The 115,343-nt window shown below is 43.7% G+C and carries 101 protein-coding genes, 1 pseudogene and 1 riboswitch (2 of these 103 only partly in view); of the genes and pseudogenes, 19 read left to right on the forward strand and 83 right to left on the reverse strand.

The genetic code is table 11. The annotated features are described in order from the left end of the window. From pknB to MUB50_RS01090, 10 genes are all read right to left on the reverse strand, one after another. On the reverse strand, nucleotides 1-1,454 hold the 5' portion of the coding sequence (pknB, locus tag MUB50_RS01045) for a Stk1 family PASTA domain-containing Ser/Thr kinase (RefSeq protein WP_244802488.1). 778 nt of this gene lie to the left of the window's left edge; 1,454 of the gene's 2,232 nt are visible here — the first part of the coding sequence; its start codon is at nucleotides 1,452-1,454; its stop codon lies off the left edge, out of view. Then, the gene (locus MUB50_RS01050) at nucleotides 1,448-2,194 is read right to left on the reverse strand and encodes a Stp1/IreP family PP2C-type Ser/Thr phosphatase (RefSeq protein ID WP_118368808.1); all 747 of its coding nucleotides are present in this window, start codon (nucleotides 2,192-2,194) and stop codon (nucleotides 1,448-1,450) included. Before MUB50_RS01050 ends, pknB begins: the two co-directional genes overlap by 7 nt. A gap of 1 nt (nucleotide 2,195) precedes the next feature. Further along, the gene (gene rlmN / locus MUB50_RS01055; RefSeq protein ID WP_110102942.1) at nucleotides 2,196-3,236 is read right to left on the reverse strand and encodes a 23S rRNA (adenine(2503)-C(2))-methyltransferase RlmN; all 1,041 of its coding nucleotides are present in this window, start codon (nucleotides 3,234-3,236) and stop codon (nucleotides 2,196-2,198) included. 6 nt (nucleotides 3,237-3,242) lie between these two features. Beyond that, a complete protein-coding gene (gene rsmB / locus MUB50_RS01060; protein WP_118623648.1) occupies nucleotides 3,243-4,595 on the reverse strand; it encodes a 16S rRNA (cytosine(967)-C(5))-methyltransferase RsmB in 1,353 nt (450 codons plus the stop codon). Continuing rightward, on the reverse strand, nucleotides 4,591-5,298 hold the full coding sequence (locus tag MUB50_RS01065) for a zinc metallopeptidase (protein WP_015526118.1): 708 nt from the start codon (nucleotides 5,296-5,298) through the stop codon (nucleotides 4,591-4,593). The genes rsmB and MUB50_RS01065 overlap by 5 nt, the downstream gene beginning before the upstream one ends. 6 nt (nucleotides 5,299-5,304) lie before the next feature. After that, nucleotides 5,305-6,249 (reverse strand): methionyl-tRNA formyltransferase, encoded by a 945-nt coding sequence (gene fmt / locus MUB50_RS01070; protein ID WP_118623414.1) that lies wholly within the window; start codon nucleotides 6,247-6,249, stop codon nucleotides 5,305-5,307. A gap of 12 nt (nucleotides 6,250-6,261) precedes the next feature. Continuing rightward, nucleotides 6,262-6,735 (reverse strand): peptide deformylase, encoded by a 474-nt coding sequence (gene def / locus MUB50_RS01075; RefSeq protein WP_021651614.1) that lies wholly within the window; start codon nucleotides 6,733-6,735, stop codon nucleotides 6,262-6,264. A 12-nt stretch (nucleotides 6,736-6,747) separates the two neighbouring features. After that, a complete protein-coding gene (gene priA / locus MUB50_RS01080) occupies nucleotides 6,748-8,967 on the reverse strand; it encodes a replication restart helicase PriA (protein ID WP_118623412.1) in 2,220 nt (739 codons plus the stop codon). Nucleotides 8,968-8,971: 4 nt separating this feature from the next. Beyond that, nucleotides 8,972-10,438 carry a UDP-N-acetylmuramoyl-L-alanyl-D-glutamate--2,6-diaminopimelate ligase gene (locus MUB50_RS01085; protein ID WP_118623410.1) on the reverse strand — a complete coding sequence of 489 codons (1,467 nt, stop codon included), beginning with the start codon at nucleotides 10,436-10,438 and terminating at the stop codon, nucleotides 8,972-8,974. Between the two features lie 187 nt (nucleotides 10,439-10,625). Continuing rightward, entirely contained in the window at nucleotides 10,626-12,644 is a 2,019-nt protein-coding gene (locus tag MUB50_RS01090; RefSeq protein WP_118623408.1) for a DUF7507 domain-containing protein, read from the reverse strand. A gap of 695 nt (nucleotides 12,645-13,339) precedes the next feature. Here MUB50_RS01090 and arcC point away from each other — a divergent pair. Continuing rightward, nucleotides 13,340-14,272, forward strand: coding sequence for a carbamate kinase (arcC, locus tag MUB50_RS01095; RefSeq protein ID WP_015526125.1), 933 nt, complete (start codon nucleotides 13,340-13,342; stop codon nucleotides 14,270-14,272). A gap of 159 nt (nucleotides 14,273-14,431) precedes the next feature. On the opposite strand, the gene nrdD is transcribed toward arcC, so the two are convergent. Further along, nucleotides 14,432-16,567: an anaerobic ribonucleoside-triphosphate reductase gene (gene nrdD, locus MUB50_RS01100; RefSeq protein WP_118623406.1), complete on the reverse strand. Its 2,136-nt coding sequence runs from the start codon at nucleotides 16,565-16,567 to the stop codon at nucleotides 14,432-14,434. Nucleotides 16,568-16,768: 201 nt separating this feature from the next. Beyond that, nucleotides 16,769-17,329 carry a hypothetical protein gene (locus MUB50_RS01105; RefSeq protein WP_244789930.1) on the reverse strand — a complete coding sequence of 187 codons (561 nt, stop codon included), beginning with the start codon at nucleotides 17,327-17,329 and terminating at the stop codon, nucleotides 16,769-16,771. Nucleotides 17,330-17,545: 216 nt separating this feature from the next. On the opposite strand from MUB50_RS01105, the gene asnA reads away from it, so the two are divergent. Next, nucleotides 17,546-18,556: an aspartate--ammonia ligase gene (gene asnA, locus MUB50_RS01110; RefSeq protein WP_138277062.1), complete on the forward strand. Its 1,011-nt coding sequence runs from the start codon at nucleotides 17,546-17,548 to the stop codon at nucleotides 18,554-18,556. A 49-nt stretch (nucleotides 18,557-18,605) separates the two neighbouring features. Continuing rightward, nucleotides 18,606-19,040: a CBS domain-containing protein gene (locus MUB50_RS01115; RefSeq protein WP_118512569.1), complete on the forward strand. Its 435-nt coding sequence runs from the start codon at nucleotides 18,606-18,608 to the stop codon at nucleotides 19,038-19,040. A gap of 91 nt (nucleotides 19,041-19,131) precedes the next feature. On the opposite strand, the gene nagB is transcribed toward MUB50_RS01115, so the two are convergent. From nagB to MUB50_RS01145, 6 genes are all read right to left on the reverse strand, one after another. Continuing rightward, a complete protein-coding gene (gene nagB, locus MUB50_RS01120) occupies nucleotides 19,132-19,872 on the reverse strand; it encodes a glucosamine-6-phosphate deaminase (RefSeq protein WP_244789928.1) in 741 nt (246 codons plus the stop codon). A 17-nt stretch (nucleotides 19,873-19,889) separates the two neighbouring features. Then, a complete protein-coding gene (locus MUB50_RS01125) occupies nucleotides 19,890-20,729 on the reverse strand; it encodes a sugar phosphate isomerase/epimerase family protein (RefSeq protein ID WP_244789926.1) in 840 nt (279 codons plus the stop codon). A gap of 55 nt (nucleotides 20,730-20,784) precedes the next feature. Continuing rightward, nucleotides 20,785-21,624, reverse strand: coding sequence for a carbohydrate ABC transporter permease (locus tag MUB50_RS01130; protein ID WP_118512572.1), 840 nt, complete (start codon nucleotides 21,622-21,624; stop codon nucleotides 20,785-20,787). Further along, a complete protein-coding gene (locus tag MUB50_RS01135; protein WP_173739739.1) occupies nucleotides 21,624-22,505 on the reverse strand; it encodes a carbohydrate ABC transporter permease in 882 nt (293 codons plus the stop codon). The genes MUB50_RS01130 and MUB50_RS01135 overlap by 1 nt, the downstream gene beginning before the upstream one ends. A 145-nt stretch (nucleotides 22,506-22,650) precedes the next feature. Then, nucleotides 22,651-23,895, reverse strand: a complete 1,245-nt coding sequence (locus tag MUB50_RS01140; protein WP_227752237.1) for an ABC transporter substrate-binding protein — start codon at nucleotides 23,893-23,895, stop codon at nucleotides 22,651-22,653. A gap of 61 nt (nucleotides 23,896-23,956) precedes the next feature. Continuing rightward, nucleotides 23,957-24,994: a Gfo/Idh/MocA family protein gene (locus MUB50_RS01145; RefSeq protein WP_118512575.1), complete on the reverse strand. Its 1,038-nt coding sequence runs from the start codon at nucleotides 24,992-24,994 to the stop codon at nucleotides 23,957-23,959. Between the two features lie 493 nt (nucleotides 24,995-25,487). Between MUB50_RS01145 and MUB50_RS01150 the strand changes: the two genes are divergently transcribed. Together MUB50_RS01150 and MUB50_RS01155 are read left to right on the forward strand one after the other, a co-directional pair. Next, on the forward strand, nucleotides 25,488-26,693 hold the full coding sequence (locus MUB50_RS01150) for an ROK family transcriptional regulator (protein ID WP_118512576.1): 1,206 nt from the start codon (nucleotides 25,488-25,490) through the stop codon (nucleotides 26,691-26,693). A gap of 15 nt (nucleotides 26,694-26,708) precedes the next feature. Beyond that, a complete protein-coding gene (locus MUB50_RS01155) occupies nucleotides 26,709-27,767 on the forward strand; it encodes a Gfo/Idh/MocA family protein (RefSeq protein WP_118512577.1) in 1,059 nt (352 codons plus the stop codon). 107 nt (nucleotides 27,768-27,874) lie between these two features. Here MUB50_RS01155 and MUB50_RS01160 read toward each other — a convergent pair whose 3' ends face one another. From MUB50_RS01160 to MUB50_RS01170, 3 genes are all read right to left on the reverse strand, one after another. Beyond that, nucleotides 27,875-28,618, reverse strand: coding sequence for an amino acid ABC transporter ATP-binding protein (locus MUB50_RS01160; RefSeq protein WP_118512578.1), 744 nt, complete (start codon nucleotides 28,616-28,618; stop codon nucleotides 27,875-27,877). Continuing rightward, entirely contained in the window at nucleotides 28,605-29,297 is a 693-nt protein-coding gene (locus MUB50_RS01165) for an amino acid ABC transporter permease (RefSeq protein WP_059086976.1), read from the reverse strand. The genes MUB50_RS01160 and MUB50_RS01165 overlap by 14 nt, the downstream gene beginning before the upstream one ends. A 144-nt stretch (nucleotides 29,298-29,441) precedes the next feature. Next, a complete protein-coding gene (locus MUB50_RS01170; protein ID WP_118512579.1) occupies nucleotides 29,442-30,218 on the reverse strand; it encodes a transporter substrate-binding domain-containing protein in 777 nt (258 codons plus the stop codon). Nucleotides 30,219-30,563: 345 nt separating this feature from the next. On the opposite strand from MUB50_RS01170, the gene dapF reads away from it, so the two are divergent. Next, a complete protein-coding gene (dapF, locus tag MUB50_RS01175) occupies nucleotides 30,564-31,418 on the forward strand; it encodes a diaminopimelate epimerase (RefSeq protein WP_118623394.1) in 855 nt (284 codons plus the stop codon). Nucleotides 31,419-31,481: 63 nt separating this feature from the next. Here the strand turns inward: dapF and MUB50_RS01180 are convergent, their stop codons facing one another. The 14 genes from MUB50_RS01180 to MUB50_RS01245 form a co-directional block, all read right to left on the reverse strand. Further along, nucleotides 31,482-31,796 (reverse strand): AzlD domain-containing protein, encoded by a 315-nt coding sequence (locus tag MUB50_RS01180; RefSeq protein ID WP_118623392.1) that lies wholly within the window; start codon nucleotides 31,794-31,796, stop codon nucleotides 31,482-31,484. Beyond that, on the reverse strand, nucleotides 31,786-32,505 hold the full coding sequence (locus tag MUB50_RS01185) for an AzlC family ABC transporter permease (protein ID WP_118623390.1): 720 nt from the start codon (nucleotides 32,503-32,505) through the stop codon (nucleotides 31,786-31,788). The genes MUB50_RS01180 and MUB50_RS01185 overlap by 11 nt, the downstream gene beginning before the upstream one ends. Before the next feature lie 232 nt (nucleotides 32,506-32,737). Continuing rightward, a complete protein-coding gene (locus tag MUB50_RS01190) occupies nucleotides 32,738-33,172 on the reverse strand; it encodes an amino acid-binding protein (protein WP_173752798.1) in 435 nt (144 codons plus the stop codon). A 1,022-nt stretch (nucleotides 33,173-34,194) separates the two neighbouring features. Beyond that, on the reverse strand, nucleotides 34,195-36,567 hold the full coding sequence (locus tag MUB50_RS01195; RefSeq protein WP_118623386.1) for a ribonucleoside triphosphate reductase: 2,373 nt from the start codon (nucleotides 36,565-36,567) through the stop codon (nucleotides 34,195-34,197). A gap of 214 nt (nucleotides 36,568-36,781) precedes the next feature. Continuing rightward, the gene (gene hflX / locus MUB50_RS01200; protein ID WP_118623384.1) at nucleotides 36,782-38,017 is read right to left on the reverse strand and encodes a GTPase HflX; all 1,236 of its coding nucleotides are present in this window, start codon (nucleotides 38,015-38,017) and stop codon (nucleotides 36,782-36,784) included. A gap of 1 nt (nucleotide 38,018) precedes the next feature. Continuing rightward, nucleotides 38,019-39,077, reverse strand: coding sequence for a tetratricopeptide repeat protein (locus MUB50_RS01205; protein ID WP_118623382.1), 1,059 nt, complete (start codon nucleotides 39,075-39,077; stop codon nucleotides 38,019-38,021). An 8-nt stretch (nucleotides 39,078-39,085) separates the two neighbouring features. Continuing rightward, nucleotides 39,086-40,432 carry a phosphoglucosamine mutase gene (gene glmM, locus MUB50_RS01210; protein WP_015526146.1) on the reverse strand — a complete coding sequence of 449 codons (1,347 nt, stop codon included), beginning with the start codon at nucleotides 40,430-40,432 and terminating at the stop codon, nucleotides 39,086-39,088. A 14-nt stretch (nucleotides 40,433-40,446) separates the two neighbouring features. Continuing rightward, on the reverse strand, nucleotides 40,447-41,364 hold the full coding sequence (locus MUB50_RS01215) for a nucleotidyltransferase family protein (RefSeq protein ID WP_118623380.1): 918 nt from the start codon (nucleotides 41,362-41,364) through the stop codon (nucleotides 40,447-40,449). A gap of 56 nt (nucleotides 41,365-41,420) precedes the next feature. Next, nucleotides 41,421-42,497 carry a peptide chain release factor 1 gene (prfA, locus tag MUB50_RS01220; protein WP_118512589.1) on the reverse strand — a complete coding sequence of 359 codons (1,077 nt, stop codon included), beginning with the start codon at nucleotides 42,495-42,497 and terminating at the stop codon, nucleotides 41,421-41,423. Beyond that, nucleotides 42,490-43,377 carry a peptide chain release factor N(5)-glutamine methyltransferase gene (gene prmC, locus MUB50_RS01225; RefSeq protein WP_118623378.1) on the reverse strand — a complete coding sequence of 296 codons (888 nt, stop codon included), beginning with the start codon at nucleotides 43,375-43,377 and terminating at the stop codon, nucleotides 42,490-42,492. The genes prfA and prmC overlap by 8 nt, the downstream gene beginning before the upstream one ends. Beyond that, complete coding sequence (locus tag MUB50_RS01230) at nucleotides 43,364-44,362, reverse strand: DUF1385 domain-containing protein (protein ID WP_118623376.1); 999 nt, start codon at nucleotides 44,360-44,362, stop codon at nucleotides 43,364-43,366. The genes prmC and MUB50_RS01230 overlap by 14 nt, the downstream gene beginning before the upstream one ends. Nucleotides 44,363-44,454: 92 nt before the next feature. Then, entirely contained in the window at nucleotides 44,455-44,658 is a 204-nt protein-coding gene (rpmE, locus tag MUB50_RS01235) for a 50S ribosomal protein L31 (protein ID WP_118512592.1), read from the reverse strand. A gap of 106 nt (nucleotides 44,659-44,764) precedes the next feature. Beyond that, nucleotides 44,765-46,297 carry a transcription termination factor Rho gene (rho, locus tag MUB50_RS01240; RefSeq protein ID WP_138277059.1) on the reverse strand — a complete coding sequence of 511 codons (1,533 nt, stop codon included), beginning with the start codon at nucleotides 46,295-46,297 and terminating at the stop codon, nucleotides 44,765-44,767. Nucleotides 46,298-46,546: 249 nt separating this feature from the next. After that, the gene (locus MUB50_RS01245) at nucleotides 46,547-47,542 is read right to left on the reverse strand and encodes an anthrax toxin lethal factor-related metalloendopeptidase (RefSeq protein WP_244789924.1); all 996 of its coding nucleotides are present in this window, start codon (nucleotides 47,540-47,542) and stop codon (nucleotides 46,547-46,549) included. Between the two features lie 160 nt (nucleotides 47,543-47,702). Further along, nucleotides 47,703-47,790: riboswitch (cyclic di-GMP riboswitch) on the reverse strand. Between the two features lie 129 nt (nucleotides 47,791-47,919). Between MUB50_RS01245 and MUB50_RS01250 the strand changes: the two genes are divergently transcribed. From MUB50_RS01250 to MUB50_RS01280, 7 genes are read left to right on the forward strand one after another with little or no spacing between them, the layout of a single operon-like run. Next, complete coding sequence (locus MUB50_RS01250) at nucleotides 47,920-48,837, forward strand: transglutaminase-like domain-containing protein (protein WP_244789922.1); 918 nt, start codon at nucleotides 47,920-47,922, stop codon at nucleotides 48,835-48,837. A gap of 21 nt (nucleotides 48,838-48,858) precedes the next feature. After that, nucleotides 48,859-49,902, forward strand: a complete 1,044-nt coding sequence (locus MUB50_RS01255) for a type II secretion system F family protein (RefSeq protein ID WP_118623372.1) — start codon at nucleotides 48,859-48,861, stop codon at nucleotides 49,900-49,902. Nucleotides 49,903-49,914: 12 nt separating this feature from the next. After that, a complete protein-coding gene (locus MUB50_RS01260; protein ID WP_118623370.1) occupies nucleotides 49,915-50,271 on the forward strand; it encodes a hypothetical protein in 357 nt (118 codons plus the stop codon). Next, on the forward strand, nucleotides 50,268-50,762 hold the full coding sequence (locus tag MUB50_RS01265) for a DUF4860 domain-containing protein (protein ID WP_118623368.1): 495 nt from the start codon (nucleotides 50,268-50,270) through the stop codon (nucleotides 50,760-50,762). Before MUB50_RS01260 ends, MUB50_RS01265 begins: the two co-directional genes overlap by 4 nt. Further along, nucleotides 50,759-51,211: a hypothetical protein gene (locus tag MUB50_RS01270; protein WP_118623366.1), complete on the forward strand. Its 453-nt coding sequence runs from the start codon at nucleotides 50,759-50,761 to the stop codon at nucleotides 51,209-51,211. The genes MUB50_RS01265 and MUB50_RS01270 overlap by 4 nt, the downstream gene beginning before the upstream one ends. Further along, nucleotides 51,208-51,693: a hypothetical protein gene (locus tag MUB50_RS01275; RefSeq protein ID WP_118623364.1), complete on the forward strand. Its 486-nt coding sequence runs from the start codon at nucleotides 51,208-51,210 to the stop codon at nucleotides 51,691-51,693. The genes MUB50_RS01270 and MUB50_RS01275 overlap by 4 nt, the downstream gene beginning before the upstream one ends. A 4-nt stretch (nucleotides 51,694-51,697) precedes the next feature. Further along, complete coding sequence (locus MUB50_RS01280; protein ID WP_118623362.1) at nucleotides 51,698-52,759, forward strand: type IV pilus twitching motility protein PilT; 1,062 nt, start codon at nucleotides 51,698-51,700, stop codon at nucleotides 52,757-52,759. Between the two features lie 172 nt (nucleotides 52,760-52,931). Here the strand turns inward: MUB50_RS01280 and MUB50_RS01285 are convergent, their stop codons facing one another. The 12 genes from MUB50_RS01285 to MUB50_RS01340 form a co-directional block, all read right to left on the reverse strand. Next, entirely contained in the window at nucleotides 52,932-53,432 is a 501-nt protein-coding gene (locus tag MUB50_RS01285) for a COG2426 family protein (RefSeq protein WP_244789920.1), read from the reverse strand. Between the two features lie 16 nt (nucleotides 53,433-53,448). Next, nucleotides 53,449-54,507: a histidinol-phosphate transaminase gene (gene hisC, locus MUB50_RS01290; RefSeq protein WP_118623360.1), complete on the reverse strand. Its 1,059-nt coding sequence runs from the start codon at nucleotides 54,505-54,507 to the stop codon at nucleotides 53,449-53,451. A gap of 178 nt (nucleotides 54,508-54,685) precedes the next feature. Next, a complete protein-coding gene (locus MUB50_RS01295; protein ID WP_118512602.1) occupies nucleotides 54,686-55,861 on the reverse strand; it encodes an NAD(P)-dependent malic enzyme in 1,176 nt (391 codons plus the stop codon). Nucleotides 55,862-55,917: 56 nt separating this feature from the next. After that, nucleotides 55,918-57,048: an Ldh family oxidoreductase gene (locus MUB50_RS01300; RefSeq protein WP_118512762.1), complete on the reverse strand. Its 1,131-nt coding sequence runs from the start codon at nucleotides 57,046-57,048 to the stop codon at nucleotides 55,918-55,920. Between the two features lie 373 nt (nucleotides 57,049-57,421). Continuing rightward, complete coding sequence (locus MUB50_RS01305) at nucleotides 57,422-58,156, reverse strand: FadR/GntR family transcriptional regulator (protein WP_118512603.1); 735 nt, start codon at nucleotides 58,154-58,156, stop codon at nucleotides 57,422-57,424. Nucleotides 58,157-58,408: 252 nt separating this feature from the next. Continuing rightward, nucleotides 58,409-59,995: an AAA family ATPase gene (locus MUB50_RS01310; RefSeq protein ID WP_244789918.1), complete on the reverse strand. Its 1,587-nt coding sequence runs from the start codon at nucleotides 59,993-59,995 to the stop codon at nucleotides 58,409-58,411. Then, nucleotides 59,992-61,269: a vWA domain-containing protein gene (locus MUB50_RS01315; RefSeq protein WP_334303616.1), complete on the reverse strand. Its 1,278-nt coding sequence runs from the start codon at nucleotides 61,267-61,269 to the stop codon at nucleotides 59,992-59,994. Before MUB50_RS01315 ends, MUB50_RS01310 begins: the two co-directional genes overlap by 4 nt. Before the next feature lie 279 nt (nucleotides 61,270-61,548). After that, entirely contained in the window at nucleotides 61,549-62,559 is a 1,011-nt protein-coding gene (locus MUB50_RS01320; protein ID WP_244789916.1) for a leucine-rich repeat protein, read from the reverse strand. Between the two features lie 381 nt (nucleotides 62,560-62,940). Continuing rightward, nucleotides 62,941-63,333 carry a VOC family protein gene (locus MUB50_RS01325; protein ID WP_118623640.1) on the reverse strand — a complete coding sequence of 131 codons (393 nt, stop codon included), beginning with the start codon at nucleotides 63,331-63,333 and terminating at the stop codon, nucleotides 62,941-62,943. An 81-nt stretch (nucleotides 63,334-63,414) separates the two neighbouring features. Then, nucleotides 63,415-64,383 (reverse strand): carbohydrate kinase family protein, encoded by a 969-nt coding sequence (locus MUB50_RS01330; protein ID WP_244789961.1) that lies wholly within the window; start codon nucleotides 64,381-64,383, stop codon nucleotides 63,415-63,417. Nucleotides 64,384-64,658: 275 nt separating this feature from the next. Then, entirely contained in the window at nucleotides 64,659-66,017 is a 1,359-nt protein-coding gene (locus MUB50_RS01335) for a GntP family permease (protein WP_244789914.1), read from the reverse strand. A 70-nt stretch (nucleotides 66,018-66,087) separates the two neighbouring features. Then, the gene (locus MUB50_RS01340; RefSeq protein ID WP_118623350.1) at nucleotides 66,088-67,704 is read right to left on the reverse strand and encodes a mannitol dehydrogenase family protein; all 1,617 of its coding nucleotides are present in this window, start codon (nucleotides 67,702-67,704) and stop codon (nucleotides 66,088-66,090) included. Between the two features lie 325 nt (nucleotides 67,705-68,029). Here MUB50_RS01340 and MUB50_RS01345 point away from each other — a divergent pair, with 325 nt between their 5' ends. Continuing rightward, nucleotides 68,030-69,163, forward strand: a complete 1,134-nt coding sequence (locus MUB50_RS01345; protein ID WP_118623348.1) for an ROK family transcriptional regulator — start codon at nucleotides 68,030-68,032, stop codon at nucleotides 69,161-69,163. Between the two features lie 109 nt (nucleotides 69,164-69,272). Here MUB50_RS01345 and udk read toward each other — a convergent pair whose 3' ends face one another. The 10 genes from udk to MUB50_RS01395 form a co-directional block, all read right to left on the reverse strand. Beyond that, nucleotides 69,273-69,893 carry a uridine kinase gene (udk, locus tag MUB50_RS01350; protein WP_021976352.1) on the reverse strand — a complete coding sequence of 207 codons (621 nt, stop codon included), beginning with the start codon at nucleotides 69,891-69,893 and terminating at the stop codon, nucleotides 69,273-69,275. A 175-nt stretch (nucleotides 69,894-70,068) separates the two neighbouring features. Next, nucleotides 70,069-70,947: a methylenetetrahydrofolate reductase gene (locus MUB50_RS01355; RefSeq protein WP_118512611.1), complete on the reverse strand. Its 879-nt coding sequence runs from the start codon at nucleotides 70,945-70,947 to the stop codon at nucleotides 70,069-70,071. A gap of 124 nt (nucleotides 70,948-71,071) precedes the next feature. Further along, nucleotides 71,072-71,692, reverse strand: a complete 621-nt coding sequence (locus tag MUB50_RS01360) for a methylenetetrahydrofolate reductase C-terminal domain-containing protein (protein WP_118623346.1) — start codon at nucleotides 71,690-71,692, stop codon at nucleotides 71,072-71,074. A 1-nt stretch (nucleotide 71,693) separates the two neighbouring features. Next, nucleotides 71,694-73,658, reverse strand: a complete 1,965-nt coding sequence (gene rsxC, locus MUB50_RS01365; protein WP_118623344.1) for an electron transport complex subunit RsxC — start codon at nucleotides 73,656-73,658, stop codon at nucleotides 71,694-71,696. 504 nt (nucleotides 73,659-74,162) lie between these two features. Further along, on the reverse strand, nucleotides 74,163-74,765 hold the full coding sequence (locus MUB50_RS01370) for a DUF4428 domain-containing protein (RefSeq protein ID WP_118623342.1): 603 nt from the start codon (nucleotides 74,763-74,765) through the stop codon (nucleotides 74,163-74,165). A gap of 482 nt (nucleotides 74,766-75,247) precedes the next feature. Then, entirely contained in the window at nucleotides 75,248-75,418 is a 171-nt protein-coding gene (locus MUB50_RS17115; protein WP_270426754.1) for a winged helix-turn-helix transcriptional regulator, read from the reverse strand. A gap of 136 nt (nucleotides 75,419-75,554) precedes the next feature. Next, nucleotides 75,555-77,126: a recombinase family protein gene (locus MUB50_RS01380; protein ID WP_118623338.1), complete on the reverse strand. Its 1,572-nt coding sequence runs from the start codon at nucleotides 77,124-77,126 to the stop codon at nucleotides 75,555-75,557. Continuing rightward, nucleotides 77,119-78,771 carry a recombinase family protein gene (locus tag MUB50_RS01385; protein WP_118623336.1) on the reverse strand — a complete coding sequence of 551 codons (1,653 nt, stop codon included), beginning with the start codon at nucleotides 78,769-78,771 and terminating at the stop codon, nucleotides 77,119-77,121. The genes MUB50_RS01380 and MUB50_RS01385 overlap by 8 nt, the downstream gene beginning before the upstream one ends. Next, nucleotides 78,772-80,445, reverse strand: coding sequence for a recombinase family protein (locus MUB50_RS01390; RefSeq protein ID WP_118623334.1), 1,674 nt, complete (start codon nucleotides 80,443-80,445; stop codon nucleotides 78,772-78,774). It lies immediately after the preceding gene. A 280-nt stretch (nucleotides 80,446-80,725) separates the two neighbouring features. Next, entirely contained in the window at nucleotides 80,726-80,968 is a 243-nt protein-coding gene (locus MUB50_RS01395) for a DUF6870 family protein (protein WP_118623332.1), read from the reverse strand. A gap of 108 nt (nucleotides 80,969-81,076) precedes the next feature. On the opposite strand from MUB50_RS01395, the pseudogene MUB50_RS17120 reads away from it, so the two are divergent. Further along, nucleotides 81,077-81,262, forward strand: a pseudogene (locus MUB50_RS17120) (helix-turn-helix domain-containing protein); the annotation flags it as partial. 158 nt (nucleotides 81,263-81,420) lie between these two features. Here the strand turns inward: MUB50_RS17120 and MUB50_RS01405 are convergent. Continuing rightward, on the reverse strand, nucleotides 81,421-82,272 hold the full coding sequence (locus tag MUB50_RS01405) for an NAD-dependent protein deacetylase, SIR2 family (RefSeq protein ID WP_118623330.1): 852 nt from the start codon (nucleotides 82,270-82,272) through the stop codon (nucleotides 81,421-81,423). A 319-nt stretch (nucleotides 82,273-82,591) separates the two neighbouring features. Then, complete coding sequence (locus tag MUB50_RS01410) at nucleotides 82,592-83,500, reverse strand: NAD-dependent protein deacetylase (RefSeq protein ID WP_118623328.1); 909 nt, start codon at nucleotides 83,498-83,500, stop codon at nucleotides 82,592-82,594. A 54-nt stretch (nucleotides 83,501-83,554) separates the two neighbouring features. Between MUB50_RS01410 and MUB50_RS01415 the strand changes: the two genes are divergently transcribed. After that, a complete protein-coding gene (locus MUB50_RS01415; RefSeq protein ID WP_118623326.1) occupies nucleotides 83,555-83,824 on the forward strand; it encodes an Rrf2 family transcriptional regulator in 270 nt (89 codons plus the stop codon). An 87-nt stretch (nucleotides 83,825-83,911) separates the two neighbouring features. Here MUB50_RS01415 and MUB50_RS01420 read toward each other — a convergent pair whose 3' ends face one another. The 12 genes from MUB50_RS01420 to MUB50_RS01475 all read right to left on the reverse strand — a co-directional run bounded on the left by MUB50_RS01420 (nucleotide 83,912) and on the right by MUB50_RS01475 (nucleotide 98,952). Beyond that, nucleotides 83,912-84,823, reverse strand: a complete 912-nt coding sequence (locus MUB50_RS01420) for a radical SAM mobile pair protein B (protein WP_118512621.1) — start codon at nucleotides 84,821-84,823, stop codon at nucleotides 83,912-83,914. Between the two features lie 338 nt (nucleotides 84,824-85,161). Continuing rightward, nucleotides 85,162-85,752, reverse strand: a complete 591-nt coding sequence (locus MUB50_RS01425) for a hypothetical protein (protein ID WP_118512622.1) — start codon at nucleotides 85,750-85,752, stop codon at nucleotides 85,162-85,164. Next, nucleotides 85,749-88,187, reverse strand: a complete 2,439-nt coding sequence (locus MUB50_RS01430; RefSeq protein ID WP_182433921.1) for a glycoside hydrolase family 3 C-terminal domain-containing protein — start codon at nucleotides 88,185-88,187, stop codon at nucleotides 85,749-85,751. Before MUB50_RS01430 ends, MUB50_RS01425 begins: the two co-directional genes overlap by 4 nt. A gap of 26 nt (nucleotides 88,188-88,213) precedes the next feature. After that, entirely contained in the window at nucleotides 88,214-91,075 is a 2,862-nt protein-coding gene (locus tag MUB50_RS01435) for a glycoside hydrolase family 3 C-terminal domain-containing protein (protein ID WP_118623322.1), read from the reverse strand. A gap of 182 nt (nucleotides 91,076-91,257) precedes the next feature. Then, nucleotides 91,258-92,565: an ATP-binding protein gene (locus tag MUB50_RS01440; RefSeq protein WP_118623320.1), complete on the reverse strand. Its 1,308-nt coding sequence runs from the start codon at nucleotides 92,563-92,565 to the stop codon at nucleotides 91,258-91,260. A gap of 23 nt (nucleotides 92,566-92,588) precedes the next feature. After that, nucleotides 92,589-93,293 carry a LytR/AlgR family response regulator transcription factor gene (locus MUB50_RS01445; protein ID WP_117510049.1) on the reverse strand — a complete coding sequence of 235 codons (705 nt, stop codon included), beginning with the start codon at nucleotides 93,291-93,293 and terminating at the stop codon, nucleotides 92,589-92,591. 203 nt (nucleotides 93,294-93,496) lie between these two features. Next, entirely contained in the window at nucleotides 93,497-94,246 is a 750-nt protein-coding gene (locus MUB50_RS01450; RefSeq protein WP_118623318.1) for an ATP-binding protein, read from the reverse strand. A gap of 89 nt (nucleotides 94,247-94,335) precedes the next feature. Further along, entirely contained in the window at nucleotides 94,336-95,106 is a 771-nt protein-coding gene (locus MUB50_RS01455; RefSeq protein ID WP_118623316.1) for an ATP-binding protein, read from the reverse strand. Nucleotides 95,107-95,128: 22 nt separating this feature from the next. Then, nucleotides 95,129-95,323: a hypothetical protein gene (locus MUB50_RS01460; RefSeq protein WP_015524507.1), complete on the reverse strand. Its 195-nt coding sequence runs from the start codon at nucleotides 95,321-95,323 to the stop codon at nucleotides 95,129-95,131. Nucleotides 95,324-95,339: 16 nt separating this feature from the next. Further along, nucleotides 95,340-97,157 carry a cobaltochelatase CobT-related protein gene (locus MUB50_RS01465; RefSeq protein ID WP_118623314.1) on the reverse strand — a complete coding sequence of 606 codons (1,818 nt, stop codon included), beginning with the start codon at nucleotides 97,155-97,157 and terminating at the stop codon, nucleotides 95,340-95,342. A gap of 6 nt (nucleotides 97,158-97,163) precedes the next feature. Beyond that, nucleotides 97,164-98,096 carry an AAA family ATPase gene (locus MUB50_RS01470; RefSeq protein WP_118623312.1) on the reverse strand — a complete coding sequence of 311 codons (933 nt, stop codon included), beginning with the start codon at nucleotides 98,094-98,096 and terminating at the stop codon, nucleotides 97,164-97,166. An 85-nt stretch (nucleotides 98,097-98,181) separates the two neighbouring features. Continuing rightward, nucleotides 98,182-98,952 carry an ATP-binding protein gene (locus MUB50_RS01475; RefSeq protein WP_118623310.1) on the reverse strand — a complete coding sequence of 257 codons (771 nt, stop codon included), beginning with the start codon at nucleotides 98,950-98,952 and terminating at the stop codon, nucleotides 98,182-98,184. Between the two features lie 168 nt (nucleotides 98,953-99,120). On the opposite strand from MUB50_RS01475, the gene MUB50_RS01480 reads away from it, so the two are divergent. Continuing rightward, nucleotides 99,121-99,768 carry a TetR/AcrR family transcriptional regulator gene (locus MUB50_RS01480; protein ID WP_082424858.1) on the forward strand — a complete coding sequence of 216 codons (648 nt, stop codon included), beginning with the start codon at nucleotides 99,121-99,123 and terminating at the stop codon, nucleotides 99,766-99,768. Here the strand turns inward: MUB50_RS01480 and MUB50_RS01485 are convergent. Beyond that, entirely contained in the window at nucleotides 99,690-100,316 is a 627-nt protein-coding gene (locus MUB50_RS01485; protein WP_118623308.1) for a DUF3786 domain-containing protein, read from the reverse strand. The genes MUB50_RS01480 and MUB50_RS01485 overlap by 79 nt on opposite strands. Nucleotides 100,317-100,356: 40 nt before the next feature. Then, nucleotides 100,357-100,689 (reverse strand): nitrous oxide-stimulated promoter, encoded by a 333-nt coding sequence (locus MUB50_RS01490; RefSeq protein WP_118064022.1) that lies wholly within the window; start codon nucleotides 100,687-100,689, stop codon nucleotides 100,357-100,359. 228 nt (nucleotides 100,690-100,917) lie between these two features. Here MUB50_RS01490 and MUB50_RS01495 point away from each other — a divergent pair, with 228 nt between their 5' ends. Beyond that, nucleotides 100,918-101,355 (forward strand): Rrf2 family transcriptional regulator, encoded by a 438-nt coding sequence (locus MUB50_RS01495; protein ID WP_118623306.1) that lies wholly within the window; start codon nucleotides 100,918-100,920, stop codon nucleotides 101,353-101,355. A 321-nt stretch (nucleotides 101,356-101,676) separates the two neighbouring features. On the opposite strand, the gene MUB50_RS01500 is transcribed toward MUB50_RS01495, so the two are convergent. The 4 genes from MUB50_RS01500 to MUB50_RS01515 all read right to left on the reverse strand — a co-directional run bounded on the left by MUB50_RS01500 (nucleotide 101,677) and on the right by MUB50_RS01515 (nucleotide 106,049). Next, a complete protein-coding gene (locus MUB50_RS01500) occupies nucleotides 101,677-102,519 on the reverse strand; it encodes a S8 family serine peptidase (protein ID WP_243119068.1) in 843 nt (280 codons plus the stop codon). A gap of 107 nt (nucleotides 102,520-102,626) precedes the next feature. After that, nucleotides 102,627-104,219: a recombinase family protein gene (locus MUB50_RS01505; protein WP_005428244.1), complete on the reverse strand. Its 1,593-nt coding sequence runs from the start codon at nucleotides 104,217-104,219 to the stop codon at nucleotides 102,627-102,629. Continuing rightward, entirely contained in the window at nucleotides 104,216-105,805 is a 1,590-nt protein-coding gene (locus MUB50_RS01510) for a recombinase family protein (RefSeq protein ID WP_009245397.1), read from the reverse strand. The genes MUB50_RS01505 and MUB50_RS01510 overlap by 4 nt, the downstream gene beginning before the upstream one ends. A 76-nt stretch (nucleotides 105,806-105,881) precedes the next feature. Further along, a complete protein-coding gene (locus MUB50_RS01515; RefSeq protein WP_009245398.1) occupies nucleotides 105,882-106,049 on the reverse strand; it encodes a hypothetical protein in 168 nt (55 codons plus the stop codon). A 343-nt stretch (nucleotides 106,050-106,392) separates the two neighbouring features. Between MUB50_RS01515 and MUB50_RS01520 the strand changes: the two genes are divergently transcribed. Next, nucleotides 106,393-108,636, forward strand: a complete 2,244-nt coding sequence (locus tag MUB50_RS01520; protein WP_005428247.1) for a tetratricopeptide repeat protein — start codon at nucleotides 106,393-106,395, stop codon at nucleotides 108,634-108,636. A gap of 336 nt (nucleotides 108,637-108,972) precedes the next feature. Here MUB50_RS01520 and MUB50_RS01525 read toward each other — a convergent pair whose 3' ends face one another. The 6 genes from MUB50_RS01525 to MUB50_RS01550 all read right to left on the reverse strand — a co-directional run. Beyond that, nucleotides 108,973-110,652 (reverse strand): ABC transporter ATP-binding protein, encoded by a 1,680-nt coding sequence (locus tag MUB50_RS01525; protein ID WP_005428253.1) that lies wholly within the window; start codon nucleotides 110,650-110,652, stop codon nucleotides 108,973-108,975. Nucleotides 110,653-110,677: 25 nt separating this feature from the next. Continuing rightward, nucleotides 110,678-111,772, reverse strand: a complete 1,095-nt coding sequence (locus MUB50_RS01530; protein ID WP_009245400.1) for a S8 family serine peptidase — start codon at nucleotides 111,770-111,772, stop codon at nucleotides 110,678-110,680. 115 nt (nucleotides 111,773-111,887) lie between these two features. Then, nucleotides 111,888-113,408 (reverse strand): DUF6034 family protein, encoded by a 1,521-nt coding sequence (locus MUB50_RS01535; protein WP_005428257.1) that lies wholly within the window; start codon nucleotides 113,406-113,408, stop codon nucleotides 111,888-111,890. A 192-nt stretch (nucleotides 113,409-113,600) separates the two neighbouring features. Continuing rightward, nucleotides 113,601-114,242 (reverse strand): ABC transporter ATP-binding protein, encoded by a 642-nt coding sequence (locus tag MUB50_RS01540; protein ID WP_009245407.1) that lies wholly within the window; start codon nucleotides 114,240-114,242, stop codon nucleotides 113,601-113,603. A gap of 12 nt (nucleotides 114,243-114,254) precedes the next feature. After that, nucleotides 114,255-115,148 (reverse strand): hypothetical protein, encoded by an 894-nt coding sequence (locus MUB50_RS01545; protein ID WP_005428264.1) that lies wholly within the window; start codon nucleotides 115,146-115,148, stop codon nucleotides 114,255-114,257. Further along, nucleotides 115,141-115,343, reverse strand: the 3' end of a protein-coding gene (locus tag MUB50_RS01550) for a hypothetical protein (RefSeq protein WP_005428267.1). The gene runs 553 nt beyond the window's last position; only the last 203 of its 756 coding nucleotides appear in the window; its start codon lies off the right edge, out of view — the gene reads right to left on this strand; the stop codon is at nucleotides 115,141-115,143. Before MUB50_RS01550 ends, MUB50_RS01545 begins: the two co-directional genes overlap by 8 nt.

Raw genomic sequence — 115,343 nt, forward strand, 5'->3', positions numbered from 1 at the left:
TGCGCTTCAACGCCTTTATCGCTGCTTACATCCGGGATCGTAACCTGCGCTGTTCCGGTGCTCACCCAGTATTTCACAGTTGTATTGGCTTCAACCTGTGTTCCCGCTGCTGTCTCCTGACGGGAGATCCTGCCTTTTTCCTGATCAGATGCCTCCTCACCGGCCATCTGGACACCCAGATGTGCATCGTTTGCAAGTGTTTTGGCCTCTTCCTCTGTTTTGCCTACAAGATTAGGAACGGTTGCCAGCCCGTCAGCTGCTGATTCCTGCTTCGCCTCTGCCTTGCTGCTGTCTGCAGTTCCGCTGCTGCCTGTTCCAAACAGTCCTGCGGCACGTCCAAGCACTACCACAAGAACGATCAGAAGGACTGCCCCGCCAATCAGTGCCGCAATAGTCAGGCCTCTTCCGGAACCATGATGCTTCTTTTTCTTTCCGGATCTATGCTCGGATCTCGGTCTGTATTCTTCCTCTGCATCATCGTAATCGTTATCGTCGTATTTTTCTTCCTCAAGTGTGGTGATCTCCGGTTTTGTGATCTGCTTCGGTGTATGTTTGATCTCACCAAGCTCTTCTTCTGAGATCACAACCGTCTTGGCATCGTTGTCAACTATAGTAAGCTTTACAAAATCGCCCTGGGGATCGATCAGGGAATGTTTCAGGTCCGCGATCACATCCTCCATACGGCTGTAACGACGATCTACACTTTTCTGTGTACATTTCAGAATGATCTGCTCCAAACTGTACGGAAGATCCGGTGTATACACACTTGGCGGGACCATCTCTTCCTGCAGATGCTTGATAGCGATCGCCACAGTGGTATCTCCGTCAAAAGGAACTCTTCCTGTAACCATCTCATACAATGTGATTCCGAGAGAATAGATATCGCTCTTCTCATCACTATATCCGCCTCTCACCTGCTCAGGTGAGCTGTAATGTACAGATCCCATTACATTGGAGCTGATCGTATTGGAAGATGCAGCTCTGGCAATTCCAAAGTCTGTCACCTTTACTTTACCATCTGTGGAGATAATGATATTCTGGGGTTTCACATCTCTGTGAACGATACCATGGCTGTGTGCCGCCTCCAGACCCATAGAAACCTGTATTGCGATACTTGTGGCCTCTTTAATGGAAAGCTTCCCCTTCTTGGAGATGTATTCCTTCAGAGTGATACCCTCGATCAGTTCCATAACAATGTAATAAACACCGCCGTCATCTCCTACGTCAAATACATTGACGATATTCGGATGTGTAAGACCCGCTGCCGCTTGGGCCTCACTTATGAATTTCTTTATAAACGTGGTGTCTTCCCGAAACTCCGGTTTCAGGACCTTCACTGCAACAAAACGGTTCAGCTTATGGTCCATAGCCTTATAGACATCTGCCATTCCGCCAGTTCCGATTTTTCCTACGATCTCATAACGCTCGGCTATGATCATTCCCGTCTTCAACATGCTTCCACCTCATTCGTGAATGGCTCTACCAGTACGACTGCAATATTATCCTTACCACCATTCTGATTTGCTTCCCGAAGGAGCGCACTGCCCTTCTGATCAATATCTGCTTCCGGATCGGATATGATTTCCTGGATCTTCTCATCTTCAACCATATTGCTGAGACCGTCTGAACACATCAGGATCGTACATCCTTTTTCAAGTTTCAGATCAAAGAAATCCACATCCACCGTTTTCTCTGCACCAAGTGCCCTTGTAATGATGTTCTTATCCGGATGATTCCGTGCTTCCGCTTCGCTGATCTCGCCCATTCTCACCATTTCCTGTACCAGAGAATGATCTCTGGTAACCTGGCGGATCCCGTCCTGGATCACATATAAACGGCTGTCACCCACATTGGCTACATAGGCATACTGATCTACAATAGTCGCCACCACCATAGTGGTTCCCATGCCCCGGAGGTTTTCGTCTTCCTGCGCACGGTTTCTGATCTCCGTATTCGCAGCTTCGATCGCATGACGAATAACCTTCACAGGATTGTAATCCGCATCTTCACGGATTTCATCCACAAGGATCCGTACTGCATGTGAGGATGCATAGTCACCGGCGTTATGGCCGCCCATTCCGTCCGCGACTGTGAAAAGATTAGGCAGATTCCCAACCGGACCTTCAGATACAAACACGTAATCCTGATTCATCTTACGCTTCTGCCCTACATCAGTAGCTGAGTATATCCTCATGTCACTTCTCGCTTTCTGTTTTTTCCATGTAACTTTTTCTTAGCTGTCCACAGGCACCGTCGATATCGCTGCCCATTTCCCTTCTAATAGTAACATTAATTCCGTATTTTTCAAGTTTTATTTTGAAATTCTCCACAGCCTGTCGAGTAGACCTCACATAGGAGCGTTCCTTGATGGGGTTGACCGGAATCAGATTTACATGGCAATTGATGCCTTTTATACGGCCGGCCAGCTGTCTCGCATCTTCTTCACTGTCGTTGACACCGGCTACAAGACTGTACTCAAAGGTGATCCTTCGGCCTGTTTTATCAAAATAATTTCTGCAGGCATCCAGAACCTCATCCATGGAATACTTATTCGCGATCGGCATCAGTTCCTGCCGTTTTTCATCATTTGGAGCATGAAGGGAAAGTGCCAGAGTGATCTGAAGCTTTTCTTCAGCCAGATCATACATCTTCGGCACGATCCCGCAGGTAGAAACCGTCACATTTCTCTGACTGATCCCAAGACCGTTTTCGTCGGTAAGGATCCGGACAAAACGGACAAGATTGTCATAATTATCCATCGGCTCACCGGTTCCCATCACAACTACATTGGCCACACGTTCACCGGTATCTGCCTGGATACGGTAGATCTGATCCAGCATCTCGGACGGCTTCAGGCATCTGGTCAGTCCTCCGATGGTAGATGCACAGAATCTGCATCCCATACGGCAGCCCACCTGAGAAGAAATGCACACAGAATTTCCGTGGTGATACCGCATGAGAACACTCTCGATCACATTTCCATCTTCCAGCCGGAACAGATATTTTCTGGTTCCGTCAATTTTTGAGATCCTTACATCTGCCTGGGTCAGCGCTGTGATCGGATAAGCCGAAAGCTTTTCCCTGAGGCTTTTGGAAAGATTTGTCATTTCATCCCAGGAGGTAACCAGCCGCTGGTGAAGCCATGCATAGATCTGTTTCGCCCGGAAAGGCTTTTCACCGATCTTTGTCATGAATTCCTTCAATTCCTCCATGGTCATGGATTTTACATCTGTCATTTTCTGTTATTTCCTTCTGAATCTGGCAATAAAGAATCCATCTGTCTTATGTATTCCCGGCAGAAGCTGCAGATAGCCAAGCTTCGTGGATTTACAGTGCAGTTCCTCCGGAATATACGGATCCAGGCTTTCCAGCCGGTACGGATAGTTCTTTAAAAACCATAATACATTTTCTTCGTTTTCTTCCCGGGCAATGGTACACGTGCTGAAGATCAGCGTTCCATCCGGTTTCACATACTTTGCAGCCTTATCCAGGATCATTCTCTGGAGCATTACGATCTCTTCCTGTTTCTGCGGAGTTGCCCGGTATTTGATTTCCGGTTTCTTGCCGATAACACCATAACCGGAGCACGGTACATCCGCGATCACAATATCCGCAGCCTGTTCGGAATCCGGATCATATACCGTTGCATCTTGAACTCTGGCTTCCACGTTGATCACTCCGGTCCTGTGGATGTTTTCTTCGATAAGATCTGCCTTATACTGACTTACATCTCTGGCATCCACATTTCCGTAATCCCCCATTTTGTCTGCCGCATGGATGCTTTTTCCACCTGGTGCAGCGCACATGTCGATGATATGGTCTCCTTTTTTCGGACTTGCAGCTTCCGCTACGAGCATAGAGCTTACATCCTGCACCAGGATCTTTCCCTGAAGGAAGGTTTCAAGTGTCAGAATATGATTGTAATCGGAAATCTTCAGTGCATAGGGAAGATAAGGAGCCTGTTCTACTGTCACTCCCTGAGACTTCAGACTGGTGACGATTTCTCTCAGAGACGCCTTATGAGTACGGCACCGTACTGTGATCGGTCTTTCTGTCAGAAAATCCTCCAGGATCTTCTCCGTAGTCTTCACTCCGTAGGCTGCTTTCCATTTTTCTACCAGATATTCCGGCATGGAATATTTCACGGAAAGATAACGGACTTCGTTTTCTTCCCTGGAAGGAAGCTCCAGATCACTGATCTCTCTTGCAATCGTACGGAGCACCCCGTTGACAAAGGGCTTTAGATTATAAAAGCCTTTTCGCTGTGCCAGCTTTACCGCTTCATTGCATACTGCACTGTCCGGAACACTGTCCATAAATTTCAGCTGATATACCGCACTTCTCAGGATCTCGCGGATCTGCGGTTTCATCTTGTTTACAGAAACCTTGGAAAAAGAATCGATGACATAATCAATATAAATCCTGTATTCCAGAGTTCCCTCACATACTCTTGTAATAAAGCTACGTTCCTGTTTCGGAAGAAACTGATATTTGGAAAGCGCATTCCGGATCGCAATATGGCTGTGCTCCCCCTCCTCCTCGATCTGTAACAGGATCTCAAGAATCAGTTCTCTGGTATTTACTCCGCTGCTAATCACGATCTCTACCTCCTGCAAGGATAATCAGTCTCAGAAGCTGCAGAATGGATGCCGCCAGAGCTGCCACATAGGTAAGCGCTGCCGCTGTAAGTACTTTTCTTGCACCCTTTTTTTCATCTGCACCTAAGATACCTGTACTTTCCAGCATTTTAAGCGCTCTGGAAGACGCATTGATCTCAACCGGAAGTGTCACCAGCTGAAACAGTACTGCCAGTGAAAACAAAACAATTCCCAGAGTTACCAGCGGATCAATGGAAAAGATCAGCCCTGCGATAAACAGCGGCCACGAAAGCTGGGAACCAATATTTGCGGCAGGTACAATGGCTGAACGGATATTCAGTGGTGCATAATTGATTGCATCCTGGATCGCATGGCCACATTCATGTGCTGCCACCCCCACAGCCGCCAGAGAATTTCTTCCATAAATATCTTCTGAAAGGGAAACCGTTTTCGTTCTCGGATCATAGTGATCCGTAAGACTTCCGCGGATCGGAACCACCTGTACGTCTGTGATCCCTGCTGCTCTCAGGATTCTCTGTGCAGCTTCCGCACCGGTGATGCCAGAATGACTCCGTACCTTTTTATAGACTGCAAAGGTACTGCGCAGCTTTGCGGATGCCGCAAGAGAAAGAAGCATTCCGATCACAAGTAAAAGAATCGTGGGGTCCATTCCCCATCCGTAATAACCATATCCGTACATAACTCATCACTCCCTGGAATCTCTGAACATGTCTCCTGGTTTCAACTGATATCCCCGGAGGAACGCATCCGCTTCCATGCGTTTTTTGCCTTCCAGCTGCACTTCATGGAGCACGAGTACCTTCTGGCCGCATGCCACCTGGATTCCTCCTTTGTCAGCGGCTATCACAGTTCCAGGTGCTTCCTGTGCCTGTTTTTCCAGAACAGAGCTCTTCCAGACCTTCAATGTTTTTCCATTGATAAAGGTAAAAGCGCTTGGCCATGGATCAAGGCCTCTTACCAGACGCTCCAGTTCTTCCGCATTTTTGCTGAAGTCCAGAAGTCCCATTTTTTTGGAGATCATGGCAGCATATGGTGTCGGACTCTCCTCCGGCTGTTTCTCGCGGGTTGCAGTTCCGTCAAAAATGGACGGTAAAGTCTGTACCAGAAGCTCTGCACCTGCCTGTGCGAGCTTATCAAACAGGCTTCCACCTGTCTCATCTTTGGCAAGCGGAACCACGATCCTGGAAATCATATCACCGGTATCCAGACCGGTTCCCATCTGCATAATGGTAACACCGGATTCTTTTTCACCATCGATCACCGCCTGCTGGATCGGTGCAGCTCCACGATATTTAGGAAGCAGAGACGCATGGATATTGATGCATCCGAATCTCGGCATATCCAGGATGCTCTTTGGAATGATCTGTCCGAATGCCGCAACAATGATGATGTCCGGTGCAAGATTTTTCAGTTCTTCCACAAATTCAGGATCTCTTACCTTCACCGGCTGCAGTACCGGGATCCCATGTTTCAGTGCTTCTTCTTTTACAGGAGTAGGCATCATAGTTTTGCCTCTGCCCTTCGGTTTGTCCGGCTGTGTGATCACAGCCTCCACTTCATATCCGTTCTCTGCCAGTGCTGCAAGAGGCGCCACCGCAAAGTCAGGAGTTCCCATATAAATAATCTTCATAGTATCCCGCCTTTAGTCTTCTTCATCATAAGTTACCTTGTGAAGTTCTCCCTCCACAAGTTCTGTATACATTTTTCCATCCAGATGATCGATCTCATGACAGAACGCTCTTGCCAGAAGGCCCTCTCCCTCGTAGATCTGTTCGTTCATATTTACATCAAGTGCTTTTACCTTCACATAGTTCGGACGTGTTACCTGTCCTGCCATTCCAGGAACGCTCAGGCATCCCTCGTCACCGGTCTGCTCGCCGCTTGTCTCAAGGATCTCCGGATTGATCAGCACGATCGGGCCCTCGCCTACATCAATGACAACGATACGTTTCAGGATTCCTACCTGTGGTGCGGCGAGGCCAACACCCATTGCATCATACATGGTATCCAGCATATCTGTGATCAGTTCCCCGATCCTCGGTGTCATTTTGTCTACTGTCCGGGATTTTTTTGTCAGTACAGAATCCCCCTGTACACGGATTGTTCTAAGTGCCATTTTTCTTCTCCTTTAATTCATATCAAATTGAATGTATATTTTCCGGAATCCGGAATTTATCTCTATATATTTCTCCAGCTTCTCTCTGACTGCTGTGAGAAAACAGATATCCCTGTGCTTCAGATGGATCACCTGACGATAAACATCCTTTACCTTACCTACCGATGCAGCTGCAGGTCCGATCATGTGAAGCTCTTCCTTCGGACTTACCCTGCGGATAAAAACTTCTATATAATACATGGCATTTTTCAGAAGTTCTTCATCCTGGCAGGCGCCAAAAACAGTCATCATATGGGCTGCCGGCGGATAGTCCAGAAGCATCCGATACCCCATTTCTTCTTTATAAAATTTCTCATAATCCTGAATAGCCGCAGCCTGGATACTGTAATGCTCCGGCTGATATGTCTGGATCACCGCCTGCCCCGGGCGGTTCCCTCTGCCGGAACGTCCAACTGCCTGAGTCAGAAGCTGGAATGTACGCTCCCCGCAGTGATAGTCATCCATATTCAGCGAAAGATCTGCTGCGATCACTCCTACCAGGGTCACATTTGGAAAATCATGTCCCTTGACGATCATCTGGGTCCCCACCAGAATATCTGCCTCATGCTTTGCAAAAGAAGCCAGGATCTTCTCATAGCTGTCCTTGGTCCTTGTGGTATCAAAATCCATTCGAAGTACCCTGGCTTTCGGGAATTCTTTTTCAATGACCTTCTCGATCTGCTGGGTTCCTGCCTTAAATCCACCAATGTGCGGTGAACCACAGGACGGACAGATTTCCGGTTTCACAGTCTCATAGCCGCAGTAATGACAGATCAGACGATTGCCATTGTGTTCACTTAGAGATACATCACAGTGGGGACATTTCATAACGTGACCGCAGGCTCTGCAGGAAACAAAGCCCGCATATCCTCTCCGGTTCAGAAACAGCATGGCCTGTTCTCTTCTTTCAAGGACCTGCTCCAGATCCCTCTTCAGCTCCAGACTCAGCACCGAGCGGTTCCCTTTCTTTAATTCTTCCCGAAGATCCACGATCGATACCTGTGGAAGCGGTCTTTCCTCATAACGTGCATTTAACTTTACCAGAAGATATTCTCCGTCACAGGCATGACTGTAGGCTTCCAATGACGGAGTGGCTGATCCCATGACCACACGGGCATGTTCCATCCGCGCCCTCTCAATGGCAGTCTCACGTGCATGGTACCTTGGCGTATTCTCACTTTTGTAGGTGGGTTCATGCTCTTCGTCGATAACGATCAGTCCCAGATCTGAAAACGGTGTGAACAATGCGGATCTGGGTCCTACCATCACCTGGATCTCACCACGTTTTGCTCTTTTGAACTGATCATAACGTTCTCCCTGGGAAAGTCTGGAGTTCAGAACCGAAACCTTATCTCCGAACATGGCATAAAAGCGCCTGACTGTCTGATAAGTAAGCGCGATCTCAGGGATCAGCACGATTGCCTGTTTTCCCTCCTCCAGTACCTTCTGGATCAGGCGCATATAAACCTGGGTCTTTCCGCTTCCGGTCACTCCGAAAAGAAGTGCAGGCCTTGGGTCCGGCTCCTGCCATTCCCGAAAAATCTGCTCTGCCGCCAAGAGCTGTTCCTGGTTCAGACTCAGTTCCATGTTCTCCTTCACCAGGCCGAGCCCCTCGGGAATGCGATACATTTCCTGACTTTCAATAGTTATCAGACCTTTTTTTTCAAAAAAATCAAGAACGGAAATGCCTGCCCCAAGCTCTTTGGAGGCATAGGTATAATCCAGGCTCCCGGCCTCCAGGATTGCCCGAAGGAACCGCTCACGTGCTTTAAAGCGGCTGCCTTCCAGCTTGCCAAGAAGTGCCTGCCCCTCTTCCTTTTTCCCTGTAAAAAGGATCAGTCTTTTCTCTTTTGCACGGACCTTGTCTTTTACAGGCAGAACTGTTTTCAGTGCCTGGATCATGGTGGAGCCATAGGTCTCCTTCATCCAGGCCGCAAGTGCGATCAGCCGGGATTCTGTTGTCTCACTGTCTGTGGACACTCCCCGGATCTCCTTGAGCTTTGACGCATCATATTTTGCCGTTCCGGAGATCCCGGTCACATAGCCTTTCCGAAGGGTATTTCCCTTTCCGAAGGGCACTGTGACCACAACTCCGGGTTTTATTGCCTGCACCAGCTCCTCAGGTACACGATACTGAAAATCCCGGTCCAGCTTTTCATGAGAAATATCAATGATCACATCTGCATAGATCATCCATTTACGCTTTCTGATCTTCTTCCAGGATCTCCCGGATCAGCACGCGCTCATCCATGGGATATTTCTTTCCCTTGATCTCCTGGTAATCCTCATGGCCCTTTCCGGCAAGGACGATGATATCTCCCGGCTCACCATGATGGATCGCATAGGCGATCGCCTCTTTACGATCCGGGATCTCTACATATTTTCCGTCTGTTTTTGCCATTCCGATCTTGATATCATCGATGATGGCCTGTGGATCCTCATCTCGCGGATTATCCGAAGTGATGATTGTCAGATCTGCCATCTTTCCTGAAACCTCACCCATCTCATAACGACGCAGCTTGGAACGGTTTCCGCCACAGCCAAACAGGCATACCAGTCTGTGCGGATCATATTCCTTCAGTGTTCCGAGAAGGCTCTCCAGCGCCATGGCATTATGTGCGTAATCGATCATCAATGTGAATTCGTCAGATACCTTGATCATCTCAATACGGCCTTTGACCCTGGCCACCTTCAGAGCTTTGATGATATTCTCCTCGGATACCTTAAAATGACGGCAGATGGCAATGGCAGTCAGAGAATTGTAAATGCTGAACTTACCTGGAATATCGATCTCCACAGGAAAATCCATAAGTCCCTTAACATGATAGGAAATTCCCAAATAGCCCTTTCTTCCAACGAGTCTGGCGTCCTCTGCACGGAGATCTGCTTTTTCGGAAAATCCATAGGTTTCAAGTTTACAGGTGTGGCCTTCGATAATGCGGTCAAAGTGTTCATCGTCACGATTTACGATACCAACCTTACACTGTCTGAGAAGCATGGATTTGCAGTGCAGATAATCATCAAAGTCCTTGTGCTCATTCGGTCCGATATGATCTGGTTCAATATTTGTGAAAATTCCAAAATCAAACACAAATCCCTGGGTTCTGTGAAGCATCAGTCCCTGTGAGGAAACCTCCATAACGACCGCATCGCAGCCTGCTTCTACCATATCATGAAAATATTTCTGTACCATATAGGATTCCGGTGTCGTGTTGGCTGCCGGGATATGCTTCTCCCCGATAACAGCCTCGATGGTTCCGATCAGACCAACCTTATATCCGGCATTCTCAAGGATCGATTTCACCATATAGGTTGTAGTTGTTTTTCCTTTGGTTCCGGTGATACCGATGGTTTTGAGCTTTTCTGCCGGATGTCCGAACCATGCTGCTGAAATAAAGGCCATGGCGTAACGGGTATCCTCTACCTGGATCACTGTCACATCCTCCGGTGCCTCCACCGCTTCTTCCACGATTAGTGTCTTCGCACCCTTTGCCACAACATCAGGTATAAATTTATGTCCATCCACGACCGCACCTCTGATGCAGATAAAAAGGCTCCCTTCCTCTACTTTGCGGGAATCATATACAACAGAAGAAACCTCCTGCTCTGTATTTCCCTGAAGGCATTTGTATTCAAGATGTTCCAATAAGGATAAAAGATTCATTTTTCTCCTCCATTTTCCCTTTTTCCGTTCTGACGGGCAGCACACCGGAGGCGGGAAATATACTATTTTTGTTTTCTGTACATATCATATAGAATAGCACACCTCCCCCCTGTTTTCAACGTTTCTTTGAGGCACGGCCGCCTTGTAAAATGTCAGCTTGTTACCGTTCACTCCGTTCTCAGTAACATCAGCTTTTCTCATAAATATCCGCATATTTTTTCCGGAGCCAGATACCGCCCATCACAGTCACCAAAGCTGTCACTGCCAGAAGAGTCCACAGATCCGTCCTTGTATCATCTTCTGTCTTCGGATGTGTAGACGCTGCTCTTGCCATCTGTGTCTGACCGGAAGCCGGATCCTGATCATCACTTTGCAGAAAAAGCCTTTCTTCCGGCGTAACGGTTACCTTTCCTTTTACTATGACAGAAGCGGAGGCCTCCATCGATCGCTCTCCAGTTTCCTGGCTTGTGACCGTCACCTGGTTAAAAAGCTTCTGATCCGCTGTTCTTTCCGGGATCTTCACCACGGCCTGAAGAGAAACTGCCTCTCCCGGCGGGATCTGTTGGATCATTGCCTTTGTACGGCTGCTGTTGAGCGTTACACCTTCCTGCTCCAGAAACTGTGCATGGATCCCAGCCGCCTGAAAGCGCTCCGTTCCCACAACCGAATGAAGCGTTTTTTCACCAGTATTCACGATACAGATCTGATAGGTCACAGTCTCACCCGGTGCAGCGGTTTCTTTGTCTGCAGTTTTCTTTACAGAAAGATCCGCCTTCAGTGCCTCCAGACTATTTATAGTGGTGGCGTTCTTCCGGATCACCTCCGCTGCTCTGCCCTTTACCCTGGCCTCTGCTTCCACCTGGTGCTCCAGATCTTTTTCCTGTTCATCCAGAAGCGGCGCCTGTACATAAAAGCTCCTGCTCTCTCCGGCTTTTAATTCCGCAAATTCCGCCACTGCCCCTTCTGTCAGAAGTCCTTCTGCATCTTCCCACATCTGCCGGATCTTAGGACAGGAAAGGCTGCTGGTCAGACGGATATCTGCAAGATCCAGTTTTCCGGTATTAGCGATCTCCACCTGATAACGGATGGTCTGCCCTGCTTTCATTTTTTCATTCTGTGCAGTTACCGACAATTCCATATCAGCCTCTGCAGCCTCCACGTCCAGCATAGGCGAGATCCCCTCTGCGATCACCAGCTCTTCCCCGTTTTCTTCTGTCAGGAGAAAGGTTCCCGCACTGGTACAGTCCTTCTGAAGCGGTTCCTCCTGAGTCACAGGATAACTGCTTTTCTCTGCCGGAAAACGGTATTCCTGACGCAGGATCAGCGGGATCCGGAAAAAGATCTCATCCTGCCCGTCCTGTTCCACGTTCAGCATGATTTTCAGCTTTGTGATCTCTGTAGCTTCACCACTCTGGCTTCTTACAGAAATCTGCTGTGCAGCCATATTTTTCGGGACAGAATCCGTTTCCGGAACAAAATACTCCGAAATATACGTGACCAGCGTCAGTTTTTGAATCTCCTCAGACTCATATTCCTCTTCGTCACCTACATTTTCTTCTCCGGACGCCGTTCCTTTCGGTGTGAGCGGACCCGTTTTCTCCTGCTCTTCATCCTCCGGCTGTACTGTTTCCCCGGATGCCAGCTGCTCCACGTGCTCATATCCTTCCTCCATTTCTATTCCGATTCCTTCCACAACCTTATTCACCGGCAGCTCCTGTTCTGTCTCTTCTTTCTGCCAGCCATCCTCCGTCAGCTCCTGTTCTGTTTCTTCTTCCTTCTGCCAGTCATCCTCTGGCAGCTCCTGTTCTGTTTCTTCCTTCTGCCAGTCATCCTCCGGCAGCTCCTGTTCTGTTTCTTCTTTCTGCCAGTCATCCTCCGGCAGCTCCTGTTCTGTTTCTTCTTCCTGCTCCACCGATGGATCTTCAGTCTCCTGAAGTTCATCGTCCCACTTCTCATTTTTCTCCTTATCCTCCGAAAACCTTCTCCCGGACAGCCATTCATTCAAGCCGCGGATTCGGATTCCAAGCTCCGCCTGTCCGGATTCTCTATCTTTCCAGAACACACTCTGATCGATAAACGGTACCTGTCCCGACAAAAAATCTGCTCCCAGGATCAGCTTCGGTTCTATTGTTCCTCCCAACATGACTCCTGTCAGCACTGTCACAATTCCGACTTTCTTCATCTGTTTCCATATTCTGTTTTTCATGGCTCTTCCTCATTTCTGCCTGATCTGGCATTTCTTATACACATGTTTTTTTTACAGAAACTTACTTTTCCACAGACAAAGGCATCCCTCCCCGGCAAATGGTGCATGATCAGTGTTTTTTCGATAAAATAAAATGGATTTCTGCATCGAAACGATGCGTGAACAGATCCCGCAGAATGCAGGATCAAGACTTTTTCAATGTATCACATTCCCAGACCATGTGCAACCGGATATAAAAATTATAAAGTTTGTTTAAACTTTCTTTATAAATTTTCCATTTCTTTTAGATTAACGACATATTTTAAACATATTTTCTCTATATAATAGGTGTTGGATAGATGAAAAACCACTCTCTATCTCCCCCCTCAAAAAATAGTAAGAAGCAAACCGTCTGACCGAATCAGGCGGTTTGTTGCTGTTCACACTGTTCTCAGTAACACACTTCGAGATGCACAGAATTTATGCTGATCGCGTAAATTCGTGCGGTATGCCTCGGGTTTTCTGTGACCTTCGCTCACAAAAAACACCTCGCGGAATATTACCAGTGAACAACAATGACAGTTTTTCCGGTCTTGGAAAACACTCGATTTTCTATTGCATTTCCCACATAGGTCTTTTATAATAAAATATAATACTCGTTACTGGATACAGTAACTGATTTCATTCCAATTTTAAAGAGAAACGAGGTATTTCCTATGAGCGAAAAAACCGTAGTAGTTGCATTAGGCCACCGGGCACTTGGCACCACACTTCCAGAGCAAAAAACAGCTACAAAACTCGCAGCGAAGGTAATCGCAGATCTGGTAGAGGAGGGAACCCGCGTGGTGATCTCCCACAGCAACGGTCCGCAGGTAGGGATGATCCACACCGCAATGAATGAATTCGGTAAGGCACATCCTGATTATACATTTGCACCAATGTCCGTATGTTCCGCCATGAGTCAGGGTTATATCGGCTATGACCTTCAGAACGCCATTCGTGCCGAGCTTATCTCCAGAGGAATCTACAAACCGGTCAGCACAGTTCTGACACAGGTTGTCATCGATCCATACGATGAAGCATTCGCAGAGCCGGAGAAGATCATTGGACGTGTTCTCAACGCAGAAGAGGCCGAGGCTGAAGAAGAAAAAGGAAACTTTGTTACAAAGGTGGGCGAGGGCCAGTACCGACGTATCCTTGCAGCACCGAAGCCACAGAAGATTGTAGAGATCGAAACCGTGAAGGTCCTCTCTGCTGCAGAGCAGATCGTCATTGCTGCAGGCGGCGGCGGAATCCCGGTTCTTGAGCAGGGAACTCAGCTGAATGGTGCCAGTGCCATCATCGAGAAAGACCTGGCAGCAGGACTTCTTGCAGAAGAACTGAACGCTGACACTCTGATGATCCTTACAAGCGTCGAGAAAGTAAGCCTTGACCATAATACGGATCATGAATCTTATCTGGATACTATTTCCACAGAAGATGCCAAGAAATATATTGCCGGCAAACAGTTTGCGGCAGGCTCCATGCTTCCTAAAATCGAAGCAGGTGTTTCCTTTGTGGAGAAGGGAACCGGACGCCGTACCATCATCACAGACATGGCCCATGCAAAAGACGGCTACCGTGAGAAGACCGGAACTATCATTAAATAATCATTTTACGGACTCAGAATACAAAGTGAAATGTGAACCTTCACTTTACATGAAAATATCCCGCAGACGGCTGCTGGTCTTACCGGCAGCTCTGCGGGATATTTTTTATACCGTCTGGCTGTCCGATCACTGTTCCACAGTTGATCGGACAGTCAGCATTTACATAGATTTTCGCTCAGCGATCTCAGCCATCTTCGCCTCATTCAGGCGGGTATCTCCATGGACACGGCTGTAGGAAAGATATCCGTTCATACGGTCGATCTTGGTCAGGTTTCTGGAACCGCAGACAGGGCATATATCCATCTCCAGCTCCTCATGTCCACAATCGTCACAGTATGCAAGAGAAAGGTTCACTCCCTCATAATATCCCAAATCCATGGCTCTGCGGATCAGCGTACGGATAGCTTCTTTGTTGTATCCGATCGGATAACGTACATACTGTATCTTACCGCCATTGCAGAGCTCCCAGAAACGTCCCTCCAGATCCTGTTTCTCGATTGGAGTCACATCCTCTGTTACATGGCAATGAAAGCTGTTGCTCACATACGGTCTGTCAGAAACGCCCTCGATGATTCCATACATCTTACGGAACTGCTCTACCTGAAGGCCACAGAGACTCTCTGCCGGTGTTCCGTAGATCGCATAAAGATAACCGTCTTCCTTCTTGTACTGATTTACCTTGTCATTGATATATTTCAGGACTTCCAGAGCAAACGCCCCATCCTCGGCAATAGATTTGCCATTATAAAGCTCCTGAAGCTCATTTAATGCTGTGATACCGAAGGAAGCTGTCATAGGCTTCAGAATCTTACCGATCTTTTCATTCGGTTTCAGATGTCCGCCGTAGAAACCGCCTTCACAGTATGCAAGCGGGTTGGTGGATGCACGCATCTGTCCCAGATATTCGTAAGTGCGGATATGCAGGTTACGGATCATTTCCAGATAGAAATCCAGAACCTCATAGAAATCTCTGCTCTCTGCTCTGGCCTTGGCAAGGATCATCGGAAGATGAAGACTTACCGCACCAATGTTAAAACGTCCCACAAAAACAGGCGTATCATTCTCATCCGCCGGCTCCATACCGCCACGCTCATACCACGGACTTAAGAAAGCACGGCATCCCATCGGGCTGATGACCTTCTTGTATTTCCTGTACATACTGGAAATGTATCCCGCACCGGACATAGACAGCCAGTCCGGATACATAGTCTTGGAGGAACACTCCACACCAGCCTCAAAAATATCCTCACAACACTTTCCGGGACCATGGATCTCCTTGTCATAAAGGAATACGATTTTCGGGAAAAGTACCGGTTTCTTATGTCCGGCCTTCCCCTGTCCTCCCTGATGGACCTCAAGAAGGGAAATCGTGCACATCTTCTCAAACTGCTCGGTTCCGAGACCAAGTGTCACCGTAACAAACGGATAATCCCCTCTGGAAGAACCGACGGTATTCAGCTTGTACTCAATTCCCTGCCATCCCTGATCATAATCCCTGCGGACCTTATCAAGAGCATATTCAATAGCTCGCTCCTCGCGGCCACTCCAGCTCTCATCCGAGTATTTCATAAATTCGGAAATATATTTATCATAGCTTTTCTTTGCATACGGTGCCAGGATCTTATCAACCTCCGGCACTGTAAAGCCACCATACTGCTGTGCTGCTGTACTGAGAATGATATCCCCCATAACATCAAAGGCTGTATCCAGAGTCTTCGGCTCGTTATACCAGACATTGCCCATCTCAAAACCGCCACTTAAAACAGCTGCCACATCGAACAGACAGCAATTCATGGTATCCAGACGTGCAGACTGGTCATGAATATAAATGTAGCCGTCCTTACATGCCTGAAGCTCATTACGGTTCATAAAAAACTTCCGATAGAGTTCCTTGTTCAGCTCATTAAAGATCAGGCTTCGTTTCGTGGCAACAAGGGCACTGTCTGTATTGGCATTACTTTTATCACCTATATAACGGATTGCCTGACTCTTGGTATATACATCATCCATCATATGGATAAAATCCAGCTTGTAATTCCGATAATCACGGTAGCTCTTGGCAACTGCCGGATTCACACGCTCCAGAGCCCCCTCCACGATGTTGTGCATCTCCTGGATCTCGATCTCATTCTTTCCAAGGGAATCCGCATGCTCCTGGGCAAAACGGCAGATAAAATCCTTCTCCTCGTCTGAAAAAGTATAAAGAATACGCTCTGCGGATTTGTTCACGGCAGCCACGATCTTCTGCGGATTAAACTCCTCTCTTGTCCCATCTTTTTTGATCACATATAACATTGCTCATCCCTCCCTGTGCTATATATAAGCCGCTATGCTAAAATACTATATATAGTACCTATATTCTCTATATATTGTTTTTCATCTATATGTTGTGCTAGGCATGAGTATAACACAGCTGAGAAGAAAAGAAAAGGGATATTTCTGTATACACGAAAATACAGACACTTAGCACTGCATGATCTCACTGCTGAAATATTCTCACAAATTCGTTCCGATCCAGTCTGCAAGGAAATCCCATAATTTAGGAAACAGCATGGCCAGTGTCACTATGATCCATATGATCCAGCCTGCCCCGCTGTTTTTCTGATCTTTTTTCTGCTGTTTTTTCCCCTGATCTAAAACTCCCGTATGATTCCTGCCCACCATTGTTTTGTTCCTGGTATTATCTGCTGCAGCAGTCCTACGTCCGGCTGGCGCACCTGTATTCCGGCTTCCGGCTGGGTTCCGATTCAAATCTGTATTGCGGCTTGCATTCGTATTCCGGTTCACATTTGTATTCCGGTTCACGTTCGTATTCCGGTTCACGTTCGTATTCTTCGTATTCCGGTTTACGTTTCCGTTATGTTGTGTTGTTTGATCAGCATCCTGTCCATACCGCCGCATCATATCCCTCACTTTGGCGGAAGCATGTTTATAATGTACCTCCCGGGGCTCATTCAGATGATATAACGCCTCATCATTTCTGTAAGGCATCCCACATAATGAACACCTGCCATTTACAACCTTACCCCCACAAACCTGACACCTTTCACCTGCCATAAACTCCCTCCATTCTATCCGTTAAAACGGATATTTATATTTCCATCGTAAACATAAGCATTCTTTTTTCAGTATATCACACCAGGCATTTAATACCCAGTATTTTTCTACGATACCCCAAAAGACTTCCCCTCTCATTATATTGCCACTCCACCCATTTTCTGCTATAATACCCCACAGAGCAATAAGCCTAAAAATCATCAGGAGGAGCCGATAATGAATACAATCACGATTCCCGCAACCTATCATGCAGACCTGAACCTCCATGACACACAGATTGCGATCAAAACAGTAAAAGATTTCTTCCAGCAGACACTCTCACAGAAGCTGAACCTTCTCCGAGTATCCGCCCCGACATTTGTAGCCCCGGAATCCGGCCTTAATGACAACCTTAATGGTGTAGAACGCCCGGTAAGTTTTGATATCAAATCTATCGAAGGAAGCAACGCCGAGATCGTACACTCCCTTGCCAAATGGAAACGCTACGCACTGAAAAAATACGGATTTTCTCACGGAGAAGGTCTTTACACAGATATGATAGCAATCCGCCGGGATGAAGATCTGGACAATATCCACTCCGTTTACGTAGACCAGTGGGACTGGGAAAAGATCATCTCCAAAGAAGAGCGTTCCATTGAAACTCTCAAGGAAACCGTACGCACCATTTACAGTGTCCTTCGTAAAACCGAGAAATACATGGCTGTACAATATGACTACATCGAGGAGATCCTTCCAAAGGATATCTTCTTTATCACAACTCAGGAGCTTCTTGACATGTATCCGGACTGCACACCGAAGGAACGTGAATATCGGATCACCCGTGAAAAAGGCGCTGTCTTCCTTATGAAAGTCGGCAAAACCCTCACCAACGGCGAACGCCACGACGGACGTGCCCCGGACTATGATGACTGGGAACTGAACGGTGATATCCTCGTGTACTATCCGGTACTTGACATTGCCCTTGAGCTTTCATCAATGGGAATCCGTGTTGACGAGGACGCACTTGACCGCCAGCTCACCGAAGCAGGCTGTGATGACCGAAGAGAACTTCCATTCCAGAAAGCTATCCTGAACAAAGAGCTTCCGTACACCATCGGCGGTGGTATCGGACAGTCCAGGATCTGTATGTTCTTCCTTCGTAAAGCACACATCGGAGAAGTACATGTCTCTCTCTGGCCGAAGGAGATCACAGATGTTGCAGAGACACACGGACTTCAGCTTCTCTAAAAACAGCTTACAGATTTATTTATAATTTTTGCGGAAATGAGGTAATAACGTGAACATTCTGTTTTTTCTGATTCCCAAAAGCGAAGTAGCCTACATCTTTGAGGATGAAACTCTTCGCCAGACCCTCGAAAAAATGGAGCACCGCAAGTACTCCTGCATTCCTATCCTCACCATGGACGGTAAATATCTCGGCACTATCTCAGAGGGAGATCTCCTCTGGGGCATGCGCCGCGCAGATATTCACGACATCAAGGAAACAGAGGGAATCCCGATCATGGCGATCCCACGCCGTGCCACCTACAAACCAGTCCATGCAGATTCTAATATGGAAGACCTCCTGGATCGCGCCATTAATCAGAACTTCGTGCCGGTGGTAGATGACCAGGGCTCCTTCATCGGGATCATAACCAGAAAATCTATCATCAAATACTGTTACAATGAAATAAAAACCGCACAGAAAACTGCCGGTGAAGAAATCCACTGAGCAGCAAAAAGAAAAAGGATGGCCCTCCGTTCCTGCACAGGCAGGAATCGGAAGCCATCCTTTTTTGATCCGGCAGTTGTATTCCGGATTTTTATTTAATTTTTTCGCGAATCATACTCAGTGCATCTTCATCTGCCACAACCGTAAGATCCGGGTGAAGCTGCAGGATAGATGCCGGAACCCTCGGTGTGATCGGTCCGTACAGGGAATTATACAGGGCCTCTGCCTTGGATATTCCCGTTGCCACAAGAAGGATCTTTCTTGCAGCCATGATATTCCTGATTCCCATAGTGTAGGCCTGTTTCGGGACCTCAGCCATGCTTTCAAAAAACCTTGAATTGGCTCTAATGGTACTTTCTGTCAGATCCACACAATGCGTTTCTTTTTCAAAGGCATCTCCCGGCTCATTGAAGCCGATGTGTCCGTTCCCGCCGATACCGAGCAGTTGCATGTCCACGCCTCCGGTTTGCCGGATGATTTCGTTATACTGTGCACATGCCTTATCGCTGTCCTCTTCCAGTCCGTCAGGCACAAAGGTCCGTGCTTTGTCAATATTTACATGGTCAAAGAGATTATGATCCATAAAATAGCGATAGCTCTGGTCATTATCGCCGGAAAGCCCCTTGTACTCATCCAAATTCACGCTTGTCACCCTGGAAAAATCCAGATCCCCCTTTTTGTACCATTCTACCAGCTGTGTATACATGCCCACCGGTGTGGAGCCCGTGGCAAGCCCGAGAACCGCATCCGGTTTCATGATAATTTGTGCAGACATGATATTAGCTGCTTTTCTGCTTACATCCTGATAATCTTTCCCTGTATAAATAATCATAATTTTTTCCCCAGCTCTTATTCTGCGATTAATTTATCCAGAAGATCCTTGGCCATACGGATATCTTTTTTCTGTTCCTCACCGGAAATCTCACGTTCAATGGTAATATCTCCCTGATAACCAATCTCTTTCAACTTCGCAATAAATGCGGGATAATTTACTTTTCCCTGACCAAGAGGAACTTCGTCACCCAGATGATGTCCGTCCGTGGGATATTTTCCGTCTTTTCCGTGAATTCCCATAACATACTCACCGAAAACCTCCAGAGCATCTACCGGATTTGCCTTTCCGTACATGATCAGGTTTGCAGGATCAAGGTTAATTCCCACATTTCCTTTTCCGACCGCTTTCTCAATATCCTGGATCGCACGCTTTAATGTTACCGGAGTTTCCTGTCCTGTTTCGAACAGGAAATTCTGACCGTTTTCCTTGCATTTTTCCACAATAGCCTTACATGCAACCAATACTTCCTCGTATTTCGGATCGTATGGATTTTCCGGCATATAGCCAACGTGTGTTGCCAGGTCTGTCACATGGATCTTTTTCGCAAAGTCAGAACCTTCCATAAGCATCTTCAGTCTCTCAACTCTGTAATCAGACGGAATCAGGCCAAGCGTCAGCTGTCCTTCATAAAAATCCCAGACTCTGCGACCTTCCCATCCGCACCAGAATGCGGTTACATGGATCCCGTATTTCTCCAGTCCTTTATTGATAACCTCTGCCATGGCATCATCGTGAAGTGTTGGACGATCCCAGCATACCAGCTGGCAGCTGTCCACACCCATTTCCTTCAACTCAGCAAATTTTGCATCAATATCTGTATTGCTTGTAAATTCGATCAAAACTCCAACTTTCATAGGTTCTGTTCTCCTTCCAGTATTATCTCATATTATACTACTTATACCACCAAGATCAGCCTTTTACTGCGCCGGCAGTAATACCACCTACAATATGCTTCTGCATCACAACAAAGAAGATAAGACTCGGTATCATAGACATTACGATTCCAGGAAGCGCATGCTCCCAGTCTGCTGTCTGTGCTGAAAACTGCATGTACAGTGCATTCTGGATATTCATTGCCACTGTGTTTCCGCCAACGATCAGCTGGTTGGTGATGATATCATTCCAGGTTGCCAGTGCATCCAAAACAACGACCGTAGTAAGGATCGGTTTCAGAAGCGGAAGTACAATGCTGAAATAGGTACGGATCTTACCTGCACCGTCAATACATGCACACTCTTCCAGATCGATAGGCACATTTTTTACAAATCCATGGATCATGTATACAGCCAACGGCATACACAATCCTACACTTACCAGAATATATCCGGTTCTTGTCCCTGTCAGCTTCACATTCGAAACCAGTCTTGTCAAAGTGATCATATAAGACTGGAACGGAACCATCATTGGCATGATGATCAGAACAAAGCATACTTTGCTGAGTCTGTTTTTTGTTCTTGCAAGCTTATAGGCTGCCATCGGCGCAATGAGCACCACCAGGATGACCGTACAGAATGTATAAAGCAATGTGTTAAAGATCAGAGACGGGAACCCGAATTTTGTCCAGGTCTCAATGTACATCTTCAGGCTCCAGGATTTGGGCAGAGCCAGGAAATCCTGCAGCATATCATTGTAGGGTTTAAACGAGTTTATAAAGATCAATACCAGCGGCATCAGCCAGAATATCGCACATACAAAAATAATAATTGTCAGTGCATTCACCTGCCGCAGGTTCTTTGGTTTCTTCTTCATTATGCCTCAACCTCCTTACTCTTGGTAATCTTCATCTGAATTGCTGTAATGATCAGAACAAACACTACAAATACAAGAGATTTGGCAGTAGCAAGACCATATTTGCTGTTAACAAAAGCTTCCTTATAAATGTTATATGCAACGGAAACAGTTGAATTCGCAGGTCCGCCCTTTGTAAATACCATGATAATATCGAATAATTTAAACGCAAATGTCATTGATGTCAGCATACAGATCGAGATTGCAGGCATGATCATCGGAATTGTGATCTTGCGGAATACCTGAAAAGATGTTGCTCCGTCGATTCTTGCCGCTTCCAGAAGTTCCCCCGGAACTGCAATGATTCCTGCGATATAATTGACCATGTAAAAACCAAGATTCTGCCATACTGCCATGACAACAACTACATAAAAAGCAAGCTTCGGTGTTCCAAGCCAGCTCCAGTTAAAGAATTCCCATCCTGTAACACTGTAAAGAGCCTCAAAGCCAGGTCCCAGGATAAATTTCCAGATCAGACTGATCGCTGTCAGACTGATGATATAAGGAATATAATAAAAAGCACGTCCAAGACTGTTCACTTTGTTCTCACGTGCCATTACGATAGCAACTGTGAGAGAAACGATATTTACGATAACAACATAAAATACTGCAAATTTAAGAGTAAATCTGACACCTTTCCAAAAAAGCGGGTCAGCAGTAAAAATTTTCACATAGTTGGCAAGTCCTACAAATTCCATGTTCTTGCCGATTCCATTCCAATTAAATACCGAATAGTACAGATTCATTACAAATGGAATATCTGTGGCAAACAGTACAAAAGCAACTGCCGGAAAGACAAACAATGCAAAAATTGCCAGATCCTTTGTTTTTTTGTTTTTCAATCCTATCCCCTCCAGAAATTCAATTTTTCTTTGGTTTATATTGGGGAAACAGGCAAACCTGCTGCCTGTCTCCCTCTTTTGTCAGTTACATTCCGTCAGCCCAAAATCAACAAATCTGTTTCTCTTCGGCTCCTGGAGTTCCTTGTTATTCTGCAGATGTCCAGAAATCCTGGAAAAGCTGTGTTACTTCATCTGCGCTCATATCTCCAAGCATGTAGGACTGGAGATACGGACCACACTCATCTGCGTAGCTGCCAGGAGCAATTGTGTGGATCCAGCCGTTTGTCTTTCCAGCATCGATATAGGTCTTAGCATCATTTGCAAGAGCGCCGGTTACTTTCATATCAGACTTTGCACCAGGAACAGCGCCTACACCTTCTGCCATCCATTTCTGGCCTTCTTCGGAGGTAAGGATAAACTCACAATACTCTTTTGCAAGATCCAGATTCTTGGAATCTTTGTTTACAATATAAGTCCAGTTACAGGAGGATAATACAGTTGCATCATCTTCACCGGAGCCTACCGGGAATGGAAGGAATGCAAGATTTGCATCCGGATTAAAGGAATCCAGTGTAGACTGGCACCAGTCACCCATATGGATCATAGCTGCTTCGCCGTTTGCAAGCATATTCTCTGATGTCTCCCAGTCAACCTCAAGCGGCTTATCCGGACCATACTCTACAGCAAGATCAAGAAACTTGTAAAGGTTCTCCCAGTTAGGCATATCTGCAAATGATGTCTCTCCGGATTTGATCGCATCTACTGTCTCAGCAGCTGTTTTGTCTTTGTCGATCATGAAATGTGTTGCAACCTGTCCTAATACCCATGTTTCCTTTGAAGCAAGCGCAAACGGAGTGATGCCTGCATCCTTCAGCTTCTTGCATGCCTCTTCCAGCTCATCCATGTTTGTCGGAAGCTTGTCGATACCAGCTTTCTCAAAGCAGTCTTTGTTGTAGATCAGACCCATGTTCTCATAGGTCCATGGAAGAGATTTTACATTTCCCTCATCATCTTTTCCAAGGTTTACAGCGTCCTCATTGAATTTGTCCAGAACCTCTGTATCATTGCTCCAGTCATAAGCGTAATCATAGTACATTTTCGCTTTTGTTCCGGCCTCAGCATCAAATACATCCGGTGTATCTCCGGAGTTTACTCTGGACTGAAGCAGTGTGTCATAATCGTTAGCTGCATGCTGTACGTCAACAGTCACACCCGGATGTGATTCCTCGAAGGCTTTTACCATCTCGTCATACTCATCCAGACCATAAGCATGTGCATCAAATACATTCAGTGTTACATTTTCCTCAGCATGTGCAGTTACCCCTCCTGCGACTACCATTGATGAGATCATTGCTGCTGATAACAGAATAGAAATCACTCTTTTTTTCATTTGCATATCCTCCTTTTGAATAGCTTTTTTATTTTTCTCACTGCCTTCAGTGAAAATTTCATTATTTGCTCTCGTGTGCGTCTACGTACTCTTTTGCCGCATTCCACTCTTTAATTCCAAGCTGTACGGATCTTACTCCTTCGATCAGAGGAGCAACCTCTACAGGTTTATCTTCTCTGACGCATTCCTGGAAATATTTGATTTCTGTATAATATGGTCCCAGATTGGAAACATTGATCCCCGCCACATCACTTTCGCCTTCATATTCAGCTTTAAGTTCCGGCGTCTCCACAGTTCCGTCTTTCTTATATACTGTCAGGCTCGGTGACTGGGCACCGTTAAATTCTATCGTAGCATCCTCAAAATGTGCACGGAACGCTGCATGGAACTTCATTGCCGGTGACTCATCCCAGATACCTTCTGCTACAGCAAAAACATCTCCGAATTCATACTCCGTGATGATATGATTGATCATACCACTTTCAAATCTGCTGGCATTTACCTGGAAGCTGTCCGGCTCCCCCAACATATAACGCAGGAAATCAAGATCATGCACGTGAAGATCCAGCACAACAGAACCACTCTTTTCTTCTTTATGGAACCAGTCCTCAAATCCCCATTTCACATCTCCGCTGATGCGTTCCATAGTAATAGATTTCAGCTTTCCGAATTTTTCTGTGTCGTAAGCTTCCTTCAGATATTTATATTCCTCAAAGGAACGTACTACCTGGCCTACCATAACCTTCTTCCCGGATCTTTTTTCTGCTTCAAGAAGCATCTGGCAATCCTCTTCAGTCAGACATACCGGTTTTTCAACCAGTACATTCATTCCCTTTTCCAGCGCCTTCACTGCATGTTCTGCATGCAGATAGCTTGGAAGACAGATATGTACAATATCCAGCTGTTCCTTTTCAAGCAGTTCCATTCCGTATTCATACGTGGCAGCTTCCGGAAAGTATGATGCCGCCTTGTCCAGAAATTCTTTTCTGCAGTCAGACAGGGCAACTACCTCAACATCATCCTCTTTTTCTGATAAGACTTTCAGGGATAAGTAATGAGTCGTTCCCATTCCGCCGCATCCAATCACGCCTATTCTCATCTCTCTACCTCTCTTTATTTGTCCAGTGACCTAACTAATATTCCAAAAAATAAAAGCTTTCTGCAGAAACATCTGTGTTTTTTGCTGTAAACTCTCTTTTTTGCCGTTCTTAGCTTGGATTTAGGATAGCACCCTTTGCCGTATCTGTCAACATTCTTTCCTGCTTTTTCGCCATTTAATGTGCATTTCTTGTATAATTAACAATATTTCTTGGTTTATTTGTGCATTTTTTACATATAAAGTCAATTAATCCTTTCGCCGTACTATTTATTCCAGTTCTTCTGCAAATCCTCGATGAAAATATCTGTGTTATATTGTATTTTCTTTGTAATTGTCAGTTTCCTTTATCTTTCCTTTCATGATAATCACTATTTTCTTTGTACAGCCACATGTTGATTATTTTCTGCATCTATGATAGGATATATTTAGTACGGAGACTTTACCATTTTTTCGGTACCGTTTATTTTTAAAGGATTGGAGATGAAAAGAAACTATGAAACTTGTCAATCAGCAGGTTATTAAGAACACGAATATGAAACGGCTCTATACTTCCATCTATTCCAGTCCCGGAATATCCAGAGCACACCTTGCCAAACAGACGAAGCTCAGCAAGACAACCGTATCTACTCTTGTAGACGAACTGATCGAAAGGGAATTCATCGTGGACAGCGGTATCGGAGAATCCGACAGCATCGGACGTAAGCCGAACTGTCTTCAGGTACGGATGAACAGCTACTACATCGTTGTCATGAACTGGCATGAGAATACTGTAGAGGCTTATCTGGTAGACATTGCCGGCACTTCCGTCTTTCACGAAGCACGAAAGCTTTCCGAAGATGAAAATCACGTTGCATGCTCCTGCTCCTGTTTCCGGGAATCCATTCTGGAACACTGTGCTCCTGATCGTATCCTTGGCATCTGTGTAGTAATGTCTGCCATGATCGATGCCTCCAGCAATGAAGTATATTCCACGACCCTGAATCTGCCTTCCATGGAAAGCACTCAGATCATTAAATCTCTGAAGACTGCATTCCCGGGATACCCGGTAGATCTTCTCAATGATACTGCCTGCTATTCCTATGCAGAAAAGGTCTATGGAAATATAAAAGAGAAAAATTTTGCCTTTCTCAATTTCGGTCGCGGCATCGGTGCCACCCTTTTCACAGAAGGGAGTATGCTCGGAACTGCCAGCGGATCTTTTACCCAATTCGGCCATTATTCCATTGATCCTCACGGTCCGGAATGTATCTGCGGAAATCATGGATGTCTGGAGGTTATGATCTCGGAACAGGCTCTGAAAAACAGGATCCCGGAATTCGGACAGATTCCATCCTTAAGCGCACTTTCAGAAATCACCTTCTCAGATCTGGGAAAGGCTGCCACTTTCCGCGATCCAACCGCTCTTGCCATGGTAAAGGAGATGGCATGGGAGCTGTCCATCGCCCTGAGTAATCTGATCAGTACCGTAAATCCATCTCTGATCGTTCTCGGCGGAAAAATCCCTGCTCTTGGCGAATATTTTCTCAACGAAGTGCGGGAAGACCTGAAAAAAACAGGTTTTCGCAGGATGGTAGATAATGTGACCGTCCGTTACTCCCAGCTCCAGAGCGATTCGTTCCTGAACGGAGCCATGAAATACTTTTTTGATATCCACTATTCTTTTACAAATCAGGATCTGACGAATTTTTTTATCGGATGATATAAGGAGGAAGCCATGAAAAAACTGAAAGCTGCTATTGTAGGCTGCGGCCGTATTTCTGTCTCTTATGCGGATGCATTCCATCGTCTCAGCGACGAAGTAGAATTAATATATGCTGTCGATAAGGACCCCGCTCTTGCCCGTTCCTTTGCAGAGGAATTTAACTGTTCCTGGACTACGGACTTTGATGAGATCCTGGATAAAGATATTGATGTGGTACATCTCTGTCTGCCGCATTTCCTGCACCCGGTCATGGCCATCAAAGCCATGAAAGCCGGCATTAATGTCCTTACCGAAAAACCCATCGCCACCTGTCTTCAGGATGCAGACAAAATGATCCGTACCGCCGAAGAAACTCATGTAAAGCTGGGCGTTATCTTCCAGACCCGTTACACAAAAAGTGTGGAAAAGCTCCGTGAAATGATCCAGCGGGGTGATTTCGGAAAGATCCTTACCGCCCGTTCCTATCTGACCTGGAACCGTCCGCTCGACTATTACAGCGGAAGTGACTGGAAGGGAACATGGGACAAAGAGGGTGGCGGTGTTCTCATAGACCAGGCGATCCACAGCATTGACCGTGTTCGATATATGCTGGATTCCGATGTGGAATGGATCGACGGAAGTGTTCATAATTATGTTCATCATTTTGTAAAGGTGGAGGATGCCGCAGACGCTGCTATCATGTTCAAAAACGGCTGTCTTTATAATCTCTATGCATGCAACATTTACGGAACCGATTCCCCGATCAATATTGAGCTGATCGGTGAAAAAGGCCGCCTGGGTCTGAAGCAGGACATGGGCTATTACGAGCTGGACGGCACCTATGCCGAGATCCGAAACACTTATGAAACCACAAATGTGGGTCCTGATTACTGGGGAAGCAGCCATCACCTGCAGATCCGTGATTTCTACCGTTCCGTCCGTGAGGATCTCCCCGTTGTCATCGACGGGCTGGAAGGCCGAAAAACCCTTGAAATGGTAAAAGGCATCTACCTTTCCTCGGCCAGGAGAGAACGGATCGTCCTCCCCTTTGAGGATGTGACCTACAGTGATCTGAACCAGCCATCGAAATAACGGCATCGCTGCTCTGTGAATATAAAAAAACGGATGCTTTATCTCCTGCAGCATTTCCACAGGAGGATAAAGCATCCGTTTTTAATATTCTTATATTTATAATGTCATTATAACGTCTTTGAAAGAAACTCACGAAGTCTTTTATTCTTTGGATTTGCAAAGAATTCCTCAGGAGAATTTTCCTCCTGGATCGTTCCTTCATCAATGAAAAGAACTCTGGTTGCCACCTCGCGGGCAAAGCCCATCTCATGAGTTACCACAACCATGGTCATGCCGGATTTTGCAAGCTCCTGCATCAGCTCCAGAACCTCTCCGACCATCTCCGGATCAAGAGCAGATGTCGGCTCGTCAAACAGCATCACGTCTGGATTCATGGCAAGCGATCTTGCAATGGCAATACGTTGCTTCTGACCGCCGGAAAGCATATCCGGATAGGAATCTGCCTTATCAGGAAGACCTACTCGCTTCAGCAGCTCCAGTGCCGTTTTTTCAGCCTCTTCCTTACTCATAAGATTCAGTGTTACCGGTGCGAGCATGATGTTCTCTTTTACCGTCTTATGAGGAAACAGATTGAACTGCTGGAATACCATTCCAATTTTCTGACGATGACGGTTGATATCCACCTTTGGATCTGTAATGTCGGTTCCCTCAAAGAGGATTTTTCCCCCGGTCGGCTCCTCAAGGAGATTCAGGGAACGGAGAAATGTGGATTTACCACAGCCGGATGGTCCGATGATGGCTACTACTTCACCTCTGCGGATCTGTGTGGTGATCCCGTTGAGAACCTGATTGCCGCCATAGGCCTTTTCAAGTCCCTGCACATCCAGAAGTACTTCATTACTTACGCTCATTGGTTCTCAGCCTCCTTTCAAGTCTTCCTACCAGATAGGTAAGGAAACAAACGATCACAAGATAGATTGCAGCTACTACCAGCAGCGGGAACAGTGCACTGTAGGTCTGGCTTCGGATAATGTCTCCGCCACGGGTCAGATCCATAAGTCCGATATAACCACTGATGGATGTCTCCTTCAAAAGTACGATCAGCTCATTTCCCAGAGCCGGCAGGATGTTCTTGACCGCCTGCGGAAGAATGATCTTGATCATAGTCTGTGTATAGTTAAGACCCAGGCTCCGTCCTGCTTCAAACTGTCCCTGATCAATAGACATGATACCAGAACGGACGATCTCAGCCACGTATGCAGCAGAGTTCATACCAAAGGCGATAATGGCAACGACTATCTTACCCGGATCTATGGTTGCAAAAATAACATAAAATACGATCAGCAGCTGTACCATCGTTGGTGTGCCACGGATCACCGTCAGATAAACACGACAGATCACATTAAGGATCTTAAGCTTACCTGTCTTATCATGTGTGGAACGGACAATAGCAATGACAAATCCCAGAAAAATACCAAGAAGTACAGCAAAAAAAGTAATAATGATGGTATTTTTCAGACCGGACAAAATGAACTGCCAACGATTGTCGTCCAGAAAGTTAAACTGAAACTGTTCAATAAGACTCAAAATTTCCACCCTTTCCAAAACTACAGGTTCCGAAATCCGGAAAACATACCCGGATATCCGGAACCTGATCATTCGCTACTGAACTCTGCAACGAATATCTGTTTCTCAGCTTATCCGTTCAGAATCCTCTGATTTCTCTGTACAAAATTATTTCTTTACGATAACAACCTGCTCTGCAGTTGTGTACGGATCAGTGAAATCAACGCTCTTTTTACGATCCTCTGTTACTGTCATTCCTGCAACACCAAAATCAGCTTTTCCGGATTTAACAGAATTTACGATCGCATCAAACTCCATATCCTCGATCTTCAGCTCATATCCAAGCTTGTCGCAGACAGCCTGAGCGATATCAACATCAATACCTACGATCTTATCTCCGTCGTAGTATTCGTATGGCTGGAAGGTTGCGTTTGTTGCCATGGTAAGAGTTCCCTTGGAGTGATCTGCATCCTTAGGAGTCTCATATGGTGTCTTACCTGCATCATCACCGATATAGTTATCTCTAATGGAATCCAGAGTTCCGTCATCCTTCAGCTCCTTCAGAGCCTCGTTAAACTCTTTTGTAAGGTCTGCATTATCTTTGGAAAGACAGATTGCATACTCCTCTTTGTCAAAAATGTCCTCAACGATCTCAAGATCATCGTTTTTCTCAACAAATTTCTTAGCAGGCTCGCTGTCGATCACTACGCAGTCAATCTTACCCTGTTTCAGAGCCATAACAGCGTCATTACCTTTGTTGTATCTCTCCACTGTTGCGTCTTTAACCTCTGTAGCGTCTGCGTCACCGGTTGTTCCAAGCTGAACACCGATCTTCTTACCCTCCAGATCATCTGCGCTCTTGATCTCATCTGCTGCAAAAACAGCGGATGTCATAGAAACTGTCATAGCTGCTGCAAGTGCAAGTGCCATAAATTTTCTCTTCATTTTTCTTCCTCCTGAATTCTATGTACTTTACGTTAACTGCCTCTCCTGTTTCTGTCAGCCCAATTCGTAATGTACAGCATAATTATACATCTCCATGCATATTACTTTGTTTTATGATACCATGTTTCTGACAAAATGCAAGCACATAAAATCCATAAATGCGAAAATTCACTCCTAATTTACCGGAATTCCACAGGGAAAATTCACTTTTCGATAACAATTATCCCGTATACTATACTATTAAAGGCAACAAATGGAAAAAACCTGCGTATTTTTTCCATGGGAGTCTTGTGCTCCAACAGAAAAAACAAGTATAATATTCAGGAACAAGAGGAGGTTACTATTATGAAATTCACGAAAATGCAAGGCATCGGAAACGATTATGTATATGTAAACTGTTTTGAAGAGACTGTTAAGGATCCGGCCGCAGTGGCAAAATTTGTCAGCGACCGTCATTTTGGCATTGGTTCCGATGGTCTGATCCTGATCCGCCCGTCTGAGATCGCAGACTGCGAGATGGATATGTACAATCTGGACGGCTCTCAGGGTGCCATGTGCGGAAACGGTATCCGCTGCGTTGCCAAATATGTCTACGACCACGGCATCGTGGACAAAACTTCTTTAAGCATTGCCACAAGAAGTGGTATCAAATATGTGGATCTTACTATCCGTGACGGCAAAGCCTCCATGGTAAAAGTCAACATGGGCTCCCCGATCCTCACCGCAAAAGAGATTCCGGTGGTTGCCGAAACCGAGCAGGTTATCGACGCTCCCATCACTGTCGAGGGAAAAGAATATCACATAACCGCAGTTTCCATGGGCAATCCTCATGCCATCATCTACGTAGACGATGTGGACAGCCTTGACCTGGAAAAGATAGGCCCGTCCTTTGAAAATCACGTGTGCTTCCCTGACAGAGTCAACACCGAGTTTGTTCAGGTGATCGACCATCACACCGTAAAGATGCGCGTATGGGAGCGTGGCTCCGGAGAAACCCTTGCCTGCGGCACAGGTGCCTGCGCAGTTACAGTAGCTTCCATCCTCAATGACAAGGTTGATGGCAGCAAGCCGGTTACTGTACAGCTTCTTGGCGGAGACTTAGACATCTACTGGGAAAGAGATGAAAACCTTGTATATATGACAGGACCTGCAACTACGGTGTTTGACGGAGAGATTGATCTTGGATTTTTAGGTGAATAAATGAAAATGGAGGGAGCTTTTCGAGGCTCCCTCCTGCGTATTATATTTCCGCATATCCCCTGCTCAAATAAATACCAGAACCCTCTCCACGATAAACACCGCCACACATGCCAGCAGGGCTACTGTGAGCAGGCTTTTTTCCTTATATGCAGCAATAAGCGCTACCAGGAAACCTGCTGCACCGGAGATGATGCTGTCTGTGGCTTTCAGGATGGCCGGGAAAGTCATGGCTGCCAGACAGGCGTATGGCACATAATACAGAAAAGACTTGATAAACGGGCTTCTGATCTCATTTTTTGCAAGAGCAAGGGGCAGCATACGGATGAGATAGGTGACAGCTGCCATCACCAGGATATAGATATATATATTATGACTCATGAACGGCTTCCCCTTTCTCTTCCAGCGGGCAGAAATAAGCTGCCAAGCCTGCTACCAGAAGTGTTGTGATAATGATCATAAATCCGGATGATACCTGTTTTAACACCGGTGTCACCGCAAAAACAGTGCTGACTGCCATGGATGCCGCAACCACCCCAAGAACCGGTCTGCTCTTTTTGGACGGCGGGATGATGATGGCCAGGAACATTCCGTAAATGGCAACGCTCAACGCGCTGAGCATAAAATCTGGCAAAAGGCTTCCGGAGATTCCTCCTGCCAGAGTTCCAAGAGTCCATCCGGGGATTGCCACGCACATGGCTCCGTAATTATAAAATACGCTGACCTTTCCCTCCTGGGCCGCACTGATCCCGAAAATTTCATCGGTGACACCAAAAGCAGCGATATATTTCAGGATTCCGGACTCCTCACGCCGGAATTTCTGGGACAGGGAAAATGACATCAGGCAATATCTCAGGTTGATGATCAGCTGGGTCATTGCCATCTCCCACATGGAGCCTCCTGCAAAAATAATGTCCAGTCCCGCAAACTGACCGGCCGATGTCAGGTTGGTCAGGGAGATCAGGACTGCCTGCCAGATACTCAAGCCGCCGGCAACAGCCATCATGCCAAAGGTAAAGGATACCGCAAAATATCCAAGAGCGATGGGAACTCCATCCTTCATACCTTTTCTGAAATTTTCTCTTTTCATCGATTTCCTCCATTGTATGTACATTATGTTATAAAACGCAGGCCTGCTTCTCCGATCTGTACAGCACTCATCAGAATCTCGCCACAGCTCGTTGTACATGTAAATAAGAGCGTGCCCGGAAACATTTTTCCTGTTTCCTGACACGCCCTTTTATTGTAGCATTACCCTGTCAAAACTTCAATACGTGAATACGTCATTCCTGTTTGTCATTTTCCAGAATATATCCTTACACTTATTCAACTCCATCCGGATTTACCAGACGATTCAGAACCTTGAAGCCATTGTTACGAAGAACGCTTTCTGCAACAAGGAGATCCTCACAGTGCATGATCGCTACCGGAACTTTCAAACCTCTGTGGAAAAAGGTATAGATGTAATGAAGGTTTACGTTGCTGTCGCCCATGACGCTGAGAAGCTTGTCAAGGCCGCCGATCTCATCCTGAAGATCCACCAGAATGGCCTGAGTAATACGGGTCATATATCCGTTTTCTGCCATGATCTGATCTGCTTTTTCCGGATCATCACATACCATACGGAAGTTTGCGAACTCCGGTGCATCGAAACAGCCGAACCCGTAGATGTCGATCTGATTCTCTGCAAGGATCTTTGTGACTTTCTGAAGACTTCCCGGAGTGTTTTCTACGAAGACGATGTTCTGTTTTACCATGATGTGTTTTCCTCTTTTCTTGTTATTGTTTTTCTTATTATTCTTTTTCTTATTATTCTTTTTTTATTCTAGCATGAAATTATTTGGAAGTGAATCCCTTTCCGGGAGGGAGCATTTCGCATGCGGCTGTGGATTCCCTTTCCTGGGGGAGCATTTCGCATGCGGCAGGTGCGAGGAGGGGAGGCATTCATAGTTGCGAAGGCCATAGTCCCCTCCTCGCGCTCCTCCCCTCCCGGCCACGCCGCTGTTCTGCGTTATGGAATGTGTTACTTTTCTGATGGGGCGATGGATTCTACGGTGTTGGATATTGCAGGTTGTGCCGATATAAGTAACTGATATGCTTTCTTGCTTCAGCTCAAGCGGATATTCGCAATCCGCTTCGCTACTTGCTCATAACTGAATAACTGCTCCGGAGTTTATCAGAAAGAGCCTGCACTTCTCCTGATACAAGCAAGTCCTCACCCACTGCTTATTGCTTTTCGCAACTCTGCAGGGAACTTACTTAATTCAGTTAAATATCACAGAACATAAATCTCATATCAGGGAACAGGCCCGCTATGCGGGCCGCCTTTCCCGTCCGCCCTCATCCATCGGCTCAGCCTTGAATTCCCGATACAGTCGAATCCATCGCCCCATCAATAACGTATCACACACCACAACGTACGCTCCAAAAAGCGTGCCCGGAAAGGGGGAGCGCGAGGAGGAAAAACGGGCTTCGCAACTTTGAGTGCTTTCCCCCTCGCAAATTTCCGCCGGGAAACAATTCCCGGATTCCCCACGCGGTATCACAGCGGTATATATTCATACATTAAAGTGTAACACTTTCAATCATTAAACCCATGTATAAGTATACCATCCCGCCATGAAATGTCAACCACCTTTCCCCAAAAACAAAAATCTCCCCAAAAAACCTAAGAACAAAAAGACAAAAATAAAAAGAATATATAAAAAAGACCAGACGCACATCCAAACAGACATACGTCCAGCCATTTTAATTACAATTTACAATTGCCCCGAAGAGCTCAATCCAGCTCTTCATCTACATACTTCTGAATGTTAGAAGCATTCACATACTTCTTAACCTGTGCCCCGTCAGTGATCACAAGTGTAGGCGCCTGACGGATCCCATACTGCTTGACAAGCTCGGGATTCTGCTCAGCATCGATGATCTCCAGTTCTTCTCCTTCAAGCATTTTCTTTGCCATACGGCAGTTCGGACAGGTGCTGGTCGTAAAAAGATATTTATGAGATTCCACAGGCTGGATCTCCACCTCGTCACCCTTCATGGTCATCACACTGGTGTGGACCTTTTTCAGCTGGGAATGGGTAATATCATAGAGGGTACGATTCTTGTACTCCTGGGTCTTACCATCATTCCAGTTCTGTACAGGACGGTAATATCCTGTGATACGGCTGTAAACCTCAGCCTTCTTTCCACATTTCGGACAGGTGAAATGCTCGCCGCTGATGTAGCCGTGCTCCTGACATACGGAATAGGTCGGTGAGATAGTGTAATAGGGCAGGCGATAATTCTCTGCAATCTTACGTACCAGAGCTGCCGCTGCCTTCCAGTCTGGAAGCTTCTCCCCAAGGAATGCATGGAATACGGTTCCTGAAGTATACAGAGTCTGCAGATCGTCCTGAATATCCAGTGCGTCAAAAATATCCGCAGTGTAATCAACCGGCAGATGAGAACTATTTGTGTAATACGGGGTGTCGCCCTCTTTTCCTGCTGTTTTGATATCCGGATAACGACTTCTGTCGTGTTTGGCAAGACGGTATGCAGTGGACTCTGCCGGTGTTGCCTCCAGGTTGAAAAGCTCTCCCGGATACTGCTCCTGATAGTCTGAAAGACGGTTTCTCATATGCTCCAGAACCTCTTTTGTAAACTTCTGGGTTTCCGGATCTGTCATGTCTTTTTTCAGCCAGCAGGCATTTAAGCCCGCTTCGTTCATTCCCACAAGACCGATGGTGGAAAAATGGTTGTTAAAGCTTCCAAGATATCTCTTCGTGTACGGATACAGTCCCTCATCCAGAAGCCTGCTGATCACATCTCTCTTGATATGAAGAGATCTTGCGGAGATATCCATCATGTGGTCCAGGCGCTGATAAAATTCCTTCGGCGTTCTGGAAAGATATGCGATACGCGGCATATTGATGGTAACAACGCCTACAGAGCCTGTGCTCTCACCGGAGCCAAAGAATCCACCGCTCTTTTTACGGAGCTCACGAAGATCCAGACGGAGGCGGCAGCACATGCTGCGGATGTCGCTTGGCTTCATATCACTGTTGATATAATTGGAAAAATACGGAGTACCGTACTTGGAAGTCATCTCAAAAAGAAGACGGTTGTTCTCGGTATCAGACCAGTCAAATTCCTTTGTGATGGAATAGGTCGGGATCGGATACTGGAATCCACGTCCGTTGGCATCTCCCTCGATCATGGTCTCGATAAATGCCTTGTTGACCATATCCATTTCTTTCTTACAGTCCTTATATTTGAAATCCATGTCCTTGCCGCCTACGATAGCCGGAAGCTCTGCAAGGTCGTCCGGAACGGTCCAGTCCAGTGTAATGTTGGAAAACGGTGCCTGAGTACCCCAGCGGCTTGGAGTATTTACGCCATATACAAAGGACTCAATACATTTTTTAACCTCCGGATAGGAAAGGTTGTCTGACTTTACAAAAGGTGCCAGATAAGTATCAAAGGATGAAAATGCCTGTGCGCCTGCCCACTCGTTCTGCATGATACCCAGGAAATTCACCATCTGGTTACAGAGTACACTTAAATGCTTTGCAGGTGCAGAAGTGATCTTACCCTCAATACCGCCAAGTCCCTCTCGGATCAGCTGCTTCAGGGACCAGCCTGCACAGTAACCGGTCAGCATGGACAGATCATGGATATGGATATCTGCATTTCTGTGTGCATCTGCGATCTCGTTGTCATAGATCTCAGACAGCCAGTAGTTTGCGGTAACTGCTCCGGAGTTGCTTAAGATCAGACCTCCTACAGAATAAGTAACCGTTGAGTTCTCCTTTACACGCCAGTCCTCAACCTTTACATAGCTGTTTACGATCTCTTTATAGTCAAGGATGGTAGATTTCATATTGCGGATCTTCTCACGCTGCTTCCGATAAAGGATATACGCCTTGGCAACATCAGAATATCCGGCCTGGATCAGTACGTTCTCCACACTGTCCTGGATATCCTCAACAGAAATCCGGTTGTTCTCGATCTTATTCTGAAAATCCGCTGTAACACGAAGTCCCAGAAGATCGATCATATCCGAACTGTAATTCTTGCCTTTGGCATCAAATGCCTTGTCAATTGCCGCGGTGATCTTCCCCATTTTGAATTCGTCTAATTCACCGTCTCTTTTTACTACCTGAAACATAAGAAAATGCCTCCCTCATGCATTTATTTATAAGCGGATATTCCATTCCGCCTCACTTGCCTGCTTACGAACACACTCCGTTTCACGATCTGTGTTCAAAGCGCTGTAGGCTTATTGTATCAGACACGCCTCTTTGCGTCAACATAAAAAGCACCATATATAGTGCCCGTTTTGTTCACGGTACTATATATGGTACTGAGTAGATATTTTAACATTATGTGACTTTCGGATAGATTTCCCGCGGAACTCTTGCTTTTACAGCAATCCCGCCTTCGGTATACTCTTCCGAAAGAAGCTGTCCATACTCACGGATCAGCTGTATCTGACCGGCCTCCGAATAAGGAAAAAGCCGTTCCATATAAATCTGTCCTTCTGCTAGGATCTCTGAAAGAAGCTGCTTAAATTCCTCAAGCCCTTCTCCTGTCTGTGCGGAAATCTTCAGCGTATGGTCTGCCCGGAGATCCCGGAAGCTCTCCCCGGAAACACGGTCCTGCTTGTTAAAAAGTGTGATCGTCTTTTTTCCCAGGGCACCAAGCTCTTTCAGGGTTTCATATACGATATGCATCTGCATCTCCGCCTGAGGATTGGATGCATCTACCACATGAATGATATAATCCGCATATTTGGCTTCCTCCAGAGTACTCTTGAAGGCTTCCACCAGATTGTGCGGAAGCTTGCGAATAAAGCCTACGGTATCCGTAAGAAGAAGCTGCTGTCCGTCATCCAGCGTCAGAATACGGGTAGTCGGATCCAGTGTGGCAAACAGCTTATCCTCCGAAAGCACCGAGGCGCCTGTCAGTGTATTCAGAAGCGTTGACTTTCCTGCATTGGTATAACCGACAATGGCTGCTGTCTTCAGATTTCCCACAGCTCTTCTGGAACGGATCAGCTCTCTGTGCTTTTCCACCTGGGAAAGCTCCTGCTTCAGTGCGGAAATCCTGTTCCGGATCAGACGACGGTCTGTCTCCAGCTTTTTCTCACCGGGGCCTCTGGTTCCGATTCCTCCTCCAAGTCGCGAAAGAGAAGAACGAAGTCCCACAAGACGTGCAGACCGATAACGAAGCTGTGCAAGCTCTACCTGGATCTTGCCTTCACTTGTGACAGCACGCTTCGCAAAAATGTCAAGGATCAGCAGGGTACGATCCATAACCTTGCACTCCAGCTCCCGTTCCAGATTATTCATCTGGGCAGGAGAAAGCTCATCGTCACAGATCACACCATTGGCATCCAGGGCATAGAGAAGACCTTTTACCTCTTCGATCTTGCCTTTTCCGATATAGGTTCCCGGATGTACGGCCTCACGATTCTGAATGATCCTGCCTGCAACCGCCGCACCTGCCGTAGCCGCAAGTTCTCCAAGCTCATCCAGGGATTCCTCCATGTCATCCCCCCGATCTGCCTGAACACCGATCAGGATAACCCTGTCCTGTATTTCCTCAAAATATTCCATATCAGCCCTCCGAAGACGTTCTGGTTTTCAGGAAAGCCCGCTCTTTTTTTGCAGCGGAATCTTCAGGGAACATCTCAATATATTCCTGGACCTTGGTCAGTGCAGTAGCAAAATCCAGCTTTTTCTCATAGGCTACGATCTCATTGAACAGGAGGCTCTGCATCTCGTCTGTGGCAGCTGTCGGAAGGCCTTTTGTGATGTTATCAAGAGCGGAATCATAATCTCCGCTTCGGATATCGCACAGTGCCAGGCCATTATAGCCCTTGGCGGAATCACCCACTGCGGAAATATACTGCTTGTACATTGCCTTGGCATTTTCCACATCATCCTGGGCAAGATATACCATTCCCAGAAGAAGCAATGCTTCCGTATTATCCTTCTTGGTTGCTTCCAGAAGCTCTTTTTTTGCGTTGCTGTAGTCTTCCATATAATAGTAGACACGGCCTCTGTCACAGTGGTCCTGGGCATCCTTGGCCTCAGAAGAAAGAGCAGCTTCCAGATATCTGGTCCCGTCCGCTTCCATATCCTTGTCCAGATATGCCTCATAGATCTCGATCGCCATATCATAGGTGGAATCTTCTCCATAAGCCTGCTTGAAGTTAGATGCAGCTTCTTCGTAGGAATCCATGGCAAGGGCAACCTTTCCGGTGAGGAAATAACTACCTGCATCCATGGAAAAATCTTCTCCAAGTGTCTGACAGTCTGCCATGGCATCCTCGTATTTTCCAGACTTCAGCTCTGCAGTAGCCCGATAGGACAGGATATCCTTACGAAGGCTTTTGCTTACTTTATCGCAGTTCAGAGCTTCCGTGAAGCTATTCACCGCATCCTCATATTTGCCAAGACGCAGGCTTGCGATACCTGCCCCACGATAGGACTGTGCCAGCTTCACTCCGTTCTGGATAGAGCTCTGGTACTCCTCCAGGGCATACTTGTAGCTTCCCTGGGAAAGATCCTTTCCGGCCTGTTCATATATTTTTGTTTTTTCACTGCCGCAGCCGCCCAGAAGCAAAACTCCTGTAACGGCTGCAAGAATCAATACGGTCTTTGTTTTTTTCATGGAATTCCTTATTCTACAACAAGCCCTTCGGCTTCCATCACATCAACAACGCTGTCCACATATTTATGGCAAAGATCATCCGTTCCCGCTTCTACCATAACACGGATCAGCGGCTCTGTACCGCTCTCACGTACCAGGATACGTCCGTCATCGCCAAGTGCCTCCGCAGCTGCCTCAATGGCTGCTTTTACCTTTTCGTTCTCCAGTGCTGTTTTCTTGTCGGAAACACGCACATTCCTGAGAAGCTGCGGATAAACCTTCATCTCCTTTGCAAGGTCACAGAGTGTGGCCTTCTGATCCACACATGCCTCCATGATCATAAGAGAAGTCAGGATCCCGTCACCGGTAGCGGAATAGCGGCTGAAGATGATATGTCCGGACTGTTCACCACCGATACTGTAATTGTTTTCCATCATGTTCTCGGCAACGTATTTGTCACCAACTGCTGTCTGCTCATAGTCGATGCCTTCACGCTCCAGAGACTTGTAAAGACCAAGATTGGACATAACGGTTGTTACAACTGTATTTCCGTTGAGCTGGCCTTTCTCTCTTAAATATTTGCCGCACACATACATGATCTTGTCACCGTCAATGATGTTTCCGCGATGGTCTACGGCGATACAGCGGTCTGCGTCACCATCATATGCAAAACCGATATCCAGACCTTTATCTACCACGAACTGTCTCAGAACTTCAATGTGTGTGGAACCGCAGCCACGGTTGATGTTGGTTCCGTTTGGCTCATTGTTGATCACATAGGTTTTTGCACGAAGTGCGTCAAAAACACTCTTGGCAATGGCGGATGAGCTTCCGTTGGAGCAATCCAGTCCAACCTTGATATTTTTGAAATCATGGCATGGGATAGAGATCAGATGTCCGATATAACGATTTCTTCCGGATGCAAAATCCACAGTACAGCCGATATCTTCTCCGGTTGCCAGCGGAAGTTCCTCGATCTCGCCGTCCAGATATGCCTCAATACGTGCTTCAATATCTGCGGAAATCTTCTGTCCGTTCTCATTAAGGACCTTGATCCCATTATCATTAAACGGATTATGGCTTGCGGAAATCATGATACCGCAGTCAAAATCTTCTGTACGTACCACATAGGATACACTTGGAGTTGTGGTTACATGAAGCAGATATGCATCTGCGCCGGATGCGGTAAGTCCTGCCGCAAGGGCATACTCAAACATGTAGCTGCTTCTTCTTGTATCCTTGCCGATCACGATCTTCGCCTTGTGATCTCTGCCGTAATACCAGCCGAGATAACGTCCCACGCGAAATGCATGATCTGCCGTAAGTTTTACATTTGCTTCACCACGAAAACCATCTGTTCCGAAATATTTACCCATAATGTTCTCCTTTATTACTGATACAGTCCTTCCGGATAAACGCCGTCATCTGTAAGCTTTTTGAATGCAGCCTGTACAGATGCCTTATCCTCCTGATAAGTAACACCGAACCACTCGTCCTTTGTCTCAAGAACATCTACCGCTGCTTTTCCGGAATGGATCAGCTGGTCGATAAGCTCAGGAAGAAGATACTCTTTTTTGATGTCTCCCTCTTTGATCCCACCAAGGAACTCAACGAAGCCTTTCTCAAGGATCTCCATAAATTCCGGTGTCAGTCCCCACATATTCATGGAAACAAGGCTCTTTGTATCCAGCGTTTCTGCTGTACCATCGTCATTTCTTGTCTCTGCGCCGTCTGCTGTCTTGAAGATGTTATGTGTCTCTGTAACGCCCACAAGCTTGCCGCCCTCAATATGGCACACTCCTCTTGTGACGCTTCCGTTATCACTTAATGTATTTCCAAGGCGGAAACCTGCCATGCAGATGTGCATCGGGCCATCCTGCGGATGATCCTGTACCAGGTAGTCATGCACCTTTACGTAGGCTTCTTTTCCATAGTAGTCATCTGCATTGATAACAGCGAATGGCTCGGAAAGGACTTTCTTTGCTGCCAGCACAGCGTGTCCGGTTCCCCATGGTTTGGTACGGTCTGCCGGTTTTGTAAAATCGCCCGGAAGATCATCGATCTCCTGGAATGCATAAGCAACTTCTGTAATTTTGGAGATACGATCTCCAATTACCTTTTTGAATTCATCTTCAAGGTCTTTGCGGATGATAAATACGACCTTGTTGAATCCTGCCTCCAGTGCATCATGGATGGAATAGTCCATAATGATCTCGCCTTTCGGGCCTACCGGTGCAAGCTGCTTGATTCCTTTTCCAAAACGACTGCCGATACCGGCTGCCATGATCACCAATGCTGTCTTTTTCATTTTCGTTTCCTCCTGATTTATTATAATTTTTTGAACTCTGTAGCTGTAATCAGCGCTTACTCCTGTTCATTCAGCTTTGTCAGCTTCACTGCCTGGTCTGCTGCGATCAGACTGTCAATGATCTCATCCAGATCTCCGTTAAGGATATTCTCAAGACGATGAAGGGTAAGCTTGATCCTGTGGTCTGTTACACGTCCCTGAGGGAAGTTATAGGTACGGATCTTCTCGGAGCGGTCGCCTGTACCGATCTGACTTCTCCTTGCCTCTGCCTCAGCGTCATGCTGTTTTGCAAGCTCCATCTCATACAGACGGGAACGGAGCACACGAAGTGCTTTATCCTTGTTCTTAAGCTGAGACTTCTCATCCTGGCAGGAAATCACGATTCCTGTAGGGATATGAGTAAGACGTACTGCGGAGTCTGTGGTGTTGACACACTGACCACCGTTTCCGGATGCACGGAACACATCGAATTTACACTCATTGAGATCCAGATGGAAATCAATTTCTTCCGCCTCCGGCATGATCGCTACCGTACAGGTAGAGGTATGGATCCTTCCGCCGGACTCTGTCTCCGGTACTCGCTGTACACGGTGAACACCGCTTTCGTATTTCAGTCTGGAATATGCACCCTCACCTTTGATCATGAAGGTAACCTCCTTGAAGCCGCCGATGCCGTTCTCATTGAGGCTGAGCATCTCGGTTTTCCAGCGGCGGGACTCCGCGTATTTCACATACATACGATAAATCTCTGCTGCAAAAAGTGCTGCCTCATCACCGCCTGCACCTCCACGGATCTCAACGATAACGTTCTTGCTGTCGTTAGGGTCCTTCGGAAGAAGAAGGATCTTCAGCTCATGCTCCAGCTCCTCCACTCTCTTTTTTGCATCGGAAAGCTCTTCCTTCAACATCTCACGCATCTCTTCGTCCTTCTCGCTCTCCAGCATGGAAAGACTGTCCTCGATGGTTTCTTTGTTTTTCTTATATTCTTTATATGCTTCAACGATTGGCTGCAGGTCGCTCTGTTCCTTCATCAACTTCTGAAAATGTGCCGGATCGTCGGTTACTCCCGGTTCTCCCAGCTCATTGAGAAGCTCTTCAAAACGTACCAGCAGATCATCCAGTTTATCAAACATGTATTTCCTCCTGTTTCTGTCCAAGCACCACACGGTCAAGGCCCGGCAGATCCTTTACGATCTGAACCCCGGTAAAACCGGCTGCTTTCATCATTGTACTGACCGCCTCCCCCTGGGTGCAGCCGATCTCATATAGAAGCCATCCGCCCGGTTTCAGGTACCTTCCGGCTTCTGCGGTAATCTTTCTGTAAAAATAAAGCCCGTCTTCCATTCCGTCAAGTGCCTTCCTCGGATCATGAAGGCGAACTTCTTCCATCAGTGTTTCAATTTCTCCTGTTGCGATATAAGGCGGGTTTGAAATAAGGATATCATATTTCCCACTATCTTTTCCACCTTTTTCACAAAAATACGGTGCCGAGAACAGATCGCTTTCCACAAAGTCCGCCCGGTTCTCCACCTTTAGAATACCGGCATTCTTTTTTGCCACTTCCAGTGCTTCCGGCGAAACATCCACACCGGTCCCACAGGCATCCTGCCGTTCCAGAAGAAGACTGAGCAGGATGCAGCCGGAGCCGGTACACATATCCAAGATCTCCGGTTTTTCCACATTTCCAAGGTGTTTCAAAGCCTCTTCCACCAGAGTCTCCGTATCCTGTCTCGGGATCAGCACATTTTCGTTTACATAAAACTCATATCCCATAAAAAAAGCCTGATGAGTCAGCTGCTGTACAGGAATATGTCCTGCCCTCCTGCCGATCAGCGTAAGATACTCTGCTGCGGTCTCATCAGACACCGATTCGTCTCCATGCGCAAAATAGTATGCCCGATTCTTTCCGGTCTTAAATTCCAGAAGGAGCCAGGCATCCAGCCCGGCTTCTTCCAATCCATTATCTTTCAGTATTGTTGTACCTTTTTTCAGAAGGGACTCAAGAGTCTGCATTTTCTGTCTCCTCTGTCTCATATGGGATGTCCAGGTCAAATTCCTCTTTCAGATAGGCTCTCCAATCAAAAACAGCCTCAACTGCTTTGATGGCTACCTCTGCCATATCTGCAGTAGGCTCCTTTGTGGTGAATTTCTGCATGGCAAGACCTGGTTTACTCATAATGTCCGCAAATTTACTGTCTGTTCTTCCTGCCCACTGGATGATCTCAAAGGAAATCCCCGCAACTACCGGTACCATGAGAAGTCTTCCCAGCAGTCTCACCCAGTAAAACGGCACCGCCACAAACACAAAATGCAGCACAATACTTACCAGCATGACCAGAAACAAAAAGCTTGTTCCACAACGCTTATGAAGCCTGGAGCTCTTTAACACATTCTCTACCGTCAGAGGCAGACCGTGCTCCACACAGTTGATACATTTGTGTTCCGCACCGTGATACATAAATGTCCTCTGGATATCCTTCATTCTGGAGATCAGGAACATATATCCCATAAACAGTGCCAGTTTCACAAAAGCTTCCACTACGGTGACCAGAAATTCCGAAGCACCTGCCCCTCGGATCAGACTGGCCAGTACATACGGAAGGAACATAAAAGCAGCTACAGAAACCACCATGGAGACAGCTACCGTAATGTAAAGAAGCCACTTGAACTGCTTATCCTCTTTGGCTTTCTTTGCAGAACGCTCTGCTTCTGTAAGCTGCTCGTTCTTCCTGGCTGTTTCTTCATCTTCCTCGTCTCCTGCGATCTCCGCAGAATACATCAGGCATTTCGTACCTACCACAAGAGAATCCACAAAGCTTACCACACCGCGGATGATCGGTTTCTTCAGAAATGCATGATTTCCAAAGATACATTTATAATCCTCTACCTTCAGCTCGATCTCCTGATCCGGGCGGCGCACTGCAATAGAATATTTGTCCTTGTGACGCATCATGATGCCTTCCATGACCGCCTGTCCGCCAATATTCGATGATCTCATTCATTCTCTCCTGTGCAAATCAAAAATTTTTCAGTTAAAGAAAGGTTGAGATTTCCCAACCTCAACCTTCTCATTTCCTGTATTCGCAATAATTACTTACTCAGGCCGTATTTCTTGTTGAACTTATCGATACGTCCACGAGCCTGTGAAGCCTTCTGCTGTCCTGTGTAGAACGGATGGCATTTGGAACAGATCTCAACATGGATGTCCTCTTTAGTAGAACCTGTTACGAAAGTATTTCCGCAGTTGCAGGTTACAGTTGCCTGATAGTAGTTCGGATGGATTCCTTCTCTCATGATTTTCACCTCTCTATATATTTTAATATTATTCGTATTCAATTGACGAATTCCATTTTAAACAGCTTGCTAAGTATAACATAGCTTTCCCTAAAATGCAAGGACTTTATAAAAATTTCTGTTTCTTTACAGTCTGTACCAGTTCTGCATTGTTCCTGGTTCTGGCAAAGGTATTCAGGATCTGTTCTACTGCCTCATCTGCTTTCATTCCGTTGAGAGCTTTCCGCATAATATAAACCGCTTCCTGTTCATCCTTGCTGAGAAGCAGATCCTCTCTTCTGGTTCCGGATTTCTGGATGTCAATGGCCGGGAATACACGTTTCTCCTGTAATTTACGATCCAGGACAAGCTCCATATTACCGGTTCCCTTGAACTCTTCATAAATAACATCATCCATCTTGCTTCCGGTATCCACAAGTGCGGTTGCCAGAATCGTCAGGCTTCCGCCCTCGCGCATATTACGGGCTGCGCCAAAAAATCTCTTGGGCATATGGAGAGCCGCCGGGTCAAGACCACCGGATAAGGTTCTTCCGCTTGGCGGGATGATCAGATTATAGGCTCTGGCAAGCCGTGTGATCGAATCCAGAAGAATGATCACATCCTGTTTATGCTCTACAAGACGGCGCGCACGCTCCACAACCATCTCGGAAACTCTCTTATGATGTTCCGGAAGCTCATCAAAGGTAGAATAGATCACTTCCACATTCGGTCCCTGAATCGCCTCTCTGATATCGGTAACCTCCTCAGGGCGCTCATCGATCAGAAGAATGATCAGATGCATATCTCTGTTATTCCTGAGTATAGATTTGGCAACATCTTTCAGAAGGGTTGTCTTACCTGCCTTTGGCGGAGATACGATCATTCCTCGCTGGCCCTTTCCGATAGGACTGATCAGATCCACGATACGCATGGCCGTTGTGCCGCCTGCACGTTCCATGACAAGTCTCTCATTCGGAAAGATTGGTGTCATATCTTCAAAATTATATCGTCTCTGTCCCTCACTCGGATGGAAACCGTTAATGGAAGATACGTAAAGAAGGGCGCTGAACTTCTCTCCCTGAGTCTTAATGCGGATATTTCCCTGGATGATATCACCGGTCTTTAAATTAAAACGTCGGATCTGGGAAGGAGACACATAAATGTCATTCTCACCCGGCATATAATTCTCGCATCGGATAAAGCCATATCCATCCGGAAGAACCTCAAGGATCCCGTTAGCCTTTTCACCACTGTCCAGCTGGGTAGATTCTGACGGGACATTCCCGTTCTCCCTTACAGATTCCCGGTTATATTCACGGTTATATTCACGATTGTACTCTCTGCGGATATTTGTGTTTCTGTGTTCCTGCTCATTCTTATCACTACGATATTCCTTCCGCTGCTCCTGAAGACCTTCCCCTGCCGGACGGGTACGATATTCTGTTTTTTCCGAATCATAGCTTTTTTCTTTTGCAGTATTTTCTGCCGGTGTACTTTTGTGTACTTCTTCAGAATTTCCTCTGTCGGACTCTTTGGCGTCCTCCTCCAGCATCCGCTCGATCAGTGCCGGTTTTCTCAGAGTAGAAATCCCCTTCATCCCTCTCGCCTTTGCCAGATCCTTCAGCACCGCCAGAGACAATGATTCATACTTTTCTCTCATATTAAATCCTCTATTCTTAAATCTGATAAATTATATATTTGTTGTTTATGGAATCAGATACAACCTGACATGGCTGCACTTTTTTGAATGAAAGCATGTTTTCAGCTTATGTTTCATTATACACACCTTATAGAGTCTATTGCAAGAAATATTTATCGACATTTTTTTTATACTTTTCTCACAAAAAAGAAAAAAATCTGCCCGGGAGATATCTCCCGGACAGATCCAACGTTTCTGTATGCTTCTTCTTTAGCTCCAGAACGGTCCGTATATATCCATGACTCTCTGGACACGTTCATCGGTAATTTTATTCAGAGCCTCCACGATCGCTGCATACGTCTTTGGTCTCTGTCTCTTAAGTGTTGACGGGCTTGTTACATACTCAAGCACTGATTCTGCAAAATATTCTGAACTGTTCTGCGTTGCATAGCTTCTGTTGATACCTGTAAATTTGGATTTTTCGCTGTTATAAACTGCAACAAAAGCACTTGTTCTGTCTACGTTTCCCGCAACAAAAGCAAGGAAATGTCCCAGTTCATGGTAGACTGTCTCATTCTCAAAACGAAGGATGATGCTTCTTGAATGTGCGTTAAAGCAGCCTCCGTAGTTAACAGACGGATCAACCGTTACAGTAAATCCAAGCTTCTTGTAGGCATTGAGCACCCTGCTGTCCATCTTCGGTGCAATGGAAGCAATATTGCTTACTGAATATTTGCTGTCCATGCTGATGTTTTCTACTTCTTTTGTGGAAGCTGCATTCACTTTGCCGGCAGTACCTGCAGCTGCCCTGACTGTTGTGGTCGTCTGAATGGTTGTAGTCACTTTCCGTGTCTGAACGGCTGTTTTTGATTTCTTTGTGTATTTCTGTGTTGTTGCAGTCTTAACTGTCTTTAATGTTTTTACGGTTGTATTTCTGTTTGTTTTCTTTGTGGTCGTACTCTTCTTATTGGTAGTCGGAAGCCTCTTGGTATAAGTCTTGGTTGCCGCTTTTTTAAGCTTAACTTTTTTTCTGGTTGTCTTGGTATTTGAAGTCGTTTTGGTAGTCACCTTCGGTTTTGAAGCAAGTGGAGTGTCATCCTCTGTGATGGTAGTTTCCATTACCGGATCTGTAAAATCCGGAAACTCCGGAACCTGTGACGACTGCCAGACATTAAAGCCACCTGCCAGTACAATAACAGCTGCGAGACATCCTGCCAAAGCTTTTTTCCTGCCTGTAAAAATTTTACGAATATCTGTTCTTTTCATATCATTCACACCTTTCTGAAAGCCGACGTTTCAGTTTCCACCCCAAACCGGATTTTAAGCATCAAAAAAACCGCTTATTCTAACAAAATAAACGGCCGCATCAAAACACATATCCTTGTTCATAGATGTTATCTGAATACGTCATTAAATCGGAATTTAATGCGGCAACCGGCTGTCATAGTCATCCTTCGGACCTTAGACCCATGGCTTTGCGTCCCTGTCTTTCAACAGGTTTGCCCTTATATGTATAGTATATGTTTTTTTCCCTGAAATGTCAACATTTTCCCCTGCATTTTGAGCTCTGCTCCTGTCTTTTTTTCACGGAATCTGCTATACTGTTCAAAAAGAAAGCAAGATATAACAGGAGAACGGAAACTATGTCAAAATTTTTACCAGTCCGTCTCTTTTCTGTATGGCTGCTTTTCGGAATCCTGCTGGCAGGCTGCGGAAATTCTCCTTCCTCCGATGAAGAACCTCCGGTATATTCTCCGGCCAGAGTCCTCACTCCGGAGGCCCCCGGCAAAAAAACACTGGGCAGCTCCCCTCTGATCCTGGATATTTCCAATCAGGATCAGGGATATCTGACTGCAGAATCCGATTCCGATGATTCCCGCATGAACATTCAGCTTACCGCTCCCTCCGGTGTGGTCTATTCCTATTTTCTGGAACCAGATGAACAGGCGGTACTTCCTTTTTCCGAAGGCTCCGGTGAGTATCTCATCACCTGCTATCAGCAGGTAGATGGAAACCAGTATGCCGCCCTTTACACGGAAACGCTCACAGTAAAGCTTCAGAATGAATTTCTTCCGTTTCTGTATCCGAACCAGTACGTGAACTTTTCTTCCAAAAGTGAAGCCTGCAAACTGGCAGCCTCTCTTGTCAAAGAGGACATGACCGACATCGACATCCTGAAAACCTTCTATACATATGTTACCAGTCATATTTCCTACGATTATGACAAAGCCGATTCTGTCGAAGCCGGTTATCTTCCTGATGTAGATGATACTTTAAACACTGGCACAGGGATCTGTTTCGATTACGCCGCACTGACTACTGCAATGCTCCGCAGCCAGGACATTCCCTGCAAGCTTCAGATCGGCTATTCCGGTGATGTGAAGCATGCATGGATCGATGTTTATATCCGTGGCAGAGGCTGGGTGACAAAGGCAGTATCTTTTGACGGAGACACCTGGAAGCTGATGGATCCCACCTTTGACGCCAACAGTGATGGTGATGAAGCGATCCAGGAATATATCGGTGATGAAAGCAATTATACGGTACAGTTCACGCGCTGACCCACTAAAGGAGACATTATTATGAAAAACAAACTGACAGCCCGGGAATTATCCAGTTTCTGCGGGCAGATGGGAATGCTTCTGCATTCCGGCATATCCACAGCTGAAGGACTTCACATCCTCTGTGACGAGAGCAAGACCGATGCAGACCGGCAGATCCTCACACCCCTGATCCGTTCCGTGGAAGAAAACGGTTCTCTTTCCCGGGCTCTTGACGAATCCGGGGTCTTTCCCTCATCCATGACCGCCTATGTCCGGACCGGCGAGGAAACCGGCTGCCTGGATGAGATCATGGAAAGTCTCAGTTCCCACTATGAACAGGAGGAAGAAATCTCCGGACAGATACGGTCTGCCGTCACTTATCCGCTGCTCATGCTTGGCATGATGGCTGTTGTGATCCTGGTCCTTCTGATAAAAGTCCTGCCGGTATTTCAACAGGTATTTAACCAGATGGGAATGGAAATGAACGGGATTTCCCGGGGACTTCTGAATGCAGGCAACGTGATCAGCCGGTATTCTTCTGTTTTTCTGATCCTCGCCGCAGTCCTCATTGGCTGCATCCTGTTTTTCAGTCTTACGGAAAAAGGCCACAGCCAGCTGCGAAAAATGGCCATCCATCTCCCGTTTTTCCGTGAGATCCCGGTTGCCATGGATTACAGTCGTCTGACCCAGGGCCTTTCCCTGGGACTTCGGAGCGGACTTTCCCCGGAAACCAGCCTGGAGCTTACAAAGGATCTGATCTCACAGCCGGTGATACTCGAAAGACTCCGGAAGGCTTCCTCTATCCTGGATAGCGGAGAAACCTTTTCCAGGGCTCTTACAGAATCCGGTCTGTTCGGCGGCATGGAAGGCCGTCTCATCACGATATCCTTCTATTCCGGTTCCAGTGACGAAACCTTCCGCAGGCTTTCCCGGCAGTACACCGAAAGATCCATAGATCTGATTTCTCAGGCAGTCTCTATTGTGGAGCCTACCATCGTGATCCTGCTGTCTCTTCTTGTGGGGCTGGTCCTTTTATCCGTCATGATGCCGCTTCTGGGGATCCTCTCAGATTTTGCAATGTAAGGTGGTGACCGTATGAAACTTTTTGAAAGCCGCAGAACAAAATTTCTCAGAACATTTTTTCTTCTCTTTCCGGCGCTGCTTCTGGTTTTATCCTGCACCTTGTTTGTGGCAGGTGTCAGCAGCACCTCCGACCAGGCTGTGCAAAAAGAACAGAACGCTCTGGAGCAGGCGCTAAAAAACGGCGCTATCCGCACCTATGCCCTCACAGGTACATACCCAGAAAGCCTGTCCCAGCTTCTCTCGGATTATCATATCACTTATGACAAAACCAAATTCGTAGTAGAATATGTTCCTAACGGTTCCAATCTCCTGCCGTCTATCAGTGTAATTGCTCTGTCCGGCAGTGCGAAAGGAGGGAATGCCTCATGAATCACCGGAAGAACACCGGACATTCCGTTTCTTCTCTTTTTTCGCTTCTTCTTTTCGGTGTTTTTGTTCTGTTCCTTATACTGATGCTGCTATTTTCCGCCCGGATTTACCAGCAGACTGTGAAACAGACTGACTCCGATTCCGAGCTTGGGACTGCAGCAACTTATCTGACTACCAAATTCCGGCAGCACGACCGCGGCGATGAGATTTTTTCCGGTTCCCTGGATGATATTCCGGCTCTTTGTTTCCGGGACGATATCAAAGGAAAAGAATATATCACGTATATTTACCTGAAAAATGACAGTCTGATGGAGCTTTTCACTGCAAAAGGCTCTCAGGCCAGCTCTGATGCAGGGACCGTCATCTCACAGCTTTCCGATTTCCGGTTTTCGGAAATGGAAAATGGTTTTTACCACTTTTCCCTGGAAAGTACCACAGGGATCCGCTCGGAATTCCTGCTTCATCGCACTGCCCAAAAGGAGGCATCATGAAAAAATCAAGACATAATTCCGGTACCAGCCTTTTTCTGATGGAAATGATCCTTGCCCTTTTGTTTCTGTCACTTTCCTCAGCTGCCTGCATCCAGATCTTCGCGGCAGCACGGAAAAGCCGGCTCCAGGCAGAACAGTGGAACCAGATCCAGGCTCTCACAACCTCCGTGGGCGAGGTACTGGAAGGCACTGACGGAACCGATGAACAAATCCTCTCTCTGCTTCCGGGGGGCATCAAAAAGGACACCAGCCTGATCTGGTATTATAACCGTAACTGGCAGAGCTGCTCTTCCGGAGAAGCCGCCTGTGAAATGATCCTGGAAACAGATATTTCTTCTTCAGAAAAATCCGGCGAGCTTTCTTTCCGGCAGCTTTCCAACGGCAGTGAGCTTTACCGGATCACCCTGCGTTTTCCTGTTGATGATTACAGAAGGGAGGCTGTACATTGAAACAGAAGCATACGTTTTTTGTAACTGTCGGCATTCCTTCCCTGTTTCTTATCTTCTCTGTACTGTGTCTCTGTGTACTTGCTCTGCTTACTCTTGGAAGCTCCAGATCCAGTCTTAACACAGCCAGACATTCTATGGAACAGACCGAAAATTATTACACCGGCTGCGCAGATGCCACGGAAACCGTTTCAGAAATCCGTGATGATCTGGAGCAATACAGGGAAAAAGCTTCCGATGAGACCGGATATTTTTCCATGGTACAAAAGCTTGCGGACACAAGGGACGATCTCAGCTGGGATCCCCACAGCCACACCCTTTCCCTCTCCGTTGGAATTTCCGAGACACAACAGCTTTCTGTAGTGCTTGAGATTTTTTACCCGCATAAAAAAAGCTCTTCTGCTTATCAGATCCTGCAATGGAACACAGAGCTTACCGGATCCTGGCAACCTGACAACCACCAGAATGTATTTAAAGGAGAATAAACCTATGGATACCTCTATTCCTGAATTTTTGACAGAAGCTGCCAACCGGCGTGTCTCTGATATCTTTATCATCGCCGGCCGCCCCCTGGCAGAAAAAATCGACGGTCATCTTTTGGACCGTGGTGACAGGCTGATGCCTGATCAGACAGAAAATTTACTCCGCACCATTTACGGACTTGCGGAAAACCGCGATATATCCCGTCTTATGGAAACCGGTGATGATGACTTTTCTTTTTCTATTCCCGGTGTTTCCAGATTTCGTGTCAATGCCTACAAGCAGCGTGGTTCCCTGGCTGCCGTGATCCGCGTGATCGCCTTCCGGCTGCCGGATCCTGCAGAACTTTCCATTCCCGATGATGTGATGAACATCTCCGAATATACCCGTGGCATGGTCCTTGTTACCGGTTCTGCCGGAAGCGGCAAATCCACCACCATGGCCTGTCTGATCGACCGGATCAACCATACCCGGGAAGGCCACATCATCACTCTGGAGGATCCTCTGGAATATCTCCACCGCCATGATCGCTGTATCGTCAGCCAGCGCGAGATCTGTACCGACACCGAAAGCTATCTGACTTCTCTTCGTGCCACACTACGCCAGAGCCCGGATGTGATCCTTCTTGGAGAGATGCGTGATCATGAAACCATCCAGACTGCCATGACCGCTGCGGAAACCGGTCATCTTGTCCTTTCCAGCCTGCATACTCTGGGAGCAGCCAACACCATTGAACGCATCATGGACGTGTTTGAGCCATCCCAGCAGCATCAGATCGCCCTCCAGCTTTCCATGGTCCTTCAGGCTGTGATCTCCCAGCAGCTGATCCCGGATGTGGACGGACGCAACATTCCTGTTTTCGAGATCATGCGCCTGACTCCTGCCATCCGCAATATGATCCGCGACAATAAAGTACACCAGATCGAAGGCGTGATCTCCACATCCGGTCAGGAGCAGATGCGTTCTATGGACCAGAGCCTTCTGGAATTATATAAAAAAGGCCGTATCACCAGGGATACAGCTCTGAAATACGCTTTAAACGCTGACATGCTGAAGCGCAGACTTATGTAAGGATCTTCTTTGTATACATCTGCCTGATATGTAAAAGCACATAAAAAAATCCCTTACCAATATCTGATATGTTTCCAGAATACAGAACACATATCATTTTACAGATCCGGTAAGGGATTTCTTTATTTTCAATCCGATTTCGATCAGAAAGACATTCCTTCTCTGCGGTCGGTCAATGCACTACATTTCCTACAATTCCATAAGAAACAATATACATAATGGCACTTGCCATAAAAAGTCCGCACAGGATCGCAATGGAGGATTTTTTGATATCCACCTCAAGAAGAGAGGCGATCAGTGCACCTGTCCAGGCTCCTGTGCCCGGAAGAGGGATTCCCACAAACAGCAAAAGTCCAAGAAATTCATACCTCTTGATCTGGTCACTCTTTCCCATAGCTCTATTTTCCAGCTTTGTGATCAGACCTCTGAACGTCTTTGTTTTTTTCATCCATTTAAAAATCTGCCGGATAAAAAGCAGGATAAACGGAATCGGAACAATATTTCCCACGATACAGATCGGCAGTGCCTTCGCAGCCGATATCTTCAGCAGAGAGGCTGCCAGAATACCGCCTCGAAGCTCCAGTATCGGGATCATAGAAATGATGAACACAGCGCCCTCGGGAGAGATAAACTGTGCAAGGTGGTGTGAAAACCATTGTACCAGTACTTCCATAATACCTCCTTAACTGTTATTTCTGCAGATATTCCGTCAGGAATTCCACCAGTTTTTTCATCTCCTCATCGGTACCGATGGTGATACGGAGATGATTGTCGATCCTGTCCTTCGGGAAATATCTTACATAGATATGTTTCTCCCGCAGTGCTATGAAAAGCTCTTTGGCCGGACAGCTCTCATGTGTGGCAAAGATAAAGTTGGATCTGGAATCCTGGAAGGAAAATCCAAGCTTCCTGAGCTCTGCCTTTGTCCACTCTCTTGTTGTAATGATCTTATGGCAGCATTCCTCAAAATATGCCTTATCCTCCATAGATGCCACACCAGCTGCGATAGTAGCACGATCCATGGTATAGGAATTAAAGGAATATTTCACATCATTGAGATATTTGATCAGCTCCGGATTTCCGAAGGCATATCCAATACGCATTCCTGCCAGGGATCTGGACTTGGAGAAGGTCTGCACAACAAGCAGATTATCATATTTTTCGATCAACGGCAGTGCGGATGCTGCTCCGAAATCCACGTACGCCTCATCTACGATCACGATACTCTCCGGATTCTTTGCTACGATCTCCTCGATCTCGGAAAGAGGCATTTCCACGCCGGTCGGTGCATTGGGGTTAGGGAATACGATTCCGCCGTTTTCACGGAAATAATCTTCTTTACGGATATGGAACTCCTCATCTAATACCGGGCGCTCATATGGGATCCTTAAAAGATCTGCCCATACATCATAGAAGGAATAGGTGATATCCGGGAACAGAATCGGCTTCTCTGAATTAAAAAATGTGAGAAAACACATAGCCAGTACGTCATCGGAACCAACGCCTGTAAATACCTGATCATCCTTCAGTCCGTAGAACGCGGCAATACTGTGTACCAGGTCTCCTGCTGTCGGATCCGGATAAAGTCTCAGGGTATCGGCATCAAGGGCCTTCAGCGCCTTCTCAACACCCGGAGCCGGTGAATATGGATTCTCGTTTGTATTCAGTTTGATCATGTCGCTCTCATTTGGCTGCTCGCCAGGAGTATACGGCACTACTTTTCGTATATTAGCTTCCCATGGTTTCATGCTGTGCTTAACCTCCTATCATATTCTTTTGCTATTGTACTCACTGAGAGGACATTTGTCAAAGGGTAATACCACCTGCCGGGAAACAAAAAGACACCCGTACCGGGTTACAGAGTACGGGTGTCTGATATATTCTTCTTAATGAAGGGCTGTTTTGGTTCGTGTCAGGCGCTTAAGATCAGATACGTGCTACGCCTGTTGCTTTTGCTGCCTCTGCTACTGCTTTTGCGACAGCCGGTCCGACTCTCTTGTCGAATGCCTTCGGAATGATATACTCCGGAGAAAGCTCCTCATCTGTGATCAGATCTGCAAGAGCCTTGGAAGCTGCGATCTTCATCTCATCGTTGATATCACTTGCTCTTACATCAAATGCACCACGGAAGATTCCAGGGAATGCAAGAACGTTGTTGATCTGGTTCGGGAAATCACTTCTTCCTGTGGAGATAACCTTTGCTCCGCCTGCTTTTGCGTCATCCGGGAAGATCTCCGGTATCGGGTTTGCGCATGCGAAGATGATGGCATCTTTGTTCATGGTCTTAACCATCTCTGTTGTAACTGCTCCAGGAGCGGAAACACCGATAAATACATCCGCGCCAACCAGCATCTCTGCAAGAGATCCCTGTTTCTTCTGAAGGTTTGTGAGCTTGCTCATCTCTTCCTTAACCGGGTTCATTCCTTCTGTACGTCCCTCATAGATGGCACCCTTTCTATCGCAGAGTGTAACATCCTTGAAGCCTGCTTTCAGAAGAAGTCTGCAGATAGAGATAGCAGCTGCACCTGCACCGTTCATAACGATACGAACATCCTCTTTCTTCTTTCCGACAACCTTCAGAGCGTTTGTCAGGCCTGCAAGTGTGATAACTGCAGTTCCGTGCTGATCATCGTGGAAGATCGGAATATCACATTTCTCTTTCAGCTTCTTCTCGATCTCAAAGCATCTCGGAGCGGAGATATCCTCAAGGTTAACACCACCGAAGGATCCGGAGATCATGTAAATAGTATTTACGATCTCGTCTACATCATGGCTCTTAATGCAAAGCGGGAATGCGTCTACATCGCCGAATGCCTTGAACAGTACACATTTACCTTCCATTACAGGCATACCTGCTTCCGGTCCGATGTCACCAAGACCAAGAACTGCGGAACCGTCTGTTACAACAAGACACATATTCCATCTTCTTGTAAGCTCGTAAGATTTATTGATATCTTTCTGGATCTCAAGGCAAGGCTGAGCTACACCTGGTGTATATGCAAGAGAAAGGTCGTCTTTATTCTCAACCGGCACTCTTGTAACAACCTCGATCTTACCTTTCCAATCTCCGTGCAGTCTTAATGACTCTTTTGCATAATCCATTTTCTTTTCCTCCTTGGATAATTATGATATATTTCATTTCAAAAGGATTACCTGAATTAATAATTACCATCGAAGAATTTACTGTCCTTCGGAAGCTCATAGCCTTCAAAATAAGAACCAAAATCAAGCTTCAGATAACTGCAGAGATCAGCAAGCTCTACCATGGTATTGTCGTTGACCGGAATGCCATTCTCTTTTCTGTCTTTTTCAGCAGCTACCTCTTTCTCGCCGTGTGTATAGATCCTGTCCTGACCGTCTGCCTTCGGACTCTCCCGAAGTGCCTCAAGGTATTCTGAAAAATGCTTGCGGATCGCATCCGGATCTCCGAATGCCGCCGGGTTGATCGCCATAAATCCATGGCAGATACCGGTCTTATCCGGGAACGTACAGCACTTGTCGGAGGTAACGCCCATGGAAAGAATAGAGCTGAACAGCTCACAGAGCATTCCATAACCATATCCCTTATGGCTTCCGCTGACTTCCTCGTTTCCGCCGAGAGGCATGATTCCGCCGCCTTTCTTGGCTACGATGTTTGCAAGTACATCCGGTGCATTATTGCTGGCATGACCGTTTTTGTCAAGTGCCCAGCCATCTGGAAGAGGCTTGCCCATCTTATTATACATTTCCAGTTTACCTCTGGTTACAACTGTTGTCGAACAGTCAAAGAAAAACGGGTACGGGTCTGCAGGCATAGCAACTGCGATCGGGTTGGAACCCAGCATAGCCTTTCTTCCGAAGGTCGGTACCATGATCGCCTCGGAGTTGGTACATGCCATTCCAAGAAGTCCTTCATGGCAGGCCATGTTCGCATAATATCCTGCAATACCGAAATGGTTGGAATTTCGTACACTTACGATTCCCACACCAGTTGTCTTCGCCTTCTCAATTGCCTTTTCCATGGCAAAATGGCTGATCAGCTGGCCCATTCCATTATGTCCGTCTATCACAGCAGAAATCGGTGTCTCAAAAACAACTTCCGGTTTCGCCTGGGGATGAATAGTCCCCTTCTCGATTCCTTTATGGTAACGAACCATTCTCTGCATTCCGTGGCTCTCGATCCCATACAGATCAGCAGTCAGAAGAACATCTTTAATGATGCTTCCTTCTTCCTCAGAAAAGCCAAATGCTTTAAAAACATCTCCGCAGAAATGGTTCAGTGTGTCATAACTCCATTTTACATATCCCATAATCGCAAGTCCTTTCTCCTGATATGTCCGGCAGGTTACTGCCCACGCTGTGACCCGCAGCATACTTTATATAATACTGCAGGGGTACAGTAACCTTCATCCTGTGCTGTCTCGTCTTACGCTGTCCTGCCTCATGCTGCCTCAACTTGTGCTGTCTCATCCTACGTTGTCTTGTCTCATGTTGTCTCGTCTCAAGCTGTCTCGTCTTATGTTGTCTCGTCTCATGAAGCCTTCGGGATGCTGCCATAATATCAAACTTTTTGGTATTACCAATACATCCCCTATTATAGCACGCGGTCTTACCAAAATCAATAGTGGTCTTACCAGATTAACGGGATTTTTACTGAAATTTTATTTATTTTTTTCAAGTGGATCAGCGATGAAATACAAGGCTGTTCTCACCCTGCTGCTGTGCGATCTCCATTATATATTTCTCAATGGTTTCCATATGTTCGCGCATCAGCCTCTCCGCCTGGTTCCGGTCTCCGGAAATAATGGCTTCCACCAGTCTTCTGTGCTGGTCATCCACCTCAAGAGCGGAATTATGTTTCTGCATAATATAAGCTCGGGTACCGGAAATGATCTCCTCTGTCAGCTGCGCTGCCGCATCCAGAACATTATAGATCATAGGATTCCCTGCGATCCTGCCGATCTTCGTATGAAGCTTCTTATCAAGACCTGCACGAGCTTTCTCGTCCTCTGAGCTCTCCAGCTGTGCCAGGATGGAACGCAGATCTAATGCATCCTTCTCTGTACACTTCCCGGCTGCAAGAAGCGCAGCCTCCTGCTCCAGCGCAGAACGAAGTTCCTGCACCTGCTGTACATGGCTGTTATTCAGCTGAAAAAGAAGGGCCAGTGGTGCAGAAAGCCACTGATCCATATTCTCGGTAATATAGTTGGCTCCGCCGCGGACCGTTGTGACAATTCCCATCAGCTCCAGTGCCCGCAGGACTTCACGGACAGCAGGTCTGGAAACTCCCAGTGATTCTGCCATAACACGTTCCGCAGGTAAAGTGTCCCCCGGCTTCAGTTCTCCCCGCCGGATATTTTCTATGATCTGCACTAATATTCCGTCAAATGCTCGTTCTTCTGTAATCTTTGTAAACATGTCGTCCGTTTCGGCCGCCTTCCTTTATTATTGTGTTGCCTTCCTTTACATAAAAATTCCGGAATATAGACAAGTGGATATTCACCATTCTCAGTCATCATGCAGTTCTGCACCATATAATCGCTCTGCAGCTATTCAGCCAGTCTGTGCATTTTGACTATTTGCCCTCTCTATTTTCCGGACTTTTATAGTAAATATTATACGATAATTCCCCAATTTAATCAATAGTAAATAATAAATTGGTAAGACATATTACATTATTCCATTATTGAGAATGTTTTCCACTTCCTCCATCTGACCCAGAATCATTTTCTGGCGGTCGTCAAAAAGAAGACCTTTATTATGCCTGTAATACTGGTCGGAACCGTTCTCCCGAATGAACCAGAGACTATAGTAGTTGGCATTCAGTTCCGTGATAAATGCCACCATTTCCTGACTGTCCCCAAAGGCAGCTTCCATAAAGTCGAAAACGTTCTGAAGAGTAAAGGATATTTCGTCGGTTCGGTTTTCGTAGGCTTCGGTTTCGGATTCAAAGAGGGCTTTCACAAACTCATAGTTCCTGTTTGACGATAAAACTTCCGATTCTGCTGCAGCACTTCTGCCTCCTGCCGGCTCTGAACCTGATCCGGTTTTATCTGATCCGGTTGATTCCGAAGCTGATTTCAATCCGGACGCATTTTCAAAGAATGACACAACACGTTTCTGTATACGCTCCTGCTGTTTTGTAAGAAGCTCACTCTTTTTGTCCTTTTCAAGATCCGCCTCTGCTTTTTCCATGAGATTTTTTGCTGTGAGGATGTCCTGATCTTCTCTGAAGTACACCATATAATCATACAGTTTCGTGAGATAGGCATCGGTAAGATAGCATTCTGTAAAAAGCTCGCTGAGCTTTCCATTGAGAAGGCTTACAATGCTCAGATGCTCATCCAGAGAGGCCGTGCGGATCTTACCCAGGGTAATGGAATCCCACTTTCCTTTCAGGATGTCCTCCACTTTATAATCCGTTCTGTACTTATAATAAAGAGCCAGATAGCTGGCGAAATCCTTCGCGATCATCCTGTGCTGGATGTACTGGCTGACCACCTCACGGTCTACGGTTTTTCCAAGGATCTCATAAACCTGGATCAGACGTGAAAGATCCTCCCAGCCTCTGGCTGTGGCAAAGATCTTTCCGTCTACGGTATTCTCCACCCTGTAGAAATTTTTTCTGCGAAGCTCCAGATAGGAGATCACCGCCGGATGAATTCCCTGCTGGTAGGCGTATTCCTTCCATACATCAAAGTCTGCCTCCACATCAATCTTCTTGATACGGTCCAGAGTGACCACATCGAATTCCCGGACGGATTTGTTATATTCCGGCGGGTTGCCTGCTGTGACGATTACCCAGCCTTCCGGCACCTTCTGGTTTCCGAAGGTTTTTCCCTGAAGGAACTGCAGCATCATCGGTGCCAGTGTTTCAGATACGCAGTTGATCTCATCAATGAACAGGATGCCTTCTTTCAGACCTGTTTTTTCCATTTTGTCGTAAACGGATGAAATGATCTCACTCATGGTATATTCCGTGACAGAAAATTCTTCCTCACCGTAATTCTTTTTTACAATGAAAGGAAGTCCCACGGCACTCTGTCTGGTGTGGTGGGTAATAGTATAAGAAACAAGGGCAATCCCGCATTCCCTTGCGATCTGCTCCATAACCTGTGTCTTTCCGATTCCCGGAGGGCCCATAAGAAGGATCGGTCTCTGACGGATTGCCGGGATCCGGTACTCACCGAATTCATCCTTTGAAAGATATGCTTCTATGGAATCTCTGATCTCCTGCTTTGCTCGTTTTATGTTCATGGTTTTTCTTCTCCTTGTAATTCATCCTCCGTGATCACCAGCTTCATGGCCCAGGCCGGGATATCCACATCCTCCGGCTCCTGCTCCATAAATGCAAATGCAGTCCGGTATGGCGGCATCTTTGCCGGAAAAATGCCGTAACCGTCTGTAAAATACACCAGGCCTTTCAGATTTTCAAACTCTCGTTTCTCCATCAGCTCTTCCACATAAGCAAAAGCCGGGCGAAAATCTGTGCCCCCATCGCCGTAAAGCTCCAGACTATCCATGTAATCCTGCAGTTCTTCTCTGCCGGTGATTTTCACATCTGAATGCACCTTCTCGTCACACTGGATAATGTGTATATTTACCTTTTGGAAAAAATTCCCGCTGTCACTTAAGATTCCGTAAGTTTCCTCCAGAAATCTCCGCACCAGTTCCCCAGAACAGGACATGGAGGTATCGATCACGATGACAAATTCCGAAACTTTTTTCACTTCTCTGGTTTCCAGGGGTTCAATCAGCGGCATATTCCCATAAAGAGAAAGCCCATAGGTATAAAAATTATGATCAAAGCTATCCGGATCTACCGTCAGCTCTTCCCGGAATACCGCAAACTTCCGCAGAAAATCCCGGTAATCATACCGTTCTCTGTTCTCTATTTTCAGCTGATCCAGAAAATCTCCGTCCTGTTCTCCTGCCTCCCTGGAAAAAGTCTCCAGGTCTGTTTCGATCCCTTCGCTGATATCTCCCCATTTTTTGCTCATCAGGGGATTGGGTTTCTGATTCGGCTGCTGGTTGACCCAGTATTTGTGATCATCCACATAGAACTCTTCTTCCAGCTGCAGCAGTTCTTTTTCCTTCAGGAACTGTTCTTTCAAGATCTTGTATATCCGCTCCGCATTCAACGTCTTCTTTTCCTTTTCCAGAAGACGGTAGGTCTCCCTCCGGAGAAGACTTCTGGAATATCGTACTGAGCGGTGATAAATACCGTCGATCATATGCTCCACCGCAATGTCACAGCTTAAATTCCATAGGCGCTTGTCTGCCCCTGGCTTTCCGAAATGTCGGAAAATACAGTGGAACACCATGTGAAGATATCCCCGGTTCACAAGTATCCGGTTCTCCCTATAAAGCCCGCCAAGCTGCGCCGGATGGAAGTATATCACAGCCCCGTCTGTTCCAAATGGACTGACGGAGCCATCCATCCGATAAACAAAGCTGCTCAGCGCCACATCCAGAAAGCGCATGCCCAGATACAGCTCGTCTCTTGCCGCCCGCAGGATGCTGCTGCCGATGTCCTGGAGACGCTGGGCTGCTTCCTGGGAATTGGATCCCTGACCGGATAGATAGTTATTTTTGTTATTTTCGGTTATTTCTATTTCACTCAGAATTCTCACCCCCTCTGATCTGCTGTCACAATTCTGTCTTCATTATAGTTCTCTCAGAAACTACTATAATTGCCATTACTACTTCATAATATCGTAATCTATCTACATGCAACTTATTTTTCACATACTCACATATGTTATAAAGTTAGTGCAGTCACTCCGCAGTTATCAGTGGGCACTTCCAACTTACAACTGAAATTTTTGTTTCCTTCTCACCGGTCGAACTGAATCTTCTGTCTCCCCGGCCACCTTCTGTTCTTCCTCCAGCATCCGGCTGCGCTCATTCATCAAAAACGCGGAAATCTCCATATCCTTCTTTCCGGAAGCCACATCAATACTGTGTTCCAGGCCCTCTCTGTTCCAGAGTTTTTCCCGGGAAAGCAGTTCCAGACCATTTAAGTTTCCGCTCTCTACCAGATATTCCCCGATATCCTTAAGATTTTCCCGGATGTAATCCTCATACTGCTTCTTCGCCTTTTCACTGAGCTGCCACGGATAACGAAGTCGTCCGAAGCTCATATCCACCAGAACCTCCAGCTTATCCATCACCACTGCCATATCAAACAGGCTGTCATACTCCGCGAAATCCAGTTCTTTATTATAGAAGCATTGCCGGTAATTGGTCCCGGAGCCATGATACTCCGTAAACAAAATTCTCGCAGGCGTATTCTCCACCGCCTCATCATAATGCTCCGGAAAAACCATATGCGCACGTTTTCCACCTGCCTCGCCATTTTCGTACAGAAAATCCACATCGATCTTCTGCCATAACTCCCCAAGAATCTCCTTCGCACAGGATTTGATTCCCTTTTTCTGATGGATCACAAGCTCCTTCAGCCCGCTGCATCCCGTAAATGCCCCGGTTCCCACCTGCATCAGCGTATCCGAAAACTCCAGCCGCTCCAGTTTTTTGCATCCATAAAAAATATATCTTCCGATTTCCTTCAGCGTATCCGGGAAAACGATCTCCTGCACTTCTTCGCCGGCAAGAAGCCTCTCTTCTCCAAACGAAAATGCATCTTCATTCTCCCAGACTTCCGCCTCTTCCTCACCATCCTTGTGTGCCGAAAACGCATACGGCGCCGCACTGACTACCGGAAGACCATTGATCTCTTCCGGAAGCACGATCCGGTCATCGGTACCGTAACAACGGATGATTTCTATTGTATTATTTTTGATTCTGTAATGTATTTTCATAATTCTCCATTATACGTGAACGGATATCCGAAATCCATTTCCCGTTTTCATTCTTCAGGAATCATCTCATCTACTGCTGATCCTGATCTTCTATAGCACGTCTGCATTTCATTGTAGTCTCATTATCCATTTCATGCAAGAAATTTTCCCATGTCCCTATAGCACTCCTCTAAAATAATGCATCTTAATCCAGCCCATCAGAATGTGAAATCCTGCGTCAGATATCTTTGCCGTGCGTAAATTCTTTCTGATACATAAAACAGCCCGTCAGACATACGATGATCTTTAATTCATCTGATATCTGACAGGCTGTATGCAACACAAAATAAACATCTGCATTATACTCTGTTTCACACCCATGAGCACAACTTTATTTACTTCTTATAAGTACTGGCTGAACTCCACTTTCTCCTTATTCGGTCCTTCGATAGTAAAGAACTTCACACCATTCTCCCAGAACGGCAGGAAATGGACTTCATCATTGGTAGTATTCAGTCCGGCTGCTGTTACCAGCTCGTGGACTTTCTCCACATCCTTCACATCAATGGCAACATGGTCGATGGCACCGGATTCCATTTTTGCAGCTTTGTTCTCGTACGTCTCGATCACAAGATTTCCAAGCTTCAGGAAAGCAACCTTCTCATTGGCAGCCTCGTTCACTGTCTGAAAAGCGATCTCAAATCCCAGTGCTTCATAAAATTTAATGGTTGTCTCAATGTCATTGGTCGGCACACCTACGTGCTGAATTCCGTTCATCTGATCTTTTAAATTCATTTCAAAACCCCATCCTTTCATAAATCTGACATGCTCATAAACACAATCGCTTCGCAATTTAGATATAACTCTGCTACAGGTTTATGAATACGATTCCTCTGCAATTCTGCGTTCCACCTGTGCAAGCTCCGGCATTGCCGGGATCGCACCTTTTTTCTCCACGCATAGACTGGCCACCGCATTACCGAAACGTGCAAATTCCTTCAGTTCCTCCTGTGTCAGCTCGTCCGGCTGTTTCTCCGATGTGCTGACCTTATACAGGAATCCTCCCCAGAAGGAATCACCGGCTCCGTTTGTATCCGCAATCTGTTTCACTGAAAATCCCGGCACCATACAGCCTCCATCTTTGCTGTAAATATAAGCTCCTTCACCGCCAAGAGTAACTGCCACGACCTTCACGCCCTGCTCATACAGTATCTTCGCTGCTTCCCGGACGTCCTTATGATCTGTCAGAAGCTCGGTTTCCTCATCTGAAATCTTCATGAGATCCACATAGGGTACCAGACTTCTCATATATTTTTTGGCAGTTTTTTCATCCGGCCACAGAGATGCACGGTAATTGGGATCGTAAGAAATCACGCTGCCCTTGTTTTTCGCTCTTTTTACCGCATAAAACGTGGTATCTCTTGCAGGCTGGTCTGTCAGTGACAGAGAACCCACATGAAAAATATTCGTGCGGTCCAGCACATCCACATCTACCTCTTCCTTCTGGAGCTTCGTATCTGCACCCGGCTTTCTTGCAAAGGAGAATGTACGCTCTCCATTTTCATTTACCTCCACAAAAGCCAGAGTTGTGAAATAATCCTCATCCAGAAGCATCCCTTTTGTATCTACTTTTTCTCTCTGAAGAACAGAACGGAGGAATTCTCCATGCATGTCTTTTCCGGTTTTTCCGATAAAGGCAGTATGTGCACCGAGTCTGCTGGCTGCAACTGCAACATTGGCAGGTGCCCCGCCCGGATTTCTGGCATACAGCATCTGTCCGTCATCGTTGATATCCTGAGATGTAAAATCGATCAGGATCTCACCAAAGGTTGTGATATCGTAGATAGATCTTTGCGCTGCATCGTTGGTATCCGCAAGAAGATTCTGTTCGAGCAGCTGAAACAGGATTTTTTCACATTCCCTGTCGTTATCTGTGTGGACATGCAGCTCACCTTCCTCGAACTCCGGCATACTTAAGACACCAAGCATGGATTTCGCATTAACTGCATAGCGACCATAACATAATTCTACATCATATGGGATACCTTCTGCAATACTAACCAGCTTTCTGGCACTCTGCATGGTTCCCAGAACTACTTTTACTATCATCTTTTTTACTCCTATGCAAACAGGGTGATCACAATGGCACATACAAGTCCGGTAAGGCCTACGATGGTCTCCATGGCTGTCCATGATTTTAAAGTTGTTTTTTCGTCGATTTCAAGAAGAGAGCTTACCAGCCAGAATCCGGAATCATTTACATGGCTGAATGCGGTTGCACCGCCGTTGATGGCACAGACCATTGCTGCCAGATAAACCGGTGACAGGTCTGCAACTCCGGGCATAGCAGCCATAATTCCTGCTGCCATTGTCATAGCCACAACTGCCGCACCAACAGATGCGCGGATCAGAGCTGCAATAAGAAATGCGACCAGTACAAGCGGAAGTCCGCTTTTTTCCAGGGCTGGCCCTATAATGTTTCCCATACCGCAGTCCTGAAGAACCCAGCGGATGATACCTCCACCAGTGATGACCAGAAGAATCTGTCCTGTAGGCTTCAGTGAACGATCCAGGATCTTCTTTAACTGCTCTCCATTATAGCCCTGCTTCTTTCCGAGAAAATACATGGCAAGCAATACTGCTATGACCAGTGCCACAAAAGGTGTTCCCAGAAACTGCAGAACCGGCCGGACCACATCAAGTCCCGGAATATATTCAGAAACTGTATTGCACAGGATCAGTACCAGCGGAACAAGAATGATACATAATACTGTAGAAAACTTCGGCAGCCTGGCTTCTTCTTCCTCACGTACCTCCTGGATATTGGAAGGCAGCCCTGTGTTGATCTTTTTACCGATAAATTTGGACCATAAGATTCCTGCAAAGATCAATGATAAAATACCCACAGGCACACCTACCGCGATCATCACTCCGAGATCCACATTCAGCATATTTGCCACCAGAACAGATCCTGCTGATGGCGGTATAAATGCAAATCCGGTGGCAAGTCCGGCGAGAAGAGGAATCACATAATATAAAGTAGATTTCTTTGTTTTCTTCGCAAGTCCGAATGCCAGAGGGATCAGGATCACAACGCCTGCCTCAAAAAACACGGTGGTTCCAACCACAAGCCCTGTGATTCCAAGAGCGATTCCTGCTTTTTTTTCACCAAATTTGTTTATCAGTGTCTGGGCAACGCACTGTGCGCCGCCGGACACTTCCAATATCCCGCCGAACAGAGAGCCCAGTCCGATCAGGAGTATGATTCCCTGTAAGGTTTCTCCTGCGCCGTTTTCCACAGTGCTTACCAGCGTTGGAACCGGCATTCCGGCACCAAGCCCGATAACCAGTGCAGCGATCAACAGGGATAAAACCGGGTGAATCTTAAATTTTATGATAAGTAACAATAATAATAAAATCCCTGCTGCTGCCGCGATCAACAGTCTTAACGAATCTGCCGCAAATACCGGTTCTGTCATCTTTCCATTTACCTCATTTCTCTTTATTCACTACTTACGGATTGCTGTCTGACTTTTGAACTCTGATGTTTCATTTTACATATTTATGAATAGTTGCCTTTACAGCTCCCGGTCCTGCGATCATCTCGCGGAACATGTCCTCGATCTTTTCACCCACACCATCTTTGTAAAGATCTGTAAAGAACAGTCTTTCGTTGGAGAGGATCGGTTTCAGCTGATCTTTGAATGTCTCCGGTTTACCGATCACGATGTCTCCAAGCTGATCTGTGATTTCCTCATTCATCGGGTCCGGGGCAAGCTCAAATTTGTTTCCTTCGTCATCTACAGCCAGCATATATCTCAGCCATCCGGCGATTCCAAGGGGAATTGCTGTCAGTCTGGAAGCATCTCCGAATTTTTTCACATATGCTTTTACAGTCTCACCGAAACGGATTCCAACCATCTGGGATACATCTACAGCCAGACGGAGGTTGGTGTCTCCAAGATACTCATTCGGGAAACGGTCATTAAAGAGCTCGTCCACAAATGCCTGTGGGGAAAGGATTCCAGGATCTGCAACTACCGGAAGTCCCTCGTCATAAGCAACCATACGGGCCATTTTCATCATATCTTCGTTGGTGTTCAGCATATGTGCAAAGAGATCATATCCAAGTACCACACCAAGAGGGCCGGTTGCGGAATGTACCGGATTCAGGCAGACGGTTACTTTCATTCTCTCGGAGAGATTGACGGTATCTCTGTCTGCCATGTATACGCCGAAGCCTTTTTCCAAAGCAGGGCGTCCGTTGGGGAAGCTGTCCTCGATAACAAGATACTGTGGCTTCTCAGCATTAACAAATGGTGCAATGTATGTTTTCTTTCCTGTGATCACCGGTTGCATATCTTCAACGCCCAGGTTCTCAAGGTCTGCTGCGATCTGCTCGCTTGGACGAGGTGTGATCTTGTCGATCATGGTCCACGGGAATGCAACCACCTTCTCATCCGTTACATAATCTACGAAGCCATCATCTACGAAGCCCGCTTTATGCCATTCCTCTGTCATAGTCAGCACGGACTCACGAAGCTTGGCGCCGTTCTGTGAGCAGTTGTCCATGGATACCAGGGCGATCGGATATTTCCCTGCTTTATATCTTTCATTCAGCATAGCCACAAGAACTGCCATTGCTCCCGTCGCCTTATCCGGTCCGTTTTTAATATCTGCTTCCACAAACGGGAACCATGTTCCGTCTGCTTTCCGGAGTGCATAACCCTTCTCTGTGATAGTGAAGGAAACCAACTGCAAGGATTTAGCCGCAAAAATTTCTTTCAGGCGGTTCCATTGTCCAACATCAGAAGACTGTGCTTTCACTGCTTCTGCAAGTGCCCCAAGAACTTTGTACTCACGGGTTCCGTCACCGTGAAGGATAACATTTAAACCAAGGTTGTCGTATGGATCGTAAATCTTGTCTACTACATCATAATCAAAGGTCTCTACACATGTGATCCCTCTGTCAAGAACTCCCTCTTCCAGAAGACCATCTGCGATGCCGCCGATAAATACACGGAAAATATTTCCGATTCCGAAATGTACCCAGCCAGGCTCCTTCTTCGCTTTCTCAGTCACAGCCTCTACATCGTATCCCGGAAGATCGATGCCTGCTTTCTTCCATGCTTCACGTTCCTTGATTCCATTTCTTGTTAATTTCATAATCTTGAACCTCCCTGTTTTCTTCTATTTCGTCATTGTTTAAGTTTTTACTTATGCTTATCTCTTAACTGTAAGTAGAGTATAAAACTATTTTTTTTAAAAATCCATTGACAAAACACCTAATTTTGCTCTTATATTTTTGTTTACTTTTACTTATGCACAAGACATATATTCTTTGCCAATCCATATACTGTTACTTATTATTCCTCGAAAAAACTTTTGTTCTGCTCTGCTTCATGCGCTGACATTGCATTTCCTGCAAATTTATACTAAAATACATTTAAAACTTAAACATATCTATAATTACTTTTATCAGGAGAATCTCATGAGTGAAAAAGGATTAACCACCATCAATTTAAAGAAAATAAACCGTTCCAAGGTTTACCAATATATATACAAAACACGCCAGACTTCCAAAATGCAGATCGTCCAGGACCTTCAGATGGGGCTTTCCACAGTAAGTCAGAACCTGAACCTGCTGGAAAAAGAAGGGCTTATTGACAGAAACGGATATTTTGATTCCACAGGAGGCAGGAAAGCTCAGGCCATCCAGATCGTCTCGGATTTCCGGATTTCCATTGGAATCGGGATCCTGAAAAACATGTTCCATATCACAGCAATCGACTTATATGGAAATGCCTTTTATACAGAAACCATTGCTCTTCCCTATTCCAACACAGAAGAATATTACAGCCAGCTGACCGATAAAGTACGGAAATTCATCGCAGAAAATCACTATCCGAAAGAAAAGATCCTGGGTATTTCCATTGCCACACAGGGGATCACTTCTCCGGATAATTCCACTGTGATCTACGGAAACATCATGAACAATACCGGAATGAAGCTGGAGGATTTTTCCCGGCATCTTCCTTACCCCTGCCATCTGGAACATGATTCCAAATCCGCCGCTTTTCTGGAGCTGTGGAATCACCCGGAGCTTGACAGTGCTGTCGTGTTCCTTCTGAACCGAAACCTGGGCGGTGCCATTATAACCAATCATCAGATTCATCAGGGAAGTTCCATGCACAGCGGAACCCTTGAGCATATGTGCGTCAATCCTGACGGCCCTTTATGTTACTGCGGAAACCACGGCTGTCTGGAAACCTACTGCTCTGCCAACGCTCTGGAACAGTCTGCCAGGATGCCTGTGAAGGAATTTTTCCCTCTGCTCCGCGAAAAAAAATCCCCCCGGCTTGCTAAGCACTGGGAAGATTATCTGAACCATCTGGCCTTTGCCATGAAAAATCTGAACCTGATCATCGATGCACCGATCATCATCAGCGGATATCTGGCACCTTATTTTACAGAAGAAGATATTAATTATCTGTTAGAACACATCAACACAGACGCACCATTCACCCTGGACAGAAGCCAGATTCTGGTCGGCACCCACGGGCAGTATACACCTGCCATTGGTGCAGCTTTATATTATGTGGAGAAATTTACACAGAGCGTGTGAATACAGACATATTCACCTGAACCGGTCAAAAAAGCATGTCATACACAGCCAGACGGATATAACCTGATCCGCTCTGTCCTAGAGTATGACATGCTTTTTATTTTACTTATTATTTTTTCAGTTCTTTCAACAGCTGCCCGATCTTTGATACAAACAGATCAAAGGCCACATTATTCTTACCGCTGTTGATCACAATATCTGCTTTCGCCCGTGTGGGCTCCACGTACAGATAATGCATCGGTTTTACTGTGGTAAGATACTGATCGATGATTCCGTTTAAATCCCGTCCACGTTCCTCCACATCTCTGGAGATCCGTCTTAAGATCCTCTCATCTGCATCTGCTTCCACATAAACCTTGATATCCAGAAGATCTCGGATACGCGGATCTGCAAGAAGCAGGATTCCCTCTACCAGAATGACCGGTCTTGGTTCGATCTTCAGCACTTTGTCGGAGCGGTTGTGCTGACTGTAATCGTATACCGGACATTGGATGGTTTTGCCCTCCTTGAGTTCTTTGAGATGCTCTACCAGAAGATCTGTTTCCAGTGAATCCGGGTGATCGTAATTCACCTTCACACGTTCTTCAAAAGGAATTCCGTCCTGTCTGCGGTAGTAATTATCATGATAGATCACCACCACATCGTCTCCGAAATGCTTCTTCAGTCTGTTTGTAAATGTAGATTTGCCGGAGCCTGATCCTCCGGCGATCCCGATAATAATACTTTCCATCGTCTCTTTACCTCTTAAGCTAGAATTCTTCCGCTGTGGATCACGCAGGCTTCCCGAAGAGTTTTTCCGTATAGAGAAGCTTTTTCTTACACAAAAGCTGCCCGGTCGGTGTGCATCTCCTGCATCCGGTTCCGGACAGCTTTTCTGATTATTTTTTATAAAGCAATCGTTCTGATCAGATCTCAGCCTGCTCCAGAAGTGCCGGGATCTTGGATTCCCATCCAAGTGCCATGATATGTACACCCTGGCAGTATGGCTTGCACTCTTTGATGATACGTGCAGCGATCTCAACACCTGTGATACCGGCTTTTGTTTTCTCTTTGTCTGCTTTCAGCTCCTCGATCATCTCATCCGGAACATGGATGCCGGCTACGTTATTGTTCATGAACTTAGCCATTCCGGCGGATTTCGGAATGATGATACCAACCTGTACAGGTTTTCCGAACTGTTTTGCTTTTTCCATAAATTTGATGAATTTCTCCGGCTCAAATACAGCCTGTGTCTGGAAGTAGTCTGCACCTGCAGCAACCTTTCTTTCCATCTTTGCAAGCTGAGCGTCAACGGAATCGCTGCATGGAGATACAACGGCACCCTTGGAGAATTTCGGAGGCTCACCAACCAACGGGTTTCCTCCAAGATCTACACCGGACTCAAGAAGCTGTACTGTATGAAGAAGAGATACAGAATCAAGATCGAATACCGGTTTTGCCTGCGGATGATCGCCCATCTTCGTATGGTCACCTGTCAGACAGAGGATGTTCTCAATACCAAGCATAGCAGCACTTAAAAGATCAGACTCCAGTGCGATACGGTTTCTGTCACGGCATGCAAGCTGGAAGATCGGATCCATTCCGGCGTCCTTGAGAACTTTACACATTGCAAGAGATCCAAGACGCATAACAGAAGACTGGTTATCTGTTACATTGACTGCATGAACGCCTTTGAGATAAGTTTTGGCTTCTTCTACCAGTTCATCTACATGGATCCCTTTTGGCGGTCCTACTTCTGCAGAAACTACAAATTCACCACGGTCGAATAATTCTTTCATTTTCATATTATATTTGCTCCAATCATTTAAAATTTGGGGTACGGTCCACCTGCTCTGCAACATACCTTGCGGAATACTTCCGGTGAACCGTATCATAATTTAATTTGGCTTCTTAATAAATCTTTGCTTATTATTTCACTTCATCATCTGTAGCGAAATTATGGATCTGTGTCGGGCATTTCAGTGCGTCAAGGCGTCCGATCTCTTTCAGACGTCTGTAGATGCGCTCCCATCCACACTCCATGTCACTGTCCACTTCGCATTTACCATTCTTGGAACCGCCGCACTGGCCGTTGACAAGACTCTTGGAGCATGCTGTGATCGGGCAGATCCCGCCGGTAAGGTTCAGATAACACTCACCACACTGGTCACATTTATATTCTAACGGTGTTACACCCTGGAAACCAGGTACCGGGTATGTATCGCAGGCTGCGCATACCATCTTGTCTTCCAGATATTCTGCGATGGTCTGTACACCAACACCACAGGAGAATACCAGAATCAGATCCGCTTCCTTGATCTTATCCATGTGTTTCTGAAGACGTAACTGCATATTTTCCGGATTACAGATATAATCCGTTGTCATGATCCCTGTCACATTTCCTTCAGCGGAAAGCTCCTTCTGAAGTTCAACAGCTTCTTTTTCCGGAAAACGAACTTCCTTGCATCCATGGCAGTTGATGATAAAAACTTTCTTTCCGGCTGCCAGTGATACGATAGTTTCTTTTGCTTTTAACTGGGTAATCAACATATCACTTCATCCCCCTTACTGCATTTTTTCCGGCTTTGATACTGTTAATGATCGGAATCTTGGAAGAACAGATATACTGACAGCATCTGCACTCAACACAGTCCATGACATTCATGTCCTTCATACCCTGCCAGTTCTCTTCTTTCGCATATTTTACGAAATACAGAGGAGAAAGTTCCATCGGACATACGTCCACACAGCGTCCGCACTTGATACATGGCTGCTCTTTGGTCTCATCTGTATCAATAGCGATGATACCATTGGAGCCCTTCATCATAGGTACCTCCAGAGTGTTCAGAGGGAATCCCATCATAGGTCCGCCCATCTTGACCAGAACATCGTCATCTGTAAATCCACCGCAGTAATCGATCAGCTCTTTTACGCTGGTACCGATCTTGATGATAAAGTTGCCAGGATTCTTGATCTTCTCGCCTGTTACGGTTGCAACACGCTCGATCAGCGGCATACCCTTCTGAATCGCATCGGAGATCGCTTTTACAGTACTGATATTATCTACGATAACGCCAACGTCTGCCGGAAGACCGCCGCTTGGAACCTTTCTGTCCATGACGCGCTTGATGAGAGTTTTCTCAGCGCCCTGCGGGTATTTGGTTCTTGCAACAAAAACTTCCATATTTTCGATATCGGCAACTTTTTTCTGCATCAATTCGATCGCATCCTGCTTGTTATCCTCGATGACAATGATGCCCTTCTCAGCACCTGTTGTCTTAAGGATCGCTTTCAGACCGAAAATAATATCATCAGCAAACTCAAGGAGAACCTTATGGTCTGCTGTTAAATATGGCTCACACTCACATCCGTTGAGAAGGATGGTATCAACCGGCTTCGCAGGTTTCAGTTTGACACAGGTCGGGAAACCTGCACCACCCATACCAACGATTCCGGCATCTTTTACGATCTCAATGATCTCATCCGGTGTAAGTTCGTCCAGGGCTTTATGTGGCTGTACGGATTCGTGCAGAGTATTTTTTCCGTCGGATTCGATGACAACTGCCATCACCTCACTGCCTCTTGTACCATGCATACGTGGCTCAACCGCAACTACGGTTCCGCTTACACTGGAATGTACCGGTGCGCTGATAAATCCGGCAGCTTCTCCGATCTTCTGTCCAACCTTTACCGTGTCGCCTACTTCCACGATCGGGTTGGCAGGTGCACCAAGATGCTGGGACATGGAGATCACAACAGTCTTCGGATCCGGGAATTTCTTCAGATCGATATGCTCACTGAATTCCTTGTGCTCTGACGGATGAACGCCACCATAGTATCCGTTCAGTCTGTCCTCTCTGATAGACTTCACGTAATCATTGATCACCTTAAAGTTAACCTTGGAATAATCACGTACCTGTACCGGCTGGTTCAGGAACTCTTCGAGACGCCCCTGTTTTGCCAGTCTCTGGTAGATCTTCTCCCATGCGCAGTCCTTGTTAGGATCCACTTCACATTTTCCGTTCTTTGCTCCGCCGCACTGTCCGTTCACAAGACTCTTGGAACAGTCGACGATAGGACAGACGCCTCCGGTAATGTTCAGATAGCACTGTGCACATGCATCACAGCTCTTTTTGGTAAGTGCCATGCCGTGATGACCTCTGTAGTTAAGGGTATTACTTGCTGCGATCACCGGCTTACCGGCCAGATCTGCAACAGTCTGGATACCAAGACCGCAGGAGATCACAACTACATTCTCTGTACCTTCCGGCAGCAGATCCTGTAATTTTCTTTCTGTGTGCATCTTGTTGCACAGAAAATCGAATTTCGCACTGCCTGTGACGGTTTTTCCCTGCTCCGCAGCAAATTTCAGGAATTCCTCGCAATCCGGTTCGTCAACGGTCTCAAATTCCTTGAAACACTTGTTACAGGCGATTACAAACAGATTGTCCCTGCCGTTTAGCACTGATGCAAGCTCATCACTGCTTTTCAGCTTGTACTTAGTATAGTTTTCCAATTGCTCACCTTCCTTATAAAGATTATATCCTTATGATTATCTGCTCTTATCCGTTCCCTCCTTCTCTGCACTCCCAGGAAAGAAACAATAAAACCAAATAAATAAGTTCTTTGTTATTTGTTCAGCCCTTCAAAAATCCCGGTCCAAAAAAAGGCCGCAGTATTTCCTCTGACTGCTACAATAAATGTACCATAATTTGAACATATTATCCAGTTTTATTAGCTATTTTTATAAATTTATTCTATGATTTCATCCCAATCGTCTATGGGTGTACGGATATTTGTACAACTTCTGTTATGCTGCATGCGTTAGTTGTGTGCAACTTATATAATTTTGTTTATAAAATATCCTTTTTATGCATTGAGCATATTGCACAAAGATTTTACTTTTAACAGGGCAGATCCGAAAGGTGTCTTTTGTCATGGGGTAAGACGCTGTCCGGTGCAGTGATCATAATATATTTTCCTTCTCTGTCTGAATATATTTCTGCATTCTGTGGATCTTCTATTTCAGTGTGGTTACGATCAGTTTACTTTCCGGTGCAGCTGCTATCAGATCCTCTTTGCAGCTGTATCCCGCCTTGGCGATCATTTCCTGAAAATTCCATCTCACCCCGGAAGCAGAACAGTCCATTTTCCTTGCAATCTCGGAATATGACATCCCATGAATATACAGACGCAGCATCTCCAGCTGTCTGGGACTGATATCACCGCTTGTGATCCAGTTAAGTTCCACCTCCGGTGCCACATCCGGAAATACATGCTCCCCATTTAACGTTCTGCAGATCACACTCCGTATTTCCTCTTCACCGTGATCCTTATACCATAGACTGTCTGCACATCCGCTCTTTGCTCTTTCCAGCACCTTGGGATCGATCAGCGAAGTAACAACCAATACCTTTGTATATGGATATTTTTCCTTGATGATCTTTCCGGCACTCAGCCCATCATGAATATCCTCTACCGTACTGTGCCGCCGGTCTTCAAACCATGGTGACAATTTTTTTGCACAATCCTTACACAGATTCCCGTCATCCAGTTTTCTGTTGCCCAATAAACCTATTTTCTCTCCACAGATATCACAGATCTTCTTATCAAATAATCCCATACCCTATCCTCCTTCTTTTTATATTTGTGTTTTTGTTTATCTACATTATGCGTGAATGCTTCAATATTTGCACTAGCACCTCTGACAGTAACTGAATTCATCTCCGCATCAATGGAAGGATCTCAGGATTGTAACAATGCCACTAAGTACAATATTTTAATCTGGCAGGCTCCTTTCCAGACAAAGTCTCCCCGAGGATGTCAAGTCATTGCTACAAACTTTTTGACCTTTTTTCCTTCGATTTTTCCCATAAAATCGTTGTTTTAGAACGGAGGACGTTATATTGTTGTCACAAAATCAGTGGGTAGGATGTAACGTCATTGCTACATTTATACAGCAACAATGTCGCATTATTACCACTATAGCCAACCTATCAAATCAAGCTTAGCGAAACTTAAATCATACCCAATACGGAATATATTTTTTATACCTTGGTGCTGTATCCACACCATTTCTTCTCCAGAACATAAAAACCCCCTTCTCTATTGGATTTTCCAATATCCTTTTCTGTCAGATCCTATTCTGACGATTTTTTTACTTTCTTTTAACACTTTTATAAGACGACTAACCTTTCTCGTACTTATACCCATCTGTTCTGCCATTTGCTTTGCTGTGATAGAAGCATTTTCCTCTAATATTTTCAGAATCTTCATTAGTTCCAAATTATCATCGCCAATTTCATTGCCATTGGCAATGATTGCATTGTCTTTTGGCAGTGAAAATGGAAATTCAACTTTTATAAAATGTTCTGATATATGAAAAATATTTTTAGAGTACGTTACATTATTGCTACAAATTTAGGTAAGTGCTTTTCCACTCCACCTCCACCCGTCCGTCGTCATACACATATATCCCATCCACATACTTTTCAAGCATCTCTTCTATCAGTTTCTCATACCCCAGAAACTCCATCATCTGTTCCACCGGAATATTCTTCTTCAGCAGGATTTCTTTCTCGCCGCTGATCAGTTCTTCCAGTTCTTTCTTTCGTCTTTGCAGACGTTCCCTTTCTTCCTCTAGCTGCTTCTTTTCACTCAAGAACTCATCCCGGCTCATCTGCCCTTCATGGTACTTCTCATAGTTCTGTTGGTTCTGAGCCTTGATCTGCTCCTGTCGTCTTCCGCAGTCAGCACATTCTGCCTTATATGCTGTAATGTTATCTTCATGCTGTTTTCTCATGGATTGCTGCATCTGTTCCTGGCTGATATTCTGGCGTAAGTATGCCTTTATTTCTTCCAGAACCATATGCTCCAGTATTTTGTCATCCGCTTTTCCGGCAAAGCACCCAGTATCTTCTTTTCCCTGGCTATATGCACAACTATACAGGATATGCCCATGTACTCGGTTGCTTCCGGTCAGATTTCTTCTGCAATTTCCGCATTTCAAATATCCACTTAACAAAGTGGTGTCCTTATTGAATTTACTCTTTTTGTTATACCTGATCTGCAGGGACTGTGCTTTCTCAAAGATTTCTTTTGATACGATTGGTTCATGGTGATTTTCCAATATCTTCCATTCACTTCGTGGCACAGAAACTTCTTTTCCTGTGCCGGGATCTGGGATTTTGGTTTTTCCATAGACCATACAGCCGATATAGTTCTTATCATTCAGAATCTTTCGCACCATATCACTTGTCCATTGCAAGCCTCTCGAAGATGCTTTCTTACTGTCTGATTTCTGTCTCCTGCTCATAGACTGCAATGGTGTAAGAACGCCTTCTTCGTTAAATAGCCTGCAAATATCCAGCTTTGAATACCGCTGATTCGTCAATTCAAATACTCTGCGGATAATCTCCGCTTCTCCTTCCACAATCAACAGTTTTTTTTTGTTCTCTGGATTTATCCGGTAGCCATAAGGTGCAGAGCCACAGCAATACTCCCCATTACTTCTTTTTGTGCTGACTGCCGATTTCACCTTAACGGACTGATCTTTCACATAAAAATCTGCTATCAGACCTTTAAACTGTACTTCAATGTCCGAACATTTTCCTTTATAATCCTTAGAATCATAATGATCGGAAACAGAGATAAACCTTATTCCCAAAAATGGGAAAATCTGCTCCAGATACGTTCCCATTTCAATATAGTCTCTGGAAAAACGTGAAAAATCTTTTACAACAATACACTGTACCTGCTCATTTCTTGCCAATTCCAAGACCTGTTGTATTCCCGGCCGTTCCATACTGGAACCAGAATAGCCATCATCATAAAACTCCTGAAAAGGCAGTTCAGCCAGCTCCGGAATATGAGAAATATAATCTTTCACCAATTTTCTCTGGTTGATGATACTGTTACTTTCCCCAGCAGAGCCATCCTCCAACGAAAGACGATAATATCCGATCAGCATTTTCTGATCATTCATGTTCTATCGCCCCCTTAAATCGAAAATTGATTTCCAGTCTGCCATCACCATACAGGTACATACTTTCAATCAGTGCTTTCGCAAGCTCCGCATTGATTTTTGTTGTCCCTTCCAGATCCAGAAGATTTCGTAAAAATCTGGTTTCTTCCTTTTGCTGTTTCTGCAATCTTCGGATCATTTGTTCCAGTGTCTCTTTTCTTTCTTCACAGAATATTTTCCAGTTGTTACGCTCCTCACGCATTTCCATATAAGTTTCTCTGGAAAGTTTTTCATCCTTATATTGCATAAATGTCTGAGCAAGTTTTTCGGAGCGTTGTTCCACCTCTGCATCCAGCTTTTTGATTTCATTCTGAATTTCCAGAATCTTAGCCGAAAATATATCATTACTCATTGCCGACATATCTTTTTTCTTAAATCCTGCTAATTGCATTTGTCTGGTCAGTTCTGAGCAAACGATTTTCTGTACCGTATTTTCTGAAATAGATTTATGACTGCATTTTCTTTCATCACGGTACTGAGCCGCATTGCAAAAGTAAAACACACTGCCTCTTGATCTCCTTGTACACATTTTCCGCTTACAGTCACCGCAATAAAACACATTGTAAAAAGCTCTTTCATCATCTTCCCATCCTACTACTGTGCTTCTGGCTTCTTGTGCCACTTTTAACCGGATCTGTACTTTTTCAAACAGTTCTCTGCTGATAATCGGTTCATGAGCATTGGGAGTAACAATCCACTGACTTTCATCCAGCACATCACACCCTTTTTCACCTTTTACAAACCTGGATTCGTATTTTCGCTGTACCAGATCTCCATAATAGTTATGCCTGTTCAGTACTGCACGAACAGAGGAATTTCCCCACTGGTGCAGAGTTTCACCTTCCTGCCAGTACACATGATGATAATGATTATAATCAGAAATCCGGTGTACACTATCCTCAAACAATCCGTCTATAATCTGCTGAATCTCCTTACCGGAAGCATATTCCGCAAATATCCGCTGCACAATCTTTGCAGATTCCGGCTCTTTGACCAGTTTATAGATTCCATTTATCTTCTCACAGCAATATCCATACGGAGCTGTTGCTCCAACATACTCCCCATTTTTCTGTGCTGTTCGCTTTGCTGCCCGTTCCTTTGCGGAAATGTCCTTTGCATAGGCATCATTTACCAGATTCTTGATATTCATGGATAATTCCTGATTTTTCGCATTCGGTGCAAATGAATCATAGTGGTCACATACAGAAATAAAACGCACTTTCATAAAAGGCAATATCTTTTCCAGATAATTTCCTGTTTCTATATAATTCCTGCCAAATCTGGAAAAATCTTTTACAAGAATACAGTTTACTTTTCCTGCTCTGACATCATCCATCATTCGTTCAAATCCGGCTCTCTCAAAATTAGTTCCGGTTTTTCCCAGATCAGAATAAATATCATACACAACCAGTTCATACTCTTTATTTGCTTCCGCATTGTGCCTGTCAACAAACTCTTTGATCAGCGTCACCTGCGTTTCGATAGATTCTGACTTTCTTTCGTCTGTATCTACGGATAATCTGGCATAAATCGCAGCCATACACACTGGAATCTGATAACTTTTCTTTTCTGTCCTTTTCTCATATCTTCTTGCTGTCCTTGCCACTTATCCCACCTCTTTTCTGTACTCATCCTGATGTTCTGTATAAAATCTTTTTATGACTTTCATTTTTTCAATCACATCCTGATAACGAATCCGGATTTTAATCTGCTTGTTCTCATAAATGTAGATTTTATCTACTGTCAGTGCCAGTAAGGTACGATCCAGCTCTTTGATCTCCAGAGATTTCTTCCAGTCTTCTAACTGAACTTTTGCAGAAACACCACCTTCAAACATCTGCTTTACCAGTTTTTTCTGATGTTCTATCATCTGATCCAGTTCTTCACACTTTTTACCGTAACTTTCACGAAACTCATCAAACTCCTCTTTGGTAATCATCCCAGATTTCAAATCATCCGCTAGAGATACTTTTATGCTGTAACATTTGTTGTATTCTTCCTGCAATTTTGCGATCTGTGTATCATAACTGATTACCTGGTCGTAGCTGACTTCCATTTGCTGAAGTTCTTCCATGATCATCTCATAATCTACAAAAAGTGCTGTATACATCTGGATTTCTTTCAAGACAATTTTTTTCAGCACTTCCTCCGGTATGCTGTGTCTGGTGCAGTCTCCGCCTTTGTTCTTCGTCTGACAGATATAAAAAGCCTTTTCTTTTCCTTTATATCGGTTCACTCTGCGTATCATCGGTACTCCACAATCTCCGCAGAAGATAAAGCCTGCAAAAAAACTGGCACTGTCTAATGTCTTTGATGCTCTGCCATCATATTGGAGCAGTTTCTGTACTACATCAAAATCACTCTGCTTGATGATTGCCGGATGTGTATTTTTTACTTTCACCCATTCTGACTCTGGTTTATCCAGACGTTTCTTCACCTTATAGCTGATTCGTTCCTGCTTTCCCTGAACCATATTGCCGATATACACTTCATTGGTCAGAATCCTTTTAATCTGTACTGCTGACCACTTTGGTGTATCTGTCCCCTGAAATCCGGCATTATAATTTTCGCCGTTTGCAATCTTGTATTCTTTTGGAGATTGTACATGACGCATATTCAATTTTTCAGCAATCGCACCGAAACTGAATCCTTCAATCTTCCAGACAAATATTTTTCTTACAATATCTGCGGCATAATCATCAATCACAAGGCAGTTCTTATTTTCCGGATCTTTGCAATAACCATATGGTGCAAATGCCCCGATAAACTCTCCTTTTTCCCGTTTGATTTTCTGGTGGCTGCGTACTTTACCGGAGATGTCCCGGCAATAACTTTCATTTACAAAATTTTTAATCGGAACCACAAATGACTTCTCTGAAAAATCTGCTATTTTACTGTCAAACTGATCCGTCACAGAAATAAAACGCACATTTAAAGCCGGGTAGGTCTTTTCGATCCATCGCCCGGCTTCTATATATTCTCTTCCGAATCTAGACAAGTCTTTTACAATTACACAATTTACTCGTCCAGCTTCTATATCAGTTGTCATTCGCTTGAACTCAGGTCTGTCAAAATTTCCACCTGAATATCCATCATCCACATATATATCAAAGATCTGAATGTCCGGCTGGCTTTTTACAAAGCTCCGAAGCAGCTCTCTCTGATTTGCAATACTGTTGCTCTCTGTCTTCTCACTGCCATCATCCATATCGTCTCTGGACAGTCGAAGATACAATGCAGCATCGTATATATCTGGTGTGTTCTTTTGCATTTGTTCCATTTTACATCGCTCCTAACTTGCTTAATTCCATCGAGTAGAAGTCAGAAACCATGTATCACTTTCATTTTCCCTGACTTCACATTAACATAACATCTGTGTCTTCGCAAAATTTTTTTCATCTTTCATCTACTATATCAACTCCGTTGTTACAGTTCACAGAAAACTGCGAACTGTAACATTCGCAGCTCTCATTTAAAGTTTTGCTACGCAAAAGGAGCGCTGCTCACACCTGAATCATGTTCTTGCGCACCTGAACAGCAAGTGTTCAGTTACTGAGCGATCAATAGCACTCTATCCGCTTTTTGAGATAATCACTGAGTGCATCCGTTGCCTCCAGCTCCCTGGTCATTTGCACAACCACCACATAGCCTTCATTCATATGAGCATATGGCTGATCACCGGATTTATCCAGAAATGTTTCCACCTTTTCAGAAATCGTTCTGTCCATATCCGGAGTTAATTCTTCAATATCTTTTAACTGTTCCAGATCAACACTGGAATCTAACACTGACTGATTCACCATAATACTCACCTCTTTTCCAACATATTCCTGATAGAAGTCGTCCTATCACTTCAATTTTCTCAAACTCATCACCTTGCCTTTCTTACCTGTTTTCCTAATGTTTCTTTTGGTATGTGGTTTAATTACGGGATTCTCAATAATTTTCTGAAAGAATGGACTCTTAGAAAAGAAGAACTGAAATCTGGTAAAATTACCAGAGATGAGTATTTTGAATGGAAAATCAACTGGCCGCAGACTTGTGATGATTGTGGAAAACGTGAACCGTCAAAGCAATGGCGATGCTCAAACGAATAGAATTTAGCGAAACTTAGCAAAACTTAAATTTATTATATTTTTTCTCTTTAACTAATGGAAAAGGCACTGAAAAACCAATATTTCTACGGTTTTCAGTGCCTTTTTTGCATTGTCCATTCAGAAAAATTAATTGCCCAAATAGAAATATATAAACACCCCTATAGGTTCTCTCTTGCCAGACATATTTCTTTCAGCGCCTCCCCAATATCTCCATCTACCCCGATCGACTTTCCGGCAATTTCTGACGGAATATAGACTTCTCCTTTATTGAAGGTGATATAAACTGCTTCAGGTTCAGAAGCAGCAAGGCTCATGAAAGGCTCTTTGATCATACGGTTTCGCCATCCCACGCCCAATTCCAGGATCGCTAATCTTTTACCATGATATTTCTTAATAAAGTTCTGATAGTCTTGCATTTTCTTTTGGAACTGTTCGGTCTGAAAGAATGCATTGCTGTTTGCCATATTGACCGTAACTGGCCCTCCACAGCAGGAACAGCAGGGAACCAGTTCTGAGGGGATCTGTCCGTTTTTTTCAGCTTCCGCCATTTTGAGAATTTCATTCTGGTTTTCGTAAGGATCTGTTCCGCATCCATTCTGGCACCGGGACTGGGTGAGACGGCCTTCCATCTCAAAGACTTTATCCCTGTCAAATCCTGCAGGCACAAAATGGTCCTCGCCATTGGAGGTCACAATAAAATAATCTTTGGAACTAACCAGACGATACAGATCCTCCATTACAGGACCGGGCTGTTCCAGATAACATTTCCGGCTGATCAGTCTGCTGAAAAATGCCCATTTAGATTCTTCTGTAGGATACTGAAAGAATAATCCCTGCAGTATGTTTCTGATCCCGTATCTGCTGCGGAAATCTCCGAAATCTTTCTGAAACCAGTGATCATCTGCAAAAATATTATATCCTTCTGAAATAGATAATCCGTTACTGGCGCCGATGAGAAGAGCATCTGCTTCCTGGATAGCTTTATAAATATTTCTGAAGTTTTCTTCCATAATGTTATTTCTCCTTTTCCAACTGTATCCGAAGTTCCTTTAATATATCTGCCAGATTGCCTTGCAGGTAAAGACTTCTCCCTTTTTAATGTTCCGGAGCAGAAGAGGCTTCCCGGTTCAGACAGACGTAAAACACCTGGCTGTTACGGGCCGTCATCTCCCAGAAAGGCAGTCTGATCACCCCCGGTGTCATCTCTCTAATCTTTTCCGGCAAGTACAGCCTTAAGAGCCAGATATAGCTGACCTGTAGGCAGATGCCACATACTGTAAATATATTTTGTATAGTAGGCCCATTGCTGTTCCAGGGATGTCCTTGTGACTATGCTTCTCCATGCTCCTTGTTTTCCTCTTTCTTTACTCTCACTGCCTCCTGCAGCACCAGGGCAATGTCTTCTTTGATGGCCAGCCCTTTTTGTTCTATTTCTATGGGAAGAAGGGCGTCCTTTGGATTAATGGTAATGTAAAACGCCTTAGGCAGGGAGTATGTGAGATTCCAGAAAGGTTCCTGGATAAACATAGGGGTCATTCGTCCTACGCCCAACTCCAGAAAAAGGATCTTCTTCTCTTTATTCTTTTCCAGAAATTCGTTGATCTTCCGGTATTCGTCTCTATACTTGGCACCTTCCAGGAATGTATATCCCCGTACCCAGGGCTCCATCTGGGCTCCGCATTTTGGACAGCGGGGGATCATTTTGGCGGGGATACACAGATTCTCGTCAATAGCTGCATTCATGGCATAGACCATATCCTTGTTGTAATAAATCTGGTCATGACATCGGCGGCTGCACTGATAATAGCGGAAATCACCCTGGATGGCGCTTAATTTTTCTTCGGACACCACACGGGTAAACTGGAAGTCCTGATTGGTGGTCATAATATGATAGTTTTTACCCTCAAGGAGTTCCATGAGATCGTAGTAAGGCTGTCCTGTAGGACACTCATATTCCATATAGCCCATACGTACAAGAAATGCCCAGTGAGCTTCCGGGGAAGGATAATGATAGTAAAATCCGTTAAAGGCTCCGGTAAATCCATATTTTTTATGGAAATCCCCCAGATATTTCTGAAATATCGCATCATTCTGATAGAAAAAATTATAGCCACAGGAAGCGGACATGCCGGCTGCTGCTCCTACCAGAATGGCTTCAGCAGAATTAAGTTTATCTAATAAGGTCCGGGCATTTTTTTGATATGCATTTTCAAAAACAATATTTTTCATTGGCTGCATGGTTGACTTTCCTTTCTTTTATTGTTATTATTAAAATTACATCAAAATTGTACCATGTTAAAATATAAATTACAAGAAGAAAAAGAGCATCTGACCAGTGCCCAGATTGCAAAAAGTGTAAAAACAAATCCTACCTATATCCGGCAGCTGATGTCCGCGCTGAAAAATGCAAGCCTTATCTCCAATACCCAAAGCCAGGCAAACGCCTGTCTTACCAAACCTGCGGATGAAATTACTATGCTGGATATATACCGGGCAGTGGAGGGAGAAAAGCCTTTGCTTCATCTTGATATTGATACCAACCCAGAGTGTGGAGTATACTGATAATAATAAAGAGACTGTAACATTCATGGAAAACTATGAGTTGTTTCAGTCTCTTGAGGCACCTCTTTTACATCTCAACTTATTCAATCATTTTTTGCGCCGCCCTGTATTTTCCGATCCCCGTACTTCTTCATGATAGAAATAGTCCACGATTACAGGATGGCCTGGCTCTGCGCGGTCATAAGGCAGTTCGTTGTCTACAAAAGGACAGTCGTATTTTTGGGACATCTGTGCTGCCTGGTTTTCCAATGCCCGAAAATAACTTCGATCTCCCTTGCGATAGATTTCATCATACAGGGTAACAAGGTGAGGATAATATTTCTGAATATAATCCAGGATCTCCTGTTTGAAACCACCGCGGAGATTTAGATTTTCTAACCATACCAGGTCACACTGATCTTTCACACGTTCAAAAATCTTTTCAAAATCTGTGATGCCCGGAAATACTGGGGAAATGAAACAAACCGTGCGTATTCCGGCTTCGTATACCTGCTTCATTGCCTCAAGTCTGCGGCTGATGCTGACAGCTTGATCCATGTCTGCCTGAAATTTTTCATCTAATGTGTTGATCGACCATGAGACAGTGACTTTTCCCATTTCTTTTAGCAAGTCAATATCCCGGAGTACAAGATCCGATTTCGTACAGATAAGGATTTCTGCACCGCTATTTTTTAACTGTTCTAAAATCCTGCGGGTATTTCTTATCTCCTTTTCCTGGGGCAGATACCCATCTGTCACGGAACCAATCACTACCCGTTGGCCTTTATATTTTCTCGGGTTTTTAATTGCCGGCCAGTGTTTTATATCCAAAAATGTCCCCCACGATTCGGTATGCCCGGTGAACCGTTTCATAAAAGAGGCATAGCAGTATTTGCAGCCGTGGGTACATCCTACATAAGGATTGACAGAATATCCCCCTACCGGAAGACTGGATTTAGTCATGATATTTTTTGTTTCTACATCCCGGATCAGAAGATCCTTTTCCATTATTTTTTCCATGCGTTCTGTTACTCCAAAACCCGGATAAATGCAGAGGGCAGATCCTGGATCATTTGATTATCTCCCATAACGGGAAGTAGATCCTCTTTCATAAACACCGGTTTTGAATCATCTACAATCAGAATTTTTTGTCTTTTATTCATATTTTTTTACCTTTATCCTTGTTGATTTTATGATGTTCCAAATCATATCAGATTGCATCATTTTAACCAAATCAAGTAAGTCCCCTGCTTCAATTGCGAAGAGCAATAAGCAGTGGGTGGGGACTTGCTTGTATCAGAAGGGGTACAAGCCCCTTCTGATATACTGCGAAGCAGTTATTTGGTTATGATTTTCTTCTATTCAGCCTTCCCCTCTGGGAAAATAATTTTAAACACAAAGAAAAAAATCACCATGGAAACTCCACCTGTAATAATTGTCACAAGCATGTTATAGACTGCCGGTGCCACATATGCAGATGCAACTGGCATCCACAGATTATTAAATCCATTACAAATCAGTGAAATTACCACCCATGCAACAAAATACCAGATTGCCTGATATACAGGATTTCCATGGCTTTTAAAGGTAATATTTCTCTGAAGTGGAAAATTGATACACTGTGCAAGAAATGACCCCAATTCATAACTGATAAAATAGCCAAGTCCACCACCGATCAATACATTCCCCGTTGCATCACGCAATACATTATACCCCAGCAAACTCCATGTAAATTTTACTCCAAACAGATTCATAGAAACCTTTGGCCACATAAATTCTATACCAGCCAGACCAATTCCCAAAATCCCTGGTAAAAATGTAAATACCAGATACTGGAATACTGTCACGCCCATACTGAATATAACAAAATAGAATATCTGATAAAGCCATTTTGCAAAAACAGAATGTTTCTCTTCAAAACATTTCCATATATTTTTTATATGATTCATCTGCGCTTCCCTCCGGCTCCTTTTAATAATTTTTCATATTTCTTATTATTTCTTCTGTTTCTGAAATATCCGCCAACTACTTTTTTTACTCCAAGCATAAAGTGGCCATTCACAGCATCGACAATTCCATATACCATTTCCATACTGACTGCCCCGCCGGTCATCTTGGCAATCCCCCGAAACGGCATATTGTAAATAAAAAGAATATTCAGATCCGGCTTTCCCTGTGCCTCACTCTTCTTTTTCATTTTTGTGAGACATCTATATATCAGTCTTGCAAGTCGGCTTTTTGCATAATACATCTGACAAATTGCATCATTGATTTCCAGATTTCCACTCCATCTCCCGTTCGGTATCTCATGGCCAAGAAGTTCACGAAATTCCTCATCTGATATTTTCTGCACGATTCCTGTATAATAGTAAGGCATTTTTGCCGGATTATACGGATACCCTTTACTATTTCCAGTTCTCTCAGTCATACCTGTTAAACGAATATCTGCAACACTGGCTCCTACCATAATCTGATAAGTTCCTGTTTCTATTTCCCACTGTCCCGTTTTTATATTCCAATAACGGAATGTCTTATCATCAAAGGGAATCCTGAGCTGTCTGCTTTCTCCTGCCTTCAGATAAACTTTTGCAAAACCTTTCAGTTCTTTTTCCGGTCGGAACACGATTGCATTAGGAAGTCCTACATACATCTGAACAACCTCAGCTCCATCTCTGTCACCTGTATTGGTAACCGAAACTTTGATTCCATCCTCTTCTATGATAAGATCAGAATATGTAAATTCCGTATAGGAAAGTCCAAAACCAAATGGAAACTGCACCCGTACTTTTGAAGTATCATAATAGCGATATCCTACATAAACACTCTCGCGGTATTCCGATGTTTTCTCATTACTTGGATAATATCGAAATGCCGGTGTCTGTTCATAAGATATGGGATATGTTTCTGCCAGTCTTCCTGATGGGTTCACCTTTCCGGTCAGAATATCCAATGTTGCAGAAGCGCCTGCCTGTCCATTCAGATAGCCATGCAAAATCGCTTTGCAGCAGGTGTGCCATGGCATTTCTATCGCTGATCCAGCACTCAGTATTCCAATAACATTTTCATTCACCTTACTGATATCCTGCAGAAGATCGATCTGATCCTGCGGAATACGCATATGGGTTCTGTCCAGTCCTTCTGATTCACTGATCTCATCAAGACCAAAGCAGAAAATTACAATATCCGCATTCATAGACAAATTTAATGCAAACTTTCTATCATTCTCATCTACATCTCCATTTCTATGATAGCCTCTTGTCATTCCCAGAATATTCAGATCATATTGTTGCAAAATCGATGACATATCTTCTACTTTTGTTGGATTGACCATAGAAGATCCTGCCCCCTGATATCTGGGTGAAAAAGCAAAATCTCCAATAACAGCGATGGATTTTTTGGTATCCAGCGGAAGAATCTGTTTTTCATTTTTTAGAAGAATCATGCTTTCTGCTGCTGCTTTCCTTGCCAGTTGATGATGTGCGTTTCTGTCAAAGTTTTTATCTGATAGCTTCTTCCCTGATGTCAATTCCATCACTGCATCTACCAGTTCTCCAACTCTTTCATCCAAATCCACTTCCTTCAGCTTTCCTTTTTGGACAGCAGCAATCACTTCTCTTGCAGAATCATACCCACAGGACGGCATCTCCAGATTTGAGCCGGCAGCAACACCTTTCACATGGTCATTGCTTCCGCCCCAGTCTGTTATTACAATTCCATCAAATCCCCAATCTTTGCGCAAGATGTCTGTCAAAAGATGTTTGTCCTCATTAGCATAAATCCCATTAATCTGGTTGTAACTGCTCATGATTGCTTTTGCGTGTCCTTCTTTAACAGCTATCTCAAAACCGGTCAGATATATTTCTCTTAATGTCCGTTCGTCAACAACTGCATCCATTGCCATTCTCCGAAGTTCCTGACTGTTAACTGCCAGATGCTTCGGGCAGGCATAAACGCCTTTACTCTGTATTCCCCGAATATATGACGCTGCCATCTTCCCGGAAAGATATGGATCTTCTGAAAAATATTCAAAATTTCTTCCACATAATGGGCTTCTTTTAATATTCAATCCCGGACCAAGCAGTATACTTACATCCATACTTGCTGCTTCCTCTCCAAGAGCCTGTCCAATCTCTTCCCCCAGATCCTGATTCCAGCTGTTTGCAATCATCGCTGCTGTGGGAAAACATGTCGCATTTAAGGATGCATTCAGTCCCAGATGATCTCCTGCTCCTGCCTGTTTTCTGATTCCATGTGGTCCATCTGAAAGAAAGATGGACGGGATGGAAAGCCTGTCAATTTCTCTGGTCTGCCAGACAGTTTTTCCACTGAGGATTGCTGCCTTTTCTTCTATTGTCATCTTTTCAACCAATTTTTGCTGTTTCATAACTATTTTCCATCCCACTTTCATCCTTATTCAGCATTCTTTCTTTTCTTATATCCTCTGATTACCAGTACTTCCATTCCTGCCATGAAAAGTGCTATTACAATGTCGATACCAATTCCTGCTTTTTTCCAATTTTCCATACCTGTTTCTTCGTGTTCTCCATCATAAGCCCAGCTGCTTACAACTGTATACATGACATTTTTGCAGGCATTCCTCATCTGAAGTACAGATGTTGGATGCTTCTGATTGGCTACATTGTTCTCTTCTCCGTTGAATGTGGACAACATTGCATCTACTCCATTCGCCAAAGCTGCATCTGCATTCATAAATCCATGACCATTGTTTCGGAAGAAGTCTGTAAGCGCCATTCCCCTGAATCCCCATTCATCTCTGAGAACTGTATTCATAAGGTTGCTGCTTTCTCCAGTCCATTTATCTCCAAGAAAACTCCAGGAAACCATAACCGCATTTGCACCACCCTGTTTTACAGAAATTTCAAATGGTTTCAGATAGATTTCTCGGATTGCCTGCTCATTTGACCAGACACTTACCATCTTTGCATTTCCCTCATACAGAGCAAAATGTTTGATGTAAGAATAAACTCCATATTTTCTTGCTCCTTCTACTGCTTTTGCTCCCATATTTCCTGCAAGAACTCCATCTTCTGAAAAGTATTCATAGTTTCTTGCTCCAAATGCGGTTCTATGAGTATTCATACCTGGTGCATACCAGCCCTCTGCACCCATTTCCTGACTCATCTTGCCCATGCATTCACCCCAGGCCTGTGCAAGTTCTTTATTCCATGTGGAAGCAACCACAACTTCAATTGGAAATCCAATAGAACCAACTCCTGTAAAGTTGTTATTAATTGCTGCTGGTCCATCGAAATCAAGTGTAGCCACTTTTCCCACAGAATCCATGGCTGCTGTCTGATAACCTGCCATTGCAATCATATTTGCCATTTCATCAACAGTAAGCTGATCCAGAAGTTTTTCCCAACGAGGATCGTCATAATCAGCATCTCGCATATCAGCTAATGTAAGTCCATTATCTACTCCCGTTGTCGGCATTACATCCTCATCATTGAGGTATGTAGTCTTATCAAAGTTGCTGTTCAGATGATATTCAGAAACATATGGCTCACCCAGCTCTGCAGATGCCGGTGCTGCTGTAGCCTCTTCATAATTTGCAAAATGATCTGCTCGTGATAAATATGTCACATCGCCTTTTGCATCTTCAAATACATTTGTTGCTGCAGTATCATCTGATGCTCTTTTATTTTCTCCCTTATATACTACATCTTTATCTGCAGTATAAGTTTTCTGATCCAGCACAGTATGTGAATCGCTGTTGATAGAAATCACATAATCGCCTTTTTCAAGAACATATGCTTTTGCATTATTCTCATCATAAGAGGCCATATCTTCTATACTGAATGTAACTGTAACAGTCTGAGATTCTCCTGGCTGAAGCAGATCTGTTTTTGCAAACTCGATCAGATTTGCAGAAGATTTCTCAATTCCGCCATTTGTATATGGCGGTTTATAATACACTTCTACTACATCTTTTCCGGCAGCATCTCCGGTATTGGTTACTTCTACATCTACAGAAATCTGTCCGTCTTTTTCTTTCAGTTCACCCATTTTCTGTTTAAATTCCGTGTAACTCAGACCATATCCAAATGGATACTGTACAGTCTTATCGTAATCAATCGCACCTTCCTGTGCAGCTGTTTCATAGTACTTGTATCCTACATAAATGCCTTCCACATAATTGGTAAATGCCGGAGCATACACCTGCGCAGTTCCTGCGTTCATTCCTTCAACGGCCATATCTGCCAGATTTGTATACTCCGTTTTTTCTGCATTATTCCACCACGGAGCAGTCGTCATATCATAAATAAATGTATCCGGTGTTTTTCCGGAAGGATTGACTTCACCTGAAAATACTTTACCAAGTGCATTAAATCCCACATTTCCCGTTCCGGGGCACCATACAACAGATTTAATCTGAGGATATTCATCTGCGAAACCAAGTTCAAACTGATTTGCTCCATTATAAATCACAATCACATTATCAAAGTTTGAGCAAACCATATCCACCATATCTCTCTCAGTTTGTGAAAGCTGTAAATAATGCTCTCCCTCAGGAAAATCATCATATTCATCTGAATTATTATCATATGCTGCTTTTTTTACATCCATAGGAATATCATTATGACCTTCACCTGCTTTTCTGGAAAGAACCACAACTGCCACATCAGAATACTCTTTCGCACTTTCAATAAGCTCATCATCGTAAGTATCTACAGGTGGCTCCGGTAATGTCCAGCTCTGTTTCTGGATAGACATTTCCGGATTATCTGCACCATAATTGTTATAAAAATCAACCAGTTCCTGGTTAATAGAAAATCCGGCATTTTCAAGTCCCTGATTCAGACTGACAATATCATACAGATCATTAATTCCACCGGAACCAGCTCCTCCGTAAGCCGGATTAATAGATTCCCAGCCAAAAATATTCAGTTTTTTTGTTTCATTTAAAGGAAGCAGGCTTTCATTCTTCAGAAGAACAATTCCGTCTTCCATAATTTCTTCTGCTGCTTCCGCAGCTTCTTCATTTGTTTCATCACTTAAAGTTCCATTTCCCGTTGCCAGTCCAATCAACGTAGCCATTGGTCCAAAACAGATCATATTCACGCAGACAACAACTGCAAGAACCATTGCGATCGCAGCTTCCCCTCTTATCAGAAATCTTTTGTCCCTGGACATCCTGCGGCATGCTATCATAATTACGATTCCAATTACAAGTGCAGCAATAATACCGATAATATACGGTTTGCATAATTGTAATACCGCCAGAACATCTTCCATTTCAACACTGATCATTCTCTTTTTCCTCCTTTGACTCTCTTGTCTTTTTCAGGTATCATTTCCTGTTGGCATTACTATAACATGATTATTATTTCGCGCTGTTTTTGGCACAAGATGCAGCAAATATGGCACAAAATACTAAAAAAGGTCCGGTGGACCTTTTTGTCGTATGCTTGGCAACAAAAATACCCAGAGCATTACAATACTCTGGGTAAAAGAATCTTTAATTCAAACCAGTTCTGCTGTACTCCAAATACTACAGAACCATCATATTTTTCTACAGCTGTACGAATACTTTTCAATCCAAAACCATGGTTTTTACTATCCTTTTTTGTTGTTGTAATCAGATCTTCTTCATTTTTGGAAATTTCTGCTTCACAATAATTCTCTATCTTGATAAACACAAATCCTTTTTGAGCGGATACTGTCAGATGGATCAGTCTTTTTTCCTGATCTGGAATCAAAATTACATGTTCAATCGCATTATCCAAAGCATTTCCAAATATAGAACATATATCTGTTACATGCATATGATCCAATAATTTTCCATCTGCCACACAGGTAATCTGTATATGATTTTTTCGACAATGGAAAATCTTAGCTGCCAAAATCGTATCAAGTACCTGATTCCCCGTTCTGCTTATATTTTCAAAGGCAGCGATTTCCTTTTCCATGGAATCAATCCATTTTTTTCGTTTCTCTTCATCTGATTCCGCACGAAGTCCCGTTATCTGGTGTTTCAGATCATGGTATTTCATTTGTATAAGATCCAGGCTGTCCTGATAATTTCGGTATTGATCATACTGGCTTTTCAGCATCACGTTCATTACTGAAAGTTCTTTCTCGGCAACATACTCACTGATCCTGCTCTGATAAGCATGCAGGATTGCAATTCCTCCAAAATCGATCAGTGTTCTGATAGAAAAAATATCTGCACGTTCTCTGCTCGCAAATGGTACATTTTCATTTAAAAATCTCAGATTACTAAAAGCAAAGATTGCAACAGCCATGATTGCCGCCGCTGCTACTTCCTTTACTGTCATCTGTTCAAGATAATTCTGCTTCAGGAGATCTTTTTCTAAATAAATATTAATAGTAAAGCAGCCTCCAAAAATAACCATCGTGATCAGAATTTCAACCCAGATGCTCTGATTCCCCCATGCCTGTACAATAGATACAATCTGCCACTGCAGCGAAGCTACAAACTCAGCAAGAACAAATGCACGGGCACAGCAATAAGCCGCTCCCAGAGGCTTCATATTTCCTCCGACCATAAGAAATCCATACATCATACCTGCAGCGATCATCATACAGGGAACCCACAAAATTTCAGTTACGCTGCCTGTCAAAGTCAGAAAGATACTCTGCATTGCCAACATGAAAAGACTGCCTGTAAGAAAATGTACAGATTTCATGTTTTCTTTTTTTAGGATATAAAGATAAACCAAACATGATCCCCACTCTGCTATTGCCGTATAAATTCTTGGAATATCCTGATATAACATAGTATCCTCCATTTCGCATGAAATCATTCCATATTGAGGTTTTGCAGAAGCAGATTCATGAATTCTTTTTTTCTGGTTCTGCTGACAGGTATATGTACATTATGAATCACACAATCAGAACCAACAAATCCCTCTACATGATTCATATTTACCAGATATCCCTTTGCACATCGAAAAAAATTATGTACCGCAAGTTTTTCTTCGAGTTCTTTCATCGTAATTCTTGAACAGTAATCTCCTCTCGAAGTATAATAAATTACATTATGTCTCTGCCCCTCAATATAATAGATATCTGCTATATCTATCTTTACAACTCCTTCCCCAATCGGAATCGTAAGAAATTCTTTAACCTCAGAGCGCATACGTCCAACTGCTTTATCCAGTTTCTGCGAAAAAGAAAAGTACTCAACCGGTTTTACTACATAATCCATTGCATCAACTTCATATCCACGTACTGCATATTGAATCATATTTGTAATAAACATAATAATTACTTTCTGATCCATCTGACGGATTTTTTCTGCTGCTGTCATACCGTCCATGAACCGCATCTGAATATCCATCAGAATAATGTCAAAACCGCCACTGTAATTCTCAGTGATATCTTCTCCATCACCAAATACCGTAACCTTTATTGATCTTCCCCTTTCCGTTTGATATTTCCGGATATACTCTGTTAATTGTTTTACGTAAATTTCTTCATCTTCCACAATTGCAATCTGTATCATCCTATTCCCTCCACAAGAATTGCATTTTTTGTAACTGTTCAATCACACAATATAGTTCCAGGGTTTTAATGTTATTTTATAAATAACTTTTGTTTCAATATATCACTGCTTCTCTCTTGCGTCAAGTGGATGTAATATTACAAATCACATCTGTATAATCTGGTTTTCTTTTATCATATATCCACAGTAAATCTCCTCATTCTTTAAATAGAAAGTAGAAATTCTGTTAAGTTTTCAATAGCATCTGGTTTTTCTGATAGTTCTTTCCCAATCAGTCCCTCTCCCATAATACCAGGATCCGCACTAAGAGATACAGCGACTCGACTTGAATTCCATACAGCTTCATACATCATTTCCTGATTCTCTTTTGTTACTTTATTGAGAACGTAATAAAATGGTTTTCGAATACTTTCCGATAATTCCCCGATTTTTTTGGAAAGCTGCAGGGATTCATAGGATGGATCTATGATTATCAATATCAGATCTACACCATTATCAATTCCACGTCCAAAGTGTTCAATACCAGCCTCCATATCCATTAGCGCAAATTGGTTTTCTGTAAGCCTGAGATTTTGGATGAATTGAGTCATAACAGTTCCCATAGCGCAAGAACACCCTTCATTTGCCTGATGAATTTTTCCACTGGTCATCAGTTTTACACCGTCCTTCAGGCTATAATAATCTTCCGGTATATCATCTATAGTCCAGGTTTCCTCAAAAAACTGATGAGTAAATTTTGATAACATCATATCATTTAAAACATTTTGCTTACCACCGAAATAGTCTGTAAAATCTCTGGGAAGCTTCATACCTAGCTGTCGGTGTAGACCATAATTAGATTCATCGGAATCAATTACCAAAATTTCTTTTTCTCGTCTGGCTAAAGCCTTAGCCAAAAGACTGGTTACTGTACTTTTTCCACATCCACCTTTTCCACAAACTGCTATTTTCATCTCTATATTTACTCCTTTTTTTAATAATAAACATTACATATGGCCATGCTTCAAACTGTTTTCGAAAAATAATTAAATTAATATAATGTCTATTTTGCCATTACATCAAATATCTCCTTAATTTTTCGAATTTCATCCGTAGCTGTCTTGCTGCATCCATAAGGGGATCTTCCTTCTCTGTCTGCTTCTATAACTTCTGCATTATAATGAACACATCCCAAAAAATCCTGCTTCGGGATTCTAGACCTTACAAACTTTTCATCTTCATCATTTCTGATTTTATTTGCTATGACCTTTACTTCCTTTACACCCAATTCTTCTGCCAAACGTTTTACATTTTTATAAGTCTGAACACTTCTGGCCCCCGGCTCTATCACGACGATAAATTGATCCATTCCTTCCGTTGTTCCCCGTCCTAAATGCTCAAGTCCTGCTTCCATATCCAAGATTACTATATCATCTCTATGTAAAACCAAATTATTAATAATTCGTTTCAACATTACATTTTCAGGGCATACACATCCGCCTCCCGCAGTTTCCACAGTTCCCAAAACCAGAAGTCGAACACCATTATTTTCTTTTCCGTAAATTTCAGGAATATCATCCACTTTTGGATTGACTTTATAAAAAGTATTACTTTTATCTGCACCTGTTCTCTCCTCAATCAACCTTCTCATTTTACTGATAGGCGTAATACTCTCCAGTTCTTCCTCTGAAAAACCCAGTGCAAGTCCAAGATTTGCATCTGGATCCACATCTACAGCAAATACTTTTTTCCCTTCTTCTGCATACAGCCGTGCTAATACTGCAGATATCGTAGTTTTCCCTACTCCGCCTTTTCCAGTTACAGCAATTTTCATCTGTTATCTCCTTAAATGCTTCTTATTCCACTTCCTCCAGTTCTGTTCCTTCCGGAAGAATATATCCACAGTTATCACATACTCCGTCCTCTGCAAGTATCCCGTCTTTCACAAAGGCTTCAATGCCTCCCGGTTCATGACAGCGTGGACAGTCTAATTCCTGTATCTTTTTCTGATTTCTTACATCCTGGCAATTGGAAAATTCAATTTTACCCATAGTGATTCCTCCATTTTCATTCCATATCAATTTGTCTTCGCAAAAAAGTTCCTACTATACGGGAAAAATTGCTGATATTACGAATATAGGCAAAATCTTTTCCATAGATTCTCTTTTCCACGGAGAGTTCTTCTTCATTCCCTACAAAAATACCAATTACGAAAATTCCCTGATTTCTGGCTCGACGCACCTCATATGCAGTATCTTTCACAGCTCCTTCTCCGTCATAGATCTTGGGCTGGCGGGTTCCTGGTCGTTGTATGCTCATATCACAGGGTTTTCCATCACTTAATACGATTAAAATCTTATTTTTTTCCGGTCGCTCCATGAGAGAGGAACAGACTGTTTTCAGTGCAAGCCCATCTCTGTTATTGGCATACGCCCGAAATTGAAAGATTCTTTCATTTGTTTCCCTTGGATCTTCATAATCCCGAAATCTCTGAATTACTGTATATCCCCAGAAAGCACAGTATCCTGTCACCCGATGAGGAATTCCTGCCTGGCTTAATGCTTCACTGATAATATATCCCTGAGCCGCTACCTGAGCCTGTCTGTCAGCCTGGGAACCACTGGAATCAATCAGGACGTCTATTACAAACTCAGAATCATCAGATCTTTTTTTTCTATTAAATAACTTGTCATCGTCTGTTCTTCCAATTTTCCATAACCTCTCAGGAACAAGCTGCCCTGCATCAGATCTGCTGACAAAATCATCCTTTCGGATTATAAATGCCCGTTTCAGTGACTCTGCCAACACAGAAATATTTCTTTTGATGATCCAGTGATTATTTCCATAATAGGCTTTATTTTTTTCAAACTGCAGCTGAGAAAAACGGTATTGATTATTTTTTATCACAGGGTTTTGTAAAATTCCATCTGTAAGATACAGAATACAGTTTTTGTGGATTCCTGTACAAAATTTCCGGTTGACTCTGGCCTGCTCCGCTTCACTTAGATACGATTTTCCGTAATTCAGTTCCACATATTCCCGTATCCGTCGCACTGCCTGTGGATTTATATTCTCCGAGCTTTCCGGAACTTCTTCATTTTCCGGAGAGAAATAAAATCTTTTTTTCTTTTTGTTTCTGATATCCAGACTCATCATCTTTTTTTTGAGATTAGAAAGATATTTTTGAATGATGTCTTCCATCTGTTCATCCGTCATGCATTCCTGCCACGCGTCATTGGCCAATGCCATATCCGGTAAATTCAGAATCTTCTCCAGATTTCCATTCTTTTTTTCAAAAGAGGGATCCAGAACATGATTATAAATCTCATCTATCACGTTTATGACATCTTCCGTATTTTCTGCATCCTTCAGAGAAAGAATCTTGTACAATGCAATCTCTGCCTGTGGATCCATTCCCTCATCGTCTGTGTTCTCCAGAACATGCCTTATATACAGAAGCCTAATCCTGTGAATCAGGTCTGTTCCAGCTTTGTCTGATACCTGCTCTTTCTCGTCCTTTTCCAATTCTCTGAACGCCTGTTCTCTGATTTCCTTTGTTCCCAAACGTTCTCGAATGATAAAACGATTCACTGCAGCATCCATGCATAATCCAGCAAGAGGCAAAAGCATATCTTCTCCAGCAGAAAAATATAATTTTTTCATCAAATACATGCCAAGTTTCTTCTGATCAAAATATCGTGCAAAGGCACCCTGCTTCACTGCCTCATATAGAACCGTTTGTTTTGAATAAACATATTTTTCTGTGTCCGGTTCAAATTCTATATCATAATCACCACTGACTGTCCAAAAAAGATTTCTGATACGATTACTGATCTCCAGATGATGTTCTTCCAGTTGTTCCGCCGGCCATCTGACATCCTCCATACAAGTTTACCCCCATATGTCTTTTCCGGTCCAGGAAGATGGGATTCTGGTAGAAACCACATCTTCTACGATCTCTTTTTCAAATACATCAAAACTTTTATTTATGATCCCCATCTGGATTGCATCAATTGGAGAAAGTCCGCTTTTTGTTGCTTTTACAGCAGAAACCAGTCCTCTCAGGTCAAGAGATTTTGTTGAGATTTCTCCATGATAAGCTTTGATCTGCAAATCCAGAAACAGTCCTGCAAAAACTTTCAGTGCACTTTTTTCCCCATCTGGAAAATGTTGTCTTAATACAAAAAGGACACTATCCTCATCCATTTCAGGCATATCAATTACCATAAACCTTGAAACCAATGCTTCATTTAGTTCTCTGGTACCTGCGTAACCATAATTCATCGTACCGATAAATCGTGTTGCCGGATGAAGTAAAATCCTGTTATATCCTGGAATATCGATTCTGCGCCGATGATCCAGTGTGGCATGCAGTACAGAAACCGCATCATTTTTTGCCATATTGATTTCGTCCAGGATTCCAAATCCTCCAAATTCCGCGCATTGGTAGATAGGGCCTTTCCGAAGGCGAACCTCATTATTTATAAAGGTATCCGTTCCAATCAGATCGGCACTGTCTGTATTTACATGAAAAGAAATGTCGTATTCCGGTCTTCCGAATATCCATGCCAGTGTCTCACATAGTACATTTTTTCCTGTAGCTTTCGCACCGGAAAGTAACAGGTTATCTCCCTGAAGAAGCGCTGCTATTGACATTTCCAGAATCTTTTTCCCATAAAATAGGATATCCGGTTTTTCTACCCGTTCCTTTACTTGATTTTCTACCTCATAACGCATGTGAAAATCTCTCAGTTCTCCAATCAGTTCCTGCGCTATCTTCTGGTCTTCTAAATATTTTTCTATTTCTGTCCAATGATTTCTCATGAAGATTTTCCTTTCTTTGCAATTGGTTATACCAAATCAGATAATATTTCTGTTTGCTCAATCTTCAAACTTTCAATCCTCCAACTCACAATCCCAACTTCTTTACAATTTCTCCCAGTGCACTTCTTACAGGAGAATCTTTCGGAAGCTGTATGATCGGCTTTCCATCACAGTCATACTGATATACCTGGTCATCATGTGGCACAACCCCTAACAATTCCAGTCCCTGATTTCGGATTTCTTCCAGAGTTCCGGCATCCAGTTTTCCATCTGGAACACGATTCACGATCAATCCGGTTTTCTGTGGTTTAAAGTTTAACTCCTTCATCAGCTTTGCAATACGTCCGGCCGCCTGAACACCTCTTCTGGAACAGTCACTTACAAGAATCGCAACTTCCATCATTGGCAGGATTCCTCTGCTGATATGTTCCATACCTGCTTCGTTATCAACCACAATATATGGATAATGGCTTTGCAGTTTCTGAACCTGGGTCTGCACAAGACCATTTACAAAACAATAGCAGCCCTGTCCCTGGGTTCGCCCCATTACCATCAAATCATAATCATCTTCTTCTGCAATTGCATCGGAGAGACGCATTTCCAGATAAGCCTGTTTTGTTATTCCTGTCGGAATCTGATACCGTGGATCAACTCCTGCCCGCTCAATTTCTTCTCTCAGCTCCCCAAGTGTAATCTCCGGCTCAACACCGAGCACTTCGTTCAAATTTGCATTTGCATCTGCATCCACCGCCAGGACCGGACGTTTTCCGCTTTCACATAAATACTGGATCAACAATCCACAAAGAGTTGTTTTTCCTACGCCACCTTTTCCTGATACTGCAATTACATGTCCCATGTTTTTCCTCCTAAAATTCTGAACAATCTGTTGACTTTTTCTTTAAACCTCATTATAGTTGTTACTATATAAATTACAATAATCAATCTGTGAGATTTGTATGGTTACTCAACACATCAGGAAAATTGTTGAGAAATTATATGATACTAACTAATACAGGAGTATATAATGTCAGAAAAAACGAGAAAACAAGATCGCCGTACCCGCTATACCAGGCAAACCATAAAAGATACGTTCTTAGAGTTGTTAAATCAGAAAAGTTTTACGAAAATTACAGTTACAGAGATCTGCAAAAATGCTGAAATCAACCGTGGCACTTTTTATCTTCATTACTACGATATCCATGATGTATTATCAGATATTTTTAATGATATGACTCAGGATATGTTAACAACTGTAGATCATTTATTCTGTCTAAATCAAAAAAGCTGTTCCTATCCGTTCTGTCAGAAAATACAGATGGAATCACAATACAGGGCACTGTTTCTGGATGATGCAATTGCCCCTATTCTTCTGGAAAAAATAGCAGAAAATACAAAAGAAGGCTATGTGACCTGGCTTATGTCACACAGCCTCCTGACCTTTGAACAGGCAGAATCGGTTTTTTATTTTCAAATGAATGGCTGCCTTTCCATCAACAGACTGATGCTCCGCAATCACTGTAATGACTGGAAACAGATTCAGACAGTAATCGACAAATTTATCAAAGCCGGACTGGAAAGTTTTCTGATTCATGATCAGAGGGAAGAAAATGCTTCCGATAATTTTTGCAGCAAAATTTCTCCAACTGTTACCGCATCTTCTACACTTAGATAATGATCAGCATGATCCTGAAGAAATATTTTGCCGGATACAGGAAATTCTTCATCTGCAAACCATATCTTTAAAGTTACCGGATATCTTGGCAGAACTGGAAAAGCAGCACACAGATCCGCCGTTGTCTCTGTGAATTCTGCACCCAGACTTGTACATGCTTTCTGAATTTTCTCAGGATCTTTGTCCTGCAAAAGCTTTTCCAGTTTCTGCTCTGCAGTCCGGTCAAACTTGGTCCCCCGAATCAATCCATCTTTCAGGTTGCCAAAAGTAATGAGCTTCTGTGAGCCTTCCGTTCCATCTGCCATATCCAGATAATGCAGCAATGTCAGATAATGCCATTCATCTATATCTGAACTAATATAAAACTCAGGAAGTTGAATTTCAAACACTTCATGAAAACTCGGTACCTCAAGCACATTTCGGCTGCTATGAAAAACAGCCCCACTTTTTGCAGCAATATCCTCTCCGGAACGATTTTGCAGCCGTTTTACTGCTGCCTGCAGCATTTCCTGAAATGCACGATTTTCTGTTTGATTTCTGTATTCCATAAGTTCTCCTTTGTAAATATTTTATCGCATCATGTAATAATCAATGTTTATGCAAGGATTTTGGTGGTTTCATTAATCTGGCTTTATCCGGATTCTCTTTTATCCATTCCCGGACAAAATCCATTACCTCAGTCATAGTTTCATAATCTTTTCCACAAAAACAGCAACTTGGGCATGTTGGACATGGCCATCCCTTATTTTTGAATCTGCATGCGTCTAAATGTCGGTATGCTCTTAATAAATTTGCTTCATATTCTTCTTTAGACTGTGAAGCTTCCCTGTTTTCACGATAATAAAGGTGATACATTTTTTTAGTCATATGTTTTTTGATTCTGGTATATAAATTTCCTTTTAATTTGTCCACAATCAGCATATTATACAATCCTCCGTAAGTTTTATTACTATGTTGACTTTTCCTTTAAATTTCATTATAGTTGTAATTATATTATTTACAATCATCAAAATAAAAAATATGTACAATTTCTCAACACATTAAAAAGAGCTGTTGAGAACTTGGGATGTTTTTGACAAACCAGAAATATTTTCGCCTCAAAAACGTGAAACCAAAATCATTATATCATACTACAAGGAGTTTCTTATCATGAAATACTCAACGAAATTAAGCGATACTGTTCATGTGATGGTTCTGATTGCTATCAACCAGGAAAAATCTCTCTCCAGCGCCTCAATTGCAGAAAGTGTCCATACAAATCCCGGCTTTGTACGCCAGCTTATGTTAAAACTAAAAAAAGCGGAACTTATGACCAGTGTAGCCGGACATGCCCGTCCTTCTCTTTCAAAACCAGCAGATCAGATTACATTGCTGGATATTTATAAAGCAGTTGAAGGTGATAAACCATTGCTTCATTTAGATACTCATACCAATCCAGAATGTGGCGTTGGCATTAACATTCAGTTATCTTTGCAGGGATTTTATAATGAAATTCAAAAGACTGCCGAAGAAAAAATGAATACGATTACTTTACAGGATATCATAGATATCTACTATCAGCGGATATCTATAGAAAACAACTTATAAAATATCATTTAACAGGAGAACATTTTCATGTACCTTCAGCAAATACGAAATGCCACCATTTTTTTTATTATGGTGGAAAAACATTTTTAATTGATCCTATATAAGTCAGTTTCATATTATCATGACCTCGCTTTCGTTTGATTCTTATTTCATTAACTGTCCATAACAGAACTGCTGGTTCATGTTATGTCATTGCTACAAAAGGTGCTTTCCATATCATTTTGCGTCTAACCCGGGCAGATTTTCTTCAAATTTATGGAAAAAGTGCTTCATTTCTGTGTTGAGAAAATGAACGGAAACACTTGATTTTACTGACTTTCTTCAATGTGACCTTATTATAACGTTCTCCCCCCATCCCACCTCCACATTCGGATACTCTTCATACCCGCCCACACTCTGTGCGCCTTTCCTCAAATACGCCTTCACCTTTTCCCCATAAAGAAACGGATCATTTCCTTTCACGATCCCCCACTCCATAAGCAGAGCTGCGCTTCCGCTGACAAAGGGTGCCGCAAAAGAAGTTCCGGTAACAGTGGCGTAGCTTCCACCGGGAAACGGGGCGGAGATGGATACGCCGGGAGCTGCGAGGTCAGGCTTCCGGATCGGCAGGAACTGACTTCCCCTTCCGGAAAAATCTGCGTAGGCATTCTGTCTGGAATCATAAGCTCCAACAGAAATAACTTTTCCGGCAGTGGAAGGAATCGTCAAAGTTCCCACAGCCCGAGGAGAATAAAACCCGGTTCCGCGATTCAGTACATTTCCACCCGGCAGCCAGAGGAAATACTGTCCGGAGCGCACACGTTTTCCACTCAAAAGAACTTTCCAGACACCACTGTCCACATAATTACCCTCAGGAATGAAATCTATGTAGATTTCCTGTGACAGCTGATAGGGACCGGGTTTTCCATAATAGATCAGAAGCTCTGTATTTTCCAGCAGATGCCGCTGTGGGCCCAGCCTTTCATATAATGGACCGATCCGTTCTCCGGACGGACTTTCCAGATAAATTTCCATCTCATCTTCATAATCCTTCCATAACTGTACATTTAATGTGGTTTCAAAAACTCCCACCGCCAACTGGATTTCTTCTGTTTTCCCCTGCTGCAGAATTCCTCCCGCATGCCAGGGCTGGCTGCCGTTATTTCCGGTTCCTGTAACGATCACAGTCCGCCCCATGGCCGCAACTGTATCAATATAGTTTTCCAGGAGGGAGTCTCCTCTGTGTGTTCATTATAACTAGGGGAAAATTACTGTAAAAAAATTTGCAGTCTTTACACTGCCTGTTTTTCTACCGGATAAGGCGACTGATACTTAAATACAATATCAATGCTCTTATCTCCATTCACAACAATTTTTTCAATCAATTCTGTCACAATTTCTCTTGTCACTTCGGATAATGTTCCATACTTGATAAATTTCTCTATCCAGTTTTCATAAGATTCTTCTGCCTCTCCAAAGCTGTCTTTCTCTTGTTCTGCCAACTGAATCTTCGCCCTGATATCTTTATCCTGCTTTTCATATTCTGCCTTATAGGAGAGATATTCTTCTTTATCCAGAACACCATCTACATAATTTTCGTAAGTTTTCTTTTTATACTTTTGGACAGCCGCAAGTTCTTTTTGTAACCGTTCAATCTGCTGGTCTGCTTCTGCACATCGTCTCTGCACCTCCTTCTTCCTATCTGCTACTTTTAATATTTCATCCTTATCACTTTCTTTCAGTGCCAGTTCCGCTTGTCTTTGGATTTCATTTTTTACAATAGAATCCAATACTTCTTTTTTAATGAAATGAGAATAACAAACTGTGTTTCCTTTTTTGTGATAGGTACCGCACTCATAACCGTCCCGACAAGTAACCCTCTGGAAATTATATCCGCAATCTCCACAAACAATAATTCCTGCGTATGGATTTACCTTTCTCACTTCGCTATTAAATCCCGGTGTCCGTGTTCTTTTCTTCATAAGTTCCTGTACCTGCTCAAAAGTATCTTTGCTAATAATTGCTTCGTGCATTCCTTCCACAATATACTGCTGTTCCTCTGGAATATATTGATACTTTTCCACTTTATAGGATATCTTTTCTGATTTATGCTGTACCATAGCCCCTGTATAAACTCTGTTTCGCAAAATTACATTGATCGTAGGATATGCCCAGCCCTTTGCACCCGCTTTTTCTAATGCATTGGCATATTTCAATCCCTGCACCTTTCTCTTATACTCTGACGGTGTCAGAATTCCTTCCTGATTCAGTTTCTTTGCAATACCATCCCTGGAATATCCTTCCAAACTCATATAAAAGATTCTCCGTACCACTTTAGCTGCTTCTTCATCTACAAGAAAATGATGCTTATCTGCCGGATCTTTTACATATCCATATGGGGCAAACCCAGACATAAACTGTCCCCGTTTCTTCTGGGCGGTCAATGCACCTCTGATTTTCTTAGATATATCACGACTATACATATCATTAAACAACGTCTTAAACTGTGCCAATTCTTCATTACTGTGATGAACAGAATCCACGCCATCCAAAATTGCAATATAACGCACACCCAAAGATGGAAAAACACGCTCAATATAGTTACTGGTTTCAATATGTTCACGCCCAAGCCGGGAAATATCTTTCGTAATAACGCCTTGAATTTTCCCTTTGTAGATATCCTCCATCATCCGCTGAAATTCCGGTCTATTCGCAAAATAAAGCCCCGAATAACCGTCATCAATATAAATATCTGCGATTTCCAGATCCTCTGATTTAGTCACATACTCACGAATCAGTTTCATCTGATTTTCAATACTCTCACTAACTTTATTCTCTCCATCATCCTTCGACAGACGACAATATACACCCATCTGATACATCATATCACCCCATCTTTCTCAAGTATTCTATCTGGTGAACTCTCTACTGAAGCAAACTTAAAATATATATCTATTTTCTGCTCTGGATATACATAAATTTTATCAACTAACTCCACAAGCGCTTCTCTGGTAAGCTGCTTTACCGTTATTCTTCTGCGATTAAAGTGCTCCAACCATATCTTTGTTTCATTGACCGCCGCCCGCTGCCTTTGCTCTTCATGGTTCAGTTCTGATAATTCTTTTTGATATTTCTGATTCTCTGTTTCATACATCTGTTTTAATTCCAGATATTCCTCTTTGGAAAGTACTTCATCCATAAACTGTTCATATGCTCGTTTCCGGTATTCCAGATTTCTTTCTATTTTTGCCTGCAATTTTGCAATTTTACCATCCAGTTCCGGCTGTTTCTGTCTGATCTGAGTTTCCAGATTCTTCATATCCATCTTCATCTGTTTCAATTGCTGGTTGATTGCAAATACAACCAGTTCATCCAGCTTTTCAAATGTAATATGATTCAGCTCACAGTAATTCTGCCCCTGCTTCTGATGAAAACCACACATATATCCGTCATAGTCTTTATGAGATGCCAGATAACGTTTTCGCATGGCTGTTTTACATTTCCCACAAAAGAGCAGTCCCACATATTTATGTGGTTCATTGTTTTTATCAAAATAGGAAACTCTGCGCCCCTTTCTTATTTGCTGAACCCTATCAAACTCTTCTTTAGAAATGATTGCCTCATGTGCATCCGGCACCAGCTCCATTTCTTCCAGGGGAATTGCCTTTTTGTATTTCAGCTTATAAGACGGTCTTTCATGTTTCCGAATCACAACCGCCCCAGTATAGACCGGATTCTTTAAAATTCCACTTACAGTAGACGATGTCCACAGACCTTTTCCCGAATCCCATACATAATTGGTTTTTAAAACTTCCTTTTTATATTTTGCGGGACAAGGGATTTCATCTTCATTCAAAGTCCTGCAAATAACCGTACAGCCAAATCCATTTTGATACATTCTGTAAATTCTTCGAACAACCTCGGCTGCATAAGGATCAATTTCCAGATGATTATGAATTGTTTTACTTTTCACATATCCAAAGGGGGGCTGTTTCGGAGTATATTCGCCCATACTTCTTTTGGTCTGAATCGTTGTCTTAATCTTTCTGGATGTATCTCTCAAATACATATCATTCAGCAAAGTTTTTATTTCTAACATTTCATCATAAGTTCCAACGGCTGAATCATAATTATCCAGAATCGAAACAATCCGAATCTGTTTCTCCGGGAAATATTTGCCTAGATAATAGTTGGTATCAATATGTTCTCTTCCAAGTCGAGATACGTCCTTAAAAATCACCATATTGATAACACCAAGCTCAATATCTGCCAGCATCCTCCGAAATTCAGTTCTTTCAAAATTACTTCCAGAAGCCCCATCGTCTACATAAACTTTTTTCTCTGCAATATCTTTATTCTCTGCAATATAATCTCTTGCCATCTGAATCTGAGAGTGAATACTATTGCTGTATTCACCCTCTTTATTTTGCTCTTCAATGGAAATTCGGCAATAAATTCCTGCCTGATACATTCTATCCCTCTTTTCATCGGTCTTGCGTAGTCATTGTCTTTAATTGTCTTTATTTTACAACAAGAACTTAAGAAAATCAACCTGCAATTTTTCGTTCAGTAAGATTCTGAATGCACTGGATCAATGTCTTTTCCCCATTAAAATGCACTCGAATCTGATATCCTGCATGTTCATAGCTTACATTCTCTTTTTGGATTTCTTTTTTTGTATCCAGAACTTCTACAGAATCAAATAACGTATTCATGCTATATGCCTCCTTCAGCATACAGTTCTCTCTACATCCTATGCCGGCAGGATTGTACAAAAGTTCTGTATGAATTGAATTCGGCTTTCGAAAGCCTGATTACATTCTAAAATTATTCTGCACCAATCACATTGAATTGAAATTGACCGCAGATTGAGTTTTTAAGATTCATTTTCTTCCTATACAGTATCAATTCCTATTGTCCGGAACATTTGTTCGTGTTATAATAAAAAGACTTTAAGAATATAAAACACGAAAACCAAAGGAGGGATTTCTGTTGGAACGATGTGATTTTTCTTCTATTAGCACATGCCTAAAAAATCAAATCAGTGAAAGCAATCAGATGAACCAACCTGATTTTTTATACGAATTATTTGAAGATTTTATGAATGATCCGATAAATGAAGATTTTTCTATGGATAATGGTCTAATTTGCCGCTGGATAACCGGACAAGCAAAAATCAGTCCCAAAATAACCTCATATTATGCAAAACCCAGCAATCAGAAAAAACTGGCAACAACCATTCAGCGGAACTTACTTCCCTTAATGGCAGACTGCAACATGGTTATACAGGACATTTACACGTTATTCATACAGGACGATACGATTTCGGATACAAAAAAGCAGGAACTTGTATCTCTATATAAACCTTCTGATTCAAGGCTGTTGTTTTTAGCAAAAGTACTTTCTTTTGGTATGGAACGGCAATTTATTAAACGTGATACAAGAAATCAAAAACTGATTGCAGGAGGTGTTCTATCTCCGATTGTTCTGGATTACATTATGGACAGCGAAGTCCCAAAACCATGCCGTCATTTTCTAGGAAGAGAAGAAGAACTGGATGAACTCCATACTTTGTTTGAAGAGAACCGACATATATTTCTTTATGGAATTGCCGGAATTGGAAAAAGCGAGCTTGCTAAAGCCTATGCAAAGCAATACAGAAAACAGTACACCAATATTCTCTATATGGAATACACCGGTAATCTATATCAAGATATTGTAGACATGGATTTTATTGATGATCCACCAGAAATCAGTGAGCAGGAACGTTTTCAAAGACATAACCGTTTCTTACGCTCTTTGAAATCTGATACACTGCTGATCATAGACAATTTTAATGTCACATCCACACAGGACAGTTGCCTGTCAGTCGTATTAAAATACCGTTGCCGGGTTTTATTTACAACCAGAAGCCAACTGTCTGAATACTGTAGTTTTCAATTAAAAGAACTGAAAGATATACCCACTCTTTTTCAACTGACATCTGTATTTTATTCAGAAGCAGAGGAAAACCGGGCAATCGTAGAAAAAATCATAGAAACTGTACACTACCATACTTTTGCTGTCGAACTGGCAGCCAAACTTCTGGAAAATGGAATTTTAACTCCAGAGCAATTATTGATAAAACTTCAAGAGGAAAAGGCTTCTCTTCATAATGAAGATAAGATTAAAGTAATGAAAGATGGTCAGAGCAAAAAAGCCACCTATTACAACCATATCCATACCCTGTTTTCGTTATACTCCTTATCACGGAAACAGCAGGATATTATGTGCAATATGTGTTTTATGCCTTCATCTGGTATTTCTGCCCGTATATTTTCCAAATGGCTGGAGCTGCCTACTTTAAATGACGTGAATGATCTGATCGAGACAGGTTTTGTACAGTCAAGTCTCCGGCATACTATTTCTCTGCATCCAATGATTCAGGAAATTGCAGTTTCCGAGACCGCACCTTCTGTTACAAGCTGCCACACGTTATTGGATTCTCTGCAAAAAATATGTTTGATGCATGGCATTGAAGTTAGCTATTATAAAAAATTATTTCAAACAGTAGAAAACATCATGCTTTTCATTGAAAAGGACGATATTCCCCAATACCTGTTATTTTTAGAAGATGTTTTTCCATATATGGAGAAGTACCACTATCAAAAGGGTATGAAAAAAATCATCCAGGAACTACAGCATTTTATAAAAGCAAATACTTACGGGACTGCATCTGACCGTGCCTTACTATTGGATTATCAGGCAACTCTGGAACCCAAAACAGAAAAAGCGATAAAATTAGAAAAAGAAGCACTTGCTCAAATAAAAGAAACCACAAAAGAAAATGCCCACCTGGTTTCCAACCTCCATTCCAATCTTGGAGGGCTTTACCGAATCAACGGACAACTTGATCTCGCTAAAAGGCACATGAAAATGGGTATCTCTCTTTTACAACAATACCAGCTTCTTTATACTAATGACAGTATTCCTCAGATTAATAATTATGCTGTCCTCTTAATTGAAATACAAGAACCTGACCTTGCCCTGTCTGCTCTTCAGAAATTAGCACAGATTATCAAAGAATATAATTCAAACCACTGTTTGGATTATGCCCAGGTACAGGAATCCCTTGGAAGTATCTGCCTGATCACTGCAAATATTTCGCAAGCGAAAACCCATTTTAAAAAAGCCTTGAAAATTTATGAGGATATATGGGCAGACGAACCCGAATTGATTGAAGAAAAATATCAAGCAATTCAAGAATTGTATCCACAAGCTGGAATTGCTCTGGCAAAAAGTATTCTTCTCACCAAGCACTAACGGTTCCTACAAACACTTGTAAAATATATTGCCTCAATAATGTAAACGCCTAGTTTTGAGATACACTCCAAGACTAGGCGCTTGTCCATTTCCATTTTTTCTTAGACATGGAGCGTTTACATAAGGATCACTTTTCTTTTTTTGACACTTTTCGCTCCTCCTATCTCAAATTTTTTATAGTCTAGGTATATTGCCTTCATCAATGCCTGAGAACTTGTAAATATGCTCCTCTGCTTGTTCAATCTGCGATACATTACAATCATCTCGTCATCAACCTACTGTTTGATACAATATGTCAAATGCATAGTGGCTCAGTTCTATTAGAAATTTATATCTCTAACTCCGCACCAATTCTAAAATTCCTTTTGAAAGGCGATATACTTTATCAACACTTTCCAGTTCTTTATACTTATGCGTAATAAAAACGATAGTCTTATTTTTTAATTCACTATGTAATAACTCACGTAAAGCTTCATTTGATTCAACATCAAATCCTTCTGTAGCCTCATCCATAAGTAAAATGTCTGCATTTTTCAGCAGAGCCCTAGCTACAGCTATCTTTTGTCTTTCTCCTCCAGAAAGTTTTGCACCATCTTGTCCAATTTTTTGTCCAAATCCATGATCCAATTTTTCAATAAAACCTAAAGCACCACTTTTTCTACATGCTTCAACAACTGCATCTCTTGACGCCTTTCCATCGATATTAACATTCTCCTCTATAGTCCCTTGGAATAGATATGGTCTTTGGCTTATAACCGCAATTCTATTTCTCATATCTTGTATATCCATCAATTCCACAGGAGCTCCATACAATTTTATTATTCCTTTTTGTGGCCGGTAGAATCCCGCCAAAAGGTTCAAAAGTGTTGATTTGCCACTTCCATTTTCTCCTACGATCGCAATTCGTTCCCCTTTTTTTACACATAGTGAAATACCATTTAAAATAGGGTGTCCTGGTTCATAACCAAAGACAAGATTTTTTACTTCAAAAACCATATCCCTATCTTGATAAATTTTCTCAGGTTTCATTTCACATAATTTCATTTCCAATTCTTCCGGTTGTCCCCATAACTCAAAAAGACGTTTTGCCGATGGCTCAATTTGCGCAAAATAATATTTAATGTTTATCAATGCTGAAATTGGATTTACAACATATGCACTATATGTAATAAAAGCAAATGCTCCGCCTATAGTGAATTCTCCTTTTATTATAAAAAGCCCACTTAATATATATAATAACGCATTTACAACCGTGTCTATTACTACAACACTGACAGTACTATATTCATCTAGCATTGCGTTCTTTTTATATGAATCCATCAAATCTTTTTGCAGACCTTCAAATTGAGATTTTTTTACCTGAAACAGATTCCAGAGCTTCATTTCATGAATTCCATTTATACACTCGGCAAACCAACTCATAAACTTTCGTTTATCCTCAATCCACTGTTCAAACACTTCCCGTTTCTTGTTTGCACAATAGGACACTATTATAAATTTCAGTGGAATAATTGCTTCTATCAATATTGCTAATTTCCAGTCTAATAAGGACAGCCCAACTACTCCTCCTATTATTTGGAGAATTGATGATATAGAAAACTGAGTAATCTGATCCACAACAGATGACACATTATCAATATCCATACCAATTGTATTTATAATCTCTGCACTTCCTCTTTCAGCAAAATACTGTATTTTCATCCTATTGATTTTCCAGTAAGTCTTTTTATAGAGAGAATGTGTAAACTGATTATGTACATTTGAAAATAATTTTGTTTGGATTATATTTAACTCTTGCTGGGTTAAAGAAATTATTATTAATATAACAGAAAATAAAAGAATGTATTTCATGTTTTTCTGCAATATACCACAATCTGTTATTTGTCTTATAAGCAGTGGGTGTATAAACGTTATGAATGATGAACCCAAAAGGCAACAGATAATCCCTGGAAAATACTTTTTATATTCACACAACATTTTACAAATTCGATACCATGTTTTCCCATTTTCTCTCATATCCAATTGCCATCCTCACTATTCGTTAAGCAAAATATTGACAAACAAGCTCATATATATCCTCTATATTGTAAGTTATTCCTATTCGATCTTCTGCATACAATTCATACATATTATTTTTACGCACAATATACATATCTATATCTGATGCCTTACTACTTTCAAATATTTCTTCCTCTTGATTCAAAAGAATAATATCAGGTTCATAAGCTATATATACTGTATAAAGGATATCGTTCAATGACTCATTGGAATCGTCATAATATTCTAAAGGAATTACATTTTCATCTAAAGGATTTTTCTGCAGATTTATTGCGTAATAACCGTTCTGACTAAACATCACTTTTAGCTGTATCATTTCCTCGTAATCTAAATCAATACCGGCAATTACCGGTATCTCTATATTGGTTTTATCCCTTATTACATTTTCTAGTATATCCGGATAATCAGATTTATGCGTTGCTATAGTCATCAAAAAGTCCATAACATCATCAAATCCTGCTGTGGGCTTTCTGTTTAAATATGTAGCAATATGTCCAGTGACAACAGGAGCCGCATAACTATTGGCTTGATTTACGATCCCATTCCACGAAAAATTTGCTATAATAGAATTCTCAATATTATAACCTTTTTGTTCTTGAAACAGAATTTGACCATTTCCCAAAAGACCATAACGATCCTGCCTGACACCAAAAACACCTGGATATGCAGCTGGATAAGTCTTTATATTTCTGTTATGATATGCTGCTACTATAATCGCATCAGCATCAAGTAATCTTTTTATTTGAATCCATAAGGGTTTAATATCAAAATAATTGATTGTTCCAAGACTCATGTGAATTAACTTTATTTTATTTTGAATACACCATTCCAAAGCTTCCAGCAAAACTGTGATCTGTGTTGTTCCTGCAGAGTCAGTCACATTCAAGTCCCATAATTCTATATCACTACATATGCTTGTGATAATTCCGACGCATACAGCGCCATGGAATGATTTATCGTCTTTATACTCACTTGGATCGCATTTAGAAGCCAAAAAAGATTTATGAACAATCCTTTGATTCCTGTTATTTCTCATATGATAAGGTATACCGTTATCAATCAATGCGAGCTTAATCATTTGCACTATTCCTATTCTTACCTGTTATATATCCAAGCCAAATATCGCATATTTATTATTCTCATGATAAACCTTGTAATTCTATGGTCAATAAAAATTCAAGTGTCGCTGAACCCTAATATGCTTCTCCAATCACACTGCCATCATAAGCATTGATCACATAAGAAAGCTCCTGTAGAGAATTTCCACCAATACTTTCCCTGACAGTAAAAATCCATGCTGGAACCAACCATGCGTGTTTCGGCTCCTGATAGGCTGTGGTATAAGTATACTGCAATTTTGCGTTTACCACATCATACTCCAGTGCGGTAGTGTCGTTGGCAGACTGGCCTTTTCCGGAATACCAATAAAAAATCTGATCTGTCAGCTTTGCCTGTATTTTTTCAAAAGGCAGAAGCTTTGTATTTTCCGTCACCGTACAGACTTCTTCCGATATCCCATCCCATTTAAAATATTTAATTCCTTCCTCTGTTATCAGAATAGAGATTGTTTCTACCTGGAACGGAGGCACATAACTATCCACTGTTTCTTCCGCAACCACGCCATCAGGAACTGAAGTAATACCCTCTACACTTTTCGAAAAACAATACAGATATCCCGGTAATCCTCTATCCAGATCTCCCTGCCACAAAGCATCACTACCAAGTCCCAGACCATTGCGCTCTGAACATGCGCCATTCGGGAACCACACGGTACGATCAGAATCTACAAGGCCCATTCCATCGATACCTAAATCCTCTAAAACTTGTTCTGCCTGTTCCTTTCCATCTTCCTCTGTAAAGGTGATCTTGTCCATGCACTTTCGATACGCATCTGCCAGTTCATGAAATTTCTCTGTATAGCCGTTGGTATCCATGCCAAAGCTACTGTAATACTCACTCTGCATTTCCTCAGTTTCTATTGTTTCTTCTTCTATAAAATTAGAACCCTCCATCCAGAGAAAACTACTGTCATTGTCAATTTCCTGATTATACCGCTCTGCTTCTATATATGCCTTCCTGTCCTCGCCCACATCTGCAGTAAAATAATCCTCTGTATCTGTGTTTTCCAATTCAGTACTCATCCAACTCCGTGCCGCTTCCACACCGTGATCCTCTGTTTTTTTTTGAAATTTTATCTCCATCTTTTCCGGTGCAGACGCTTCATCCGGTGCAAGCTCCATCCCCTCTCGGGTTGCGTTTTGAATCCCTGCAATCGATGTAGAATATGCTGATTGCAAGTAACTTCCTTCCTTGCTGGAAATCCTGTCTAACACTTCCTGATACGCATCCTTTGTCACCATCTGTGGCATATATAGTTCCTCACCGTCCGTAAAATAATCAATCAATCCATTCAGTTCTTCCTGCGTTAACTCGTGATTTTGCATCTCTATGACTGGAAGATTGCCAATGCTTTGTTCGCCCAACTTAATATCTGCCTGGATAACCACACGGTCGTTGCTTTTCTTTTCTTCAAATTTCCAATGCGTTGGAACATTTGTCTCTCTCTTTTCTCCTTTTTTAAGAGGTTCACAGACAGCCGCCTCGCTAATCCCATCCACTTTGCTGACTACCGAACTCTCCTCTGGTGTTTCCTGACAGCTGGAAAGAATAATACACAACGCACCTACCATAATTGCTAGAACACTTTTTTTCATTTTTCCTCCATATATCTTATAGAATTGTCGCTTTTTCACGAAACTTCAATTATAAACTCTTTAACTTATAAATACCTTCCTGACACTATTAACGTTTTCGTATATTTTTTAGAAACAGACTACCTTATTTATTTTAATGTATAAGGCAGTCTGTTCTATGTACTAGTAACTATAACTTGTTCCCCCGTATTTTTATTTTATCTGCGTCAGGACACCTGCATCCATCTCACAGATCGTATCGCAGAGCCATTCGATCTCCAGCATGTTATGTGCTGCGATAAGAATAGTCTTCCCTCGTTCCTTTAATCCCCGCAAAAGCTCGCAGACCTCTCCTGCCCCCTGCTTGTCCAGACCATTAAAAGGCTCGTCCAATATCAAAAGCTCCGGATCTTCCATGATTGCCTGTGCGATACCAAGACGTTCACGCATTCCAAGAGAATACTGTCCTACCTTCTTTTTAGACAGAGGATCAAGCCCTAGGGCACGCATCGTCGCCCTCACATCGTCATCGGAAATACGGTGTTTCAGAGACGCCAGTCTCTTTAAATTCGCAAAACCGCTGAGATCCAGAAAGAAGCCAGGGTTTTCAATGATAATGCCTACGGAATCTGGAAAGTCCAGCTCCTTCCCGATCTGTTTTCCCCCTACGAGCACTGTGCCGCTCTCAGGTTGTAAAAATCCACAGATGCATTTAAACATTACGGTTTTCCCTGAACCGTTAAACCCCATAATCCCATGAATCTTCCCTTTTTCAAAATCATGGGTAATGTTCTTTAATACTTTTTCTTTTTGAAAGGATTTTGTCAGTCCCTTCAACCTGATTGCATATTCCATTTTGCCCTCCATTTATTCGTTTGTCTGCGTAAAAGAGAAATTATAGCCCTTAATTCGGACGGCTGACAAGCCGATCAGCGCTATGATTAATATTGCAAATATGAACATGCTCATCCCGATCCCTGGCAGGTAATCATAACCAAAGCTGTGCATGGGAAAGGTAGCTTGGTTCAACGGAGACAGCCAGCCGCAGAACACGTTCGCCCTATATTCCTGACTTTCTGTAAAATGAAACAGTTTCCGGAAAACATCTGGGTTCAGCAGGAGCCCATACAGACTGACTGCAAAAGCACCGATCACCCCTGCCATATTTCCCGCAGCCAGATTTAAAAACAACATGAGAACTGCGATAAAAAGAGTATATAAAAGTACAAGTCCAAACACTATTGCTGCGCACATATAAGGAGTTGAGCTTTCCATTGTTTTTATGGAAACAGGAACGGTTATGCTCTCCCCACCGCCATAGCCCAACATTGCCGCTGTTTCGCTCCACACATTTCCCGTAAAGGAAAAGGGAGCTCCCATAATTCCAAGCATCACAGCCAAAAAAATATTATAGATCACAGTCGCCAGGATCACATAGATAATCTGACCCGCAAGCCATATCTTCCGTTTTGTGCGTACAAGCCAATACGGAGTTGCCTGACTGATAAATGGCATGTCCGCAAAGAGCAGGATTAAAAGCAGGGAGGACAGCATAACAGAGGATGCATCCCCATATGTCCAAATAAACGGCTCGAATACCTGAAGGATTGTCTCATATTTTATCGCATGGGAAATAATCTGATCCGACAGCATCAGACATAATATAGCTGCCAAAATAAAGGTCATCCAGATCCTCGGACTTTTTTTCCATCCATAGAAATTCTGGCCTGCAATCCAAAAAGCCTGTTTAATATCACGCATACCGCAACCTTCTTTCTATTGCGCACATAAAGATCAGTGCCGTTAAAAAACTTCCAACCGCTAATATAGCAATGCAGAAGATATCATTGTAGTAAATAGACGCCGCCCAATAGCGGGGACTCAGAAAGAATGCTTTTTGATAGTAACGCTCCTGAAATACGGTCAGGACATAATAAAGAATAAAAGGAACGGCAT

It is taken from the genome of Blautia sp. NSJ-140 (assembly GCF_022868965.1).
Taxonomy (GTDB): domain Bacteria; phylum Bacillota; class Clostridia; order Lachnospirales; family Lachnospiraceae; genus Blautia_A.

Excerpts from the sequence above, each read along its gene's own strand:
- MUB50_RS01050 (WP_118368808.1), bottom strand. The coding sequence starts at position 2,194 with ATGAGGATATACTCAGCTACTGATGTAGGGCAGAAGCGTAAGATGAAT.
- rlmN (WP_110102942.1), bottom strand. The coding sequence starts at position 3,236 with ATGACAGATGTAAAATCCATGACCATGGAGGAATTGAAGGAATTCATG.
- MUB50_RS01065 (WP_015526118.1), bottom strand. The coding sequence starts at position 5,298 with ATGTACGGATATGGTTATTACGGATGGGGAATGGACCCCACGATTCTT.
- fmt (WP_118623414.1), bottom strand. The coding sequence starts at position 6,249 with ATGAAGATTATTTATATGGGAACTCCTGACTTTGCGGTGGCGCCTCTT.
- def (WP_021651614.1), bottom strand. The coding sequence starts at position 6,735 with ATGGCACTTAGAACAATCCGTGTACAGGGGGATTCTGTACTGACAAAA.
- priA (WP_118623412.1), bottom strand. The coding sequence starts at position 8,967 with ATGATCTATGCAGATGTGATCATTGATATTTCTCATGAAAAGCTGGAC.
- MUB50_RS01085 (WP_118623410.1), bottom strand. The coding sequence starts at position 10,438 with ATGAATCTTTTATCCTTATTGGAACATCTTGAATACAAATGCCTTCAG.
- MUB50_RS01090 (WP_118623408.1), bottom strand. The coding sequence starts at position 12,644 with ATGAAAAACAGAATATGGAAACAGATGAAGAAAGTCGGAATTGTGACA.
- arcC (WP_015526125.1), top strand. The coding sequence starts at position 13,340 with ATGAGCGAAAAAACCGTAGTAGTTGCATTAGGCCACCGGGCACTTGGC.
- nrdD (WP_118623406.1), bottom strand. The coding sequence starts at position 16,567 with ATGTTATATGTGATCAAAAAAGATGGGACAAGAGAGGAGTTTAATCCG.
- MUB50_RS01105 (WP_244789930.1), bottom strand. The coding sequence starts at position 17,329 with ATGGCAGGTGAAAGGTGTCAGGTTTGTGGGGGTAAGGTTGTAAATGGC.
- asnA (WP_138277062.1), top strand. The coding sequence starts at position 17,546 with ATGAATACAATCACGATTCCCGCAACCTATCATGCAGACCTGAACCTC.
- nagB (WP_244789928.1), bottom strand. The coding sequence starts at position 19,872 with ATGATTATTTATACAGGGAAAGATTATCAGGATGTAAGCAGAAAAGCA.
- MUB50_RS01125 (WP_244789926.1), bottom strand. The coding sequence starts at position 20,729 with ATGAAAGTTGGAGTTTTGATCGAATTTACAAGCAATACAGATATTGAT.
- MUB50_RS01130 (WP_118512572.1), bottom strand. The coding sequence starts at position 21,624 with ATGAAGAAGAAACCAAAGAACCTGCGGCAGGTGAATGCACTGACAATT.
- MUB50_RS01140 (WP_227752237.1), bottom strand. The coding sequence starts at position 23,895 with ATGAAAAAAAGAGTGATTTCTATTCTGTTATCAGCAGCAATGATCTCA.
- MUB50_RS01145 (WP_118512575.1), bottom strand. The coding sequence starts at position 24,994 with ATGAGAATAGGCGTGATTGGATGCGGCGGAATGGGAACGACTCATTAC.
- MUB50_RS01150 (WP_118512576.1), top strand. The coding sequence starts at position 25,488 with ATGAAACTTGTCAATCAGCAGGTTATTAAGAACACGAATATGAAACGG.
- MUB50_RS01155 (WP_118512577.1), top strand. The coding sequence starts at position 26,709 with ATGAAAAAACTGAAAGCTGCTATTGTAGGCTGCGGCCGTATTTCTGTC.
- MUB50_RS01160 (WP_118512578.1), bottom strand. The coding sequence starts at position 28,618 with ATGAGCGTAAGTAATGAAGTACTTCTGGATGTGCAGGGACTTGAAAAG.
- MUB50_RS01170 (WP_118512579.1), bottom strand. The coding sequence starts at position 30,218 with ATGAAGAGAAAATTTATGGCACTTGCACTTGCAGCAGCTATGACAGTT.
- dapF (WP_118623394.1), top strand. The coding sequence starts at position 30,564 with ATGAAATTCACGAAAATGCAAGGCATCGGAAACGATTATGTATATGTA.
- MUB50_RS01180 (WP_118623392.1), bottom strand. The coding sequence starts at position 31,796 with ATGAGTCATAATATATATATCTATATCCTGGTGATGGCAGCTGTCACC.
- MUB50_RS01185 (WP_118623390.1), bottom strand. The coding sequence starts at position 32,505 with ATGAAAAGAGAAAATTTCAGAAAAGGTATGAAGGATGGAGTTCCCATC.
- MUB50_RS01190 (WP_173752798.1), bottom strand. The coding sequence starts at position 33,172 with ATGGTAAAACAGAACATCGTCTTCGTAGAAAACACTCCGGGAAGTCTT.
- MUB50_RS01195 (WP_118623386.1), bottom strand. The coding sequence starts at position 36,567 with ATGTTTCAGGTAGTAAAAAGAGACGGTGAATTAGACGAATTCAAAATG.
- hflX (WP_118623384.1), bottom strand. The coding sequence starts at position 38,017 with ATGGAATATTTTGAGGAAATACAGGACAGGGTTATCCTGATCGGTGTT.
- MUB50_RS01205 (WP_118623382.1), bottom strand. The coding sequence starts at position 39,077 with ATGAAAAAAACAAAGACCGTATTGATTCTTGCAGCCGTTACAGGAGTT.
- glmM (WP_015526146.1), bottom strand. The coding sequence starts at position 40,432 with ATGGGTAAATATTTCGGAACAGATGGTTTTCGTGGTGAAGCAAATGTA.
- MUB50_RS01215 (WP_118623380.1), bottom strand. The coding sequence starts at position 41,364 with ATGAAAAAGACAGCATTGGTGATCATGGCAGCCGGTATCGGCAGTCGT.
- prfA (WP_118512589.1), bottom strand. The coding sequence starts at position 42,497 with ATGTTTGATAAACTGGATGATCTGCTGGTACGTTTTGAAGAGCTTCTC.
- prmC (WP_118623378.1), bottom strand. The coding sequence starts at position 43,377 with ATGCAGACTCTTGAGTCCCTTCTGAAAAAAGGTACAACAATACTGAAA.
- MUB50_RS01230 (WP_118623376.1), bottom strand. The coding sequence starts at position 44,362 with ATGAGATCATCGAATATTGGCGGACAGGCGGTCATGGAAGGCATCATG.
- rpmE (WP_118512592.1), bottom strand. The coding sequence starts at position 44,658 with ATGAGAGAAGGAATCCATCCGAACTACTATCAGGCAACTGTAACCTGC.
- rho (WP_138277059.1), bottom strand. The coding sequence starts at position 46,297 with ATGAGAGAAAAGTATGAATCATTGTCTCTGGCGGTGCTGAAGGATCTG.
- MUB50_RS01245 (WP_244789924.1), bottom strand. The coding sequence starts at position 47,542 with ATGAAAAGAACAGATATTCGTAAAATTTTTACAGGCAGGAAAAAAGCT.
- MUB50_RS01250 (WP_244789922.1), top strand. The coding sequence starts at position 47,920 with ATGTCAAAATTTTTACCAGTCCGTCTCTTTTCTGTATGGCTGCTTTTC.
- MUB50_RS01255 (WP_118623372.1), top strand. The coding sequence starts at position 48,859 with ATGAAAAACAAACTGACAGCCCGGGAATTATCCAGTTTCTGCGGGCAG.
- MUB50_RS01260 (WP_118623370.1), top strand. The coding sequence starts at position 49,915 with ATGAAACTTTTTGAAAGCCGCAGAACAAAATTTCTCAGAACATTTTTT.
- MUB50_RS01265 (WP_118623368.1), top strand. The coding sequence starts at position 50,268 with ATGAATCACCGGAAGAACACCGGACATTCCGTTTCTTCTCTTTTTTCG.
- MUB50_RS01270 (WP_118623366.1), top strand. The coding sequence starts at position 50,759 with ATGAAAAAATCAAGACATAATTCCGGTACCAGCCTTTTTCTGATGGAA.
- MUB50_RS01280 (WP_118623362.1), top strand. The coding sequence starts at position 51,698 with ATGGATACCTCTATTCCTGAATTTTTGACAGAAGCTGCCAACCGGCGT.
- MUB50_RS01285 (WP_244789920.1), bottom strand. The coding sequence starts at position 53,432 with ATGGAAGTACTGGTACAATGGTTTTCACACCACCTTGCACAGTTTATC.
- hisC (WP_118623360.1), bottom strand. The coding sequence starts at position 54,507 with ATGAAACCATGGGAAGCTAATATACGAAAAGTAGTGCCGTATACTCCT.
- MUB50_RS01295 (WP_118512602.1), bottom strand. The coding sequence starts at position 55,861 with ATGGATTATGCAAAAGAGTCATTAAGACTGCACGGAGATTGGAAAGGT.
- MUB50_RS01300 (WP_118512762.1), bottom strand. The coding sequence starts at position 57,048 with ATGGGATATGTAAAATGGAGTTATGACACACTGAACCATTTCTGCGGA.
- MUB50_RS01305 (WP_118512603.1), bottom strand. The coding sequence starts at position 58,156 with ATGTTTACAAAGATTACAGAAGAACGAGCATTTGACGGAATATTAGTG.
- MUB50_RS01310 (WP_244789918.1), bottom strand. The coding sequence starts at position 59,995 with ATGAACATAAAACGAGCAAAGCAGGAGATCAGAGATTCCATAGAAGCA.
- MUB50_RS01320 (WP_244789916.1), bottom strand. The coding sequence starts at position 62,559 with ATGAAAATACATTACAGAATCAAAAATAATACAATAGAAATCATCCGT.
- MUB50_RS01325 (WP_118623640.1), bottom strand. The coding sequence starts at position 63,333 with ATGAATTTAAAAGATCAGATGAACGGAATTCAGCACGTAGGTGTGCCG.
- MUB50_RS01335 (WP_244789914.1), bottom strand. The coding sequence starts at position 66,017 with ATGACAGAACCGGTATTTGCGGCAGATTCGTTAAGACTGTTGATCGCG.
- MUB50_RS01340 (WP_118623350.1), bottom strand. The coding sequence starts at position 67,704 with ATGAAATTAACAAGAAATGGAATCAAGGAACGTGAAGCATGGAAGAAA.
- MUB50_RS01345 (WP_118623348.1), top strand. The coding sequence starts at position 68,030 with ATGAGTGAAAAAGGATTAACCACCATCAATTTAAAGAAAATAAACCGT.
- udk (WP_021976352.1), bottom strand. The coding sequence starts at position 69,893 with ATGGAAAGTATTATTATCGGGATCGCCGGAGGATCAGGCTCCGGCAAA.
- MUB50_RS01355 (WP_118512611.1), bottom strand. The coding sequence starts at position 70,947 with ATGAAAATGAAAGAATTATTCGACCGTGGTGAATTTGTAGTTTCTGCA.
- MUB50_RS01360 (WP_118623346.1), bottom strand. The coding sequence starts at position 71,692 with ATGTTGATTACCCAGTTAAAAGCAAAAGAAACTATCGTATCACTGGCA.
- MUB50_RS01370 (WP_118623342.1), bottom strand. The coding sequence starts at position 74,765 with ATGGGATTATTTGATAAGAAGATCTGTGATATCTGTGGAGAGAAAATA.
- MUB50_RS17115 (WP_270426754.1), bottom strand. The coding sequence starts at position 75,418 with ATGAAGATTCTGAAAATATTAGAGGAAAATGCTTCTATCACAGCAAAG.
- MUB50_RS01380 (WP_118623338.1), bottom strand. The coding sequence starts at position 77,126 with ATGAATGATCAGAAAATGCTGATCGGATATTATCGTCTTTCGTTGGAG.
- MUB50_RS01390 (WP_118623334.1), bottom strand. The coding sequence starts at position 80,445 with ATGGAACAAATGCAAAAGAACACACCAGATATATACGATGCTGCATTG.
- MUB50_RS01395 (WP_118623332.1), bottom strand. The coding sequence starts at position 80,968 with ATGGTGAATCAGTCAGTGTTAGATTCCAGTGTTGATCTGGAACAGTTA.
- MUB50_RS01405 (WP_118623330.1), bottom strand. The coding sequence starts at position 82,272 with ATGGAAGAAAACTTCAGAAATATTTATAAAGCTATCCAGGAAGCAGAT.
- MUB50_RS01410 (WP_118623328.1), bottom strand. The coding sequence starts at position 83,500 with ATGCAGCCAATGAAAAATATTGTTTTTGAAAATGCATATCAAAAAAAT.
- MUB50_RS01415 (WP_118623326.1), top strand. The coding sequence starts at position 83,555 with ATGTTAAAATATAAATTACAAGAAGAAAAAGAGCATCTGACCAGTGCC.
- MUB50_RS01420 (WP_118512621.1), bottom strand. The coding sequence starts at position 84,823 with ATGGAAAAAATAATGGAAAAGGATCTTCTGATCCGGGATGTAGAAACA.
- MUB50_RS01425 (WP_118512622.1), bottom strand. The coding sequence starts at position 85,752 with ATGAATCATATAAAAAATATATGGAAATGTTTTGAAGAGAAACATTCT.
- MUB50_RS01430 (WP_182433921.1), bottom strand. The coding sequence starts at position 88,187 with ATGAAACAGCAAAAATTGGTTGAAAAGATGACAATAGAAGAAAAGGCA.
- MUB50_RS01435 (WP_118623322.1), bottom strand. The coding sequence starts at position 91,075 with ATGATCAGTGTTGAAATGGAAGATGTTCTGGCGGTATTACAATTATGC.
- MUB50_RS01440 (WP_118623320.1), bottom strand. The coding sequence starts at position 92,565 with ATGTTATATCAGGATATTCCAAGAATTTATACGGCAATAGCAGAGTGG.
- MUB50_RS01445 (WP_117510049.1), bottom strand. The coding sequence starts at position 93,293 with ATGATACAGATTGCAATTGTGGAAGATGAAGAAATTTACGTAAAACAA.
- MUB50_RS01450 (WP_118623318.1), bottom strand. The coding sequence starts at position 94,246 with ATGAAAATAGCAGTTTGTGGAAAAGGTGGATGTGGAAAAAGTACAGTA.
- MUB50_RS01455 (WP_118623316.1), bottom strand. The coding sequence starts at position 95,106 with ATGAAAATTGCTGTAACTGGAAAAGGCGGAGTAGGGAAAACTACGATA.
- MUB50_RS01460 (WP_015524507.1), bottom strand. The coding sequence starts at position 95,323 with ATGGGTAAAATTGAATTTTCCAATTGCCAGGATGTAAGAAATCAGAAA.
- MUB50_RS01465 (WP_118623314.1), bottom strand. The coding sequence starts at position 97,157 with ATGGAGGATGTCAGATGGCCGGCGGAACAACTGGAAGAACATCATCTG.
- MUB50_RS01470 (WP_118623312.1), bottom strand. The coding sequence starts at position 98,096 with ATGAGAAATCATTGGACAGAAATAGAAAAATATTTAGAAGACCAGAAG.
- MUB50_RS01475 (WP_118623310.1), bottom strand. The coding sequence starts at position 98,952 with ATGGGACATGTAATTGCAGTATCAGGAAAAGGTGGCGTAGGAAAAACA.
- MUB50_RS01480 (WP_082424858.1), top strand. The coding sequence starts at position 99,121 with ATGTCAGAAAAAACGAGAAAACAAGATCGCCGTACCCGCTATACCAGG.
- MUB50_RS01485 (WP_118623308.1), bottom strand. The coding sequence starts at position 100,316 with ATGGAATACAGAAATCAAACAGAAAATCGTGCATTTCAGGAAATGCTG.
- MUB50_RS01490 (WP_118064022.1), bottom strand. The coding sequence starts at position 100,689 with ATGCTGATTGTGGACAAATTAAAAGGAAATTTATATACCAGAATCAAA.
- MUB50_RS01495 (WP_118623306.1), top strand. The coding sequence starts at position 100,918 with ATGAAATACTCAACGAAATTAAGCGATACTGTTCATGTGATGGTTCTG.
- MUB50_RS01505 (WP_005428244.1), bottom strand. The coding sequence starts at position 104,219 with ATGATGTATCAGATGGGTGTATATTGTCGTCTGTCGAAGGATGATGGA.
- MUB50_RS01510 (WP_009245397.1), bottom strand. The coding sequence starts at position 105,805 with ATGTATCAGGCAGGAATTTATTGCCGAATTTCCATTGAAGAGCAAAAT.
- MUB50_RS01515 (WP_009245398.1), bottom strand. The coding sequence starts at position 106,049 with ATGAATACGTTATTTGATTCTGTAGAAGTTCTGGATACAAAAAAAGAA.
- MUB50_RS01520 (WP_005428247.1), top strand. The coding sequence starts at position 106,393 with ATGAACCAACCTGATTTTTTATACGAATTATTTGAAGATTTTATGAAT.
- MUB50_RS01525 (WP_005428253.1), bottom strand. The coding sequence starts at position 110,652 with ATGAGAGAAAATGGGAAAACATGGTATCGAATTTGTAAAATGTTGTGT.
- MUB50_RS01530 (WP_009245400.1), bottom strand. The coding sequence starts at position 111,772 with ATGATTAAGCTCGCATTGATTGATAACGGTATACCTTATCATATGAGA.
- MUB50_RS01535 (WP_005428257.1), bottom strand. The coding sequence starts at position 113,408 with ATGAAAAAAAGTGTTCTAGCAATTATGGTAGGTGCGTTGTGTATTATT.
- MUB50_RS01540 (WP_009245407.1), bottom strand. The coding sequence starts at position 114,242 with ATGGAATATGCAATCAGGTTGAAGGGACTGACAAAATCCTTTCAAAAA.
- MUB50_RS01545 (WP_005428264.1), bottom strand. The coding sequence starts at position 115,148 with ATGCGTGATATTAAACAGGCTTTTTGGATTGCAGGCCAGAATTTCTAT.